This is a genomic window from Sulfitobacter sp. BSw21498, from assembly GCF_006064855.1.
In the GTDB taxonomy this organism is placed as follows: Bacteria; Pseudomonadota; Alphaproteobacteria; order Rhodobacterales; family Rhodobacteraceae; genus Sulfitobacter.
In genome coordinates this window covers 2632308-2747650 of record NZ_CP040753.1, presented here as the reverse complement: position 1 = coordinate 2747650, position 115343 = coordinate 2632308, and the positions used below count along the sequence as shown (strand labels likewise).

Here is a 115343-nt window from a genome sequence, read left to right as displayed (position 1 = left end):
TGAAGATCGCCGACAACCTTGAGACCGCCGTGCGCCACGCGGACATCATCACCAGCGCCACCATGTCGATCGAACCGCTGATCAAGGGCGCGTGGCTGCAACCCGGCCAGCACCTTGACCTGATCGGAGCCTATCGCCCCGACATGCGCGAGGTAGACGACGCGGCGCTGACCAAAACAAGACTATTCGTCGACAGCCTCGACACCACGGTTGACCACATCGGAGAGCTGAAAATCCCCATCGCCCAAGGGGTGCTTTCTGCCAATGACATCGTCGCGGATTACTATGATATGGGATCCTTTACCCGCCAGTCAGACGACGAGATCACCCTGTTCAAAAACGGCGGGGGCGCGCATCTGGACCTGATGACCAGCCGCTACATCCTTGACCGGTGGCGCGCGCGTAGATGATCTGGTTTCTCCTACTTGGTATGCTGGTGGTTGCGATCCCGCTTGTGATTGAACGCAACCGCGCCGAGATGGAGGACGCGGACCGGGGCAGCGCTTCTGGCCAGTTTGCAGAGCTGCCAGGCGGCGTGACCCACTATGAATGGATCGGCCCCGCCCAAGGGCCTGTTGCTGTCTGTGTGCACGGGCTGACCACCCCCAGCCTTGCCTGGCGCGCTGTGGCCCGGGGGTTGGCATCGATGGGCTATCGCACTTTGACCTATGATCTTTACGGGCGGGGATATTCAGACCGCCCTTCCGGACCGCAGGACCGACAGTTCTTTATCAAACAACTACAAGACCTGCTGGAAGACCAGGACGTGACCGGCAGTTTTACCCTGTTGGGCTATTCCATGGGGGGCTCCATCGCGTCCTGTTTTGCCGCCGCCTTCCCCGACCGGGTCGAACGGCTGATCTTGCTGGCACCGGCAGGCATGGGGCTGGCGCACAACAAGCTGGTAGATTTCATGGCCAAAACGCCGGTTATTGGCGATTGGCTGATGCTGGTGCTTTTCCCACCCACATTCCGCCGCGGCATCAAGGCCGAACGCGACACCCCCGTGCAGGTGCCACATATCCATGACCATCAGGCAGAGCAGCTGGACTATAAGCATTATGTTCCCGCGGTGCTGGCCAGCCGCCGCGGTATTCTGGCTGACGTGCTACGCGACGAACACCGCGCGATCCAGTCGTTCGACATCCCTGTACTGGCGGTGTGGGGCGACGAGGATCGGGTGATCCCCGCTTCAGCCATTGGCAGCCTCGCCGAATGGAACCGGACCGCCGAACACGAGGTGATCACAGGTGCGGGCCATGGCCTGCCCTATACCCACGCGCCCCAGATTGTCGCGGCGATCAGGGCGCATATCAGCGCAACGCCCTAAGTCGTCACCAGTCCGGGCAACCGGCGTTCGCGGATCGGCAGATGGATCAGTGCGCTAAACGCGCCGACGGCCACGCCGATCCACCACACGACCGTGTAATCGCCGTAAGCATCGTACATCCGCCCGCCCAGCCAAACGCCTAAAAAGCTGCCCAATTGATGGCTGAAAAACACAATTCCGTACAGCGTGCCCATATAGCGCAGCCCATAGATATGCGCGACCAAACCACTGGTCAGCGGCACCGTTGCCAGCCACAACGCCCCCATGCCGACAGAGAACAGAATGACCGATACCGGCGTGATCGGCAGCATAATGAAGAGCGCCGCGATCACGGTACGCCCCGTATAAATCGCCGCCAAAAGGTATTTCTTGGAATACCGCTTACCGGCCCACCCCGCCAGCAAGGTACCGGCGATGTTGGCCAGACCAATCAGCGAAATCGCAACCGCGCCAAGCGCCGAAGTCGTCGTGATCCCGATATTATGCAGCACGCCACCGGCAAGGATAGGACCGCAGAGCTCTGTCACGAAGGCGGGGAAATGTGCGGTGATAAAAGCCAGCTGATACCCGCAGGAGAAAAAGCCGATAAAAATGAAGGTAAATGTCGGATCGCGCAGCGCTTTGCCCAAGATTTGTGACAGGCTTTCTTCCAGCTCGGCCTTGCTTGCCATGGCAGGCGTGCGCATCAACGGCAGCGTCAAAAGCATCGCCATGATCGCGCCGGCAAAGACGAGGAATGTCGCCTGCCAGCTGAGGAAACCCAGCAGCCATTCAGCCACCGGTGCCCCAAAGACCTGACCCGCGCTGCCCGCAGCGGTGGCGATGGCCAGCGACATCGACCTGTTTTCGGCGGTAGAGGCGCGGCCAACCACAGCCAGAATAACGCCAAATCCCGTCCCCGCGATCCCGAAGCCGACCAGCCACGCATAGGTTTGATGTTCGATGGGGGACACGGAATTGGCCGATAGAACCAGCCCCACGGCATAGATCACGGACCCGATGATGATGGCGCGACGGTCACCGATTTTTTCTGCCATCGCGCCAAAGATCGGTTGCCCGATGCCCCACGCGAGGTTCTGGATCGCGATGGCTAACGAAAACTCTGATCGGAGCCAGCCGAATTCTTCTGCGATCGGGATTTGAAACACACCAAAGGATGCGCGCACGGCGAAGCTGACCATGATGATCAAACACCCGACGATCAGCACTGGTGTAAAGATTGATGCGTTCTTTTCCACGACGCCCCCCGAAGCTGTTGTCGCCACCGTAGCTTTGAAACCGAGAGGGTCAATTTCAATCATACGGTCAGGTCGGCCTTCAGTGCTTCTTTTCAAAGCAGGTGGCACGTTGTAAGTCGGGGATATGACCGATTTACGTTCCATTTACGAAGACCGAATTGCCGATGGCAGCCTGTCGCCAGATGCGGCACAAGAAGCCGTTTTGCCAGAGCTGGACCGCATCCGAAGTGCGTTGATGGCCCCGCAGAAAAAAGGGTTTTTCAAACGCGCACCCGAACCGCCACAGGGTCTTTACCTTTGGGGGGGTGTGGGGCGCGGCAAGTCGATGCTCATGGATATGTTCGCAGCGAATATGGGCGATGTGCCTACGCGGCGCGTGCATTTTCATGCGTTCATGCAGGAAATTCACAACGCGATGCACGAGGCCCGGAAAACCGGTGTGGATGATGCTATTGCACCCGTGGCGGCAGAGGTCGCGGCAAATGTGAAGCTGCTGGCGTTTGACGAGATGCAGATCAGCGACATTACCGATGCGATGATTGTCGGACGCCTGTTCGAAGCCCTTTTCGCCGCTGGCGTGGTTGTGGTGACGACCTCGAACCGGATACCGGATGATCTGTACAAAGACGGGCTGAATCGTCAGATTTTCTTGCCCTTCATCGAATTGATCAAAGAGAAGATGAAGGTGATTGAGCTTGCCAGTCCGCGGGACTACCGACAGGACCGGCTGGCTGGTACGAAATCCTATTTCACCCCCGTCAATCCTGAAAGCCGTGCTGCGATGGATGCTGTCTGGAACGATCTGGCCGGCGGACCGGGGGAGGAGCTGGTCTTGCGGGTTAAAGGTCGCGATGTGGTGGTCCCGGAGTTTCGCAACGGGGTGGCCCGCGCCAAGTTTCACGCGCTGTGCGGTCAGCCCTTGGGTGCAGCGGATTACCTGACCTTGGCAGAGGCCGTGCGCGTGTTGATGCTGGATGACATCCCCAGCCTTGGCAGGTCGAACTTCAACGAGGCAAAGCGTTTCGTGACTTTGATTGACGCGCTTTATGAAGCCAAGGTGCGGTTGATCTGTTCTGCATCTGCCGAACCCGAAATGTTGTATCTAGAGGGTGAGGGTACCTTTGAGTTTGAGCGTACAGCGTCCCGTCTGCGCGAAATGCAGGCGGAAGGCTGGGGCGCTTAATTGCGCTGCTGCCCCCCTGAGGTCACCCAGCTGCTTGATGGGTCAAACGCTGCCAGACGCACTGGTGCAGCCTGACTGTGATAGAATGCGACCGACCGGTTGATCCGCTGGCCTTCCTGCGATGTGGCTTGTTGATCGCTGGCCGCATCACGAGCTGCAAGTGCTTTGCGTTCCGCAATAACAACCGAGGTGAGAAAACCAGCAGTATTGAATGCACCTGACGGGGTTGTCAGCGCCAACGGAACATTGAAATCGCCCTTGGCTGCCGCGCTATTTAATAGGGTGTCGATATAGCTGTCCGACCGTTCTGTACTGATTGCCCAGATCAAATAGGATTCAAGCACTTGTCCCTGTCGTGTGTCGTCAAAAGACTGCACGATCGCGCTTACCGCATGGGCGACGTCGAACGAAGCATCCTTGTGCATCTTGTTCAGCAGCGCTGCCGGCGACAGCGGCACAAAGGCGGGCCCACCGACAGACGGGCGTGACACCCCCCCGTTGATATAGCCCTGCACAACATTAGCGCCATCCGCCGACCGCCAGTGATCGACGATGAACGTCACCCCTATAAAGATCGCAATCAGTTGTAGATGTCCGAAAGCGATCCTGCGCAGCGCAGGGAAATTCTGATATGGTTTGATCATTGCATTGGCCCCCCAAAGGCAAAAAGTTACCCTCGGAACCTAGTACGCAAATCCCCTATAAATCGTAAATATAGCCAATTCTATTAGTTAAAACGCTATCCGTTTTCCCGCAAAATCGCTCCGGCCAGATAAAGCGATCCACAAATCAGCACCCGTGCATGAGGCACATCCGCGACGATCGTCGCTAGTGCCTCGGCCACCCCGAGCGCTTCATGTGCGGACAATCCGGCCTCGGCTGCAGCCCGCGCGGTTTCTTCTGCGGGCAGGGTCGCCGCCTCTCCCGGAATGGATACCGCAAACAGCTTTTCTGCATGCCCCGCCAATGGGCGCAGATAGCCGCCGATGTCCTTTGTATTCAACATGCCACAAATGAGATACGTCGGCCGCGCGGGAAGTGCGTCCAGGACAGCCGCGATCGCATCGCCCGCAGCCGGATTATGCCCCCCGTCCAGCCATAATTCAGCCTTGGGTGCGCTGTCGACCAATGGCCCTTCGCGCAACCGCTGCATTCGTGCAGGCCACGCGGCACGGGTGACGGCTGCCTCGCAGGCCTCGGCCGAGACACCCAACTGCCTTAGCGCTGCCAAAGCCGCACCCGCATTAGAAATCTGGTGTGCGCCCAATAGGTTAGGTTTGGGCAGGTCAAGCAGCCCCGCGTCATCCTGATAGACCATACGACCGGCCTCTTGCCCGACATGCCACTGCTGGCCGTAGGCGAGGATCGGGGCGTGATGGCGGGCGGCTTGCGCCTCTATCACCTCGAGGGCCGCGTCTTGTTGAGGGCCGACAACGCAAGGGACGCGCCGCTTGATGATGCCAGCTTTTTCGCCTGCGATCTCGGGCAGGGTCGTGCCCAGAAACTGCTGGTGATCGATGGACACCGGCGTGATCACTGTCAACGCAGGTTGGTCCACAACATTCGTCGCATCGAGACGCCCGCCAAGCCCGACTTCAAGCAAGGTATACTCCGCCGGAGTACGGGCAAACGCCAGCAGTGCGGCGCAGGTTGTGATCTCGAAATATGTAATGCTTTCGCCATTGTTCGCGGCATAGCATTCATCCAGCAGTTCAGTCAGCGCGGCTTCGGAAATCAGCGCTCCGGCAAGGCGAATGCGTTCGTGAAAACGCGCGAGATGCGGTGAAGTATACGCATGCACGCGATGGCCATCGGCCTCAAGCCCGGCGCGGATCATTGCTTGGGTAGAGCCCTTGCCGTTGGTCCCAGCGATGTGGATGACGGGCGGCAGATCATTCTGTGGGTTACCCAAAGCATCAAGCAACCGCCACATGCGATCCAGCGTCAGATCGATGATCTTGGGATGCAGCGCCATCATGCGCGCCAGCACTGCATCCGATGTCTTCTGCGTCATTTCGCTTTGGCGTTCGAAGCCGTACCCTTGGTCGGCGCAGCAACAGCTGGGGTGTCGGCCTCAGGTGCGGGGGTCAACGCATGGGATAGGTCGCCGCCCTCGGTGGGTGCCGGCAGATCACCCCGTACCGCAGGAGGCAGCTTCATCAGCATGCGCGTGATATCTATCAGCTCGTCGCGCATCTTTGTGCGCGGCGTCACGCGGTCCAGCATCCCGTGATCCAGCAGATATTCGGCACGTTGGAACCCTTCGGGCAGCTTTTCGCGGATGGTCTGTTCGATGACCCGAGGTCCGGCAAAGCAGATCAGCGCATTAGGTTCGGCAATCTGCACGTCGCCCAACATCGCATAGCTCGCAGTGACGCCGCCCGTGGTGGGGTGCGTCAGCACGACAATATAGGGCAGCCCCGCTTCTTTCAGCATCTGCACAGCGATCGTCGTGCGGGGCATCTGCATCAGGCTCAGGATGCCTTCTTGCATACGCGCGCCACCTGCTGCGGAGAAGAGCACTAGCGGGCATTTCAGCTTTACCGCCTTTTCGGCGGCGGCAATGATGGCGTTCCCGACATACATGCCCATGGACCCGGCCATGAACGAGAAATCCTGCCCCGCCGCAACGATTTGCGTGCGGCCGATTTCACCGGTGGCGACCAGCATAGCCTCGGCTTCGCCCGTCTGCTTTTGGGCGGCCTTCATGCGGTCAGGGTATTTCTTTTGATCGCGAAAATGCAACGGGTCCGGCGTTGGCGCGGGGACTTTTACCTCGGTAAAAATGCCGCCGTCGAACAACGCTTTGAACCGTTCGCGCGGGGTAATCGCCATGTGGTGACCACAGCTGGTGCAGACGTTCAGGTTGTCCGACACCTCGCGGTGGAACAGCATGGTGCCGCATTCTTCGCATTTCGTCCACAGATTGTCCGGCGTCTCGCGACGCGAGAAGATCGAATTAATCCGGGGACGGACGTAGTTGTTGATCCAGTTCATGGTGAACCTTTGCTTCCAGTTTCGCTTTCCAGATAAGCTGACGCGATGTAAATTGCAATCAACGCCGGATCGCCAGCCGCGCGGCAAGCCAGCTGACCATCATCAGCGCGAAATCGACGGGCAACCAAGCGCGCAAGGCCTCGGTGTCGTTCATTCCAAAGGGGGTCAGATACAGCGCCAGACCCGACAGATCATCAGGCATAGAGGTGATCACGATGGCCGCGACATTATTACAAAAATGCACGGCAATAGCGGGCCCCAACGACCCCGCCCGCGCAGTCAGATCCGCCATCAGCATGCCAAAAACACCGGCCCACAGCGCGATAACCAGCGCATTTTCGCCGGCCTGATCAGGCAGATAGTGGCCAAGCGCGAAAATCACCGCCGGCAACACCATCCACACCAGCGGCGAGCTAAACCGTGCCGCAAGCTGCTGTTGTACATATCCGCGAAAGACGATCTCTTCGGCACTGACCTGTACGAGCACCCCCAACAGAGAAAATGGGAGCAGCAGCAGCCACGTGCCAAGCGCAAGGTTGGGCACATAGGGTGCCCCAAGGTTCCACGGTGGCAGCAGATATGTGACCACCCCCAGCAGCACCAGTATCTTGAGCACGGACCAGAATTGCGGTGCCACCAGATGTGCCGGCCCCATCAGGCCGCGCACGGGACGTTTGTGGATCAGGCGCGCCACCACTGCCACGCCGACAGTCATCAGGCCGAAACTGCCAAGCAGCAAAAGCATCGCCATGGGCGTTTGGCCCGTCAACAAACTGTCATAGAAACCATCCGCACGCGGGCCCATCAGTTTGAACAGCGTCGTGAACATCAGGTTGTTCAGCAGCAGATAGATCGCGGTTGCCGCCAGAAATCCGACGATCAGACGCCACGGTGCTGCCGAAGGAATCGCCGGCGCGATAAAGGCTTTGTGGGCAGCGTATCGGGTCACGTGGGGTCATCTCCTACGGGCGGGGGCAACGGTTCATCTTCGCGCGGGATATCCACCCGTGCCGCACGAAGCAAGTCGGCGGCGTTGGTCAGGTGGCCCGACACCGTCCGCAGGAGGCTCAGCAGAATGACACGGTCGTTTTCGACCACCGATCGGAACTGATCTGCCCCGATCCGCAGGAACCGGCTGTCTTCAAGCGCGACAAAATCCATCTGCCGCGGCTCGTTGACGATGACCGCAAGGTCACCGATCAAGCGGCCCTTTTCGACGGTCGACACGTGATGCGCCAAGCCTTCGGGGTCACGCCAGGTCAGCTCTCCCTTGCCCGCCAGACACAGATATACGGCATCCGGGCGCTGGTCCTGCGCAAAGATCACCTCTCCTTTGTCGACAGAGAACCACTGCGCTGCAAAAGCCAGCAGCCTTTGATTGCGCGAGTCGAGGTTTCCGAACAATTCGTTGCGCGCGATGATCCGAAGTTTGCGCCGTAAATCATCGGAAATACTGTCATCCTGGTTCGGCGTATCGACCTGTGCCAGACCATCAACGCGCCCGCCGCGTATTTTGATGTAGACGTCAAAATCATCGGGATTGGCGAATGTGGTGTTCATGAAAATCTGGGTCGTTTCGGGCAGCAGTTCACCTATCTTGTTGCGCAAGCGCGAAAGACCTTCGGCATCATGACCCGCGAGGGACTGGTTCAGGATCAAAATATCCGGGCGCTTCATCGCTGCGCGGCTGAACCCTGCCCGTTCTTGAAACATCGTCGATATGTTCGACCCGCCGATACTGACTGGTAGATCAAAGACATTCAGCGCCACATCCTGTTGCAGACCGTGTTTCTTGAACACATCCGACACCACATCAAGGATAAGATCAGCCTGCAGACCCGCCACAGCAGATATCCGGCCGTACAGCGCGTTTTCAAGCACAGTCAGGCGCGGCAAATATTGGTCGGACGCAATCGGTACGAACAGGTCGCGTGCCCGTTCGCGCATCGCGGCCCCCTGATTTTTACGGATCCTGAGGATTTCATCCTTAAAGGTTTCGGGAAATGCAGGGCCGATCTGTTCGGCGGTGAAGGCAAAGGGCACCGTCAGAAGCAGCGAAAATTCATCCTCGCTTAGCGCTTCGTCACCGTTGGCGCGGCGGCGCAGCGCAATGTCGACCAGTTGATCGTACAGCTCTTCTTCGATGCCAAGGGCGGTAAACAGCGGGTGGTCTGTGCCATCCCGGCCAAAGGTTTGGTGCAGCGTTTCCACCAGCGTCTGGGAAATCGCGATCCCCTGCTCGGCAAGCCCCTGTTCAATGATCATCGCCAGAAAGCTGCGTTCCAACGCGAGACCGGCTTGCGAAATGCTGCGGATCGGCGCGGCGAACATCAGGTTACCCCCAAGCGCCAACGCCGGGTTGAACCGGTCGGGATCAAAGCGGTGCACCACTTTATCAAGCCCCTGTTCCTTGAGCCGCTCGTGCACCTCGTCACGCAAGGCTACGACACGCGCCGCAAGTTCGGGGTGTTTCTCAGGATTCATCCGGTCGACGGCCATGGCGCGGAACATCACGTCCTGGGTGCCCACGGCGCTGACCAGTTGATACCACCAGTCATAAATATCGGAGCGGGTGTTCAAATTGGCCAGCCCCGGATCCAGCCAATCGGCTTTGGTGCTGTCCAGACTGTTGCCCGATCGCTGCGTTTCTATCGCCGCGCGGTCGGTCATTTTCGGGTCCCACAGCACGGTCTTGGGGCTCGACCTGAGCGACATCAGCAGGTTATCCCCGACAGTGCCCTGAAACAAATAGGGGTTCGAATGGGCATAGCCGATGCGTGCGGCCAACACCGCCTGATGCAGCTCTGCAAGATTATGCCCTGCCATGGTGATCCGACCGCGGCTCGGTAACGCCTCTCGGGTCAGAAGCTCTGCCAAGGCGGTGCGTTCGGTCTGGTTGGGCATCTCGATTGCCACCCGTGCGCCCTTGGGAATCTCGAGGTTGAGATCGTCCAAGATCGTATTACCATCCGGTGTGCGCAGGGACACGTGTTCAAGCACGATAGCTCCGCGCAGGTGGGGGATTTCGGCAGGCTCGCCCTCGAACAGGCTTGCGTCAATCTCTCCGCGTGGCGCAAACCGTTCAACGACCACATCCCACCGCAGCGACATATCCTGCGTTTGGTTGTAGTAGGTTAGCAACTCTTTCCACGGGCTGGACAAATCCTTGTAGGCTGCCAGCGCCGCGACCAGCGCGCCCACGGTGATCTGTCCCTTAATCGCAAGATAGCCCCCGACAGCATAGAAAAAGAACGGCGTAAGCTGGGTGATGAAGTTGTTCAAAAACTTCATAAAGAATTTCTTTTGGTAGATCTGAAAGCGGATCTCGAACAAGTACCCCAGCCGGTCGGTGAACAACGCCAAACGGTAGCGCCAGCCGCCATTGGTGCGCAGGTCCGTGATGCCGGCCGCGGTTTCGCCAATCTCCGACGACAGGTGCCGCACCTCTCTGATGCGGTCTTTGTTCAGCAGGTTGATCTGCCGCTGCAACATCGGGATCAGATAGGCCTGCAACGGGATCAGCGCGACGCCTGCCAGTCCGAACCACGGGGATTGCAAAAAGAGGAACAGCAAGATGATCAACATCTGCCCCGCCTGAAATACGGGTTGGGCAACGGCATCGCCCATCAACCCCCCCATCGGCTCCGCCTCCGAGGTTACCATCGACACCAGTTCGCCTTGGCTGGTATTTTCGTAATAGCTGCGTGGAAACCGCATCATGCGGGCGATCAGCTGATACCGGAACCGCCGCAAAAGCCGTTCAGCCAAGACGCCTTTCATCGTGTTCAGACGCATCTTCATCAGACCGTGGATCAGCACCGCAAACAGATAGGCAAAACACAGCAGCATCAGGAATTGCACCTGACTGAACGACATTCCAAAGGCGTCGATCACATCCGTCTCGGCCCCGATTGCGTCGTTGATGATACGCTTGGGCAGTTCGAGTGTGACATAGAGGAAGGGGAAGGTAATCAGCGTCAGGACAAGCAAAACCAACTGTTCCCGACGGGAGTATTTCCAAATAAAGGAAAAAATCGACTGCTCCATGCAGGGTCGCTTTCGCTAGGGGGCGGCACAGAGCCAAGGTTCGGCTAAACACCTACGCGCAGAGCCCCCGCTGTTCAACTGGTGGCTTGAGCCTTGCAGCGGCAGGTCTGGGTGGCTATTCCGGTGTAAACGTCCACTCAGAGAGGCCTGCCACATGTCCACCAACACCCGCTTTGATAAATCCAGACTGCCAAGCCGGCACGTGACCGAAGGGCCAGAGCGCGCGCCGCACCGGTCCTATTATTACGCAATGGGCATGACCGAAGAAGAGATTCACCAGCCTCTGGTGGGCGTGGCAACCTGCTGGAACGAAGCGGCCCCGTGTAACATCGCGCTGAACCGTCAGGCCCAAGCGGTCAAGATCGGCGTCAAGGCGCAGCAGGGTACGCCGCGCGAATTCACCACCATCACCGTGACCGACGGTATCGCTATGGGCCACGAGGGCATGCGGTCGTCGCTTGCATCGCGCGAGGCGATTGCCGACACCGTGGAACTGACCATGCGCGGGCACTGTTACGATGCGATCGTCGGACTTGCGGGCTGCGACAAATCGCTGCCCGGCATGATGATGGCGATGCTGCGTCTGAACGTGCCGTCTGTGTTCTTGTATGGCGGGTCGATCCTGCCGGGCAAAGTGCCGGAAGGTGCGGATGTGCCTGCCGAATTCGCCAGCCGTGATTTGACCGTGCAAGACGTGTTCGAGGCCGTGGGCAACTACCAGAACGGCAGCATGTCGCAAGCCGCCCTCGAGATTTTGGAACGCGTGGCCTGCCCGACGGCCGGTGCCTGTGGTGGCCAGTTCACCGCCAACACCATGGCCTGCGTCTCTGAGGCGATCGGCCTTGCGCTGTTGAACTCTTCGGGCATGCCCGCACCCTATGTATCGCGTGACGCCTATGCGGCCGCCTCGGGCGAAGCGGTGATGCACCTGATCGAAAAGAACATTCGTGCGCGTGACATCTGTACCCGCGAAGCGTTTGAAAACGCGGCACGCATCGTTGCATGCACAGGCGGGTCGACGAATGCCGGCCTGCACCTGCCAGCCATGGCCGCCGAGGCGGGCATCTCGTTTGACCTCAGCGATGTGTGCGAAATCTTCCGCGACACGCCCTATTTCGTAGACATGAAACCCGGCGGGTCACATGTGGCGAAAGACCTGTATGACGCGGGCGGTGTGCCTGTTGTGATGAAGGAACTGCGCAAGGCTGGGCTGCTGCACGCTGACTGTCTGACAGTTTCGGGCCGGTCTATCGGCGAAGAGCTGGACATGATCGAACGCGAAGCAGACGGCAAAGTCATCCACGCCATCGAAACGCCGATCAGCAAAACCGGTGGCGTCGTGGGCCTGAAGGGCAACCTGGCCCCCGAAGGGGCGATCGTGAAAATCGCGGGCATGTCCGAAGAGGACATCGTGTTTACCGGTCCGGCGCTGATCTTTGAATGTGAGCAAGACGCTTTCGAAGCCGTGCAAAACCGCGCCTACAGCGAAGGCGACGTGTTCGTGATCCGCAACGAAGGCCCCGCCGGTGGCCCCGGCATGCGCGAAATGCTGGCGACAACAGCGGCACTTTCCGGTCAGGGCATGGGCAAAAAAGTCGCGCTGATCACTGACGGCCGTTTCTCTGGTGCGACACGCGGTTTCTGCGTCGGTCACGTTGGTCCCGAAGCCGCACATGGCGGCCCGATTGCCCTGCTCAAGGCGGGCGACATGATCACGTTGAACGCGATCACCGGCTCTATCTCGGTCGATATCTCGGACGATGAAATGGCAGAGCGTAAAGCCGCTTGGCCCGGTGCGCGCAAGACCAACTACCAAAGCGGCGCACTGTGGAAATACGCGCAGCTTGTGGGCCCAACCTATCTGGGTGCGGTCACGCATCCCGGCGCAAAGGCGGAAACCCATGACTACATGGACCTGTAAAGGTCCGGTCGCGGCCCTTGGGCTGGTGCTTCTGACCGCCTGCGAGGGCGGTCAGGGGTTTGGCGCGTCTTCGGGTGCTGCCAAGCCACCGCTGTCGCGTGCAAAAATGGCCGGCGGGGTCGAATTGGTCGCCCCCGACGGTTTCTGCATCGACCAGACCAGCCTCGAAGCCCGCTTTGCCGTGGTTGCACGCTGTGACGGGTTAGGGGCACCTGCCTCTGCGGGGGCGGCACCGCGCGGGTTGATCACAGTCAGCCTGACCCCGTCCAAATCCGGCCCCTTGCCAAGCGCACAGCAGATCGCGGCAGAAACCGCGCTGCAAAACGTGAGCAATGTGGAAAAGGGCGTAAATCACGTCACTTTCCGCGCTCAAGGGCGTATTCCTGTGGGCGGTCTTTCCCCGAACCAATGGCGAGGCGTGGCGCGGATGGGCACACAAACCGCCGGCATCGCGGTCTACGGTCCGGAACGCGGCGATATCGTAAGCTCCTCTGGGCGCGGGGTGCTGTCTCAGTTGATCACCCGTAGCATGAAGGCAAGCGCACCCGCGCAAACCACCGTCGCCAAGCGCAACTAACGCGCCAATTACACCCCGCCATTTCATTTGTGCCCCCAAGCCGCAGCCGGTAGGGTACGACCAACAACCCAATCCTTAATCGGGGTAACAGGCACCATGCGCAAACTTGGGAAAAAGCTGATCGACAGCGCCATGATCGCGCGGTTCACCCGCCGCTGGTCAGCCAAGGCAGACCGTGCCCCCCACACCGACATCTCGGTGCTGCGCAAGCAAGCAGGTCAAGCCCGCGCGTTGCGCCGACATCTGGACAAGCTGATCTATACCGCCGAAGACCGACTTGCCCTGCCCCGCGTCGGGTCCACGAAATTCTTCCGCCCGCATAACACCGACTGGTCCTGGCGTCCGCAGCTGTGGCGCGCACCATTGGCGCACTCTGGCCTGTCGTCAGTTCAGCCCAAAGCGACCATGGGCGACGAGGTCACGATCTTTCACGATTGCATCCTGTCAGAATTGGGCATCCGGCAAATCCGCAATCTCGAAGAGACCCACCTGGCACCCTATGGGCTGAGGCTGGAGGTCTATCGGTTTGACGGGTCGTTCCTGTCGCTGGTTCTGGATTTGCCGGATGACTGCGTCGAGGGGCTTAAGCGGACCCATGTCCTGCGTGTGGATGCTGTGATCGAGATGGAAAAACCCATCGAGATCTTCGCCCGTCTCAATATCCGCCACGGCCCCAATACAGAACAGATGGTTCAGGAACTGCCGCTGGACAAAACCGACATCACAGCAGAGTTCGACCTCGCTTATTCCAACCTGAATGAAAAGCGCGTGGAGAAAGCCTGGATCGACCTGATTTTTGAAGGGCCCGAGATGAACCAGATCATGCTGCGTGACCTGACCTTTTCGCGCCGCCCGCGCGCCCAGTTGTAGGAGCCCCGCATGAGCAACCTGACCCTCACCAAGACCCATATGATCGATGGCACGTGGCAAGGGATCGTCACCGGCGCGGGCGACGCCCAACCCGATCTTGCAGTCACCCACGCCGATGCCGACGTGGCGGGCATAAAGCTGGTACATAACGCGGGGTCTGACCATTGGGTGCTCAGCATCCCCGTTCCCGCTGCGGCAATTGCCGACGGCATCCATACCCTGCTGATCGCAGATCGGACATCCTGCACGACACTGGCCAAAATCACCCTGATCGGGGACGAGGTGACGGGCCCGAACCTGCGTGCCGAGGTGGATTTGCTGCGTGCAGAGCTGGATATGCTTAAACGGGCCTTTCGGCGGCATTGCGTCGAAACCAGCTGACGGACGCTTCGTGCGCCAACCCTATGGTGAGGCTGGGGATGCCCCCGCGGCCGATCGCTTTAGTTGGCCCCGACGAAACCCGGGCAGAAATAACAAAAGGCCGGCCCGCATGACTGCGGACCGGCCTTTTTTCATAGCTTTTGAGTGCGACGTTTACTTTTTCGGGCCAAGTGCGGACAGGCCTTTGAGGATGTCGATGGCATAGGCCAGCTGATAATCCTCTTCGCGCAAGGACGCGGCTTTTTCGGCTTTGGCACGGTCTTCCATGATCTGGTCGACCTGATCGTCGGTCAGGCTGTCATTGTTGAGGCTGCCACGCAGATCTGCTTCGGTACGCAGGGGGCGTGCTGCTGTATCCTCGTCTTCGGGGTCCGCAGGTTTGGTCGGAGGCTGTGCGACGATGATGTCAGGGGACACCCCGAGCGCCTGGATAGAGCGGCCCCACGGCGTGTAGTACCGCGCCGTGGTCAGGCGCATCGCCCCTTCGTCCCGCAGCGGCATGATCGTTTGCACCGACCCTTTACCAAAGCTTTTTGTGCCCACCACAATCGCGCGTCGGTGGTCTTGCAAGGCACCGGCAACGATCTCGGAGGCGGAAGCAGAGCCGCCGTTGATCAGCACGACAATCGGCTTACCCTCGGCCAGATCACCCGGCGTCGCATTAGTGCGGTCGCCATTTGCCGCATCACGGCCACGTGTGCTGACGATCTCTCCTTCTTCAAGGAAGGCATCTGACACGGCGATCGCTTGGTTCAGCAACCCACCGGGGTTGTTGCGCAGATCGACCACAAAGCCGCTGACGTTCTCGATCCCGCCGGCGGCTTTGACCTGCTCGTCCAGGCCTTCTTTCAGCTTGGGGTAGGTCTGTTCATTGAACGTCGTGACACGCAAGACAACAGCGTTGCCCTCGGTACGCGCCCGCACCGCGGTCAGCTGGATGGTATCCCGCACCAGCGACACGTCAAACGGCTCGGTCTCACCTTCGCGCACTACGGTGATCGCGATTTCGGACCCGACAGGTCCGCGCATCAGTTCAACGGCGTCATCCAGGGTCAGACCCAGCAGGCTTTCGCCATCCACATGGGTGATGAAATCGCCCGCTTCGATCCCCGCCTCAGAGGCAGGCGTGCCGTCGATGGGGGAAACAACTTTGACGAAGCCCTCTTCCTGCGTCACCTCAATGCCAAGCCCGCCGAATTCTCCGCGCGTCTGGTCGCGCATTTTTAGCGCGTCCTTTGGCGATAGATAGCTGGAGTGGGGATCAAGCGAGGTCAGCATGCCGTTGATTGCGGCCTCGACCAGTTCTTCGGTATCAACCTCTTCGACGTATTGGGCGCGGATGCGTTCAAAGATGTCCCCGAACAGATCAAGCTGTTCATAGACGTTGCTGCTTTTTTCGGTTTCCTGCGCCAGCAAAGGGCCCGCAATCTGCGTCGTGGCAATCACCCCTGCCAGCGTACCGCCCACGGCAGCCATCACGAACTTCTTCATCGTTTATCCATCCTTATCAGTTCGGAACCAGTCTGACGGGTCCTGCGGAACATTGTTCTCTCTTACTTCTATATAGAGCGTTTCTGAACGCTCTATGCCAGCCCCATCACCATTTGGTGAGAGCGCCTGTTGATTTACCCCGGTCGGGCCGCCCATCAGACCGATAGGCGTTGCCGCCCCGATCACCTGTCCTGCCTCGCCATACACCACATCCAGCCCCGCCAACACAAACAACGCGCCGGCCCGAGGTTCAAGAATGACCACGTTGCCAAGGTCCAAAAGGGGGCCGGTGTAGCGGATTGTTGCCGCTGTTGGCGATGTCACGATGGCACGCGGGCGTGTGGCAAGGATAATACCGGGGCGTGTCACCCCTGCGGCATCGGTTTCATTGGCGCGGCGCAGGATCACGCCTTGCACCGGCATGGCAAGTTCGCCCTTCTGCCCTTCGAAATCAGCCGGCGCGTCCGCGATCGGCTCTGAGGTCATTTCCGAAAGGCCGCTGGCAAACCCCGACAGTGTTTCCGAGGTGGAAATCAGGATCGCGGTGCGGACCGGGTCTTCGCTAAAGCGTTTGGGCAAGTCGGTTCGGTTGGCCATGGCCTGGTTCAATTCGGTACGGGCCCGCTGGATTTCGGTCAGCCCGTCCTGCAGGCGCTGTGCCGCATCAGTTTGCAGTGCGCGCAGCGTCTGGACGTCTTGCAAATCCTGCCGCAACACATCGGCGCGGGTGTTCAACGCGGGTGTCAGCTCGGCCAACAACATGCCCGCGCGCGCCGTGCCTACCGGCCCTTCGGGGTGCAGGAACAACGTGGGCGACGGGTTTCCGCCAATGCTTTGTAGCACACCCAGCAACTGCGCGACCTCGCCATCGCGGGCCTGTAGTTTCTTGCTCAGCTGGGCCTCGTTGATGGCCGCCTGACGCAGCCCCTCGCGCATGGCACCAAGACCCGTTTCAAACGCCTGAATGGTCTGGGTTAGTGCCTGAACACGGTCCCGCGCACCACTCGCTGCATCCAACTGGACAGAGGCCGCCTCAAGATCGGCCATCGCACGACGCGCCTGTTCAGCCGCCTCTGTCTGCGCAACCACGCTGACCGGCCAGATCATCAGAGCAAGGGCACAAAAGCGGATCATTCGAGCAAGGACTTTCCCGTCATCTCGGCAGGCTGTTTCAATCCCATCAACTGCAAGACCGTGGGGGCCAGATCGGCCAACCGACCTGTGCGCAAGCTAGCCCCTTCGGGCCCGCCCACAACCGCGACCGGCACGGGGTTCAATGTATGTGCCGTGTGCGCGCCGCCGGTGTCGGGATCAATCATGGTTTCGCAATTGCCGTGGTCCGCCGTGACGATCATCGCCCCGCCGACATCCTCTAGCGCCTCGAGCACACGGCCAAGGCCCGTATCCACCGCCTCGCAGGCGGCAATGGCGGCATCCAGATCGCCGGTGTGCCCTACCATGTCGGGGTTTGCATAATTCACCACGATCAAGTCATAGCGGTCCTTGATCGCCTGCACGAAATGGTCCGTCACCTCGCCGCATGACATCTCGGGCTGCATGTCATAGGTGGCCACATTGGGCGACTTTGGCATAAAGCGGTCTTCGCCTATCAACGGCGTTTCCGCACCGCCGTTCAGGAAGAACGTCACATGGGGGTATTTCTCTGTCTCGGCCAGACGGAACTGGCGCAGGCCATGCTGCGCAACCCATGCGCCAAGCGTATTTACGATTTCGGGCTTGGGATACATCGTGGTCATGAACGCCATATGCGCATCGGAATATTCCGCCATTCCCATGACCGCAGACCACTTGGGTTGCGTGCCCGTGTCGAACGCATCAAAATCAGGAGCTGCAAGCGCCGACATGATTTCGCGGGCGCGGTCGGCGCGGAAATTCAGACAAAACACCCCGTCCCCGTCTTGCACACCCCCATAGCCATGCAACACGGCGGGCGTGATAAATTCGTCGTTCTCTTCCAACCCGTAGGCATCCGTCACCGCAGCGGACGCGGTCGGCGCGGCACGGCCCTTGGCCAAAACAATCGCCTCATAGGCTTTGGCCACGCGGTCCCAGCGGTTGTCGCGGTCCATCGCAAAGTAGCGCCCCAATACTGTCGCGATGGACGCCCCTTCGGGCAACGCCGCTTGCAACGTCTCGAAATAGCCCAGTGCCGACCGTGGAGCCACATCGCGCCCGTCCGTCAAAGCATGGATCACCACCGGAACACCGTGATCGCAAATCGCGTGCACCGCGGCGATCATATGCGTGAGATGCCCGTGCACGCCGCCGTCAGACACCAGCCCCATCAGATGGGCCGTGCCGCCGGTCTTTTTCAGCGTCGCAATAAAATCGAGCAAAGGCTGATGCTTCGCAAACGCCCCCTCTTCGATAGCCAAATCAATCTGACCCAGATCCATCGCCACCACCCGACCGGCCCCGATATTGGTATGCCCCACTTCGGAGTTCCCCATCTGCCCCTGTGGCAACCCGACGTCAGGGCCAAAGGTGGTCAGCGTGGCCGAGGGGCAGCTTTGCATGATCCGGTCGAAATGCGGTGTCTTGGCCAGCAGCGGTGCGTTCCCTTTGGGGTCATCGCACAGGCCCCACCCATCCAGAATGCACAATACGACAGGTTTTGGGGTGTTCATCCTAAGACCGCTCCGGAGATTTTCAGTGGTTTTCCGTCTTTTAGCGGCTCTGTGACGGATGGTGAACCTAATTCATCGCAGATTACAAACTTGTAAGCTGGCGCTGGCCAAATCACGCGGCGCACCCTTGCCCTGCCGGCGCGGTTTAGTCATAAGATGGGCGCATCAAAGCCAAGGACGACAGCATGACATTCCAAGCACCGGAAACCCGCATTGTGACCACCTGGCGCGTCGCCTGTGACGGCAGCGAAGGTGCCTTGGGGCACCCACGCGTCTGGCTGCAAATCCCGCAGGACAAAGGCTGGGTCGAATGTGGGTATTGCGACTGCAAGTTCATCCACGCCGAGTTTGAGGGCAAAGTCTGACCAAAGCGTTACGATGGCTGGGCGCCTTTGCGCTTGTGCCAGCGTGTTTTGTGATTGCTGCCCTTATTGGCGCCGTCTGGGCGCCCGGCGTAGCCCAAGACCGTGCGATGCCCACGCGCGACGTGCTTCTGATCCACGGACCGATCCATTACGATCTGCTGATTCCGCTCGATGACATTTCGCGGCCGCGTTTTGCAGCGCTCGAGGCGCGTGGCGTGCCGCTATCGCACCCTGATGCGCGCTGGCTGGTGATCGGCTGGGGCGCGCGCAAGTTTTATACGGAAACCCCGACCTATCGCGAGCTGAAGCCCGGCAATGTCTGGCGCGGTGTTATCGGCGATGACGCAGTCTTGCGGATTGACGTGATCGGCCCAATAGACCGGCAGATCAAACGCCGGAGCGTCGCGATGACAGAACGGCAGTATCGCACGCTGGTAGGTAATGTCTGGTCCGAGCTTACACTCGGGCCCGATGGCTTGCCCGAACGCGTGGGGGTCACAGGGTATACCACCACCGACGGATTCTTTGCGGCCAAAGGGCGTTTTAGCATCCTGCGCACCTGTAATGTCTGGATCGGCGACCAGCTGCGTGCGGCGGGCTTGCGTTTTGGGCGTTGGACGCCGCTGCCTCTTTCGGTCAGCCTGTCCTATCAACTTTACCAAAGCGATCACCGCTGACGTGGGACGCTCCGCGGGGAGTTTAAGTGGCAAAATGAAGCCGGTCCCTGTCAATTGGCCGCTGGAGAGTTTGGCTGCTTCGTGACAAAAGAAGGCTTGTCTGAAAGAGGAGCACCGACATGTCCGGCACATTTGGCAAGGGTCACCATCTGCATCTGATCGACGGGTCGGCGTTTATTTTTCGCGCCTACCACGCGCTGCCGCCATTGACGCGCAAATCAGACGGGCTGCCGATCGGAGCCGTTGCAGGATTTTGCAACATGTTGCAGCGCTATGTCGAAGGCAACACCGGGCCCGATGCGCCAACCCATGTGGCCGTGATCTTTGACAAGGGGAGCCACACCTTCCGCAATGACATGTACGACAAGTACAAGGCCAACCGCGAGGCCATGCCCGAAGACCTGCGTCCGCAGATCCCCCTGACCCGCACCGCCACCGAAGCCTTCAACATCGCGTGCAAGGAAAAGCAAGGCTATGAGGCGGATGATATCATCGCGACGCTCGCCGTGCAGGCCCGTGCCGCGGGCGGGCGCTGCACCATCATTAGCTCGGACAAGGATTTGATGCAGCTGGTCGGCGGCGGCGTCGAAATGCTGGATGCGATGAAGAACAAAAGCATCGACCGTGATGGCGTGTTCGAGAAATTCGGCGTGTTCCCCGACCGTGTGGTTGATGTGCAAGCCCTGGCCGGCGATTCCGTCGATAACGTGCCCGGCGCACCCGGAATCGGGATCAAGACCGCCGCGCTGCTGATTAACGAATATGGCGATCTTGATACGTTGCTTGAACGCGCGGGCGAGATCAAACAGCCCAAGCGTCGCCAGACCTTGATCGACCACGCAGATCAAATCCGCCTGTCCCGCGCTCTGGTTCAGCTGGACGAGAATACGCCGTTGGACTTTACGCTGGACGACCTCGAGGTACGCGACCCCGATGCCGACCAGCTGCTCGGTTTCCTTGCCGAGATGGAGTTTCGCACGCTGTCAAAACGCGTAGCAGAGGTTTTGGGCAAAGAGGCCCCCACCATCGCGGACGCACCGGTTGCTGCCGATGCCCCCGCCGCGGCGGACGTGCCCTTTGATCCGGATCAGTATGAACATGTCAGCGACACAGAGGCGCTGCAGGCCTGGATCGACCGGATTTACGAATTCGGCTATGTTGCCGTCGATACAGAGACCACCGGGCTGGACGATATGGTCGCGCAGCTGGTCGGCGTATCGCTTTGCGTCGAACCCGGCAAAGCCTGCTATATCCCGCTCATCCACAAGGCGCGTGGCAGCGATGATCTGTTTGGCTCTGACGATCTGGCTGAGGGGCAGATCCCCCTTGAAGATGCGCTGCGCCTGTTGACCCCGATGTTGCAGGACCCCACGATCCTGAAAATCGGGCAGAACATGAAATACGACAGCAAGATATTTGGGCAGCTCGGCATCAATGTCGCCCCGATCGACGATACGATGCTGCTGTCTTATGCGATGCACGCAGGGCTGCACGGGCACGGGATGGACACGCTGTCAGAACGGTATCTGTCGCACACGCCGATCCCGATCAAACCTTTGCTAGGCTCGGGTAAATCCGCGATCACCTTTGATAAGGTACCGCTGGCCGATGCCGTGAAATATGCCGCGGAGGATGCGGATATTACCCTGCGTTTGTGGCAGCTGTTCAAGCCGCAGCTGCACCGCGTCGAGGTGACGAAGGTGTATGAAACGCTTGAACGTCCCTTGGTGCCTGTGTTGGCCGCGATGGAACGGTCTGGCGTCAAGGTTGACCGCGATACGCTGAGCCGGATGTCGAATGCCTTTGCGCAGAAGATGGCAGGGCTTGAGGATGAAATTTATCAACTCGCCGGTCGCAAATTCAATGTCGGATCGCCCAAGCAGCTTGGTGAGATCCTGTTTGACGAGATGGCGCTGGAAGGCGGCAAAAAGGGCAAGACAGGTGCCTATGCCACTGGTGCCGACGTGCTCGAAGATCTGGCAACAGAGCATGACCTGCCCGCACGTGTGCTGGACTGGCGGCAACTGTCGAAGCTGAAATCGACCTATACCGACGCGCTTCAGGACCACATCAACCCTGACACCGGACGCGTACACACCTCATACTCCATCGCGGGGGCATCGACGGGCCGGCTGGCGTCAACCGATCCAAACTTGCAAAACATCCCGATCCGATCCGAAGAAGGCCGCCGCATCCGCGAGGCCTTTGTTGCCGAGCAGGGTAAAGTGCTGATTGCGCTGGACTATTCCCAGATCGAGCTACGGATATTGGCGCATATTGCCAACATCCCCGAGCTCAAGCAGGCCTTTCAGGACGGCATCGACATTCACGCCCTGACCGCATCAGAAATGTTCGGCGTCCCCCTCGATGAAATGACGTCGGACGTGCGCCGTCAGGCCAAGGCGATCAACTTTGGTGTCATCTATGGCATCTCGGGCTTTGGCCTGGCGCGCAACCTGCGCATTCCGCGAGCCGAGGCACAGGGCTTCATTGACCGTTATTTCGAACGTTTCCCCGGCATCCGCACCTATATGAACGACACCAAAGCGTTCGCGAAAGAGCATGGCTTTGTGCAGACCCTGTTCGGACGCAAAATCCACACGCCAGAGATCAGCGCCAAAGGCCCCCGCGCCGGGTTCGCCCAACGGGCCGCTATTAACGCGCCGATCCAGGGGACAGCCGCAGACGTGATCCGCCGCGCGATGATCCGCATGCCCGACGCGATCAAGGGCTTGCCCGCCACGATGCTGTTGCAGGTACACGATGAACTGCTGTTCGAGGTGGAAAAAGGGGCCGAAGATGCTCTGATCGACGCCGCGCGTCATGTGATGGAAAACGCAGCCGATCCGGTGGTCAAACTGGACGTAAAGCTGACGGTGGACGCAGGGATAGGGTCAAACTGGGCGGAGGCGCATTAAGCGCCTTTGCCGTTTGTCTAGGTGAGCGCTATCCAGTGAGGGCTGCCTTTGCTCCGCGAGACCTGTTTCGCACCGGGCCCAATCTTGGCATTCAGTGTCGCGCGTCGCAGCGGGGCGCTTTCCGCGCACCGAAATCAGTCAGGCAGTTCGCCCGACGGGATGATGCCAAAGAAGCTGCCGCCTGACCATACGCCGAACCATCCCTCGTGGTGCTGACCCAGTTCGACCAGCCGGTAAAAGCTTTTCCGGTCGATCAGCGCCTCAAGGTTGCGGCGGATGCGGACATAGGGCGCGGGCTCTCCGGTATCGGGGGCACGCTCGATACGGATCGGCAGATCGGGGCCCGCAACCGCGATATCCCCAAGGTTGGTCTGGAACGTGAGCGTCTGGTCGGTGCCGCTGCCTTCGGCCTCGAAATCGATGGCGACAAAGGGGGCATCTTCGACCTTGATGCCGACCTTTTCGACCGGCGTGATCAGGAAATAATCGTCATCTTCACGGATCAGAATCGACGCAAAGAGTTTCACCAGCCCCATGCGGCCAATCGGGGTGCCCTGATAGAACCAGGTGCCGTCGCGTTTGATCTCCATGTCCAGATCGCCGCAAAACGGAGGGTTCCACTTCTCTACCGGCGGCAATCCGCGTGTTTTGGCGGCGGAAACAGACGCGGCAAGGCTTTCTGCTGTTGGGGTCACGGTTTTTTGTCCACTCATTGCTTTTGCCATTTCCTGTTCACACGATACACTTACATCTAACTGATATAACTCCAAGGACGCAAAAGTCATGACCCAAGCCCGCGATATGGTAGCAGAAATCGAGACGCTTGGCGAAAAGCTGGCCGAGGCCAAGGCGTCGATCAACCGGCGCTTTATCGGACAGGAGCGGGTCGTTGATCTGACACTGACGGCGCTGCTGTGTGGCGGGCACGGGTTGCTGATCGGTCTGCCGGGTCTGGGCAAGACGCGGCTGGTCGAAACGTTGAGCACAGTTATGGGGCTGGATGGCAATCGGGTCCAGTTCACGCCCGATCTAATGCCTGCGGATATTCTGGGGTCAGAGGTGCTGGACACCGCCGCCGATGGCACCCGCGCATTCCGTTTTGTCGAAGGGCCGATTTTTTGCCAGCTGCTGATGGCGGACGAGATCAACCGCGCCTCGCCGCGCACTCAATCCGCGTTGTTGCAGGCGATGCAGGAAAAGACAGTGACCGTTGCTGGACAGGACCGCGCCTTGGGGCATCCGTTTCACGTGCTTGCCACCCAGAACCCGATTGAACAAGAGGGCACCTACCCGTTGCCAGAGGCCCAGCTTGACCGTTTCCTCGTGCAGATCGACGTGGCCTATCCCGACCGCGATACAGAACGCGATATCCTGATGGCGACCACGGGCGATACCGATGCGCAGGCCACGGCTGTGTTTACCACGGAAAAGTTGTTGGCCGCGCAAACGCTGCTGCGGCAGATGCCGGTCGGTGAATCCGTGGTCGAACTGATCCTTGATCTGGTCCGCGCCTTCCGCCCTGACGGTCCCGACGCCAGCCAGAACGTGCGCGATACCGTGGCTTGGGGCCCCGGCCCCCGTGCTGCGCAGGCGTTGATGCTGACCGTGCGCGCGCGCGCCTTGCTACAAGGGCGGTTGGCCCCCTCGGCCGAAGATGTGATTGATATGGCCCGCCCCGTTTTGATGCACCGAATGGCACTGAACTTTGCCGCGCGCGCACGGGGTGACAGCCTGAACACGTTGATCGACGCAACCACGGCCAGCCTGATCGGGAAAAAGGCCGCGGCGTGAACAGCCCCGACACCCTTCGCATCCGATCCGAGGAGCAAGCGGCCCGTTTGCCCGCGCTGCTGGCCCGTGCAGAGCATCTGGCCGGCGCGGTCCTGCTGGGCGCGCATGGACGTCGTCGCGCAGGGGTGGGGGATGATTTCTGGCAATACCGGCCGGCACAGGTTGGCGACAGCCGGCGCAGTATTGACCACCGGCGTTCGGCTATGGGGGACCATGAATTTGTGCGCGAACGCGAATGGCAGATCGCGCAGTCCGTCATGCTCTGGGTCGATCAGGGGGCCTCGATGCGCTTTGCCTCGACCGCCGCGCTGGAACAGAAAGCTGACCGCGCACGGCTGCTGGGACTTGCGCTGGCGGTTTTGCTGCAACGGGGCGGTGAACGCGTCGGCCTGACCGGCAGCGCCCTGCCTCCGCGGTCGGGCAGGCCCCAGATTTTACGACTTGCCGAAGCGCTGTGTCAGGACGACGCCGCGGATTATGCGCCGCCCGAGCACCGTGCCATGATCCCCCAAGCGCGGGCTGTATTTATCTCTGACTTCATGGGCGATCTTGCGGGGGTCGCCACGGCCCTGACCAAGGCCGCCGACCGCGGCGTGCGGGGCGTGTTGCTCCATGTGCTTGACCCGTCAGAAGAGGCCTTCCCGTTTACCGGCCGCACCATCTTTGAAAGCGTCGGCGGCACCTTGCGTCATGAAACGTTGAAGGCGAACGACCTGAAACACCGCTATCTTGAACGGCTCGCCGAACGTAAGGCAGAGCTGCAGCAACTTTGCGCCCTGACCGGCTGGCAGTACGGGCTGCACCACACCGACAGCACGGCGCAATCGGCGCTGCTGTGGCTGTATGGTGCGCTGGATACGCGCAGCGGGGGGGCGGCATGACCGTGTTCGGGGGTATCGGTTTTACCGCGCCTTGGATGCTGCTTGCGCTTCTGGCGCTGCCGATCCTGTGGCTGATCTTGCGGGCTGTGCCACCAGCCCCCATCCGCCGCCGTTTTCCCGGCGTGGCGCTTTTACTCGGCCTCAGCGATGCCGAAAGCGTGTCGGACCGCACGCCGTGGTGGCTGCTGTTGTTGCGCATGCTTGCCGTGGCGGCGCTGATCATCGGGCTGGCTGGACCTATCCTGAACCCGCAAGAAGAACAGACCCAAGGCACCGGCCCGCTGCTGATCGTAGTGGACGGGTCCTGGGCCGGCGCGACCCGCTGGCCGCAGCAATCCGAAGCGCTAGAAGCACAGCTGACCCGTGCCGCACGCGCCGGACGCACCGTTGGCTTCCTGACCCTCACCCGCCCCGAGCAACCCGCCTTTCAGTCTGCCGACGCGGGGCGCAGTCGGCTGGCCGGATTCAAGCCAGCACCATGGCAGCCCGCCCCCACCGATATCGACCGCGCGATTGAGATTACCAGCACACTTAGCGGGTTCGATACGATTTGGTTCAGTGACGGGCTCGCCTATGACGGGCGCGATGCGATGCTTGGGGCGTTACAGGATCAGGGCAGCGTAGAGGTGTACCAGACCGGCGCAGATGTGCTGGCGATGGCACCCGCAACCTATGAGGACGGGGCGATCACCCTTACCGTCAAACGCGCCCTGCCCACTGCCGAACGTGCCGTGACGATCAATGCGCAGGGCCGCGATCCGGCGGGGAATATGCGCACCCTCGCCAGTGTGCCCGCCACATTCGAAGCGGGATCGACGCAGGCCACCGCCGCCCTGTCGCTCCCCGCTGAACTGCGCGCCCGGATCACCCGGTTTGACATTGCAGGCCAACGCTCTGCCGGGGCGACAACGCTTGTGGACGATGCGTTGCGGCGGCGCGAGGTCGGGCTGATTGCCGGACGCGAGAACCGCGAGGGGCTAGAGCTGCTGTCGCCGCTACATTATATCGAACAAGCCTTGGCCCCCGCCGCCGATCTGATTGACGGCGCGCTTGGCGATGTGCTGCCCGCCAACCCCGATGTGATCGTGCTGGCCGATATCGCGACCCTGTCCGAGGCAGAACAGGCACCGCTGCTCGACTGGATCGAAGCGGGCGGGATGTTGGTCCGTTTTGCCGGGCCACGCATTGCCGCCAGCGATATCAGCCGCGACACCGAAGACCCGCTGATGCCCGTGCGCCTGCGGTCTGGCGGCCGCAGCGTTGGCGGCGCGATGAGCTGGGGAGCCCCTAAAACACTCGATGCTTTCCGCGAAACCTCTCCGTTTTTCGGGCTGGAAATACCGGAGGATGTGACTGTATCCGCCCAAGTCGTCGCACAGCCCGATCCCACCCTGTCGGACCGCGTGATCGCGGCGCTCAGCGATGGCACGCCGCTCGTCACGCGCAAGCAACTGGGTCAGGGGCAGATCATCTTGTTTCACGTAACCGCCACAGCCGAATGGTCAACGCTGCCGCTTTCGGGATTATTTGTGCAGATGATGGAGCGTTTAGCAATTTCTTCATCCTCTGCAGGTATCGAAACCTCCGACCTGAAGGGCACGACATGGACACCCCTGCGGGTGATGGACGGGTTCGGCACGTTGTCCGACGCGGGCACGCTGCCGGGTGTGGATGGCGCTGATCTGGCGGATGCCCCTGCAGGGCCGAATTTGCAGCCGGGGGTCTATGCCTCTGGCGACAGGCGTATTGCGCGCAACGTGGTGGTGGCCGATACCACGCTCGGGCCTGCAACGTGGCCTGCGGACGTGCCAGTGCGCGGGCTTGATGTCGCAGATGAGCAGCCGCTTTCCGGATGGCTGTTGTCGCTGTCGATTCTGCTGTTGATGGCCGATGTTGTCGCGTCGCTGTCCCTGTCTGGGCGGCTTCTGAAACACAGCAATGCCGCAGGGCTGATCCTTGCCGCGCTGATTTATGCGCCGACGCAGGCTGATGCGCAGGCAGACGACAGCTTTGCCCTCAACGCCACGGCAGAGATGACGCTGGCCTATGTGGTCACCGGCAATGCGTCGGTCGACGAGATGTCGGATGCCGGATTGCGTGGGCTGTCGGATACGCTCTATTTCCGCACGTCGGTTGAACCCGCCAACCCCATCGGCGTCAATCTGGAGCGGGACGAGCTTGCGTTCTTCCCCATGCTTTATTGGCCCATCACGCCAGAGCAGCCCCGCCCTTCGGATGCTGCCTATACCAAGCTGAACAACTATCTGCGGTCCGGCGGGATGATCCTGTTTGACACGCGTGATGCGAATATCGCGGGGTTCGGTGCCGCAAGCCCCAATGGCCGCAAGCTGCAAGACCTCGCCGCCCCGCTGGACATCCCGCCGCTAGAACCCCTGCCTGCGGATCACGTTCTGACCCGCACTTTCTATTTGCTGCAGGATTTTCCTGGTCGGCACAGCGGGCGCGATCTGTGGGTAGAGGCATCGGCCCCCGATGCAGAGCAGGTAGAAGGAATGCCATTTCGCAATCTCAACGATGGCGTCAGCCCGGTTGTGATTGGCGGCAACGATTGGGCCGCGGCTTGGGCCGTGTCGCCGAACGGTGCCCCGATGGTACCCATCGGGCGCGGCTTTGCGGGGGAACGTCAACGCGAATTGGCATATCGTTTTGGCGTCAATCTGGTCATGCATGTGCTGACCGGTAACTATAAATCCGATCAGGTCCATGTGCCTGCGCTGCTGGACAGGTTGGGCCAATGACGTCGAGCGTTATATTCGATCCGCTAATCCCCTTGCCATTATTGGCGGTGGTTGCAGCGCTGGCGCTGGCCGCCGTGGTCTTGGCAGTGCTGCGCGGGTTGCAGGGTTGGGCGCTACGGGGGGCGGCGATGGCCGTTATTCTTGCGGCCCTCGCCGGCCCCTCCGTCCAACAAGAAGATCGTGCGCCGCTCACGGATATTGTCGTGATGCTGGAAGACGCAAGCGCCAGTCAAAAACTCGCGGATCGCCCCGCACAAACCAGCACTGCCGCGGATACGCTGGCCGCCCAGATCGCGACCCGCGACAACACCGAACTGCGCCGCGTGACCGTGCCGGACGGCGAAGGGGACAGCGGTACGCAGCTGATGACTGCGCTATCAGAGGTGCTGGCTGAAGAACCGCGCGCCCGTATCGCTGGGATTCTGGCACTGAGCGACGGTCGTATCCATGACGCTGATCTACCTGTGGATCTGCCCGCGCCGATGCACCTGCTGATGACCGGAAAGCAAAGCGATTGGGATCGCCGCCTGTCCGTACGCAACGCCCCGGCCTTTGCCATCATCGGCGAACCGGTAATCTTGACCCTGCGCATCGACGACCTTGGTGCCGCCCCGCAAAAAGACGCGCTGGCCCCGCTTGAAATCTCGGTCGACGGGGAGCCGCCGCAAACCTTCCGCGTGCCGGTGGGCCAAGACCTCGAATTGCCCGTGACCCTGCCCCACAGCGGCCGCAACGTCATCCGGTTTTCGCTGCCCGAAGCCAAAGGAGAGCTGACCGACCGTAACAACGCTGCGCTGATCCAGATCAACGGCGTGCGGGATCGGCTGCGCGTTCTGCTGGTCAGCGGCGAACCGCACCAGGGCGGGCGCACATGGCGCAACCTGCTGAAATCCGACAGTTCTGTCGATCTGGTGCACTTCACGATCCTGCGTCCGCCCGAAAAACAGGATGGCGTGCCGGTGGACGAACTGTCCCTGATCGCCTTTCCCACTCGCGAATTGTTCATGGAAAAGATCGAAGATTTCGATCTGATTATCTTTGACCGCTATAAACGACGCGGCATCCTACCGTCGCTGTACCTGGAAAACGTCGCGAATTATGTGCGCGGCGGCGGGGCCGTACTGGTCGCAGCCGGCGCGGATTTCGCCAGTGCCGACAGCATCTATCGGTCCCCATTGGGAGACGTGCTGCCCGCCACGCCTACCGCGCGGGTGATCGAACAGCCGTACCGCCCTTTGGTCTCTGAACTGGGCCACCGCCATCCGGTCACCAGCGGCTTGCCCGAACAGGACACATGGGGCCGCTGGCTGCGGCAGATCGACGTGACGGACCCCTTGGGAGATGTCGTGATGACGGGCGAAGGCGACCGACCGCTGTTGATCCTGAACCGGGTCGAAGAAGGGCGCGTTGCGTTGATGGCATCGGATCATGCGTGGCTTTGGAACCGCGGCTATGAAGGCGGGGGGCCGCAGCTTGAACTGCTGCGGCGTCTGGCCCACTGGATGATGAAAGAACCAGAGCTGGAAGAAGAGGCGCTGACCGCAAACGCCGATGGCCAGACCATGCGCATCACCCGCCGTACCCTTGGCGATGAAATTCCATCTGTCACCATCACCAATCCCGATGGCAGCACCGCGCAGCTTGCCCTGACACCCACATCACCCGGCGTTTTCGAAGGCGTTTACGATGGGCCCGAGATTGGGCTCTACCGGCTTGAAAATGGCGACCAAAGTGCCGTGATCGGCTTGGGCCCTGCCGCCCCGAAAGAGTTTGACGAAACGATCGCGAGCGATGAAACCCTGACCCCCGTACTGGCCCCCGCACGCGGCGGCGTCGCGCGGATCGAAGAGGGTCTGCCCCGTATCCGCGACGTACGTGTCGGTCGCCCCGCTGCAGGTCGCGGATGGATTGGGCTGACACCTCGGAATGCCTATGAAACGCGGGACGTGCGCCAGATGCCGATCCTTCCGGCGTGGCTTGTTCTGTTGCTTGGCAGTGCCCTGATCCTTGCGGCATGGCTGCGCGAAGGACAACGTTAACCACGAAATCGCGTTTACTGGGCGAAAAACGGTGAACCGGTTAAGCAGTTATTCATCTGCAATGCTCCATTCTCCTGTGCAGACAAGGAGGATTCGGAGTGTTGGATGGAAACGTCAGATAGGCTTGTGCAAGAACGCCGCCGCCGCGAACAGGCGGAAGCAAGGCTTGAAAGAAAGCAGGCGGAGCTTTGTGCCGCCCAACGAAAACTTGATCAGCACGCCCAACGCGTAAGTGAAGAAATCTCCGAGACGCGGGCGGAGGTCGAAAGTATCCGTTTTAAAAACCAACGGGTAATGTCCGATCTTTGCGCTGCGCGGGAGCAGGTTGAACTGACGGAACGGCGCCTGTGGCATTCGATTGAAACCATCCACGACGGCTTTGCCTTTTTTAACAGACACAGCGAGATGATCATGGCGAACCGATCCTATCTCGCGGTGTTTGACGGTATCGATATTATCCGACCCGGCGTCAGCTATTTGACCATCCTGCGCATCCTCACCGAAGAGGGTATCATTAACATCGGTCGACACACGCCTGAGGAATGGCGTGCCAAGATGATCCTGCGGTCACAGCAAAAGGCCCCGGAACCGATCATCGTAAGGCTCTGGAACGGCACTTACATCAAAATCGTCGATCAACGCGGCAAAGGCGGCGACACCGTTTCACTGGCCCGCGATATCACCGACAGCGTCGCGCATCAGCGGCAACTGGTCGACGCCCGTGCCACTGCCGAAGCTGCCAACAGTGCGAAATCCTTGTTTCTAGCCAAGATGAGCCATGAAATCCGCACCCCGATGAACGGGATCGTCGGAATGACAGAAGTGCTTGGCGATACCGTGCTGACGCAGGACCAGCGGTTGTATGTCGATACGATTAAAACCTCTGGTGAAGCACTATTGGTTATTATCAACGACGTGTTGGACTTTTCCCGGATCGAAGCAAACCGGCTCAGCATCCATCCCGCCCCCTTTGATCTAGAACGAATTTTCCAAGAGGTATTGCTGCTGTTGCAACCGCTCGCGGTTCAAAAGGGGCTTGATATCGCTTTGGATTTTGACCTCTTTCTGCCACGCAAATTGATCGGGGATGCCGGGCGCATTCGACAGGTGCTGACCAATCTTGTAGGAAATGCGGTGAAGTTTACGCGAAACGGGCACATTCTCATTCGGGCCACGGGCCTGCCAGACAGTGAACCCGACAACGTGCTGATAAAAGTCTCTATCGAGGATACAGGCATCGGCATCCCCCCTGATATCATCGATCATATTATGGGGGAATTCACCCAAGCCAACAGCGAGCCAAGCCCGACTGCAGAAGGGGCCGGCCTGGGGCTGGCGATCTGTCAACGGTTGGTGCAGTTGATGAACGGCGAGATATGGGTCACGTCCGAGCCAGAGGTTGGGTCCTGCTTCGGGTTCGAACTTCCCCTGAAAGTGCAAGTCGACGCGCCGACGCCGACCCTGATGCCGCCTGCGTTTCTGCGACACGTTCTGATCGTCGAAACAGAAACGATCTGCCGGTCCATCCTCCAGCGCAACCTGGAACATATCGGGGTACGGGTCACCACATGCGCCACCGGCGCTTGCGGATTGGTAACCTTGGATGACAGCGTGGATCTGGTTCTTGTTGATCAGGTCTTGCCCGATATGGACGGATTTGAATTTGCGCGCGCGGTTCAGGCGCGTCTGTCCGCAACAGACGTGATTTTGTACAGCGAGGCCCCGGATTCAATCCGGGAAAATGTGGGCGACGTGCGTTTGCGCCGGATCATGAAAAATCCGATCAACATCACCGATCTGCTGGCAGAGATGACAAAATCGCCCCCCTTGGCCAACGGCACCCGCCCGATGCGTGTTCTGGCCGCGGAAGATAATAAAACCAACCGCCTCGTCCTGCGCAAGATGCTGCAACGGCTGAACATTGACTTGCAGCTCGCCGTCGATGGAGAGGATGCAGTTACCCTGTTTCAATCCTTCCGGCCTGATCTGGTCTTCATGGATATATCCATGCCGAAAATGAACGGAAAAGAGGCCGCCGCAGCCATTCGCGCCTTGGAGAATGGGGCTCGCGACAGCTGTCCTATTGTCGCTCTGACTGCTCATGTCATTCAGGACGAGAAGGATAATATCCTAGCCGCCGGTCTGGATCATTTCCTTACCAAACCGTTGCGCAAGGCGGAAATCGTGGCGCTTTTGGAACGGTACTGCCCCACCTCGGCCTTCCCGCTTGAGGGTCAGCTGGTGGGATAGGGACGCACAAATACGGGTTTTTCCGGCGTAGACAGATCTGGCTTCCAAGCATACCCGCCGATATCAAAATCCTTGATCGCATCCGAGTCGGTAAGCCGGTTCTGCACAATGAACCGCGCCATCGCGCCGCGCGCTTTCTTGGCGTAGAAGCTGACAATTTTCGGGCCTTTGCCGTCAGATTTGTCTTCCATGAACTGTGGCGTCACGACAGCGGGGACCAGCGCCTTCAGGTCGACCGCGCCAAAGTATTCCTGACTGGCGCAGTTCACCAGAAACCTGCTGTTGGTCTGCTCTGCCTGCTGGTTCAACGCATCGGACAAACGCGCGCCCCAGTATTCGTACAGCGATTTACCCTGCGGCGTCTTCAACCGGCTGCCCATTTCAAGCCGGTAGGCCTGAATTGCATCCAAGGGGCGCAGTACGCCATAAAGCCCCGACAGTATTCGCAGATGATCCTGCGCATAGCTCACTTCATCGGGGTCCAAACTTGTCGCCTCGAGCCCTTGGTAGGTGTCGCCGGCAAAGGCAAATGCAGCGGGACGCACAGTATCAAGGGTGGGGTTTTCCTCGAACGAGGCAAAACGATCGCGGTTCAGCTGGGCCAGTTTTTCGCTCAGGTGCATCAATGATTGCAAATCACCAACGCTCAGCGCGCGGGCCACCTTGACCAAAGCCACGGCATCATCGTGCAAATCGGGCGCCGTCATCTCGACGGTGCGGGGGGTCCAGTCCATTTTCTTGGCAGGCGAAATGACGGTCAGCATAGGTCTTCCTTATTTGGTCGCGGCAAGAGCTAGCCCGCTTGCTGCAGGACGTCCAGAAATGCGGGGCCAAACCTTTCGGTTCGTTTCTCGCCCAGGATACGCTCTATTGCATCGAGGTTCGGCGCATGAAGTTGCGCCACTTTCGCCAGTAACGACGTCGAGCAGCTCAGGGGTTTTTCGCCGCCGTCCGCGCCCCGTGACAGCGTGGTTTGGACTTCTTGCAGCTGATCAAAGACGGACCCCGCGGCCCGCCCTGCCAGCTTGCGGCGTGTCGGGTGCATTTCGGCCGCAGCGCCGTTGATCACCTCTAGAAACGCATCGCCGAAGTTCTCGAGCTTTTTCGCCCCAACACCGCCGATACGCGCCATCGCGTCCAATGTCGCTGGCCGTTTCTCGGCCATCTCGATCAGCGTGCGGTCATTGAAAATGATGTATGCGGGCACTTTCGCGGCCTCTGCGAGCCCCCGACGTTTGGCCTTGAGCGCCGACAGCAGCGGCGCATCTTCGTCGCTGACCATTGCTTTTACCGCGGGGCGGCGCTGCGCTGCGGCGGCACGAATACTGTCGCGGCGCAGAGAGATAGACGCCTCGCCGCGTAGAATGGGCAGCGCGGCATCGGTCATCCGCAACGCACCGTGGCGCGCAGCGTCAGGGCGCACGAGATCGTGGCCCATCATCTGCCTGAACACGGCCTGCCATTCGCGTTTGTCATATTCCTTTCCCACCCCATACGTCGGCAGGTCGCTATGCCCGCGCTCGCGGATCTTGTCAGTTTCATTGCCAAGCAGGATGTCGATCAAATGACCCGCGCCGAACCATTCCTCGGTGCGCAGCATCGCCGACAGCGCCTTGCGTACCGCCGTGGTGCCGTCGAACACCTCCACAGGCGAGTCGCAGAGGTCACAATTTTCGCAACTCACGTCGCTTTCGTCAAAATATTTAAGCAGGTTCAGGCGGCGACATTCCAGCGCCTCGGCAAGCCCCAGTAGGGCGTTCAATCGGGCATGATCCGCCGCGCGTCGTTCGGGCGGGGCCAGCCCTTCGTCAATTTGGCTGCGCCGCAAACGGATGTCATCGGGACCAAACAGCGTAAGCGTTTCAGCCGGGGCACCGTCGCGGCCCGCGCGTCCGATTTCCTGATAGTAAGCTTCAATGGATTTGGGCAGATCGGCATGGGCGACCCACCGAATGTCCGGTTTGTCGATCCCCATGCCAAAGGCCACGGTCGCCACGACGATCAGCCCGTCTTCTTGTTGGAAGCGGCGTTCTGCCGTGCGGCGGTCGTCTGCTTCCATCCCGCCGTGATAATGCAGAGCCAGATGCCCGTCATCGCGCAGCGCTTTGGCAAGCCCTTCGGTTTTCGCACGGGTGCCGCAATAGACGATGCCAGACTGCCCCTTACGCGCGCTGGCAAAGTTCAAAATCTGCGCGCGCGGTCCGTTTTTGGCAGCAAAAGCCAGATGGATATTGGGACGGTCGAACCCGCGCAGGAAGGCGCGTGGCGGGGCTCCGTCAAAAAGCTTCTGGATGATCTCGGCTTGAGTTTCGGCATCTGCCGTCGCGGTAAAGGCGGCCAGAGGCACATCCAGCGTGCGTCGCAATTCACCAATGCGCAAATAGTCAGGGCGAAAATCATGGCCCCACTGGCTGACGCAATGCGCCTCATCCACAGCGATCAATGACACGCCGACACGCTTTAACATGCCGGTGACTGACCCCGCGGCGAGCCGTTCGGGTGCCATATACAATAGCTTGAGCGTGCCCGCTTCGAGCCCTTCCCACACGGCATCGGTTTCTTCGGGCGTGTTACCCGAGGTCAGCGCCCCGGCCCCCACGCCAAGCTCTTGCAAGGCGCGGACCTGATCACGCATCAACGCAATAAGCGGAGATATAACGACCGTCACCCCATCCCGCAGCAACGCAGGCATCTGGAAACACAGGGACTTACCGCCCCCGGTGGGCATGATCGCCAGCGTGTTTTCACCGGCGGTAACGGCCTCTACGATCTCTTGTTGACCAGGACGGAACCCGTCGAACCCAAAGACATCACGAAGTAGCGTGGCAGCGCCTGACATGAAAAACCCAACTGTATCTAACCTGCAGCATGCAGAATCTCATAGTCGCGGGCGGGGGACAATCCCTGCCCGTGCGTCCGGCAGGGCCAAGGCCCCAGAAGATGCCCGATTAGTAGAACATTGCAGCGTTGTTGATAAGCAGGATACGCAGAACAGCGACCGCGATCAGGACGACCAACGGCGCGAGGTCAAGCCCGCCCATCTGCGGCAGAATGCTGCGGACGCGGCTATAGACAGGCTCCAGCAAGCGATTGAGCCCGTCCCAAACTTGCGCCACCAAAGGTTGACGAAGGTTTAAGACTTGAAAATTAATCAGCCAGCTCATGATGACATGCGCGATGATGATGAACCAAACGATGTTCAGCACGAGCATCAGGATCTGAAAAAGGGATGTCATAGGGGGGCCTTTCGTTGCACAGCGCGAAGGTATGTGCGCCCGCGCCAAAGAACAAGAGCAGCGCGGCTTTAGCCCCGCCGCCCTTGTCGAATTCGCATTATTTTACGCTTGCATCGCGTTGATGACGACAGAGAAATCAAGACTGTCGACTTTAAGCATCGACCAATCGGCGAAATGCCGGGTCTCGATCTGTTTTTCATCGAGGATTTTAAAGCCGCTGTGCCGCGCGTCATTGCGAATATTTTCGATCAACCGGTGTACGTCAGCTTCTTCACCTTCCAGCACCTGACAGAAGTTGCGCCCGTTATATGCCAAGGCCCCCGTGACGCTGTGCTTTTCGTTTTCACACACTGCGATGGTAAATATTTCTGCGACATCGGCTTTGGAAACGGATGGAACTGCGGTGCTGAAATAGAGAAGCCGGATCATCGCCATATAGGGTCTCCTAAAAATATCTTAACGGGGCATTGTTCTTGATCTTCTTTAGACAAAAGGTTTTTAAAAAGCGACCCTGTTCGAATGTCATAGGACATATCAAAACGCCCTTCCCGCTACGCGGGAGAGCCATTCGCAGACTTGCGTCGCGCCCTGTTGCTGCACTACCGTCGCTTGAAACAGGAGAGAGCAGTCATGGCAGCCACATCAGCGCGAAAGAAGATCTGGGGCTGGTACTTCTTTGACTGGGCCAGCCAGCCCTACAACACGCTCCTTTTGACGTTCATTTTCGGCCCCTATTTCGCCCAAACGGCGACGGCAAATCTGGTCGAGGGTGGTATGGCGCTCGAGGCCGCCAAGGCGCAGGCGCAAGCCTATTGGGGGTATGGCCTGACGGCTGCGGGCATCCTTATTGCGATCTTGGCACCGACGCTCGGGGCGGTTGCGGATTCAACGGGCAAGCGGATGCCGTGGATATGGCTATTTTCTGCACTGTATGTCGTGGGATCGGGCGGGCTTTGGTGGACGGCACCGCAGGATTTCTCGGTTGTTTGGGCGTTGTTCTTTTTCGGCATCGGCCTGATCGGGATGGAGTTCGCGACGATTTTTACCAACTCTTACCTGCCCGAACTGCACCCCGATCCCGGCGAACGCGGGCGGCTGTCGGGGTCGGGCTGGGCGTTTGGCTATGTCGGCGGTGTTCTGGCGCTGATCGTGATGATCGCGCTTTTTCAGGCAGGCAGCACGGGGCGCACGATGGCAGGGCTAAACCCGCTGTTCGGGCTTGATCCGGCGACCAAGGCTGACACCCGCATTGTCGGCCCGTTAACGGCGATCTGGTACGCCGTTTTCATGATCCCTTTCTTTTTGTATGTGCGCGATACGCCTGTAAAAGGTGCCGCGCGGTACCGGGTGGGCAAAGGGTTGGCGGATCTTCGGGTCACGCTCAAGAACCTGCCGCGCCATCCTTCGCTTCTGGCCTATCTGGGGTCATCGATGTTTTATCGCGATGCCCTTAACGGAATGTACACGTTCGGTGGGATATATGCGCTTGGTGTCTTGAACTGGAGCATTATTGATATCGGGGTCTTTGGGATACTCGCGGCGATTTCCGGCGCGGTGTTCTCTTGGGTCGGGGGGCGTGTGGATCGCGCGATTGGGCCGATGCCCGTTATCGTGACCTGCTGTCTGATCCTGATCGCCACGGCTGTGCTGATTATCTCGCTGACCCCTGGCTCAATTATGGGCGTCGCGCTGGCCGAAGGGTCTGCTGTGCCCGACATCGCCTTTTACATCGCCGGTGCGCTGATCGGTGCAGCGGGGGGGGCGTTGCAGGCCTCGTCGCGCAATATGTTGACCCGTCAGGGCAACCCTGATCGCATGACCGAGGCATTTGGCCTTTACGCATTGTCGGGCAAAGCTACATCGTTTTTGGCACCGGCTTTGATCGCTGTCGCCAGCGACCTGTCGGGCAACCAGCGGATCGGGATCGCCCCCGTTGTGGGGCTGTTCATCATCGGTCTGGTTCTGTTAATCTGGGTAAAACCCAACGGAGATTTCGCCAAATGATCCTGTCCCGATTCCTCACTTGTACCGTGCTGGCCCTTGCCCTGGCGGCTTGCGGCGGGTCTTCGTCCAAGCCGAATGCAGAGGCATCCAAAATCCTGCCAACCATCGGATCGTCGGGTGGTGCGCGCAGCAACATTCAAGCAAAGAAGCTTTTCGGCGCGAAATCCGATGGCTCTCGGCAGTCTTCCGCCGCCTATGGCAGCTATGCCAAGGGCTGCGTCGCAGGGGGGCAGCAGCTGGCCGACACGGGGCCAACCTGGCAAGCGATGCGCCTGTCGCGCAACCGCAACTGGGGCCACCCAGAGATGATCGATTACATCAAACAGCTTAGCGCAAAGGCAGCGCAGCAACCCGGTTGGAAAGGAATCTATGTCGGTGATATCAGCCAGCCGCGTGGCGGGCCGATGCTGACCGGGCACGCCAGTCACCAGATGGGTTTGGACGCGGATATATGGATGCTCCCGCCTAAATCTCTGTCGCTTAGCCGGTCGCAGCGTGAAAACATTTCGTCCATCTCGATGCGCCGCGCTAGCGGTGCCTATGTGAACAGCAGCTGGACGCCGCAGCACCATCAGGTGCTCAAGGCCGCTGCATCCGACCCGCGTGTTGCGCGTATTTTCGTGTTCCCCGGTGCCAAGGTGCAGATGTGCGCCGATGAAAAGGGGGACCGGAGCTGGCTGCGCAAAATTCGCCCTTGGTACGGGCACCACTATCATTTCCACGTCCGGCTGAGCTGCCCGAAAGGCGCAACCGGTTGCGTTAACCAGGATCCGCCCCCCGCAGGCGACGGCTGCGCGGATGCACGTCAATGGCAGGCGAATATCCTGAACCCGCCCCCACCGAACCCTAATGCCCCCAAGCGCAAGCCAAAACGTGAACTGTTGCTCGCTGATCTGCCTGCGCAGTGCCAATCTGTGCTGGATTCGAACTAAACTTGCTACAGATTCTCTTTGCCCTTGGCTTTGCCTCCGCTGCTCTTGCAGCGGGCGCAAATGGCCCCGTTGTGCATCACACGCAGCTGGATTGGGATAACGACGCCCCTTGGTTCGGCGGCCTGTCGGGTGCCGAGATGCGCGCGGATGGCAAACAAATGACTGTCATCAGCGACCGCGGGCGTATCATAGTGGCCGACCTGACGCGGGATGCGCTTGGCACGTTGACGGGCTTAGAGGTGATACATTCGGTTGCCTTGCGTGATGAAAACGGTGCGGTGATGGACAGGCCCCATACCGATGCCGAAGGGCTGGCGATTGCGCCCGATGGCAGCATCTTTATCAGCTACGAGGGGCAGCACCGCATCGCGCGCACAAATCTAGCCGATGGCACGACCCAGCAAATCATCGCCCCGCCCCAAGGGGCATCGCTAAGGGAAAATGCTGGCTTCGAGGCACTGGCGGTGGATGCCGAAGGGTCGCTGTACGCGCTGCCGGAGGATACGCGCAGCAATCAAATACCGCTGTATAAGTATCAAAACGACGCGTGGAGCATTGCCGCCTACCTTGAAAAAGACAGCCCGTTCGTGCCTGTCGGTGCCGATTTCGACGATGAAGGTCGGCTGTATTTACTTGAGCGAACGGTAACCCCGCTGGGGTTTCGCACCCGATTGCGGCGGATCGAACTGGCGGGCGACCAGACCTCCGCCGTGACCTTGTTGCAAACCTTGCCTGCGCGGTATGACAACCTCGAGGCGCTGACCGTTTGGCGCGATGGTGTCGGGCGTACGCGTGTGACGATGATTTCAGACGATAATTTCCTATCTGTGCAGCAAACCCAGGTTATCGAACTGACGATCACACAATAGCTTGCGCGAATGGCATGCGATCCCTACAACGCATGACTGTCTGCGATCCCCGCAGGCCAAGTCGCCGCACCCTTGCACAAAACGGTTCCAAATATGACACGCACCTATCTTCCCGGCATTCTTGCTATGGCCGCCATTGTTGTGGCCTCCAACATCCTTGTTCAATTCCTGTTTGGCCAATGGCTGACATGGGGCGCGTTCACCTATCCGCTGGCGTTTCTGGTCACCGATGTGATGAACCGCGTTTACGGGAAAGACGCCGCGCGGCGGGTGGTGCTGGTTGGCTTTGTCGTTGGTTTGGCTTGCTCTTTGATCGGGACGCAGATCATGGGCGAATTCGGGCCACTGGTGACCCTACGCATCGCGATCGGGTCCGGGGTGGCGTTTCTTGTGGCGCAATTGGTCGATGTGGCGATCTTCTCTGCGCTGCGTGATGGCAAATGGTGGCGCGCACCTTTGGCCAGCACTTTGGTCAGCAGCTCGCTTGATACGTTGCTGTTTTTCTCGATCTCGTTTTCCGGCGTCCTGTCATTTCTACACCCCGCGACCGACGTCTCTTGGGCCTCGGAAATGCTGCCTTTGCTAGGCAGTGGCCCGTTGGCGCCTCTGTGGGTGTCGCTGGCAGTTGCGGATTGGTCTGTGAAGCTGGGCATCGCGCTGATCGCCCTGATCCCGTTCCGCATTATCACTGCACAATTGCTGCCCCGCAGCTAAAGGGCGCACCTCTCGGACCCCGACTGGCGTAAAAAACATTTTGTGTTTTCGATTTACTGTGCCAGTCTTCAAGTGAGTTCAACAAATGTAAAGGAGGTGATCCAGTGTCAAGAACGGTATTGGAGAGAGGTGTCGGAACAGCTTGGGAGGTATCCCGTTAGGGCAGCCCCTGGCGGTTGAAACAGCCTAGGTGGATCGCTGATCTAACCGATCCCACCTCCGTAAACCATTCGATTGGGCCGCTCCTCACCGGGGCGGCCCTTTTCGCATGCGGGTGCGGGTCTTTCCCTCGGGTGCAGGCGATGCGATAGTTGCCACGAAGGAGAGCGTGATGCTGCGGATCAACGACGACATTGCCATTCAGGACTGGGAGCTATCAGAAAGCTTTATGCGGGCCTCGGGGCCAGGCGGCCAGAATGTGAACAAAGTATCCAGCGCGGTAGAGCTTCGGTTCGAGGCCGCGACCTCCCCGTCCATACCGACGCCTGTGAAAAACCGTTTACGGCGATTGGCAGGCAGGCGTTGGACGACCGAAGGCGCGTTGGTGCTGCAATGCGACGAAACCCGTAGTCAGGTGCGCAACCGCGAGATTATTCGCGAACGGCTGAAGGACCTGATTACCGCTGCGCTGAAACCGCCAAAGAGGCGTATTGCGACACGGCCCACGCTGGGATCGAAAAAGCGCCGGTTAAAGGCAAAAAAGACCCGAGGCGAGGTTAAATCGCTGCGCGGACGGGTTGATCCGCCAGAATAACTTTGTCTGCCCATGGCTGCAGACGTTCCATCAACTTTTAAACAGATATGCCATTTCGCCGGTTCTTGCCAGTATCAACCCTGTGTCGGCAGATCGCCGCCACAGGGCAGATCAGCCATTGGAACGGATCAGCTTTGGCCCGTGTTCCCCTGACAGACATACAAGCAATGTCGTTAGTAAATCTAAGGAGAACTCAGATGAAACTTACAACAACAACACTTATCGCGACCCTGATGGCCACTGGCGTTTCCACCGCGGCGATGGCTCAAACTTCCGTAGACGGTGCCGTAGGCGGCGCTGCTGATGTAAGCTCGGGTGTTAGTGCAGATGTTGGTGCATCCGGTTCACTATCCACTGGTTCCACCGTGAACGATGCAACCGATGCTGTAGCCAAGAACGGCAAAATGGCAAAAGAAAACTACGGCCAACTGATCCAGGAACTGCGCGCTGGTGCAGAGAGCAACACGCAAACGAAGTCCGAGATCGAGGCATTCGACACAAACGCCAAGCTTGACGTTGTGACGGTGTCCGAACTGAAGTCGGGCAACGGCAATACCACAGCGCTTGACGAAGCACTAGAAGCGCAAGCCGAAGCCGTCGATGACATGCGCGCCTCCGTGGACGCGAACGCGGACCTCAGCGCACAGCTTAAGGCCGAAGGCTTTGTTTCGGAAGATGTTGTCGCCGTGCGCGGTAACGGCATGGGTGGGCTGACACTGGTCATTGACGACCGCGGCTAACCCGACCGCCAATATTCCCCGCACTCTGCGGGAGACATAAGGCAGAGGGGCCGGTGGGAAACCACCGGCCCCTTTCGCGTGTGGGTCAGACGATGACTTTTTGCGCGGTCTGATCACCGACGCCAAAGACACGTTTGTAGCGGTCGATCTCTGACTGCGGGCCCATGGCCTTGTTCGGGTTGTCCGACAATTTGACAGTAGGGTTCCCGTTCGCCTCGACCGCTTTGCATACCAAAGAGAACGGGGCGAGCGCATCATCCGGCACAAGCCCGCGAAAATCATTGGTCAGCAAGGTGCCCCAGCCAAACGAGGCTTTGACCTTGCCCTCAAACTGGCTGTGCAGTTCCTTGATCTTGGCAACATCCAGACCATCACTGAAAATCACACGTTTTTCGCTGGGGTCTTCGCCACGGGACTTCCACCAATCAATCGCCGTTTGCGCCGCGACCGCCGGATCGCCGCTATCCACACGGATGCCTGTCCAACCCGCGAGCCAGTCGGGGGCGTTGTCCAAGAACCCTTTGGTGCCATAGGTGTCGGGTAGAATGATGCGCAGATTGCCTTCGTGTTCCTCGTGCCAGTCTTGCAGAACATCATAGGGCGCTTGGGCCAGCGCGGCATCGTCTTTCGCCAATGCGGCATAGACCATCGGCAGCTCGTGCGCGTTCGTGCCAATTGCTTCGACCTCGCGGCTCATGGCGATTTTGCAGTTCGATGTGCCGGTAAAGGCATTGCCCAAGCCTTCTTGCATGGCCTGCACGCACCAGTCTTGCCACAGGAACGAATGGCGGCGACGGGTGCCGAAATCAGCGATCGACAGGTTGGGTATTCCCCGCAGCGCTTCGATCTTTTCCCAGACACGGGTCATGCCGCGCGCATAGAGCACCTGCAGCTCGAACCGGCCCATGCGATCCAGCACGGCGCGGCTGCGCAGTTCCATCAATACCGCGAGGGCGGGAATTTCCCATAGCATCACCTCGGGCCACGACCCTTCGAATGTCAGCTCGTACTGGTCGCCCTTGCGTTCAAGGTGGTAGGGCGGCAGGCGCAACCCTTCGAACCATTCCATGAAATCGGGGCGGAACATCTGGCGTTTGCCGTAAAAGGTATTGCCCCGCAGCCATGTGCTTTCACCGCGGCTAAGCGAAAGGGACCGGATGTGATCCAGCTGTTCGCGCAGCTCGCCTTCGTCGATCAAATCGGCCAGCGGGATGTGTTTGGACCGGTTGATCAGGCTAAAGGTGACCTGCGTTTCCGGCTTGTTGCGGAAAACCGACTGACACATCAATAGCTTATAGAAATCCGTATCGATCAGGGACCGCACGATCGGGTCGATCTTCCACTTGTGGTTCCAGACGCGGCTTGCAATGTCGACCATGGTTAAAGCTCCCTTAGGCGGTGTGTTTGTGGCCCATCCATCTTGGACGGGCAAGGGAATTGCCGCTGACACAGTGCAAAACCTGTGGTAATCCACCGACTTAACCCCCGAAAGGAGCGCTGCTAGATGCTGGAATGGCCCAATCTCTTGCGAGAGTTGATCACACTGTTTGTCGTGATCGACCCTATTGGCAGCCTTCCGGTCTTTCTTTTCGCAACAGCAAATGTCCCGCAACGCCTGCACAAAAGCTTTGCCCTGCGGGCCGTGCTGGTGGCCGGTCTGGTCTTGCTTGGGTTCCTCGTGGGCGGGCAATATCTGCTGGAGAACCTTGGACTGCGGCTGGGGTCGTTTCAAGTCGCGGGTGGGATTATCCTTTTCCTGTTCGCGCTGAGCATGATTTTCGGAGACCCGAAACCCACGCAGGAAATAGAAGCCGCAGAGCGGGATCATCTGGCGGGCGCCGTATTTCCGCTGGCCATGCCCTCTATCGCATCACCGGGTGCAATGCTGGCGATCGTCATTCTGACGGACAATCACACCAACCAGATATCCGACCAGCTGGTGACAGCCGGATTGCTGCTGGTGGTGTTGCTGTTCACCCTTGTATTGCTGTTGCTGGCCGGTCGTATTGGCCATCTGATGGGGACTACAGGTGCCAGCGTGATCAGCCGCGTCATGGGGATCATTCTGGCGACCGTCGCTGTCGATGCTACGCTTGGCGGGCTGGATGCGCTGGACATCCTGAACATCGCCCCCATCGAGGATGCCCCTCTTAGCGCAGAGTAACCCCCGCCGCCATCATCGCATCCTGCGCGGCAGCCAGCGATCCGTCCAGATCAATGGCACGGCACAAATCCAGCCGGACCTCGACGTCAAAGCCTAGTTTGGCCGCGTCCACAGCCGAAAACTGCACGCAGAAATCAAGCGCCAAACCCACCATCGTCAACTGGGTAATGCCGCGTGTGCGCAGGTATCCCTCTAATCCGGTGGGGGTCTTTTGGTCATTCTCGAAGAAGGCGGAATAGCTGTCGATAGCGGGGTTGTACCCTTTGCGAATGATCATATCCGCACGGGTTTGATCCAGCTTGGGGTGAAACGCAGCACCAGCGCTGCCCTGAATACAGTGGTCAGGCCAAAGCACCTGCGGGCCGTAGGGCATCTGCGTCACGTCAAACGGGGCCTGCCCCACGTGCGACGACGCGAATGAGGAATGCCCCGCCGGATGCCAGTCCTGCGTCAAAACCACGGCATCCGCCTGCTGCATCAGCGCGTTGATACCGTCTATGATCGCGTCGCCATCCGACACAGCAAGCGCCCCGCCAGGGCAGAAATCATTTTGCACATCAATCACGATCACGGCGTGGGTCATATCAGGTTCCTCATGGGCCAACTTGCGCTAACGGACATAGCACGGTGCAGGTGGCACGGCACCCCCTTGCCTGAACCGGCACATGGGCGTATCTCAGCGCGCATGTATACCATTGCCGCCCTTTATCACTTCAGCCGCTTTGACGCGCCTGATGCCCTGCGCCCGCCGCTGATTGCCCTTTGTGCACGGCATGAGGTCAAAGGCACGTTGCTTGTCGCCGCCGAAGGCATCAATGGCACGATTGCCGGCTCACGTGCGGGCATCGACGCGGTGATTGCGCATATCCGTGCCCTACCCGGTTGCGCCGATCTGGAGTGGAAGGAAAGCACCGCCACCGAGCCCCCTTTCGGTAAGATGAAAGTCCGGCTGAAACGCGAAATCGTGACGATGGGGCAACCCGACGTCGATCCGCTTGCCAAGGTCGGGCACTATGTCGATCCCGCCGAGTGGAACGATCTGATCGGGCGGGACGATGTTGCGGTGATCGATACACGCAACGACTATGAGGTCGCAATCGGAACGTTCAACGGGGCCATCGACCCCGAAACCCAAAGCTTTGGCGAATTTCCCGCCTGGTGGGAGGCGAACAAAGACCGGTTTCACAATAAGAAAATCGCGATGTTCTGCACCGGCGGCATCCGTTGCGAGAAATCAACCAACTACCTGATCGGTCAGGGTGTCGAGGACGTGTTCCACCTCAAGGGCGGGATCCTCAAATACCTTGAAGAAGTCCCGCAAGAGCAAAGCAGCTGGCAGGGCGATTGCTTTGTTTTTGATAACCGCGTCAGCGTTGGCCACGGGCTGAAAGAAGGCCCGCATATGCTGTGCCACGGCTGCCGCCGCCCGATCCTGCCCGAGGACACAACCAAAGTGGGGTACGAGGCAGGCGTCAGTTGTCCGCACTGCGTCGATCAAACCTCTGACGCCGATAAGGCGCGGTTCCGTGAACGCCAACGCCAGATGACCCTCGCTAAGTCACGCGGCGAAACCCACCGCAGCTGATCACGCGCGGCCCGCTCTTTTCCAAGCGCGGGCCTGTGATGTTGGGTTAAACGCCGAACCCTTCGCGCCCGATGGAAACATAGGCCGTAAACCCGGCGCGCTTCGCGTCTTTGGGACTGTAGATATTGCGCAAGTCCGCTAATACCGGCGTCGCCATCCGTTTGGCCATACGCGTAAGGTCCAGTGCGCGAAACTCGTTCCATTCGGTCAGAATAACCAATGCATCGGCGTTTTGCGCGGCCTTATAGGCGTCATCCATCCAAGACACGCCCGGCAACAAAGCTTCGCCCTCGCGTTTACCCTGCGGATCAACCACACGCACCTTGGCACCATTGCCGACCAACGATGGCACGATGGTCAAGCTCGGGGAATCCCGCATATCGTCCGTGTTCGGTTTGAACGTCACCCCCAAAACAGCGATTGTCTTGCCGTTCACCGAGCCGCCACAAATATCGACGACCTTGTCGATCATCCGGCGTTTGACCTCGTCATTTACCTTGATCACGGTCTCTGTCAGCTGCATGGGGACGGAATGATCCTGCCCCATCCGCGCCAAAGCCTGCGTGTCTTTCGGGAAGCAGCTGCCACCATAGCCAGGCCCCGCATGCAGGAACTTGGACCCGATCCGGTTGTCGAGCCCCATGCCTTTTGACACCATCTTCACGTCCGCGCCGGTACGCTCACAGAGCGCGGCGATTTCGTTAATAAAGGTAATTTTGGTCGCCAGAAATGCATTGGCAGCATATTTGATCATCTCGGCGCTTTCCAGATCGGTAGACATGATCGAAAATTCGCGTAGTGACAGCGGGCGGTAGATATCCTTCATCACTTGCTCGGCGCGTTCATTCTGCGTCCCCACAACCACGCGGTCGGGACGCATGAAATCATCGATCGCGGCCCCTTCGCGCAAGAATTCGGGGTTGGACGCGACATCGAACTCTGCCTTCGGGTTGGCCTTGGACACGACCTGTTTGACCTGGCGGTTGGTGCCCACAGGGACGGTCGATTTGGTGACGATCACGGCGTAACCGGTAAGCTCGGCTGCGATTTCTTCAGCGGCCGCCATGACATAGGTCAGATCGGCATGACCGTCCCCGCGCCGCGTCGGTGTGCCGACGGCGATAAACACGGCATCCGCGCCATCCACAGCTTTTTTCAGGTCGCCGGTGAAAGACAATCGCCCTGCAGCGACATTCTTGGCCATCAGATCATCAAGGCCGGGCTCATAGATTGGGACGATGCCCTGTTCCAGCTTTTCAATCTTGGCCGGATCTTTATCGACGCAAATCACGTCGTGACCGAAATCAGAAAAACAAACACCCGAAACCAAGCCGACATAGCCGGTGCCAATCATCGCAATCTTCATAAAAATCTATCCTAAATCTATTAGACAGTCAGCAAGCCACGCCAGCCGGTGCACCCACATCTAGTAGTCTGAAAGCGCAAAACCAAGATAGGCCAATGGCATCAGCAGTCTGCGCATCCGCCCCAGTTCGAACTTTCGCAACGGGTTTTGCATGATCTGTGGGTAGGGCCGGTCGATGGGTTTGTCCATAACCAGATCCGCAATCAATCCGCCAGAATAGCTCCCCATGGCCACACCATTCCCATGATAACAAAGACTTGCATACAAGCCTCCGGGGTCGGGCAGCTTCCCGACAAACGGCATTTGGGCACGCGAAAGGCATACCATGCCGGACCAATGATGGGGCGTTTCCACATGTTTCCAGGCGGGAAAAAACTTTTCGAAATCACGCCGCACCCGTCCGACAGCGCGCCCGTCGGCGCTTTTGCCAGTCAATAGGCCGCCCCGCATCCCGAACAACATCCTACGATCCGGCATGAGTCGGAAATAATGTAGCAAATTGCGCGTATCCGAAGCCATAAAATCTGTCGTCCACCCCGCCTCTTCCAGCTCAGTCTTGCTCAGGGGGCGTGTCACAAGGACAGTCGATTGCGCGGGCATATATCGCGCCGTTAGACTTGGCACCACATTTTCAGATGAATAGCCATTCGTCGCGATAATGACTTTTTCCGCTGTCAGTCGACCTTGCGGCGTCTGAATTTCATGCCCCTTGGTCGTCTGCCGTATCTTGATCGCCGCGGTGTCATGATAGATCACCGCGCCAGCCTTCTCGGCCGTGGCAGCAAGTCCGGTCACGTATTTCCGCGGATTTAGCGCAAAGCCGGCCGGGATATGCAATGCCCCATGAAACGGGCCGGACAGGCCGTTCGAGGCAAAATCCTTCCTCTCAATCAGCCGCGCGGACAGCCCGTAGTTTTCGCGCACCGCGTCGACACGCGCGCCGAAACCATCCATATCTTTGGGCCGGTGGGCCAATTCGATCTCGCCATCGGAGTGGCGGTCCACGTCGATATTATGGCGGCTGATCAGGTCGTCGACGAAATTAATTGCCGCAAGCTCCGCTGCGCGAAAGTTCAGCCGATCTTCCCGCCCCGCAAGCTTGTCGAGCGCCGCATCATCAAGCCGCCCCCCACCGAGACAGCAAAAGCCACCGTTGCGACCCGATGCCCCCCAGCCGACGTATCTATGTTCCAGCACGACGACCGAATACCCCGCCTCTGCCAAGCGCAGCGCCGCAGAAAGGCCCGTAAACCCACCACCCACAACTGCAACATCGCACGAAACGTCACCGTTCAAGGCTGGGCGATCCACAATATCGCAGGTTTGATCCCACCAACAGTTCTTCCTAGGCTCATCTGTATAGGCGAAACCGTTAAATATTCGTTTCATGGGGTCATCATTTCACGCCACTGCCCGCTCAGCCGCCCGAACATCTCGTTGGGCTTTGATCGCTTTGCGTTTAGAAATCAAAGAGGCCGCAATAACACCGAAGGTCACGATACCGATCATAATGGTCGAAAGCGCGTTGATCTCGGGCGAAACTCCAAGACGCACAGCGCTCCAGATCTTGATCGGTAGAGTTGTCGAGGACGGGCCCGTGGTAAACGAAGCGATAACAAGATCATCCAGTGACAGGGTGAAGGCCAGCAGCCACCCTGAAATAACCGCCGGCGCAATGATTGGCAGGGTCACTAATCGGAAGGCATCAAAGGACGAACACCCAAGATCAAGCGCAGCTTCCTCCAGCGACCGGTCGAACGTCACCAACCGCGAGGATACGACAACAGACACATAGCACATCGAAAAGGTCGTATGTGCCAGTACAATCGTCAGCGTTCCCCGGTCCAATCCGATCCCGATAAAGAGCAGAAGCAAGGATAGCCCAGTAATTACCTCTGGCATGACAAGCGGCGCGTAAATCATACCCGAGAACAGCGTGCGCCCTGCAAACCGCCCCCCCCGCACCAGGATATAGGCCGCCATCGTCCCCAACACGGTCGCTAGCGTCGAAGACACAACCGCAACCTTAAGCGTTACCAATGCAGCATTCAGGAACGCATCGTTCTGCAGCAACTCTCCATACCATTTTGTCGAAAAACCCGCCCATACGGTGACAAGTTTTGAGCTGTTGAAACTGTAGATGACCAGCAAGACCATCGGGAGATAAAGAAACGCAAACCCCAAGGTGAGCGACGTAATATTGAACCAGCTCGCGCGTCTCATGACTCCACCTCGGCCTGACGTTGCTGATTGCGCTGAAACAAGACAATGGGAACAATCAGGATCACAAGCAGGATCACTGCAACCGCACTTGCCACGGGCCAATCGCGGTTATTAAAGAACTCCTCGAAAAGGACCTTACCAATCATAAGCGTCCCCGATCCCCCTAGCAAAGACGGGATCACAAATTCGCCCAGCGCGGGGATAAATACAAGGAAGCACCCTGCGATAATCCCGTTGCGCGACAACGGAATAGTAACCAGCCAAAACGCCTTTAGCCTTGAACACCCCAAATCTTCGGCGGCCTCGATCAGGGATTCGTCTAGCCGATCCAGCGCGGCATAGATCGGTAGAATCATAAATGGCAGATATGTGTAAACAATTCCTATATAAACAGCGGTGGTCGTGTTCATGATCGTCAAAGGCGCATCAATGATACCCAGCCAAAGAAGAAATTGGTTCAGCAGCCCCTCGTTGCTCAGAATACCAACCCACGCGTAGACGCGGATTAGAAAGCTTGTCCAAAACGGCAAAATCACCAGCATCATCAAGGTTGGACGCCATTCCTCGGGCGCGCGCGCCATGCCGTAGGCCATTGGATAGCCGACTAAGACCGCTAAAACTGTAGATATTAACGCAATCTTCAAACTGCTCAGGTAAGCCCTCCAGTACAGATCGTCGGAAGCTAGAAAAACAAAGTTTTCTACGTCAAATGCCCGAAACATCGCCCAGATTCCGTCCTTAGCAGTCGGAGAATAAGGAGGAATGGACAAAGCCAAATCAGAAAGCGAAATTTTAAAAACAATAATGAAAGGGATCAAAAACAGCGCGAGTAGCCACGCATAAGGCACTGCAATAAGGATGAAGCGGCGTATATTCATCGTTCTAACAGGACGCCGGCGGTGGCGCTCCAGGAAATCCATACGCGATCTTCCCACGTAATTGTGCGGCGTGACAACCGTCGCGTATTCGCCGTTTGGGCCTTGATCACTTGCCCTCCGGCAAGTTGAACGTGGTAGGTGCTGAGGTTGCCGAGATATGCGATATCAAGAACGGTGCCCTGAACAGCGTTTTTCGTTTCTGTCGGCTTATCGACCGAAATGGCGATCTTCTCCGGCCTGATTGCGAGATGGGCTGGCTGGCTTTCACTGAAAGTGCGATCTGATGCTGCAAGCAACGGGGCCTCGTTGGCCACCCAATCAAGATGGTACATTTCGTCACCAGCGGCCTTCACAGTGCCGGAAATGATGTTCACATCGCCGATAAAGTCGGCGACATAAACGGAATTAGGTGCTTCATATATCCTGTCCGGCGTTGCCACCTGGATGATCTGCCCCTCATCCATAACCGCCACGCGGCTGGCAACAGTCATTGCTTCTTCTTGGTCGTGGGTAACGATAACGAAAGTGGTGCCCGTACTTTCCTGAATATCCATCAGTTCAAACTGGGTATCCTGACGCAACTTCTTGTCCAACGCGCCAAGCGGTTCATCTAACAACAATAGCTTCGGCGCTTTGGCGAGAGCACGCGCGAGGGCGACACGTTGCCGCTGCCCACCAGATATCTGGTGGGGCTTGCGTTTGGCAAATTTGGTGAGGCGCGTCAGTTTGAGCATCTCTTCAACGCGCACGGCGATATCCGCTTTGGTCATATCGCCGCGTTTCAAACCAAAGGCGATATTTTCCCAGATCGATAGGTGGGGGAACAGGGCGTAGGATTGAAACATCATGTTCACTGCCCGCTTGTTCGGTGGGACGCCGGCAATATTTTTGCCCGCTAGTTCAATTTTCCCTGCGCTTGGGTTTTCGAACCCTGCAAGCATACGCATCATCGTCGTTTTACCACAGCCGGATGGACCAAGAAGCGCAAAAAACTCGCTTTCGTAAATACTAAGCGAAAGGCTATCGATCGCGACAAAATCACCAAAACGTTTGGTCACATTATCAAATCGGATAAGCGGCTTTTCGTTCGGGTCATCCCATGGGGCGAAAACGGGTTGGCTCACTTTGGTCTATCCTTTGCACAGCGATTTACCCCTTTGGCGAAAGGGGGATGGATCAGGTCAAAACCCTAGGGCTCTGACCTGAAACAGATTCTAGATACCAGATTTAATTTTGGTCCACATACGCGTGATGACACGCTGCAGTTTGGGCGGATATGAAGAAATGGTATACAGGTTTTCCAAGGTGGCCCCGTCAGGATAGATCGCCGTGTCCCCAAGGACTTCTTCGGCCAGGAACTCTTGGCTCGCCTTGTTGCCGTTCGCATAATAAACATAGTTTGATGCTGCGGCCATGTTCTCGGGGTCCATGATGAAATTCAAGAACTTATGCGCCCCATCCGGGTTAGGCGCGTCAGCCGGAATCGCCATGTTGTCGAACCACATCAACGCGCCTTCCTTCGGCGCATAATAGGCAATTTCCACACCATTGTCCGCTTCGGCTGCACGATCACGTGATTGCAGGATGTCGCCTGACCAACCAAAGGCGACGCAAATGTCCCCGTTTGCCAGTGCGTTGATATATTCTGAACTATGGAATTTTTGCACATAGGGTGCGACCGCTGTCAAAATCGGCTCTGCCTTGGCGATCACGTCAGGGTCTTGTGATTGAGGTGCTTCGCCAACATACTTAAGCGCGGCCGGGATCATTTCTGTCGGTGCATCCAAGAAATGCACGCCACATTCAGCCAGCTTTTCCATGTTTTCGGGATTAAAAACGAGCTCGAGTGAATCGACGGGCGCATCCTCACCCAATACCTCTTTAACCTTGCCGACGTTCACACCCAGACCCGTCGTGCCCCACATGTAATTCACAGCGTACTGGTTGTCGGGATCGTACTTTGAAACACGTTCCTCGATTACGTCCCACATATTAACAATGTTAGGCAGCTTGTCTTTGTCGAGTTTTTGGAAAACACCGGCAGATATTTGACGCTCTAGGAACGTGCCTGTGGGAACAACCACATCATAGCCGGAGCCGCCGGCGAGCATTTTGGTTTCAAGCACTTCGTTGCTGTCAAAGACGTCATAGATCAGGTCTATGCCGGTTTCTTTTTCAAATTTTTGCAACAAGGTTTCGTCGATGTAGTCGGACCAGTTATAGACCCGCACCTCTTCACCCATTGCGCTGGTGGCGATCAATGCCGTTGCTGCAATTCCGCTAAGCAAGCTGTATTTCATTGTCATCTCCCGTTGTGTAGGCTCGGTTGATCCGGACCTTTCATCAATTTGATCAAGTTTTGCACCATGCGGCAAGATCATTTATAATTTTACGCAGATGCGGGCCGGGGTTTAAAATACGATCGAGTACAATTTAGGCGAATTTAATGAACGTAGACCCCGCAGACCTCGCGCCACAACAGCCCACGGACAGCCCAGCCAAAGTGCCGGCCCATCAGCACGTCTATGAACGTGTACGCAAGCTGATCTTGTTCGGCGATTTCGCCCCCGGTCAGGCCGTGACGATCCAGGGGCTCGCGGAAACCCTGGATGCCGGCATGACCCCGATACGCGAAGCCCTGCGTCGATTGATCGCCGAGGGCGCATTGGTGCATCAGGGCAACCGGCGCGTATCTGTTCCAGTACTGGACCTCGAAGGGATACAAGAGCTTGAGTTCATGAGGAAAAAGCTTGAGCCAGAACTGGCACAGCGCGCCGCCGCCCGCATGTCAGAGACCGTTTTAAACGACCTTATCCGTGTCGACGACCTGCTGAACAGTGCCATTAACCGCGGGGATATCGGCGACTATCTGACCCAGAACTACCGCTTTCACACTATTATCAACACCTGCGCCAACGCCCCTATTCTAGCCGCAACGGTCGATCGCTTGTGGCTTATGTTTGGCCCATCCCTGCGTGTGGTGTGCGGTCGGTTCGGCACCTCGAACCTGCCCGATAAGCATGCTGATCTGCTTGCGGCCTTTCGCGAGGGCGATGCAGAAAGGGCGGGGCTGGCAATGACCGAAGATGTTTTGCAGGGCATGTTGCAGATTCAGGCGTCACTTTGATTAAAAGCTGACCAGCTAATCCCCACTTATCAGCAACGCTGCAGAGTGATTCGATTGACTCCGCACAATTTGATCATATCCTGAGGCTAATCTACTCCCATTCCCAGAGGCGCCTCTTATGACCCACATCACCAACCACATGCCCACCGCCGAGCTGCAAGCGCTTGACGCCGCGCACCACATGCACCCGTTTACCACGAATGACGAGCTTGCCGAGAAAGGCGCGCGGATCATCACGCGGGCCAAAGGCGTTTACCTCACCGACAGCGACGGGAACGAGATCCTTGATGGGATGGCCGGTCTTTGGTGCGTCAACATCGGGTATGGCCGTCAGGAAATGGCCGATGTCGCAGCGCGTCAAATGCTCGAGCTGAACTACTATAACACATTCTTCATGACCTCCCACGTGCCCGCCATTGCGCTGGCCAAAGAGATCGCGGCACTGGCCCCTGGCGATCTGAACCATGTGTTTTTTGCCGGATCAGGGTCCGAAGCGAACGATACAAACATTCGCATGGTCCGCACCTATTGGGACATGAAGGGAAAGCCCGAGAAATCCCACATTATCAGCCGTAAGAATGCCTATCACGGGTCGTCGATTGGATCCGGTTCGCTTGGCGGCATGGGCTATATGCACGCACAGGGCGGCATGCCTATCCCCGGCATTCACCACATCAACCAGCCGGACTGGTGGGTCGAGGGCGGGGACCTTACACCCGAGGCATTCGGCCTTGCGCGTGCGCAAGAGCTTGAAGCCAAAATCCTTGAACTAGGGGCCGACAAGGTTGCCGCCTTTATCGGCGAGCCTATTCAAGGTGCCGGCGGCGTCATTATTCCGCCAAGCACATACTGGCCTGAAATCCAGCGGATTTGTGACAAATACAACGTATTGATCATCGCGGATGAGGTTATTTGTGGCTTTGGCCGCACCGGCAACTGGTTCGGGTCTCAAACCATGGGGATCAAGCCGCATATCATGACGATCGCCAAGGGCCTTAGCTCTGGCTACCAGCCGATTGGCGGGTCCATTGTCTGTGACGAGATCGCGCAAACCATCGGATCGGGTGAGTTTAACCATGGTTATACCTATTCAGGCCACCCTGTCTGCTCTGCCGTGGCGCTGGAAAACCTGCGGATCATGCAGGACGAAAAGATTCTGGATCACGTGAACAACGTCGCAGCGCCCGCGCTTCAAGAAGGTCTGGCCAAACTGGCAGAGCACCCTTTGGTGGGTACGGTAAACGTTGCCGGCCTAATGGCGTCGCTGCCACTGTCCCCGCGCAAGGAAACCCGATCAAAGTTCGCAGGCGATGCCGGCACCGTCGGTTTTATGTGCCGGGAACGCTGCTTTGCGAATAACCTGGTGATGCGCCATGTCGGCGACCGGATGATCATCTCTCCGCCGCTGGTCATCACTCCCGAAGAGATTAAGATCTTCATGTCACGCGCTACCAAAGCGCTGGATGAAACCTATGCCGCGGTCAAGGAAGGCAACCTGTTGAAGGCTGCAGAAGACCACGCACATGACGCTGAATCGCCGCTTGGCTAAGCCGCGACTTCCATCGGGTCGGGGCGGCAATTGTCGCCCCGGCCCGATGTAACTAGGGCTGCATAAACTTGTCCGTTTGCGACATCTGCACCGCCTGAATTGGCTGCAGAACCACCCGCTCCGAGGGTGCAAAAGGCTGCTAAACCTGCAGCATTTATTAACGAATTCCCCTTATTTCAAGCAAGCTGCTCAGTAATTCCGCAGGCAAACGAACTGTTTCTCGTCAAATAACCGCTAATCTTCCTGCAATTGACGCTTTCTGCCCAAAACTGTCGTTAATTGGTTGCAAACTAGAAACCACCCCGCTTTAACTTTCTGTCAACAAGGGCGCTTGAACGTCACAATAAACGGGGAGCCAGCTTTGGCAGATACTTCAGCAACAAATGCGTTTGTAGAATTTGAACGCGTGCAGAAAAGCTATGACGGCGAAAATCTTGTCGTAAAAGATCTTAACCTGTCGATGCCGAAAGGCGAGTTTCTGACGATGCTCGGGCCATCGGGGTCCGGCAAGACCACCTGCCTGATGATGCTCGCGGGTTTCGAAACGGCCACGCACGGCGACATCCGGCTGGATGGCAAATCGATCAATAACATCCCGCCGCACAAACGCGGCATTGGCATGGTGTTCCAGAACTACGCGCTTTTCCCGCATATGACAGTTGCCGAAAACCTCGCCTTTCCGCTTGAGGTCCGCAAAATCGGCAAGTCCGAACGTGAAGCGCAAGTAAAGATCGCGCTGGACCGTGTTCAGATGGGTGATTTCGGCGGCCGCCGTCCGGCACAGCTTTCGGGCGGCCAGCAGCAACGTGTCGCCCTGGCGCGCGCCTTGGTATTCGAACCCGAACTCGTGTTGATGGACGAACCGCTGGGGGCCCTGGATAAACAGCTGCGCGAAACCTTGCAGTTTGAAATCACGCATCTGGCGCATGAACTGGGCATTACCGTGGTTTACGTGACCCACGACCAGACCGAAGCGCTGACAATGTCCGACCGCGTAGCCGTGTTCGAAAATGGGCGCATCCAACAGCTGGCCCCACCGGATCTGCTGTACGAAGAGCCCGAAAACAGCTTTGTCGCACAGTTCATCGGCGAGAATAACACCCTCGAAGGGGTCGTGACAGAGATCAAAGGCGGCACCTGCCTTGTGCAACTGGACGGCGGCGGCCTGATCGAGGCAAAGCCGATCAACGTCACACGCGCCGGCGAACGCACCCGCGTCTCGATCCGCCCTGAGCGCGTTGAATTCAACAAGGAACGGATGCAGGAAGGGGCACACACCCTGAAAGCCGAAGTGCTTGAGTTCGTCTATATGGGCGACATCTTCCGCACCCGCCTGCGGGTTGCCGGGACCGACAACTTTATCATCAAGACACGAAACGCACCCGATCAGGTTCGTTTGAAGCCAGGCCAGCAGATCGAAATCGGTTGGCTGGCAGAGGATTGCCGCGCCCTCGACGCGTAAGCGTCAGGTCGCGGTCGGCCGTCCAACGATCGACGGCGTCGTACGAGGGTGTGGTTAAGCCCGATATCACATCCTCAAGACCCTAACGGGCATATAATGGGAGACTTACGAATGAAGTTTACGACAACGCTACTCGCATCCTCCGCGATCATTGGCGCTGGCACATTGGCATTCGCCGATGCGCATGCGGACATGGCCAAAGAGATGACGCTTGTTTCCTGGGGTGGCGCATACCAAGCCAGCCAGGACAAAGCATATCTGCAGCCCTATCTGGAAATGCATCCTGAAATTTCTGCCGTTTGGGACGAAAGCTCGAACGAAGCCGTGGCCAAGCTGCGCGCGATGAACGAAGCCGGCAACGTGACCTGGGATCTGGTCGACGTGGTTGCCGCTGACGCCATCCGCCTGTGTGACGAAGGTCTGGCGATGGAAATCGACGCCGAGGAAATGCTGGCCGCAGCCCCTGACGGGACATCTGCCGAAGACGACTTTGGCGACCTGCTGGTCAGCGACTGCTTTATCCCGCAGATCGTTTATTCGACCACATTCGGCTACCGCACCGATATGGTTGGCGACACGCCCCCGACCAAAATCTGCGACGTTTTCGACACCGAAGCCTACCCAGGCAAGCGCGCACTGGAAAAGCGTCCTATCAACAACATGGAATGGGCGCTGCTCTGTGACGGCGTTGCCAAAGACGAAGTATATGACGTTCTGGCAACCCCCGAAGGTCAAGAGAAGGCTCTGGCCAAGCTCGACACCATCAAGGACGACGTAATCTGGTGGTCCGCCGGTGCCGATACGCCACAGCTGCTGGCCGATGGCGAAGTCGTCATGGGATCGACCTACAACGGCCGTCTGTTCAGCGTCATCGAAGAGCAGGACCAGCCCGTTGCAATGCTTTGGGACGCTCAGGTGTTCGACCTTGACGGTTGGATCATCCCCGCAGGCCTGCCTGACGACCGTCTGGCCCGCGTCAAAGACTTTGTGAAATTCGCGACAGACACACAGCGTCTGGCGGATCAATCGCAGTACATCAGCTACGGCCCTGCCCGTTTGTCCTCCGCTCCTATGGTTGGCAAGCACGCAGAACTGGGCATCGACATGGCACCTCACATGCCAACCGATCCGGCCAACGCAACGAACACGTTCCTGTACAACTACGAGTTCTGGGCTGACTACCGCGACGACATCGACGCGAAATTCCAAGCATGGTTGGCGCAATAAGCGCTTAGCCCGTTCGGAGGAGGCCACGCTGGCCTCCTCCACCCTCCGGTATCCGTTATGCCATTTTCCGATTTTCCCGCGACCTAACCCCATGGGGCCGATATGAGCGACACAGCCGACGCGACGAACGACACATCTGAACAGACCGGCCCCGTGCTTGCGGCCGACGGCACGCCGCTAAAGCGCAGCCTGAACCGGGCACTGCGTCGTCAAAAGCTCAGCGCGCTTCTGCTGATCGCCCCCCTACTGATCTTTATCCTAGTCACCTTTATCGCACCGATTGCCGATATGCTGTTCCGCTCTGTCGAGAACCAGATCGTGCAAAACACGCTGCCCCGCACCACACAAACACTTGCGGAATGGGACAGTGAAAGCGGCGAAACGCCCGGTGCCCCCGTTTACAAAGCACTCTACGAAGACCTGTTTATCGCGCAAGAACGCAAGCTGCACACCCGCTTGGGCTCGCGGCTCAACTACGAACTGACGGGTGCATCGTCCCTGTTTCGCAAGTCGGGCCGTGGCGTTGATGACATCGGCGAAGTGTTTCAGGACCAATTCGAAGACCTGAATAATTTCTGGAAAAAGGGCGAAAACTGGAACGCCCTGCTTGGCTCAGATGCTTGGCTGGCAGAAATTTCCGACTGGAAGGAATCCACCGGCGATGTGCAGCCCGCATTCAAGATGCGCGAAGGCATGGCAGAACTGCTGCCAGAGACCGCCGAATACTACGAGATTTTCGCCGACTTCGTTCAAAATGACGACGAGGAAAACCTGTACAAAGAAGACCCTTGGGCGCTTATTTATTCCGCGTTCTATGACGATCTGAACGGCCCGACCGCGGCGCAGATCGCAAGCTACACCGGCCCTGCCTCTGCTGAACTGATCGAAGCTGCCGCCGCTGCCCCTGCCTTTGAGACTGTCGATTATAAAGCAGCTTTCAGCAAGATTGACAAAGACTGGGGTAAAACACCCATTTGGGGCACGATCCGCGCCTACAGCCCGGCACTCACCAACGGGTATTTCCTGAACGCTGTCGATATGCAGAAGTCTTCGGACGGCCCTGAATTCCGTCCTGAAAACGAGCGCATCTATGGCAAGCTGTTCTTGCGCACACTATTTATGTCGATCTGCATTACGGTCAGCTGTATCTTGCTGGGCTATCCGGTGGCCTGGATCCTCGCCAACCTGCCCGCCCGCACTGCTAACCTGCTGATGATCCTCGTGCTACTGCCGTTCTGGACATCGCTTCTAGTGCGCACCTCGGCATGGAAAGTGATGCTGCAACAGCAAGGTGTCATTAACGATACGCTGGTCTGGCTGGGCATCGTAGCCGACGACAGCCGTCTGGCGTTGATCAACAACCAGACCGGTACGATCATCGCGATGACGCATATCCTGCTGCCGTTCATGATCCTGCCGCTCTATTCCGTGATGCAAACGGTACCACCTAGCTATCTGCGCGCGGCGAAATCGCTGGGGGCGACCAACTGGACCGCCTTCTGGCGCGTGTATTTCCCGCAATCGGTGCCCGGCATCGGCGCGGGGTCGATCCTCGTGTTCATCCTGTCGATCGGCTATTATATCACGCCCGAAATCGTTGGCGGCACCACGGGGACATTCATCTCGAACCGGATTGCCTACCACATCTCCAGCTCGCTGAACTGGGGCCTCGCGGCCGCACTCGGGGCGATCCTGCTGGCGGTGGTGCTCGGGCTTTACTGGGCCTACGACAAGATCGTCGGCATCGATAACGTAAAATTGGGAGGCTGAACCAATGGTCGCACTCACACCTATCTCCCGCAAACCGGTGAGCTTTTATGTACCGGTCGTCGCTGCCGCCGGTGCCTTTGCCGGCCTCTTCGTCGGTACCGCCCAAGGCAGCGGTTTACTGGGTATCGTGATCGGGGCGCTGACGATGGGCGCGCTGGCGTTCAGCCTGACGCAACTGATCAAGAACGAAACCGTTGGCCGTTGGGCCGCTGTGATCCTGCTCGCCGTCATCGGGTTTTTCCTTGGCGGTGTCCCCATGCTGGTGCTCGGGGTCATCTTCGGTTGGTTCTTCGGCTGGTTCAGCTTCTGGCTCTACGAAGGACGCTACCGCGCCAAGGTCGCCCCCTATCTGACACCGGGGCAAGTCCTGTGGCATTTCACCTTCCGCATCATCTGCGGTGCCGTCCTTGTGTTCCTGATCACACCGATCCTCGTGGTCATGCCGCTCAGCTTCAACGCAGAGAACTTCTTTACCTTCACGCCTGAAATGCTGCGCTTTGATCCCGAAGGCTATTCACTGCGCCACTACAAGGACTTCTTCAACAGCTCTGCATGGCAAGGTGCCGTCTGGAACTCGGTCAAGATCGCGCCTGCCGCGACCTTGCTCTCGGTCAGCTTCGGGACGCTTGCCGCCATCGGCCTCAGCCAGCAGCACGTGCCCTTCCGCCGCGCGATCATGGCGATCCTGATTTCGCCAATGATCGTCCCGCTAATCATCTCAGCCGCTGGGATGTACTTCTTCTACAGCCGCGTTGGCCTGCAAGGAACCTATGTCGGCGTCGTGCTCGCTCACGCGGCCTTGGGCATCCCGTTCGTCATCATCACCGTCACGGCGACGTTGGTGGGCTTTGATCGCTCACTGACGCGCGCCGCGGCGAACATGGGTGCCAATCCGGTCACGACCTTCTTTCGGGTACAAATGCCGCTGATCTTGCCGGGCGTCATTTCAGGCGGGCTGTTCGCCTTCATCACCTCGTTTGACGAAGTCGTCGTGGTCCTTTTTGTCGGCTCTGCCGGTCAGAAAACCCTGCCGTGGCAAATGTTCACCGGCCTGCGCGAACAGATCAGCCCCACGATCCTTGCCGTGGCAACGATCCTCGTGGTGATCTCGATCTGCCTGCTGACCGTGGTCGAAATGCTGCGCCGCCGCTCGGAACGCCTGCGTGGCATGTCACCCGGCTAAGCCACTTCCAAATGGTAAAAAATCCTCGCCGAAGGCATGAGCCGGACCCCAAGGTCCGGCTCATTTCTTTTGCGGCAGACTATTCGCCCGCGACAGCGCGTAAGGCTTCCAACAAACCAAGCGAAGCATAGCCGTCAGGCAGCAGTTCCTGCGACAATTGGAACGCGCGCACCGCGCTGATTGTCAGCGGGCCGATCTTGGCATCGATCTTTACCGTATCGAATCCCTGCGCAGTAAGGCGCGTTTGCAGCTCGATCCGCTCGTCGTAGCTGAGCGCCCGATCCTGCACGGGCCAGCTGTGGCGGATTGGATCACCTCCGGCGATGCGGTCAGCCAAATGTCCGACCCCGATCACATAAGCATCTGCCGAGTTATAGCGTTCGATCACCGCGAAATTGGTATATATCAGAAACGCCGCGCCCTCTGCGCCGCCGGGCAACAGCAAAGACGCAGGCCCGTGATCCTCCAGCGCCCCTGTCACGGGGGCCACTCCGAGGGCTGTCCATTCCTCCGCGGTCTTCAGAATATCGCGGCCCGCCAACAGATAGTCGAACCCGTCGGGCAGTTGCACTTCAACACCCCAAGGCTGGCCCGAGACCCAGCCAAAGTGCTTGAGATACGCCGCGGTCGAGGCCAGCGCATCACGCGGATCGTCGCCCCAGATGTCACGCTTGCCGTCTGCGGTGAAATCTTCGGCATAAAGCTGGAAGGACGACGGCATGAACTGTGTATGCCCCATTGCCCCGGCCCAACTGCCCTGCATCTGCGTAGGCGTGGTATCGCCTGCCTGCAAAATCCGCAGCGAGTCCAGCAGCTCGCCCTCGAAGAACGCCCGCCGCCGCCCGTCATAGGCCAGCGTCGCGAGCGAGGTCAGCACCGGATCGCTGCCCCTGAACGTGCCATAGGCGCTTTCCAGTCCCCAAATCGCGGTTACGATCTCTTTTTCAACGCCATAGCGTTTTTCAATCTGCGCCAGCGCGTCCGCCTGTTCTGCGAGCGCCTTTTTACCGTTGGCAATCCGCAAGTCAGAGGTCGCGGTTGCCAGATAATCCCAGATGGTTTTGGTGAATTCCGACTGGTTTCGATCACGGCGAATGACCTCTGTGTCATAGCGCACTGTTTGCATTGCGCGGTCAAATACCAAGCCGTCGATTCCTGCCGCCAACGCACGGGCGCGGAACGCTGTCAGCCAGTCTTGCAGCCCCGCGTCGCTTCCAGTCTCTTGCGCGGCGGCAGCAGGGCGCGCCGCGCTGTCCGTCTGGGCCAACAGCCCTGTCACGGGGCCGACAGTAAACGTCACCCCGGCGGCCAATACAGCAATCGTTAGCAGTTTCATAAACAGACCCTTCCCAGCATCATGCCAAAGCGTAGCGGCAAATGCAGGGGCCAGAAAGAATGATATGCCCGCTGTGCGTGTTATTGCCGGGTGCGTTTGACCTTGAGTTTGACCTTGTCGGACTTGCGCTTGGCCTTGACCGCTTTGCGCTTTGGATTGGTGCGCCCAGCAGAGCCACCGCGCCCGCGCTTGCCGCCTTTGCCGCCCTGTGAAATCGCGTCACCTTCGATCGTCAGCAGCTCCAACGCGATGCCACCTGTGACCGGCACGGCCTCGGACAGGCGCACAGTGACCCGTTGCCCGACAGAGATCATCATGCCTGTGTCCGACCCCATCAGCGTGCCTGCATCCTGATCGAAATGGAAATACTCGCGCCCTAGGGACCGCATGGGCAGCAGCCCGTCGGCACCGGTTTCGTCCAGCTTCACAAAGGCTCCGAACCGCGCGATGCCGCTGATCCGGCCCGAGAATTCATTGCCGACACGTTCAGACAAATAAGACGCCAGATAACGGTCGGTGGTGTCCCGCTCTGCCACCATGGACCGGCGTTCGGTGTCCGAGATATGTGCGCCGGTCTGTTCGATATCCTCGATATCAAGCTGGCTCAGCCCGTCGTTGCCCCAACCGTGTGCAGTGATCAGCGCGCGGTGCACGATCAGATCCGCATAGCGCCGTATCGGAGACGTGAAATGCGCATAGGACCGCAGCGCCAGACCAAAGTGCCCGATGTGCGCAGGCCCGTAATAGGCCTGCGTCATCGACCGCAACGTCGACAGGTTGATGAGCTCGGCATCATCGGTACCCGCCGCGTCATTCAGCAGTTTGTTCAGATGGCGCGTGTGCAGCACCTGCCCCTTGGCCAACGTATAGCCCGCCGCCTGCGCCGTCTCGCGCAGGGCATCCAGCTTGGCAGGCGAGGGTTCTTCGTGAATGCGGTAGAGCAGCGGCGTTTTCTTCGCCAGCAGCGTCTCGGCGGCCGCGACATTGGCCAACACCATGAACTCTTCGATCAGGCGGTGCGCGTCTAGACGGTCCTTAAAGTTCACCGACTTTACGGTCCCGTCCGCGTCCAGTTCGATCCGCCGCTCAGGCAGGTTAAGGTCCAGCGGCTGGCGTTCGGCACGTGCAGCTTTCAGGGCGGCGTAGGCGGCATAAACAGGCTTTAGAACAGACTCTAGCAAAGGGCCCGTGCGGTCATTCGGATTGCCGTCTATCGCGTCTTGCACCTCTTCGTAGTGCAACGAAGCAGGCGACCGCATCAGCCCGCGATGGAACGTATGGCCGATCTTGTTGCCCTCGGCATCCAACACCATACGCACCGCGATACAGGCGCGCGCCACGCCTTCGTGCAGCGAACACAGGTCGCCCGACAGACGATCAGGCAGCATCGGGACAACGCGGTCGGGGAAGTAAGTCGAATTGCCCCGTTTGCGCGCTTCGCGGTCCAGCGCAGAGCCGGGGGTGACATAGGCGGCGACATCCGCGATCGCGACCCAGACGACATGGCCACCCTCGTTCTTGGGGTCTTCGTCAGCATGGGCATAGCACGCGTCATCATGGTCGCGCGCGTCAGAGGGGTCGATGGTGATCAACGGCAAATCACGCAGATCCTCGCGCCCTTTCAGGCCCTCGGGTTTCGCCGCATCGGCTTGCGCCATCACATCATCAGGGAAATCGTCGGGGATACCGTGCTGGTGGATCGCTATCAGGGACACGGCCTTGGGGGCGGACGGATCGCCAAGGCGTTCAACGATACGTGCCCGCGGGGACCCCATGCGGGCCTTTGGCCCCGATTGTTCGGCCTCGACCAGCTCGCCGTCTTTGGCACCGTGGGTTGCGTCACCGGGCACCCACCATTCCTTGTCCGACCCTTTATCGATGGGCACAATGCGCCCGCCTTCGGTTGTCTTGCGGAAAATACCCAGCACCCGTTGCGGGTTCGCGCCGATGCGACGGATCAGCCGCGCCTCATAGTGAAAATCCTCGCCCTGAACCAAGGTCAGACGCGCGAGGATGCGGTCCCCTGCACCCAAGGCAGGGTCGGAGGCCCGCGGTATTACGAGCACGATCGGCTCTACGCCTTCGCCCTGCCATTCCATCGGTTTGGCAAACAGGTCGCCGTCCTTATCGGGGCCGGTAATCTGCAACACGGACACTGGCGGCAACCGGTCGGGATCTTGATAACTGCGCTTGCGCTTTTCCAGATGGCCTTCGGCCTCCAGCTCTTTCAGCACGCGTTTCAGGTCAATCCGGGCCGCTCCCTTGATGCCGAACGCCTTAGCGATATCACGCTTGGCGGCCAGAGTGGGGTTTTCGGCGATCCATTCAAGGATCTCGGGCTTTGAAGGTATTTTGCTCATGCTTCACGAGGTAGCACGCGCACCCCGCTTCGTCATGGGCAAATCGTCGATTGTATCCACGTCCCTCAATGTCGCGACCTGTGCAATGCGGTGATCGGGCAGCGTGGCGACAGTATCGGCCAGCGCATGTTCCGTCGACCAGCGGACGTTTTCAAACAGGCGCGGCGGAACGGGGCGGGCGCGTTTCAAGCCGATCAGCCAATAGCCCCCGTCCGGTGCGGGCCCGAACACCGCATCATGCGACCCGAGCGCGCGAAACGCCTCTGCCACCCGTGCAGAGGTCACGCCCGGAATATCGGCACCGATGACGCAAACCGGCCCCGCAGGCGCACCGCGCAGCATGCGGCCCATGCGGTCGCCCAGATCACCGCGCCCTTGCGGCCAGCGGGGCAGATGCGCGGGCCAGACGCGGCTGGACAGCCCTGCCCGATCCGGTGCGACAGCCAGCACCACCTGCCAGCGCGGGTCTTGCACACGGCGGATCAATGCGCGGGTCTGATGCCGGAACCACCACGCGGCGGCGGTCATGCCCAGATCACGGCCAAGCCGCGTCTTGACCCGCCCCGGCAGCGGCTCCTTCACCATGATGACCAATGTGCGGTTCAAAAGGAAAGGACCATCTCGCGGTGGTCAATGCCTGCGTCGTCAAAGACCGGTCCCTGCGCCACAAACCCGAGTTTCTCGTAGAACCCCAACGCATGCAGCTGCGCGCCGAGCTTCGCGAACCTCACCGCCGGATCCTTGCGCGCCTCTTCGACGGCCGCACGGATCAGCGCCGCGCCAAGCCCGGTACCGCGGTGGGATTTGATCACACACACCCGCCCGATCTTGGCTGTGTCGCCTTTGATATGCATCCGCGCCGACCCGATGGGGAGCTCTTCTTCGGTCGCAAGGAAATGGGTCGCATCGCCGTCACGGTCGTCCAGCTCTTCCGCCTCTGTTACGTTCTGTTCTTCGATAAAGACGATGCGGCGCAGCAGGTGGCAGCTGGCAAGGTCTTCGGTCACAGCGATATGGGCAGTCATGCGAAATAGTCCTTCAGGATGCGGGTATAGATTGATTTCAACTGGTGAATCTGCGCCACCTCGACGTTCTCGTCGACCTCATGCATGGATTGCCCGACCAGACCGAATTCGACCACTGGGCAGTGGTGCTTCATGAACCGCGCATCCGATGTCCCACCAGAGGTAGACAGTTCAGGCGTCACCCCCGTCTCTGCCTGCACCGCCTTGGAGACCAGATAGGACAGATCACCGGGGGGCGTGATAAAGCTTTCGCCCGATATCTTGACCTTCAGTTCGATCTGCACGCCAAAGCTGTCGCGGATCGCGGCGGCCTGCTCTTCCAGCCATGTGGTCAGACTGCCGCCCGAATGCATGTCGTTAAAGCGGATGTTCACCGTCGCGCGGGTTTCAGCGGGGATCACATTGGTCGCGGGGTTGGCGGTATCGACCGTGACGATCGCCAATGTAGACGGGTCGAAATGATCAGTCCCGTCGTCAAGGGTATGCGAGGCAAGCTGGTCCATCAGCCGCATCATCGCGGGCATCGGATTGTTGGCGCGGTGGGGATAGGCCGCGTGGCCTTGTTTGCCGATCACGCGGAAATGCGCGTTCAGGGACCCGCGCCGCCCAATTTTAATCATCTCGCCCATAGAGTTGGGGCACGTCGGCTCGCCCACCAGACAAACGTCCATCCGCTCGCCTGCGTCTTTCATGTAATCCAGCAATGCGCGGGTGCCGTCGATGCCTTCGGCTTCCTCGTCTCCGGTGATCGCCAGCACAATCGATCCGTCCGGCGGTGTATCACGGACAAAGTCGATGGCCGCGGCGGTAAAGGCGGCCACACCGGATTTCATATCGGTGGTGCCGCGCCCGTACATAATGCCGTCTTTGATCTCTGCGCCAAAGGGCGGCATCGTCCAGTCGGCCTCGTTCCCGATGGGCACGACATCGGTGTGACCGTTAAAGCCAAAGCTACGGGTGTTTCCCTGCTTGCCCCAACGCGCAAAAAGGTTCTTGATCCCGCCACGGTCGGCCCACGCACAGTCAAACCCCGCATCGGTCAACAGATCGTACAACACCTGTTGTGCCCCCCCATCTGCGGGGGTGACCGACGGGCAACGCACCAGTTTGGCGGTTAGGTCTACGGGATCGATGCTGGTCATGTCAGAGCTCCTTTGGCGTGTTTCGCGGTGTTGCCCTACATTTGTGAGGAAAACACAAGGAAGCCAAGGGGGCGAAGGTACGCCCTAGTCGAAAAACGGCGTCATTTGCGCAATGATGACCGAGTTTTCATCCAGTGCCCGCGCCATCAACGCGCGTTCATCCTCGTCGATTTCGTGGCCTTCTTCTTCGCGCTCGGCAAGGGTGCCGTATCCGGTCACGTCCAGTGGGTTCGTGTCTGCCTGCTTGAGAATGGCAACCGTTTCGCGCACCGCTTCTGCCTCGTCGATACCAGACGCAAAGCACATCAGCGCGGCACCGGTCGCCTTATCCGGCAAGCCGTCACCGTCCTTGCGCCCGATTTCGACCAACAAGGTATAAACCTGCTGGCGCGACGGTTTTTTGGGTTTCTTCTGGTCAGACATAAAAGGGCCACCGCATTAAGATGCGGCAGCCCTACCTTGTTCTGCGTCGCCTGAAAAGGGTCAGCTACGTCCGCGTACCAAACGTGTTACCCAGATCAGCAGGCAGGCCCCGATGATCCCGACAACCAGTTGACCGATCCAGCCGCCCAAGGTCGCGCCGACGATGGCAACCAGCAGGAAGTTGGCGACAAGCGCGCCAATGATCCCCAGAATAATGTTCATGATCAGCCCCATATCGGACTTCATGATTTTTTCCGCGATCCACCCGGCCAGACCACCGACGATAATTGCTGCAAACCAACCCAAACCTGTCATTTCAAATTCTCCATAAATCTTGTTTCAGAGAGTGAACTCACAGATCTGTGAAAAGGTTCCCTTAGTCGCGCAAAAGCTCGTTGATCGAGGTTTTCGAGCGTGTTTTCTCGTCCACGCGCTTTACGATGACGGCGCAATAGAGGTGCACACCGTTCTTTGACGGCATGGACCCTGCCACAACGACCGACCCTGCGGGGACTTCGCCATAAAAGACTTCGCCTGTTTCGCGGTCCAGAATTTTGGTCGACTGCCCGATATAAACGCCCATCCCCAGAACAGAGCCTTCGCGCACGATGCAGCCTTCGACAACTTCGGAGCGCGCCCCGATAAAGCAGTTGTCTTCGATGATCGTTGGCCCGGCCTGCATGGGTTCAAGCACGCCACCAATGCCAACGCCGCCCGACAGGTGAACGTTCTTGCCGATCTGCGCGCAGGACCCGACGGTCGCCCATGTGTCGACCATTGTGCCGCTGTCGACATAGGCACCGATGTTCACGAACGACGGCATCAGGACCACGCCCGGCGCGATAAAGGCCGACTTGCGCACGACGCAGTTTGGCACAGCGCGAAAGCCTGCTTCTTTCCAGTCGGCGTCATTCCAGCCTTTGAACTTGCTATCGACCTTGTCCCACCAGCCGCTGCCCTGCGGGCCGCCGTCGTGCTGTTCCATATCCTTGATACGGAAGCCCAGCAGAACCGCCTTTTTGGCCCATTGGTTCACATGCCAATCGCCATTTTCCATTTTTTCGGCGACGCGCAGCTTGCCACTGTCAAGCGCGGCCAGCGTGTCTTCGATCGCGTCGCGTGTTTCGCCTGTGGTGGCGGATGTGATCGTGTCACGGGCATCCCAAGCGGCTTCGATGGCGGTTTCAAGTTGGGCGTTCGACATGGGTGTAGCTCCGGCGAATGAGGGTCAAATGTTGCGACTGGCTATACAGTCGTCAGGCCCGTCGTGCAATGACGTCGGATGGCGTGGTCATTTGCGCCAAAGGCGGGCATGTTGCGATAAAGGGCGCGAACCGCCCGCATAGACCGGAGAGTATGATGACCGATTCAAAACGCCACCCCTTGCGGCAGGCCGGCGACGACCGCGCCACGGCACAGGATGTTCCCGACACGCCGCAGACGCGGGCCCCTGCCTACCGGCTGGCCTTTACCGATGATGATTTTATGTGTCGTCAGGAATTGCGCCCCGTCCGGCTGCAACTTGAACTGCTGAAGCCCGAGATGGCGTTGGATGCGCATGGCGTCAAATCCACCATCGTGCTGTTCGGCGGCGCGCGTATCCCCGCGCCCGCCCACAAGGACAAGGCCCGCACCAAGACGCTGGCCGATCTGTCGCATTTCTATGATGAAGCCCGCGAATTCGCGCGGCTGATGACGCTGAAATCGATGGAGAGCGACGGCCAGGATAACGTCATCGTCACAGGCGGTGGCCCAGGCGTGATGGAGGCAGGCAACCGCGGCGCCGTCGACGCAGGCGGGCAATCCATCGGGCTGAATATCGTGCTCCCGTTTGAACAGGCACCGAATGAATACGTCACACCCGAGCTGTGCTTTAACTTTCACTACTTCGCGATCCGCAAGATGCATTTCCTGATGCGTGCACGTGCGATCTGCGTATTCCCGGGCGGTTTCGGCACCCTGGACGAGATGTTCGAGACGCTAACCCTGATCCAGACGGGCCGCATGTCGCGGATACCCTTCCTGCTGTTCGGTCGTGCGTTCTGGGAAAAGATCATCAACTGGGATGCGCTGGCCGACGCGGGCACGATCTCGGATCAGGATCTGGACCTGTTCCAATTTGTAGAATCCGCCGACGAGGCGATGAAGCTGATCGAAAATTGGGATACTGCCCCCGCCCGAGAGGAAGTCCCCGGACGCTGAAAGACCCTTTTGTCAGATCACACGCACAGATCAGCCGGAAGCACACAGACCTCTACGTGATGCGGCAGCGTTTCCAGAACGGAACCGTGGTCCGTGTCACGTACCCCATAGCCATAGCCGGCCAGACGATGTTTCCATTCGCGGTAGGACAAGGCGCTTTCGCGTTCGCGGGTTACAAGTGCCAGTACATCGGCAGTGATAAAGGCGTCGTTTTTAATAATGATAGTCATCGCAGTATCGCTCCTGATTGTGTTGTCGATGGAAGCAATATTCTGGGCGATGATGACTTAATTTCTGCTTAAATGCGGCGGACCCAAGGTCATTTCACGGTGAGCGCGCCACAATCGACCGCTACAAATGCAAACAGCCGCCCCAAATCGGGACGGCTGCATCATGCTACTCGCTTGAAACTAATGGATTACATCCCCGCGTCAGCCTCGATCTGCTTGCGCGATTTGCGTTCGCGTTCGGTCGCAGATTTCAACTGACCACACGCGGCCATGATGTCTTCGCCGCGCGGTTTGCGCACGGGCGAGGCATAGCCGGCCTGATACACAATCTCGGAGAACGCGCGGATACGGTTGTTCGACGACCGTTTGTACGGTGCGCCGGGCCATTCGTTGAACGGGATCAGGTTGATCTTGGCCGGAATGCCACGGATCAGCTCTACGAGGCGGTACGCGTCGGCGTCTGAATCGTTCACCCCGTCGAGCATCACATATTCAAACGTGATCCGTTCAGAATTGCTGACCCTAGGATAGGCCCGCAGCGCTTCTATCAGCTCTGCGATGTTCCAGCGCTTGTTGATCGGCACCAGATTGTTGCGCACCTCATCCGTGGTCGCGTGGAACGACACGGCCAGCTGACAGCCGATTTCTTCGGCTGTGCGGGCGATCTCTGGCACCACACCCGAGGTCGATAGCGTAATCCGGCGGCGTGACAGCTGGATGCCCTCGGGGTCCATTGCGATCTTCATCGCGTCGCGCACGTTTTCAAAGTTATACAGCGGCTCGCCCATGCCCATTAGGACGATGTTGGACAACAGCCGTGGCGCCTCGGAGATGGTCCCGGGCACTGGCCATTCGCCCAAATCATCCCGCGCCACCATCACCTGCCCGATGATCTCGGCCGCAGTCAGGTTGCGCACGAGTTTTTGCGTACCTGTGTGGCAGAAGGAACACGTCAGCGTACACCCAACCTGCGAGCTGACACAAAGCGTGCCGCGGCCTTCTTCGGGGATATACACCACCTCGACCTCATGACCGCCCGCGATGCGCACCAGATACTTGCGGGTGCCATCCTCTGACACCTGCTTGGTCACGACCTCCGGCACTTCTATCACAAACTTCTCGGCCAGCTCGGCGCGGAACGCTTTCGACAGGTTGGTCATGTCGGCAAAGTCACGGGTGCCCCATTGATAGATCCACTGCCAGATCTGCCCGACGCGCATCTTCGCCTGCTTTTCAGGCGTACCTTCGGCAATCAACGCAGCGCGCATGGCGTCACGGGTCAGCCCGACAAGGTTCATCGGCCCCTCCGCCTGCTTACGCGGAATGGTCATGACATCTTGAGTGATCGGCGCGGTCGCAGACATGGGGATTCTCCAGTGTGCAGGGGTTTGAGCGCTCTATATAGGGATTTTTCCCTAAATCAAAAGGAAACGCCGCATTGCTGACGCAGCCTCAGTGCATGGCTGGGACCGTCAGGGCCCGTTTGTGGGCCGTGTCGTACCGGAAAAAGCCCCGCCAAGGGCAGGGCTTTGCAATCAGATCAGGCGAAAAACCTTAGCCGCCGCAGCGTTTGGCAGCGTCGTCAACCGCGGCTGTGAACCCCAACAACGAGAACGAGTCTTCGGTCTGGGTGCCACGGCCCGAACGGCCCGTCAGCTTGGCATCAGAACCGCGCTTCATGGCGGCGATGATCTTGTTGTCATCCTCGGTGGTTGCAGGCCAGGCCCACTCGCCCTCCGTGAACAGTTCAAACGTAGTGCCTCCGATGTTCATGTTGACGGTCGACCCAGAAGCAAAGGGATAGCCGCCGGTAAAGGCCACCTGCCCCTTGGCACCCGCGCTTGGACGGTAGAAGACCATCAACAACGTCTGGCCCCGGCTTACAGATACAACGCGGCCATCCCGCGAGTTCACGGATTCTTTCGGTGTGGACACGCCCCAACATTCGGTCGGGTTGTCTTCGACGAATACGCTCCAGTCCGTCTCTGCCGCTACGCGGTTCGTGCTTTGCGCTTGCGCGAACACGCTGCCTGCGCTCAGCCCCGCCAGCGCCGCCGCTAAACCAATCGTCCTAAAGTTCATCATCTACCTGGGCCTCCAGCCGCCAATAACCTCAACATCACTACAATCCCCCAATGGCAGCCCTTCGGGAGGCGCTCTTGTCAAAGGAACTGTATTTCTTTCGTCAACAAGCATAATAACGTCAAACAGGCGACACACGAAACCCTGATTGGCAGGAATTCGCCAACGAAAAGGACAAATCATGGCCCAAGCAGCCCCCTTTGCCGAAATCTGGCGTGGTCCGTTTCTGGAAAGCGTGCATTCGGGTCATGCGGTGGTCTGTGACAGCAGCGGTCAGATCCTGCACGCCTGGGGGGATCCCGACACGGTGATCCTGCCTCGGTCCTCTGCCAAAATGATTCAGGCGCTGCCTCTGGTCCAGTCTGGCGCTGCTGATGCCTATGGCCTTGGCCCGCAACATCTGGCCCTTGCGTGCGCATCGCATCAGGCAGCGGATTTGCATGTGGGAATCATCTCTGACTGGCTTGATACTTTAGGACTGAACGACAGCGCCTTTCGCTGCGGAGCAGCCGAACCGGGCGACGTGGCCGCGCGCGATTCACTGGCCTGCGCAGACCAGCAGCCGTGCCAAATTCACCACGAATGCTCTGGCAAACACGCGGGCTTCCTGTCGGTCAACGCCCATACGGGCGGCGGTGCGGACTACGAAAAGCCGGACCACCCCGTGCAGCGTGCCTGCCTTGAGGCATTTGAACGGGTGACCGGCACCACCTCTCCGGGTTTTGGCATCGACGGCTGCTCTGTCCCGAATTTTGCGACGACCCTACATGGCATGGCCCGTGCGATGGCCCATTTCGCCGCCGCGCCTGATGGTTCGGCCGAGGCGCGCCTGCATCAAGCCATGCGTTTGCATCCCGACCTTGTCGCCGGCGAAACCCGCGCCTGCACCAACCTGATGCGTGCGACGAACGGCCAAGTCGCGCTCAAGACCGGTGCCGAAGGGTTTTTTATCGCGATCCTGCCAGATCAGAAAATCGGCGTGGCACTCAAAGCCGCCTGCGGCACCAAACGCGCCGCAGAATGTGCGATTACATCAATCCTGATCAAACTGGGCGCGCTTGACCCGAACCACCCCGAGGCTCTGAAATACCGCAACGCCCCGATTGAAAACCGTCGCGGCATCATCACCGGCATGCTCAAGCCCGCAGCGGGTTTTGCCTAAAGCCGCTTCCAAATGGTGCAAAATCCCGGGGTATGGGGCAGCGCCCCATGCACCTCTCGGAATTAGCTGACGAATTCGTCCTTGGTGTATCCCTGCACATAGAGCAGCGCCGTCAGGTCGCCAAAGTTGATCCGGACATCGCATTCAGCAGCGACTGCGGGCTTGGCGTGCAACGCCACCCCCATGCCGGCGCGGGCCAGCATACCCAGATCATTAGCCCCGTCGCCCACGGCGATCACATCGGCCTCGGTCAGACCCAGCCGCGCGGTGATCTCTTCCAGCGCATCGACTTTGGCTTGTCTTCCAAGGATCGGCACCCCCACATCGCCGGTCAGCACCCCGTCTGAGGCCAGCAATGTATTCGCGCGGTTCTCGTCGAACCCAAGCGCCTTTGCGACGGCAGCGGTAAACGCCGTGAACCCGCCCGAGACGAGCGCCGCGTAGGCACCGTTCGCTTTCATCGTCGCGATCAAGGTCTGTCCGCCGGGCATATGGGTGATCCGCTCTGCCAAAACGCGCGTGATAACCGCTTCATCTAGCCCCTTCAGCAGGCCGACGCGTTCGCGCAGCGCCTCTTCGAAATCCAGCTCGCCGTTCATGGCGCGTGTGGTGATCTCTTTTACGCGGTCGCCCACACCAGCCTCATCGGCCAATTCGTCGATGCATTCTTGCTGGATCATGGTGCTGTCCATATCAGCCAGCAGCATCTTCTTGCGCGCCCCTTCGGACGGGGTGATCACCAGATCGACGCCCATCCCCTGACATTCGGCCCAGACATCCCAACGATTGCCAGGCATCCGCTTCATGTCAAAGCGCGCGGCCTCGTCCGGAGCCAGCCAAACGGCATCCCCGCCCCCCCATGCATTTCGAACAGCATCGACCAAAGACGCCTCAAGCTGCGGGCGTTGAGGAGAGGTTAACAGGGTCACACTATGCATGGGGTAGGTCCGTTCTCGTCAATTCAATCTGGGGCGCATCTGCGCATTGTTTCACCGAGGTTTCCACCCCTGTTTCAGGGCTCCTGCGGGGGAAGGTTGAACAAGAAGCCGTCCGCGCCGCAGCGCGACTAACACCCCAGCCTAATGTTACAAAATATCGAGACTGAAAAATGTCAGGTAACATTTAAGTTGCGTCGAATCGCGACTATCCCTAGGCTCATCAACCAAGGGAGACTTTTATGGACGCTTTTATTTGTGACGCACAGCGCACACCCATCGGCCGCTTTGGCGGCGCATTGTCATCGGTGCGTGCCGATGATCTTGCTGCGGCACCCATTGCTGCATTGATGGCCCGCAATCCTGATCTGGATTGGTCCAAAATTGATGACGTGATCTTTGGCTGCGCCAATCAGGCCGGCGAAGACAACCGTAACGTGGCACGTATGGCAGCACTGCTGGCGGGCTTGCCGGTCGATGTGCCCGGTGCAACGATCAACCGCCTTTGTGCCTCCGGTATGGATGCCGTCGGTGCTGCTGCCCGCGCGATCAAGGCAGGCGACATGGATCTGGCGATTGCCGGCGGTGTCGAAAGCATGACCCGTGCGCCTTTTGTGATGCCCAAGGCGGAAACTGCATTCTCACGCAACAACGCCGTCTATGACACCACCATCGGCTGGCGCTTTGTAAACCCCAAGATGAAGGCGCAATACGGCGTCGAATCGATGCCCGAAACCGGCGATAATGTCGCCACAGACTATGACATCAGCCGCGCCGACCAGGACGCTTTTGCCAAGCGCAGCCAGGACCGTTGGGAAGCCGCGGACAAGGCGGGCGTGTTTGCCGATGAAATCACCCCGGTCTCGATCCCGCAGCGCAAGGGCGACCCGATTGTCTTTGACCGCGACGAACACCCGCGGCCCGGCACCACGATCGAAGCGCTGACCAAACTGCGCCCGATCAATGGCCCCGACCTGACCGTCACTGCGGGCAATGCCTCTGGCGTGAACGATGGCGCGGCGGCAATGCTGATGGCGTCCGGGGCGGCAGCGTCGCAGCACGGGCTGACCCCGATTGCGCGTGTTGTTGGCATCTCTGCCGCCGGTGTTGAACCGCGCGTCATGGGGATCGGCCCTGTCCCCGCCAGCCAGAAAGTTCTGGCCCGCGCAGGTCTGACCATCGACCAGATGGATGTGATTGAACTGAACGAAGCATTCGCTTCGCAAGGGATCGCCACATTGCGGGCTTTGGGTGTGGCCGATGACGCCCCCCATGTGAACGCCAACGGCGGCGCGATTGCCATCGGTCACCCGCTGGGGATGTCCGGTGCGCGTCTGGTCATGACCGCAGCCCTGCAACTGAAACGCACAGGCGGCCGCTATGCGCTGTGCACCATGTGTGTCGGCGTCGGCCAAGGCGTCGCTATCATTCTCGAACGCGCTTAACGCAATTATCCCCCTGAAAGGATCTGAACAATGTATGCACAGATGATCAAATCCACCGGCCAAGGTGTCAAATCTCTCGAAGAGATGGATCCGCAGGAACGCGCCTTTCAGGAACGGATAAATGCGGGCGGCAAGATCGAGCCGAAAGACTGGATGCCGGACGGGTATCGCAAGAACCTGATCCGGCAAATCGGCCAGCACGCGCATTCGGAAATCGTGGGCCAGTTGCCAGAGGGCAACTGGATCACCCGCGCCCCGACGCTGGAACGCAAAGCGATCCTGCTGGCAAAGGTACAAGACGAGGCAGGCCACGGCCTGTATCTTTACTGTGCCGCTGAAACACTGGGGGTCAGCCGCGACCAGCTGACCCGCGACTTGCTGTCGGGCAAGATGAAATACAGCTCTATCTTCAATTATCCGACCCTAACATGGGCCGATATGGGCGCCGTAGGCTGGCTCGTGGATGGTGCCGCGATCATGAATCAGGTCCCGCTGCAGCGCACATCCTACGGCCCCTACGCCCGCGCGATGGTGCGTATCTGCAAGGAGGAATCCTTTCACCAGCGCCAAGGCTACGACATCATGATGAAGATGGCGAAGGGCACAGACGCGCAGCGCAAGATGGCGCAGGACGCGTTAAACAGGTTCTGGGGACCTGCGTTGATGATGTTCGGCCCGTCGGACGAAAATTCCGTCCATTCGGCGCAATCGATGGCGTGGAAGATCAAGATGAACTCCAACGACGAGCTGCGTCAGAAGTTCGTCGATGAATGTGTGCCGCAGGCCGAATATCTGGGCCTGACCGTCCCCGACCCCGAACTGAAGTGGAACGAGGAACGCGGGCATTATGACTTTACCCAGCCCGATTGGGACGAATTCTTTGACGTGCTCAAGGGCAATGGTCCCTGCAATACCGAACGGCTCGCTGCGCGCAACAAAGCGTGGGACGACGGCGCATGGGTACGCGACGGCCTGATGGCACATGCGGCGAAGAAACGCGCCGCGAAACTGGCAGCGGAGTAGGCAAGATGAGCAGCACAACACATGAATGGCCCCTGTTCGAGATTTTCATTCGCGGCCAGCACGGGCTGAGCCACCGGCATGTTGGCTCTCTGCACGCGGCAGATGCCGAAATGGCGATCAAGAACGCCCGTGATGTTTACACCCGTCGCAACGAAGGCGTGAGCATCTGGGTCGTCGAAGCGACCCAGATCGCCGCCTCCTCCCCCGAGGAAAAAGGCCCGCTGTATGAGCCAGCCAACGACAAGGTCTATCGCCACCCCACCTTCTTTGACATTCCAGACGAAGTGGGGGCGATGTGAGCACACCCCAAACAGACCCTAACAAAGGCGATTTGTTCGAGTTTCTGTGCCGGATGGGGGACAATACCCTCGTTCTCGGGCACCGCGTTTCGGAATGGTGCGGGCACGCCCCCGTGCTGGAAGAAGACATCGCGCTGGCGAATACCGCGCTGGATCTCATCGGGCAGACGACGCTGTGGCTGGATCTCGCGGGCGAGGTCGAAGACGCGGGTCGCGATGCCGACCGGCTTGCCTTTCATCGTGACGTTTGGGATTTCCGCAACCTGCTGCTGGTCGAACAACCCAACGGTGATTTCGGTCAGACCCTCATGCGCCAGTTCCTGTTTGACGCATGGCATTTGTCACAGCTGACCGCGCTGATGGGCAGCAATAATACGCAGATCGCCGCCATCGCGGAAAAGTCGAGCAAAGAGGTGACCTATCATCTGGAGCGTGCGACGGACACTGTGATCGGCCTTGGTGACGGGACCGAAGAAAGCCACCGCAGAATGCAAAATGCGGTGGACCTGTTGTGGCCCTATGTCGGGGAAATGTTCATGGGCGACGCCGTCGATGATGCCATGGTCGCTGCAGGCATCGCGCCCGATCCCGCGTCCCTACGCCCCGCCTATGATACGTTGGTGAATGATGTCTTCACCGCAGCCACACTGACAAAACCCCAAGATGATTTCGGCCATCGCGGCGGCAAATCAGGCAAACGCCATTCGGAACATCTGGGGCATATGCTGACGCAAATGCAATGGCTTCAACGCGCCTACCCGGATGCGACATGGTAGTCGAAAAGCCCGCGTTAGAGACAGTTTGGGGCTGGCTGGACGCTGTGCCCGACCCCGAGATCCCGGCGATCTCCCTCACTGATCTGGGGATCATCCGCGATGTGCAATGGTCCGGTGACACACTTGAGGTGACGGTGACACCAACCTATTCCGGCTGCCCTGCGACGACGATCATCAACCTTGATATCGAAACGGCATTGCGCGGGCACGGGATCGAAAAACTGACCCTAAAGCGGCAACTCTCGCCTGCCTGGACCTCGGACTGGATGACCGAAGCGGGCCGCGCAAAGCTCGAAGGTTACGGCATCGCCCCGCCCCAACCCGCAGGTGGCCCCGAACGCTGCCCCCGCTGCCAGTCGACGCATCTGGAAAAGATCAGCCAGTTCGGATCGACCCCCTGCAAGGCGCAATGGCGCTGCACCGACTGCCTGGAACCCTTCGATTATTTTAAGTGTATCTGACCAATGAGCCAATTTCTCCCCTTATTAGTGACTGATATTCACCGCACGATCCGCGACGCCGTCGTGTTGACCCTGCAACCCGAAGACCCAACGGCTTTCGCCTTCAAGCAGGGGCAGTATCTGACATTCAGACAGGATTTCGGCGGTACCGAACTGCGCCGCAACTATTCCATCTGCGCGGGTCTGGACGACGGTGTGTTGCAAGTCGGGATCAAGCGGGTGGATGGCGGCGCGTTCTCTAGCTTTGCGAACGAGATATTACAGGTCGGGGATACGCTGCACGCAATGCCCCCTCAAGGCACGTTTTCCGCCGTATTAGAGCCTGATCACGCGAAGAATTACCTTGGATTTGCCGGCGGGTCGGGGATCACGCCGGTGCTGTCGATCCTCAAGACCGTTCTGAAACGCGAGCCCAAATCAACCTTTACGCTGGTCTATGCCAACCGCGCCGTGAACACGATCATGTTCCGCGAAGAGCTGGAGGACCTCAAGAATCGGTATATGGGTCGGTTGAGCGTCATCCACATGTTGGAAAGCGGGCAGGATATCGATCTGTTCACCGGCCGTGTGGACCGAAATAAATGCGCCGAGCTGTTCAAGACATGGATCGACGTGTCTGACATGGATATGGCCTTTATCTGCGGCCCTGAACCGATGATGCTTGCTATTGCTGACGCACTAAAAACCCACGGGTTAGAGCCTGATCAAATTAAATTCGAGCTCTTCAGCGAAAGCCAGCAGGGTCGTCTGGCGAAACAGGAAATGGCCAAGCGCAGCAAGGGTAAGGCCGAAACGCAAGTCACCGTAAAAATCGACGGCGCGCAGCACAGCTTTACCATGGCCAAGGGTCAGTCTGTGCTCGACGCGGCGCTGGAAAACAACCTTGATGCGCCCTTTGCCTGCAAAGCAGGGGTCTGTTCGACCTGCATGTGCAAGGTGACCGAAGGCGAGGTCGAGATGCTGTCGAACCATGCGCTGGAGGATTACGAGGTCGAACGCGGTTACCGCCTGAGCTGCCAAAGCTATCCGCTGAGCGACACGCTTTTCATTGACTACGACCATCACTAAGGGGCCTGACATGCGCGATATTCAAAGCTTTGCCGCCGGACAATGGATCAACCCCGGTGCCGGTGCACGCCACATCGCAAGCGCGATTACCGGCGATGTTATCGCCCAAGCAGGCAATGACGCGCTGCAGGTTCAGGCAATGCTGGGCTACGCCCGTGACATCGGTGGGCCTGCCCTGCGCAGCCTGACGTTTCATGACCGTGCCAAGATGCTCAAGGCTGTCGCGCTATACCTGAATGACCATAAACAGAGCCTATACGAGCTGTCGTTCGACACGGGCGGTACGCAGTCCGACCACCTGATCGACGTGGATGGCGGCATCGGCACGATGCAGGTCTATGCCGCCAAGGGCCGTCGCGAGATGCCGGATGATCAGGTCTATCTGGACGGTCCCGTGGAACAGTTGGGCCGCACCGGTCAGTTCATGGGGCGCCACATCTGCACGCCGCTGCAAGGCGTCGCGGTGCATATCAACGCCTTCAACTTCCCCGTTTGGGGCATGTTGGAAAAGCTCGCCCCGACGCTGCTCGCCGGTGTGCCCGCCATCGTCAAACCAGCCACCGCCACCTGTCAGGTGACCGAAGCCTGTTTCCGCCTGATGATCCAGTCCGGCATTCTGCCAGATGGCGCGATCCAGCTGGTGACGGGGGGCTTGGGCGTTATGTTGGACCACCTCGATTGTCAGGATGTGGTCAGCTTTACCGGATCAGCAGAAACGGCCCTGAAACTGCGCAGCAACCCTGTGCTGGTCGAACGCTCTGTCCGGTTCGCGTCTGAGCAAGATAGTCTCAATGCCTCTGTGTTAGGGTCTGATGCGGGCCCCGGCACGCCGGAGTTTGACCTGTTCGTCAAAGAGGTCCAGCGCGAGGTGACGGCCAAGGCGGGGCAGAAATGCACCGCCATCCGCCGGATCATGGTCCCGCAACCCCATGTGGATGCGATGATTGCAGCCCTGACGGATCGCTTGGCCAAAGTCACCATCGGGGACCCGCGACTGGACAGCACGAAGATGGGCGCGCTTGTCTCACTTTCGCAACGTCGTGACGTGCTGACGAAAGCCGCGCTGATCGGGTCAGAGGCGGAGCGTGTCTTTGGCGACCCCGATGCCTTCGCGTTAGAGGGCGCGGATGCACAGAAAGGTGCCTTTGTCCCGCCGATGCTGTTCCACTGCGCTGATCCCGATGCCGCCACCCATGTGCACGACACCGAAGCCTTTGGCCCTGTGTCCACCATCATGCCCTACCGCGATACCGAACATGCCATCGCATTGTTGAACAAGGGCAAAGGGTCGCTGGTTGCGTCGATCATCACACGCGACGGCGATGTTGCACGGCAGATTGCGATGGGGGCCGGCGCGTTTCACGGGCGGCTCTATTTCAACAACCGCGATTCTATGGCCGAGGCGACGGGCCACGGTGCCCCCCTGCCCCATATGGTGCATGGTGGGCCCGGGCGTGCGGGCGGCGGCGAGGAGCTTGGCGGCGTGCGCGGCGTCATGCATTACATGCAGCGTACCGCCATTCAGGGCAGCCCCGACATTCTGACCGCCATCAGCAAGCAATGGACCCCAGGCGCGACCGAGATTTCGGACCGCGGCCACCCATTTACCCGCCATTTTGGTGCGCTTGATCTGGGCGAGACGTTCAATTCGGCCAGCCGTGTCGTGTCGCTGGAAGACATCGAAACCTTTGCGCATTTCACCGGCGATACGTTCTATGCGCATATGGACGACGCCGCGGCCAAGGCAAACCCGTTCTTTCCCGGCCGCGTTGCCCATGGGTACCTGCTGCTCAGCTTTGCCGCAGGTCTGTTCGTGCAACCCGACCCCGGACCTGTGCTGGCGAACACCGGGTTGGACAACCTGCGGTTCATGGCACCCGTGCAGGCGGGCGATAGCATCAAGGTGCGCCTAAGCGTCAAAGCAAAGACGCCTCGCAATGATGACTACGGTGAGGTACGCTGGCACGTGACCCTGACCAATCAGGATGATGCCGCCGTGGCCGAATATGAATTGCTGACCATGAATGCCTATTGACGACTTTGACCTTGCGATCGCACCTCTGAAAGACCTCGGCGGGCAGCGGGTCTGGTCCCTGATGATCAGCCTCTTTGGCGACATGGCTAGACAAGAGGGTCAGATTATTGGCGGGCCGGTGTTGTCGGCGATCATGACGGCAATGGATGTCCGCCCCGAAGCCGCTAGGGTCGCCTTGCACCGCTTGCGCAAAGACAAATGGATCGCGTCAGAAAAGCACGGGCGGATCAGCCACCACAGCCTGACGCCCGCAGGCCGCGCGCAAAGTCAGGCGGCAAGTGGCAGGATTTATGCGACACCTGCCGAGCTGCCGGAACGCTGGCAGATGATCGTGACCGAGGATGCCGATAGTGATGCACCGGAGAAGGCGGGGTTCACTGCCCTGATGCCGCGCCTGTATGTCGGCAATGCGTCCCTGCCTGTGCCAAAAGGGGCCGCCGCCCTGCCCGGGCAAGACGCGCCTAACTGGATGAAACGCCAGCTAGAGCCCGCATCGCTGGCCGAAAGCTATACGCAACTGTCAGACGCGCTGCACAGGGTGGCGCGCGACCTCTCCGCAGCCGAGACTTTGACCCCGTTGCAAATCGCGACCCTACGCTGCCTGATTGTGCATAACTGGCGTCGTCTCGCTCTCAAACATCCGGCGTTGCCCCGCCCCTTGATCCGCGACGATTGGGCCGGATTGACCGCGCATCAGATGGTCGCAGAGCTTTTGTCACGCTATCCGCGCCCCGATCTGCCGGAAATCGCCACCGTCTGAAGCTGCACACAAAGCGATGCTTTCCCAAAGCGCACCAGCGGGATATAGGGAAGGCATGACAAATACAGTTTACCAAAATGACCTGCCCGACGGGCTGAAGCTTGGACCGATGGTCGCGATTGATTGCGAAACCATGGGGCTGCATCCGCACCGCGATCGGCTTTGTGTCGTGCAACTCTCTGGTGGCGATGGCAACGCCCATCTGATCCAGATTGCCAAAGGCCAGACCGAGGCGCCTAATCTTTGCGCCCTGCTCGAAGATCCCCATGTGCTCAAGCTGTTCCACTATGGGCGCTTTGACATCGCGGCGCTGCTGAACACCTTTGGGGCAAAGGCCGCACCGGTCTATTGCACCAAGATCGCCAGCCGCCTTGTGCGCACCTATACCGACCGCCACGGGCTTGCCAAACTTTGCCAAGAACTGCTGAGCGTCGATATCTCCAAGCAGCAACAATCCAGCGATTGGGGGGCCGAAAAGCTGACCAAGGCGCAGATCGACTATGCTGCGTCCGACGTGCTGCACCTGCACAAACTGCGCGACGTGCTGAACCAGATGTTGATCCGCGAAGGTCGGATCGAGCTCGCGCAAGCGTGTTTTGAATTTTTGCCAACCCGTGCCCAGCTTGACTTGGACGGCTGGCCCGAAACGGATATTTTTGCACACGCATGACCACACCATTCCTAGATACCGCCCGCCGCGTCATCCGCACCGAAGCCCAAGCGCTTGAGCAACTGGCCGACAGCCTTGATGATCGTTTTCGTCAGGCGATCGACCTGTTGGTTGCGACCCGCGGGCGCGTGATTGTCACCGGCATCGGCAAATCCGGCCATATCGCCAAAAAGATCGCGGCGACGCTGGCCAGCACCGGCACGCCCGCGCAATTCGTCCATCCCGCCGAGGCGAGCCACGGCGATTTGGGCATGATCACCGCCGATGATGTCGTGCTTGCGATCTCGAACTCGGGCGAGGCACCTGAACTGGCCAATCTGATCGCCTATTCGCGTCGCTTTTCCATCCCGCTGATCGGTATCACCAGCCGTGCGACAAGCAGCCTTGGCGCGCATTGCGACGTGGTGCTTGAACTGCCCCAGCTGCCAGAGGCCTGCGGCACCGGCGTTGTCCCGTCGACCTCGACCACGATGACGCTGGCAATGGGGGATGCCGTGGCGATTGCGCTGATGGAAAACCGCTCTTTCACCGCCGAACATTTCCGTGAATTCCACCCCGGCGGAAAACTGGGCGCACGGCTCAGCCGCGTTGCCGACCTGATGCACACAGGCGATGCGTTGCCCTTGGTGCAGGCCGATGCCCCCATGTCTGATGCGCTGATGGCAATGAGCAGCAAATCCTTTGGTGTGGTGATCGTCACCGACGCCAGCGGTGCCTTGGCAGGGATCATCACCAGCGGCGATCTGGGGCGGCATCTGGACGGGCTGATGGAAAAAACGGCGCGCGAGGTTATGACGCCAACGCCTGTGACCGTCGCCCCCGATGCGCTGGCGGAAAAGGCCGTGGGCATCATGAACGCGCGCAAGATCACTTGTTTGCTGGTACTGGACCCCACCCAAGGGAACGACCCTGCGGGTCTGCTGCATATCCACGACTGCCTGCGCGTCGGTCTGGGCTAAGCCGCGATGCAACGGGACCGCTATACCAGACTGATCGCTTGGCTGAAGGTGCTGTTCCCGCTTGCAGCGCTTGGCCTGCTGTCGACGCTGTTCCTGCTGTCGCGCGCGATTGATCCCGGGCAGGCGATCCCCTTTGCTGAAAAGGATGTGCAGGACCGCCTGCGCGACCAGCAGATCACCGGCCCCTTTTTTACTGGTGCGACGGCTGACGGTGACGAGCTGTCATTCTATGCTGATGTGCTGACCCGTCCGGACGGGCAGACCGGCATGAACCACGCTGAAAACCTGCGCGCGACCATAAAGACCCCCGAAGGATCGACTTTTCGCCTGCAATCGGACCTGGCCGATTTCGACATCGCCAAAGACGTTGCCGACCTGCTGGGCGGGGTGGTGCTGACGACCTCTACGGGGTACCGGCTGCAAAGTGACAAAATCACCTCTGACCTGTCCGGCCTGAACATCCAATCGCCGGGGACAGTGTATGGCACAGCCCCGGGTGGCACCCTAGAGGCCGGTGCCATGTCGATCACACAAACAGACGACCAAGCCTCGCCCCAATTGGTTTTCACAAATCGAGTGAAGCTGATATACAAACCGAAACCCAAATCAGAGTGACGCGCGTGAAACACCTATTAATGTCTGTTTTCCTGCTTTTTTCTGCGATGCCAATCGCCGCACAAGGGACCAATGTGGCCTTTGGGACGATCCGTCAGGATACGGGCCTCCCCGTCGAGGTGACCGCCGATAACCTGTCTGTCGATCAAGGCGATGGGACGGCTGTTTTCACCGGAAATGTGCTAATCGGTCAGGGCGAGATGCGCTTGTCCGCCGCACGTGTTCTAGTTGTATATCGCGCCGAAGCCGAGGGCATCGCCCGGCTGGAAGCGACCGGCGGTGTGACCCTTGTGTCGGGCAAAGACGCCGCCGAATCAGAGCGGGCGGATTACGATATCGACACGGGCACGATCGTCATGTCGGGCAATGTGTTGCTGACCCAAGGGCGCAACGCGCTCAGCTCTGAAACCATGAGCGTCAAATTATCCGAGGGCACAGCGCAAATGTCCGGCGGCGTGAAAACCATTCTGCAAACGGGCAGCAAGAACTGATGTCTGCCCCCAATTTAACGGTTACGGATGGCGCAAGCGGTCTGCGCATTGAACATCTGCGTAAATCATACCGCAAGAAAACCGTGATCCGCGATTTCTCGATGGAGCTGAACCGCGGCGAAGTCGTCGCCCTGCTCGGGCCGAACGGATCCGGTAAAACCACTACCTTTTATGCGGTGGCTGGTCTGGTGATGCCCGAAGGTGGCACCGTCACCATCGATGGCAAGAACGTCACCACCCTGCCGATGTATCGCCGCGCACAGCTGGGTATCGGCTATCTGCCCCAAGAGATGAGCATCTTTCGCGGGCTAAGCGTGCAGGACAATATCTCGGCCATACTGGATATCTCGATCTCTGATGCGCGCGGGCGCCGTGAAAGGCTCGAGGCATTGCTGTCGGAATTTTCCATCGAACACCTGCGCCGCGCGCCTGCCTTGGCGCTGTCGGGCGGGGAGCGCCGCCGGGTCGAAATTGCCCGCTGTCTGGCCGCCGATCCCAAATACCTACTGCTGGATGAACCCTTTGCCGGGGTCGATCCGATTTCTGTGGATGACATCCGACATCTAGTCGCCGACCTGAAAAAACGCGGTATCGGCGTGCTGATCACGGACCATAACGTTCGGGAAACGCTGGATATTGTGGATCGCGCCTACATTTTGCACGAAGGCACGGTATTGATGTCAGGCACCCCCGAAGAGGTCGTACAGAACGAAAACGTACGCCGCGTCTACCTTGGCGATAACTTCCGCATTTCCTAATCAACTACAGAAATATTGCGCTAGTTTCCGCACAGATTTAAGCCGGATTCATTTGACAACGCGGCCCATTCGGGCGCTCAATGGTCCCATGGCGAGACTGCGTATCATGTTCGTGCTGCATCCCCCCCTTCCCGAAGGGGTAATGCTTCACACGCTGGTCGCATCGTCATTCACCCGCATCTGACCCCGCCTTTACCGCATTCATTGCGGCCAATGGTGTTGTCCGGATCATTAGAGTAAGGAGATTTTATGCGGTACCAAATCAGTGGCAAACAAATCGACATCGGCGAAGCCCTGCAAACGCATGTGAAAACGGAATTGGGCGAAGCTGTCCAGAAGTATGCTGAACGTCCGACGGACGCGAATGTCATCTTTTCAAAATCCGGTCACGAATTTGTCTGCGAAGCGACGGTGCACCTATCGACTGGCCTTACGGCGTCAGCGAAAGCACATGCTACTGATATTTATGGATCTTTCGATTCATGTGCGGCGAAGATGGAAAAGCAACTGCGCCGCTACAAGCGTCGGTTGAAGGATCACCATCGCGAGCGTGCGCAACCGGTTGAACTTTTCGGTGCGTCCTCGTATATCCTCGCTTCAGAAAGCGATTCAGACGCGCAGGAACCCGAAACCCTCCAACCCATGATCATTGCGGAAATGCAGACCAAGATTGCGACCTTGTCTGTCGGTGAAGCTGTGATGCAGATGGAAATTTCGGGTACACCTGTCGTGGTCTTTCGCAAAGACGGCCAAGAAGGCGTGAATGTTGTCTACCGCCGCGAGGATGGCAACATCGGCTGGATTGATCCGTCGTAACAGAAACCGGACCCGTAAGCGGCCGAGAACAGAGCGAGCAGAATGAATTTTGCGAAACTCCTAAAACCGGGGGCTGTCAAAGTCCTCACATCGGCCTCAAGCAAAAAACGCCTGCTCCACGATATCGGGGAGCTGGCGCATAATGCTTACGGGTTAAAGGCCGCTGCGGTGGTCGATGCCTTGATGACGCGTGAATCCCTTGGCCCAACAGGTGTGGGCCAAGGGGTTGCGCTGCCCCATGCGCGTCTTGAAGGACTAGAAGAAGTGTTGGGGGCCTTTGTGCTTCTCGACAAACCGATTGATTTCAACGCGGTTGACCGCCAGCCGGTTGATATCGCTTTTGCGCTGTTCGCCCCCGAAAGTGCTGGTGTCGAACACCTCAAGGCGCTCGCGCTGGTGTCGCGCACCCTGCGCAACGCCTCTGTCTGCGCCAAGCTGCGGGCCAATCCGGATCCTGCCACGTTGTATGCGATCCTGACCGAAGCACAGGCGACACAGGCCGCCTAAGCGGCCCTAGCGCCAGCTGTTAAATCCGAAAATCATATAGTCCCGCTGATACGCGTCGGACGTAAGTTTCTCGATCTCGGCGTCGTAGATGTCGGCCAGCACATAGGGTTGGGTCACCGGGCGCAACGTCACCGTGGCCGGGGGCTGAATGCCAACGCCTTGCGCCAGCGCTGACAGCTCTGCTGCCAACTCGTCTTCGCGGATGATCCGGTCGGGCAGGGCAAACTCTCCGAAACCCTGCACCGCTTGCGCTTGGGTGCACCACGCCTGATCCACTCGGATCGCCGTCTGCCCGTTCAGGTTCCCCTTGAGAAACGTCAGAAATGCCTTGAACGCGGCGCGATGTGCATTAGCGTCATAGCTATTGTCCGGCTCGCCCTGGGGCAGCGGCATCTTATAGCGTTTGATCAGCGTTTCGCGCAGCTGAGCGTAGCTGCCTTTGCCCGTGGTCAGAATATGCCGGCAGAAAGCGTCATGGGCGCGGTCTACGGGGTGCCGTAGCACGGTAAAGCTGCGGTGACCGGGATGCTTGCGCTTCCACTGGCGCAATTGCTTTTGGTTGAGCTTAGTTTGCAAAGCGCCCCGCCCGACACCGTCCAGCGCCGCCATCCAATCCAGCACCTGCGGTTCGGGCCCGCTGCGCAGTGGCAGATATAGCAGCGGAGCGTTGGCCGCGACAACATAGGACGGCACCACTGGCCCGCGTCGGGGTTCGAAATTCGGCGTTCGGGTCAGGTCGAAACGATCCATCCGGCCAAGCGCGTCCAGCATTTCATCATAGTTGCTGACCTTGGCCGAGATCGGTTCGGGGTTCTGCTTTTTCAGGCTCTTGTCCAGTGCGTCGAGCTGATGATCAACCCCCAGATACCGGGCCAAACCGTTCATCACCTCGACACTTTGCAGGTCTTCGTACGCCACATAGAAAGCCGTCTGCCCCAGCTTTTGAAGCCGGTTCAACAGCGTCAACTGGAACTCTTGCATCGCCTCAAGATGGTCAGAGAACTCTGCCTCGTCGAACACCGCTTGCGCCTTTTTATGCGCTTTGACGTCAGTCAGCTTCCATTGTCCCGTGCTGCGCGCGATCTTCCAGCTGACATAGCTTTCCACCGGATTCCGCGTCAGAATGATCTTGGCGCAGGTGTCATCTTCCAGCAGCGGGTCCAGCACGCGCGGGTCGTGGTTGTGAAAATAGCGAAATCCGCCGATGCCCTTGGTCTTGTCACGTATCGCGGCCAGCAACTTGGCCGGATCATCGTCCCGCGTTTCCTGATCCACGCCCAAAATCTCTGCGCTTTTGGGGTAGCCGATGAAATGCGGGTTGAACGCCTCCCCGTGGCAGGTGATCCCGTCAAAGGCGTTCAGGTTGCTTTCCAGAAAATTGGAGCCTGTGCGCATCTCGGCAAAGACGACGAAGCTTTTGAATTTCAAAGACATATTTTATTGCACCAAATAGGGTTTGCGCGGCGGTTTCTGGGCGGCCGACATGCCACGTTCAACGGGAAAATCGCCCATCAGATAGGGGTGCATCCCCTGGTTTTTGAGGTTTTGCAGGAATTGCCCAAAGCCTGTCAGATCCGCCATCTTCGGCACCTCGGACAAACGGCCGGTTTTGACCTGACCGATCTCGTCGAGAATGCTTTGCAACGGTTCCATCGGGGCTTCGATGAATTCCGCCATTGTCCAGATACGCACCCGCGCCTTGGCATAATGCGACCGCAGGATCGCCATATGCTCGCTTTCGATCTTTTGCAGCGCGGCAGCGGTACGGCGGATATCGGCAAAGTCCTTATTCGACCGAAACAGTGGCACGGCCCACGCGCCGGTGATCACCGACACCTGTGCATTCGGGTCTTTGGCGATCTCCCAGCAGATGTCCTGATTGTCCTGCGGGCTGAACTGAAAGCACTGACGTTCGCCACGGGTGTTCCAGATCAGATTGGTCAGAAACGCCTTGGGGTCATAATTGCGGATTTTGGCGCTATTGCTAAGCGCACCATTGATCGCATTCTGCCCATCTGCAAAATGCACGCGGTCCGGTGCAAACAGATGGCCGTGGACCCGCGCGCCGGTGGATTTTGCCAGCCAAGGCTCGAAATTCTCGAACAGTGCGACGAAGCCCTGAAAGACCGAATAGGGCGCGGCGGTGACACCGTTTTCCCAACCTTCGTTCGGAAAGCGGCTTTGCATATACAGCCCTGCGCGCCCGCGCGTGCGGCGTTCAACGGCTTTGGCAAAGACGCGGTCGATCTTGCCCGGGTTCGGCTCTGTCCGTTTCATCGCGCCCGCCTCATCGGTCAGGAACGCGTCATAAAGACGGCCCGCCTTGGGCCAGATCTTGCGTGCGACGAAACAATCGGACCGCCGTAAAAGCTGCAGGTGATCGTCGTAAAAAATATGTGGTTTGCCCTGAAAATCGAACTTTGACAGGGTCAGCGACCGGCTTTCGATCTGGGTGGAATAGAGCCGCGCGAGCGTCTGGAAATAGCTTTCATCCGGAATCCAGACATGGCGGAAATAGGCGTCGTATCCGGCGCGTTTCGGGTCCTGAAGGATCGCCGACAGGGTTTGGCGGGTCAGGCACCACCATTGCGAGCCCATATGCGGCACGATGCCCTTAGGGATACGCCGCTTGAGCCCGACGAAGCGCTGAACAGCAACCGACTTGTCGAAAAGATACCGGTGCCGCTTCCACGAAAAGGGGAAACGCATGGTAAAGCGTTCGACATCCAGCCCCCCAACAGTCCAGGGGACATCTGCCGTGGTCGCGCTTTCGATGAAGTCGGTACGCGGACGGGCGGCAAGATAATCGATCAGCTCTTTCACTGGACGCAGCGGCAGGCATGAACCGGACGCCAGATAGACATGGCGCACGTCTGCGAAGCCATTCAACATCATTTCGGACGCAGTCTGAGACGCGGCAACCAGCCCCCACGTCCCCCATTCGCAGCGATAGCGTTTGCTGAACACCAGATTAGGGACATCAGCCAGCGCCTGCACAAAATCGTCATGGGTTTTCACCGGCACCGATTTGTCGACGTGGATCACCACCGGACAGCCCGCCGCAGCCCAATGCCGCGCCACCTGTTCGGCGCGGTCCAGGGCGGTATGCACCAGCATGACCAGTCCGACGCTCATGCCCAGTTGCCCTTGGACATAAGGCCCAGAATCTCGAGCTGGCGCCAGTTAATGTATTTCTCGGACCACTTCCCCCAAAGCTGTGGGTCTTGGTCCCGGCTATTGGCATAGGCCTTATATTCAACGGATTTGGCATAATGCTGTCCGCGCTCAAGCTCTTCTGCGGCCTTGGCCCCGAAGGTGTCCAGGAACTTGGCATGTAGCAAAACGCCCGAGGCTTTCTCTCCGCCCCATTCGTCATAAACCCGGTTCAGCCCGCGCGGCAGCAGCGTATGGGTCGAACTGACATAAGCATAGCGACGGTCCCATTTAACCAAAGGCACCTTGTTGAGCGCAGGTGCCTTGGCAGGCTTGTGCTTGAAGAACACCCGCGCACGCGGCCCACCCTGTATCCAGAGGTTGCCGTATTTCGCATTGCGCGAAATCGCGTAGTTGCCGCTATCGAACCACGAGGCGATCTCCATCGGGTTTTGACCGGCTTGATAGGGTTCATCCCCCAGCCGCCCCTTGGGGTACACATCCAGCAGCATCGCGCCAAAGCTGCGGATCTCGCAGTTATCCAGCCAGTCGGTCAGCGCCTGAACCGGCCGCGTATCACAGAACGGATAGACAAAGAATTCATCCGGATCGACCACCAGCACCCAATGGCCATGCGCGTATTTGCGTTTAAGATAGTTCATCCAGTCGATACCGAAACCGGATCGACGATAGCTGGCGTCGGTGTGCCAGACGGACACGTCCTTCATCCCGCGCAAGTAATCGGCACTGCCGTCGTCGGACCCGTTATCGACAAATAGGAAGTGGTTCATCCCGAGCGCGCGATAATACTCTAGAAAGTAGGGCAGCCGGATTTTTTCGTTCCGCATTGTGCAGACAAGCAAGACATCGTCAGGACGGATCGCGCGGGTATTGTCCTGAACATTTTTCAGCTCGGACGACTTGCGCAGGGCCCGGATCAACCTCCGCTTGCGCCGCACGCGCATCTTGTAAGAATCCCAAAGGCTCACGTGTTCTCCATACCCTGCTCACAACGCCCCGCCCGTGCGTCGCCTTTATTGCATCAGGTTTGAGGACAATATGTCATGGGCCGTCTTTATAAACAACGTAATTTGAAACAGTTACACGCTGCACTGATGGATTAGCAGCTGGTACAGTGATTAGGCCCAAGGGCTGCGCATCAGGCAGCAGGCTTCCAGATCCGCCGGCCCGCTATAGCGCCGCGCGCCCTCGTGCCACAGATCGGGGGCGGTCGCGATCTGATCATAGTACCCGTCAAACTGTTCAGGCGTATGAAAATGCTGCCCACGCGCCTTTTCCTGAAGGGATTTCGGTATGATCTCTGGCAGGAACTTACTGTGTAGCAACACCCCTGACGGGGTCTCCCCTCCCGGCCCATCATAGAGCTCGTTCAACGCCGGTGGCAGCAAAGAGTGGGTCGAATTGACGTAGACATAGCGCCGGTTCCAGCGCACCAGCGGTATCTTGTTCAGCGTCGGCGATTGCATCGGCTGGTCAGCAAAGAACATGCGTTCACGCGCCCCGCCCTGCACCCAAAGGTTGTTCAGCGGCCACTGACGCACAGCGCGGTATGGTCCGGCGTCAAACCAGTTCAATATGCGCGACGGATCATCCCCCGGCACATAGGCCTGCGCCCCCAAGGGCCCTTTTGGGAAAACATCCAACATCAGCGTACCGAACCCGACGCGGCCTCCCCTCTCAAGCTGCCCCGCGAGCGCGGGCAGCTTGTGCGCGTCCATCTGGTCATAGACCAGCAGCTCGTCGGTATCGACGGTCAGGCACCAGCGCCCGTGCCCGTGCCGCCACAGCAGCCAGTTGAGCCAATCCAGACCGAACCGCGACCCGCGGTAGCTGGCGGTCGTTTGCCACAGGGTCACATCGGGCTGCGCCGCCAGCAGGTCGGCGCTGCCATCGTCGCTGCCATTGTCGACAATCAGAAAATGCGCAACGCCAAGATCGCGGTAGTGCTGCAGAAAATACGGAAGCCGCGCGGCCTCGTTACGCAGCACGACAAAGGCCAGCACCCCGTCAGGCGGGATTGCCCCATGCCCCGACGAGGCCCCGAGCTGATGCCTCGCCCGCAATGCACGCCACAGCAGCCGCCGCCGTTTCAACCGCATCCGGTAGGCACCCGACAGGCGGGCCCATCGGGACGCAGGACCAGCGGCGCTGTCCGTCATGCGCTATAGTCGCCGGTTTGGTGCCATCTCCATGCGTCGGCGATCATCTGCGGCAGGGTCGATCGTTTGGGCAGCCACCCCAGTTCAGTCTCTGCACGGACCGATCCTGATACCAGCTTGGTGCAATCACCCGGTCGCCGGTCGCCTTCGGTCATCGGCACGGCGCGGTTGGTCACCTCACGGCTGTGTTCAACAACCTCGCGCACCGAAAACCCTGTGCCGGTGCCCAAGTTGAACACGCGGCTTCCCTTATCCTCAAGCAGCCAGTTCAACCCCAACACATGGGCGTCGACCAGATCGCATACATGCACATAATCGCGGATGCAGGTGCCGTCGGGGGTGTCGTAATCGGTGCCAAAAATCGTCAGCGCATCGCGTTTCCCGTCGATGGCATCCAACATCAGCGGGATCAAATGCGTCTCGGGGCGGTGGAATTCGCCCACTTCGCCCTCGGGGTCGGCACCGGCTACGTTGAAATAGCGAAAGATCACGCTTTGCAGCCCATAGGCGGCCTCGAAATCGCGCAGGATATCTTCGATTGCGCGCTTGGAGGCCCCGTAGGCATTAATCGGATGTTGCGCGCTGTTTTCGTCCAACACGACATTATCCTGATCGCCATAGGTCGCACAGGTGGATGAAAAGACAAACTGTTTGCAGCCCGCCGCGACTGTCGCCTCGATCAGGTTCAGCGACCCTTCGACATTATTGCGCCAATAGGTGCCGGGCTGCTTCATGCTGTCGCCCACCTGACTGAGCGCGGCGAAATGCATGACGGCGACCGGTTGGTACTGTTCAAACACGGCATCAATCTCGGCCCGGTTCAGCAGATCACCCTGCACAAAGGGGCCGAATTTCACCGCATCGCGCCAGCCGGTGACCAGATTGTCAAAAGTGACGGGAGTATGGCCTGCAGCAGCCAGCGCCTTGCACGCATGCGACCCGATGTACCCCGCGCCGCCGGTGACCAAGATATTCGCCATACGCCCGTCCTTTGTGTCCAGCGCTTATTGCGCCGCAGTTTCGCCCTGCATGATGTCTTGCAGATAGGCGCGCAGATCATCGCGCAGTTCCTCGCGGGCCAACCCAAAGGAGACCGTCGCCTGCAAGAACCCAGATTTAGAGCCGCAGTCAAAACGCTGGCCCTTAAAGCGGTAGCCGTAGACATCGTTGCCTTGGGTCAGCTCCGCCGCGATGGCATCTGTCAGCTGGATTTCCCCGCCCGAGCCGGACTTTAGCTGGTTCAGGTTCTTCAGCACGTTCGGCGACAGGATATAGCGGCCGATCACGGCAAGGTTTGACGGTGCGTCTTCGGCTTTGGGCTTTTCGACCATGCCTTTGACCTTGACCAAGGCCCCATCGGATTGACCATCATCAATGTCCAACATCCCGTAAGAAGAGGACTTTTCAGGGTTCACTTCCATCGCCGCAACCATGTTGCCGCCGGTTTCATTGTAGGCTTCGATCATCTGTTGCAGGCAGGGCTTGTCAGCTGCGATCACGTCATCGGGCAGCATCACCGCAAAAGGTTCGTTGCCGATCAGACGACGGGCACACCATACGGCGTGGCCCAGACCAAGTGCTTTGTGCTGGCGGATATAGGCGATGGCACCACTATCCATATTGGTGTCTTTAAGGATCTCCAACAGCTCTGTTTTGCCCTTGGAGCGGAGCTCCTGTTCCAGCACGGGAGAGTGGTCAAAGTAGTCTTCCAGCGCGCCCTTGCCGCGGGATGTGACAAAGATAAATTCCTTAATCCCGGCCGCGCGAGCTTCGTCGATGGCGTATTGCACCAGCGGGCGATCGACCAGGGTCATGATCTCTTTGGGGACAGATTTCGTCGCGGGCAAAAACCGCGTTCCCAAACCAGCCACCGGAAAAATCGCTTTTGTTACTTTCTTAGCCATGTGAAATCGCTGCCCTTATAAATATACGTGCGGATAACCGAAGTTAGTGCTCAGTGAATTGCAAACCATCATGCTGCCAGTCCTAAATAAGACCAGCGCCCGAATTGTGGCGGCTTCTTGCTGATTTCGCGGCACAAAAACCCCCTTGCGTCACAGCCTGCGCAATTTTGCGCCTTATCCGCCGTTTTCTGAAAATAAATGAAAACCTTGGCGTGCTGCGGGCCTATTCGTTGCAGATTGCCCGCCCAAACGCAATCTCGGCGAAAGCGATTGGGCAGCGCGGTCAGTCCAGCCCCATCTCGGCCATCATTGCTTCGATCTTGGGCACATCTTCGGGGTTGTTTAGCTCCCAGAACTGGCGGCCCTTGGCCTCGACCTCGACACAAAGCACCTTATGGCTGTTTTCCATGAACCGCAGTTGTTCAAGCCCTTCGAGCTGTTCAAGCGGGCCCACGTTCCACGACGAGTAGGACGCCAACGCATCGGGGCGATAGGCATAGACGCCCACGTGGTGAAAGACCGGTGTTGCGGCCGCATCGTCATAGGTTTTCGATGTGAACGGCACGACTTCCTTAGAGAAGTACATCGCCGCATGGTCAGCCGCGAACACGGCAGTGGTGCCCCCCACGCGACCGGCTTTGCGATCTGCCAGCAGCCCGTTCAACGCGGCACCATCGCAGCGCAACACAGGTGTCGCAATCCCTGCGTTAGGGTCGTTTCGCAAACCCTGCACAAGGCTTTCGACAAACCAATGCGGCGTGAGCGGTGCGTCGCCTTGCAAGTTCACAACGATGTCGTACCCGCCGCCCAGAACCGTATGGGCTTCGGCGCAACGTTCTGTGCCGTTGGCGCAATTGACTGACGTCATCACAACCTCGGCCCCGAAGGCTTCGGCGGCGTCCTTGATGCGGTCGTCATCGGTGGCCACGACCACTTTGTCGACGCCCTGGACCTCGCAGGCTGCACGCCAGCTGCGCTCGATCAGGCTGCGCGTATTGCCGCCCGCCCCCGTCAGCATCGCCAGCGGTTTAGCGGGATAGCGCGTAGAGGCATACCGCGCAGGAATAACAATCAGGACAGACATCAGGAGGCTTTCAAATCAACGCCCGGCGCATGAGCGATAAAGAAAGGGTTGGCAAAATCGGCTTTGCCGTAAGTGAGCGGGGTCAGATCGTCAAAACGCACAACTGCGCCCCCAGCACCGGTCAGAACGGCATGGCCCGCAGCGGTGTCCCATTCCATCGTCCGGCCAACGCGCGGGTAAAGGTCCGCCTCGCCGGTCGCGATCAGACAAAACTTGAGCGACGAGCCCGCGCTTTTCATATCGCGCACATTGTATTTGGCGATGTAATCATCGGTCGCCTCATCGCGGTGCGACTTTGACGCCACCACCATCAAAGCCGCATTATCCGGTTTAGAGACTGTTATCGGCTGAATCGGCCCCCTACTGTCCTTGGGGAAATCGCCGGTTTCCTCGACGGAACTGCCGTCGGCCAACGTAAAGAACATCCGCGACCGGGCCGGCGCATAGACGACACCGCGCGTCGGTACGCCGCCTTCAACCAGCGCGATATTCACGGTAAAATCGCCACGGCGGTTGATGAATTCCTTGGTCCCGTCCAGCGGGTCCACGATAAGAAAAGTATCGCCCGACGCCGAATGGGTGGCGGATTGCTCTTCGGTTACAAGCATCACATCAGGGAAAGCGGCGCGCAGCCCGTCCGAGATGATCTGGTCCGCGGCTTCGTCGGCGATGGTCACGGGGCTTTCGTCAGATTTGGTTTTGACCTCGAAATCATCCGAGCCGTAAATCTCCATGATCTTGTCGCCTGCTTCGATCGACAAACGGCGCATCACCGTTACCAGCTGTTCATAATCCATAATGTCGCGACCTTTTCAGTTTCGTTGATTACTTTGCGCAAACCCCTTATGATTGCGTGTTGACGGAACAGCAAGAATTCCGTGCGAGGGTACGTCACAAAGAGGCTACAACAATGTTTCAACCACGGCGCACCAACAGGGGCAATATAGGCTCGGCAGTCAACTTTTTCGAACTTGTCTACCATTCGATCGTGCGCTCTGTGCGCAAGCAGCACAACAATGCGTTTGCAGCCATCGCCATCAACATTATGCAAACGGTCATTTTCGTGGGCGTGTTCTATGTGATGTTTTCGATCCTCGGTATGCGCGGGTCCGCCATTCGGGGTGATTTCGTGATCTATATCATGACGGGGATTTTCCTGTTCATGATGCACACCAAGACGGTATCGGCCGTGGCCGGTTCCGAAGGGCCCGCCAGCGCCATGATGAAACATGCGCCGATGACCACGATGATTTCTCTGGCGGCTGCAGCACTGGGATCGCTCTACATCCAGATGCTGTCGCTGATCCTGATCATGTCGATCTACCATTTGGCGTTCAACCCGATCGTGATTTACGACACGGCTGGGGTGTTTTTCATGATGCTGATCGCATGGTTCACCGGGGTTGCTGTCGGCATGGTGTTGCTGGCCATCAAACCCTGGGCACCCTCTTTTACGCAGATCTTTACGACGATCTACCAGCGGGCGAATATGATTGCTTCAGGCAAGATGTTTCTGGCCAATTCGCTGCCGTCCTTCATGCTGGCCATGTTTGACTGGAACCCCCTATTCCACGCCATCGATCAGGCCCGCGGGTATGCATTTATCAATTACAACCCGCGCTATAGTAACTGGGAATATGCCGTTTGGGTCGGGGTAGTGCTGATGGTGATCGGGCTGATGGGCGAATTCTATACGCGCAAACACGCCTCTGCCAGCTGGAGCGCGCGACGCTGATCTCAGGTCGCAACCCTGAGCGTGATGTTGATCCTCCCGCCCTTGGGCAGCAACGTCGATGACCCCGCGCGGATGCGGTCGATCCCGTGATGGTTCAGGCGCGCCTCGCCTCCCATGACAACGACATCCCCTGATTGCAGCCAAAGGCTGTCCGTCTTGCCGCCGCGTTTTTGCCCGCCAACGCGCAGCAATCCTTCGTCCCCAAGCGAGATTGACACGACAGGCCAGCGAAAATCGGTCTCGTTCCGGTCCTGATGCAACCCCATTTTAGCATCCGACGCGTAGTAGTTAATCAGGCAAGAATCCGGCTGGCGCTCCAATCCGGTCAGGTCATTCCAGATCGTAAGGACATCCGAGGGGATGGCGGGCCAGGGCGTGCCGTTGGGATGGGCCTCGGCATAGCGGTAGCCCTGCGCGTCTGACAGCCACCCATAATCGCCCGCAGACGTCATGCGCACCGACATCTGCTGCCCACCTGGCATGACGGGGCGAAAGAACGGTACCTGCTTTACCACCCCGCGCACAGTATCCAGCAACGTGCGTTGTGCTGACAGCGTAAGGTGGGATTTATGAATTTCGAAGCCGCGTAACCGCAATATCGTCATCTAAACGCCCTTCTTGCCTGCTTTGGCGAAAAATCCACGCAGAATCCGCGTTTCCTTTCTCATGCAACGGTTGCAGGGTCCATATCTGCTCCTTATATACGCCGAGAACCGCTGAAGGCATCCGGCCTTTGGTGAAAAAGATCGGGGCAAGGGTGCCACAACGGGCCTGCGCTTCGTGTCATCGCCTTGAGTAAATGAGGGATCAAACATGGCCAAAGTTATTGGTATCGACCTAGGAACGACAAACAGCTGTATCGCCATCATGGACGGCAGCCAGCCTCGCGTTGTTGAAAACGCCGAAGGTGCACGCACCACGCCATCCATCGTCGCCTTTACCGACGACGAACGTCTGGTTGGCCAGCCTGCCAAACGGCAAGCGGTTACCAACCCTGAGAACACAATTTTCGGCGTTAAGCGCCTGATCGGCCGTCGCAATGACGACGTGGATCTGGCCAAGGACAAAAAGAACCTGCCCTTCACCGTGATCGATGGTGGGAACGGCGACGCTTGGGTAAAAGCCAAGGGCGAGAAATACTCCCCTTCGCAAATCTCTGCGTTCATCCTTGGCAAAATGAAGGAAACAGCTGAATCCTACCTGGGCGAAGAAGTCACCCAGGCGGTCATCACTGTTCCTGCCTACTTTAACGACGCTCAGCGTCAGGCCACAAAAGACGCGGGCAAGATTGCCGGTCTGGAAGTGCTGCGGATCATCAACGAACCGACAGCGGCCGCGCTGGCCTATGGTCTGGACAAGAAAGAAACGCAAACCATCGCGGTCTATGACCTTGGCGGCGGTACTTTCGACGTGACCATCCTCGAAATCGACGACGGTCTTTTCGAAGTCAAATCCACCAACGGTGATACATTCCTGGGTGGTGAAGACTTTGACATGCGCATCGTGAACTACCTTGCGGATGAATTCAAAAAGACCAACGGCGTTGACCTGACCCAAGATAAGATGGCGCTCCAGCGTCTGAAAGAAGCGGCAGAGAAGGCCAAGATCGAACTGTCGAGCGCAAGCCAGACAGAGATCAACCAACCGTTCATCTCGATGGGCAAAGACGGCTCGCCGTTGCACATGGTGATGAAGCTGACCCGCTCCAAGCTGGAGCAGCTGGTAGGTGACCTGATCAAAGCGTCGATGAAACCCTGCGCTGCTGCGTTGAAAGATGCCGGTGTATCCGCATCCGAGATCGACGAAGTCGTTCTGGTTGGCGGTATGACCCGCATGCCACGCGTGATCGAAGAAGTGACCAAGTTCTTTGGCAAAGAGCCGCACAAGGGTGTGAACCCTGACGAGGTTGTTGCCTTGGGTGCCGCCATTCAGGCGGGTGTTCTGCAAGGCGACGTTAAAGACGTTGTTCTGTTGGACGTCACACCGCTGAGCCTTGGTATCGAAACGCTGGGTGGCGTGTTCACCCGTCTGATCGACCGCAACACCACGATCCCGACCAAAAAGTCGCAGGTCTTCTCGACCGCTGAGGACAACCAAAGCGCCGTGACCATCCGCGTCTTCCAAGGGGAACGTGAAATGGCTGCGGACAACAAGATCCTTGGCGCGTTCAATCTGGAAAGCATCCCCCCCGCACCGCGCGGTATGCCCCAGATCGAAGTGACCTTTGACATCGACGCAAACGGTATTGTTGCTGTTGGCGCGCTGGATAAAGGCACGGGCAAAGAGCAGAAGATCACGATCCAGGCTTCTGGCGGTCTGTCCGATGCGGACATCGAAAAAATGGTGAAAGACGCCGAGGAAAATGCAGACGCTGATAAAGAGCGCCGCGCATTGATCGAAGCGAAGAACCAGGCTGAATCGCTGATCCACTCGACCGAACGGTCGCTGGAAGAGCATGGTGACAAGGTTGACCCGACCACCGTCGAAGCGATCGAATTGGCCATTGCTGCGCTGAACGATGAACTGGCAACTGACAACGTTGATAAAATCAAAAACGGCATCCAGAACGTCACTGAGGCAGCCATGAAACTGGGCGAAGCCATCTATAAGGCGGCTCAGGACGAAAACGAAGACGTTGCCCCGGCTGCTGACGCATCCGCAGGTGACGACGATATCCTCGATGCCGATTTCGAAGATCTGGACGATAACAAGCGCGCGTAAGCACGCCCACGGAACCACTGATGGGGCCGGTCCGCTTGCCGGGCCGGCCCGTCACGTTCCAGCGTAGGAGTTAATTCATGGCAAAACGTGATTACTACGAGACGCTCGGCGTCGCCAAAGGAGCCGCTGCCGACGAGATCAAAAAAGGCTACCGCACCAAAGCCAAGGAATTGCACCCCGACCGCAATGCCGACAACCCCAACGCCGAAGCCCAGTTCAAAGAAGCGAACGAAGCTTACGAAGTTCTGAAAGACCCCGAAAAGAAAGCCGCCTATGACCGCTATGGTCACGCGGCCTTTGAAGGGGGCATGGGCGGTGGCGGCCAACGACCCGGCGGGTTTGGTGGTGGTGCCGGTCAAGGCGACTTTTCCTCGGCGTTTTCTGATGTGTTTGACGACCTGTTTGGCGACTTCATGGGCGGCCAACGGGGCGGTGGCGGACGGCGTGCCGCACGCGGTGCCGATCTGCGCTATAACCTCGGTATCACGCTCGAAGATGCGTACCGGGGCATGCAAAAGTCGATTAATGTGCCCACCTCGGTTGCCTGTGATTCTTGTAGCGGCTCCGGGTCAGAGGGCGGCGTAGAGCCGACGACTTGTCCCACCTGCTCTGGCATGGGCAAAGTCCGCGCGCAGCAGGGTTTCTTCACCGTCGAACGCACCTGTCCCACCTGTTCGGGCATGGGCCAGATCGTCAAGAACCCGTGTAAATCCTGCCGTGGCGCTGGCCGCGTCGAAAAAGACCGCGCACTGTCTGTGAACATCCCTGCGGGCGTTGAAACCGGCACGCGCATTCGTCTGGCCGGCGAAGGCGAAGCGGGTATGCGAGGCGGTCCAACGGGTGATTTGTACATCTTTATCGAGGTGCAGGAACACAAGCTGTTTGAACGCGACGGGCCAAACCTGTTCTGCCGCGTTCCCGTGTCGATGAGCACAGCCGCCCTTGGGGGCAGCATCGAAGTGCCGACGATCGACGGTGGCCGTGGGCGCGTGCAAATTCCGGCGGGCAGCCAGTCTGGTCGCCAGATGCGTCTGCGTGGCAAGGGTATGCCCCCGCTGCGTGGGGGCGGCACGGGCGATATGATCATCGAACTGGCAGTCGAGACGCCGGTAAACCTGACCAGCCGCCAAAAGGAATTGTTGCAGGAATTCGAAAAAGAATCCTCTAATAACAACCCTGAAAGCAGCAGCTTCTTTTCGTCGGTGAAATCCTTCTGGGATTCGATGAAGGGCTGATTGGCCGACATTGAAGGCATCGGGCGGGGCGCAGGCTCCGCCCTTTTTTGTTCCCCCTCTGCCCGCATTAACGTGATGATAACTTCTTTGGCCACATTCTGGGCCTATGGGACGCAACAACGCTCATTTCTCTGACCCGCGCCTACCCTTTCTGGGGGATGAGGCTGTGGCGGTGCCTGCACCCTCGGGCAAACAACCGTCTTATATCGCGGATCACCGGCAACGGCTGCGCGCGCGCTTTATGCAGGGCGGTGCTGCGGCCATCCCTGACTACGAGCTGCTTGAACTGGTCCTGTTCCGCGCCATCCCCCGCCGTGACGTGAAACCGCTGGCCCGAACGCTGATGGACCGTTTCGGCGACTTCAACCGTGTGATCACCGCCTCAGAGCCACGGCTACGGGACGTTTCGGGTGTGGGCGACGCGGTCATCGTCGAACTCAAGATAATAGAGGCAGCGGCCCACCGCATGGCGCGTTCAAGGCTCCTGCGCCAACATGTGTTGTCGAGCTGGGACGCGCTGCTGGATTATTGCCACACCACCATGGCGCACCGAGAAACCGAACAGTTCCGCGTGATCTACCTTGATCGCAAGAACGTCGTGATCGGCGACGAGGAACAAGGCAAAGGCACCGTAGATCACGTGCCTGTCTACCCCCGCGAGGTTGCAAAACGCGCGCTAGAGCTGAATGCCAGCGCGCTTATTCTGGTGCACAACCACCCGTCGGGCGACCCGACGCCATCACAGGCCGACATCGACATGACACAGCAGATTTTTGCGGCCTGCAGCACATTGGGGCTAACGTTGCACGACCATCTAATTATCGGCAAATCCCGCGAGCTAAGCTTTCGCAGCGCCGGATATTTGTGATTGCAAAGCAGCCCTGTGCGCCAGCGCCGGTACAGGGCCGATGCTAGCGAACCCAGACCTCTACACGGCGGTTGGCCTGCCGACCCCACGCCGTATCATCGCAGGCCATCGGCATCGCTTCGCCAAAGGCATCAAGATCCAGCGTGACCCGTTCAAGATTGGCGGTGACCGCGGCGGCGATGACAGCTTCGCGCACCGCCTCGGCACGGCGCAGCGCGATGTCACGGTTGGCAAAAGACGCACCCTGCCCGTCGCTGAAACCCGCAAACAACAGACGGCGGGCATCGTATTGACCGACCTCTAGCGCCCGCGCGAGCTGCTGCACGTTTGATCGCGACTGTGCATCCAGCCGCACCGACCCGGCCTCGAACCTAAAAGAGGTCGACAGCCGCGCCATGGGTTTCAGCGTCGCGTTCATCCGCTGCAATTCATCAAGCGTGATCTCCGGCCCTGCGACCGCAATCGCGTTGGTAAAGCGATTGCCCTGCTCCTCTATCGGGATTTCCTCGGGTGCCTGATCGACAAATCCGGCACGCCGGATCACGATTTGGGCAGCAGGGCTGCGGGTGAATGCCAGAAATTCGCGGGCCACCTGCGGCAAACGTCGGGCCGGGAAATACAGAAACATCGGCGCGGTCAGCGGGTAGTCTTCGGTCTTGATGGTCCGGCGCGATGCGTCCAGCGCAAAGCCGCAGCTGCCCGACAGCGTTAGAACCTCAGTATCGCGCTGTTCGGCATAGCTGGTGATACCAAGCGCAAAACTGTCTTTGGCAACGGCTTCGGCCAGATCGGCGGGTCGGGCGTGTCGCGTGATCGTGTCCGTAAACGTAAGCGTTGCGGGGCGCATGACCTGATCACTGATCGCCTGTGCTAACCCGCTGCTGTCGTCGGGCAAATGCAGGTCAATCGGCGCGTCCGGCCCGCCAAGTGCTTGCCAGTTCGTCACCTTGCCGGCGAACGCCCGCGCCAGCATCAGCGGCGATATCTGCGTTACCGGGTTCGACGCCGACACCACAGGGACCGCCGCATCCAGCGACAGTACGCGGCTGCGGTTCAGGCCCGTCATGTCGCCCATTCCTGCTTCGCGAGCGCGGACCCGTTCCTCGGGCCGCATCTCACGCAGGGACATCACAATGTCCGCCTCATCCGCCAACAGATCGGCAAAGCCTTCGTCGCTGTTGCTGGCCCGAAACATAAATAGGGCAACGGTCTGGCCGCTTTTCTCGTCGACCAGACGATAGGTGAAACGGTTGCCCTCTTCGTCCTCGCGGGTGGCTTGATAGCCATTGCGCTGCGCGAACCCGTCGATCAGGGCAGGCATCAGTATCTCGCCCATTGTGGCAGACCCCGAAAGCTGCAGTTCGGCGATGAAATGATCCAGATTGGGACAACCGGGCCCCTCGCATTGCACGCCGGTGCTATCAATCGTCAACTCGCCGTATTCGGTTTCGACGCGATAAAATTCGCCATCGAAGCCCAGCAGTGTGCCGCTCAACTCGATTTTGCCATCGCGGGACGAAAGCGCGATATCCTGCGCCCATATCGATTGCGCCGCCGAACATAAGAAAAGTGCGGCGAAAACCGCCGCACGTATAATCGTGATCATAAGGCCCCAAGCGTTGCGTTAGTGTCCCGCAACCTTCATGTCTTGGAGCAGATTATTCAACACAAGAAAGCTGCCTACGGCATCACAATCCGGCACCGCAACGCTCAGGTCCTGGGTTTTGATCTTTGCATCCCCAAGAAGTTCGATGGATTGCGCTTCGATTTCCTGACCACAATTCGCCTTGATCACCTCGGCTTCGACCGTCAGTGCCACGCGTGCGTCCTGACCTTCGGTTAGCGCGGGGAAAGTATAGACCTCCGCGATCAGGGGCTCAGCCGCGCTGAGGTCGCCGTTCACCGTCATGAACCCGCCCTCTCCGGTGATGGCTGACGCCACGCTGCGCGGCTTGCCTGCCCAGACATGGCCGGCACCGTCATAGTCGGACCCGAATTCGCGTGCGTGCATCTGGAAACCAGTATCGCCTTTCCATTGCAGAACCACCCGGTCAAACTCTGCCAGATCGTCGATCTTGGCCTCTGCAATCGCCCCGTCGCCATTGCCAAACGCAATGACGAAAGTCGCGTCTTGCGAAAGCGCCGGGACAGTGATGTCGAGGGTGCCCTTTTCCGAAGTCGTTTGCGTAAAGATCATCCCGTTGTGATGTACGGTGATCCGTTCATTGGGCATGCACGGGGCAGCCAGCGTCAGGTTCACCATGGCACCAGCCACAGGGCGCGCATTGGCGGAGATATCGCAGGTATGTGGCTCAGCCGCCTGAGGCTGGGGCGTGTCCGCCGAAATTGGGGCGGAAACTGGGCGCGAAATCGGTTCATCTGCGCTTGCCGCGGCCAACATGACGGGGGCAGAATCAGGCAGCGCCAGCGTGGGCTCAAGCGGAGCAGCGTTGAACTCGGCCGAGGTCAGCACGATGTCTTCGACCTCAAGCACAGCGTTCTCGCTGCTTAGCCTACGTAGCTCTTGTTCTTTCACGGCGGCCTCAGACCCATAGCGGGCTGTCGCTGCGTCCGTACTTTGCATCACATAGCCGATGCCCAAGGCGCAGGCGAGCGTGCCAGCAGCTGTCGCGATCTCTTTCATACGTGCCATCTGATGGTCCTCACTGGGAATAACTTCCCAATGAATATCGCGCATCACAGCGGCCCTGTTATGACCCTTGAGGGGAAAGATTTGGGCGGTTTTGAGGCACACCCAAGCCCTGATCAACTATCGTAATAGCCCTTGCCGTAGCTGCCATAGGCACCGTATTCGCCACCGTATCCGTAGCGTTTCATGCCCTTTTCATCGATCTGGCTCAGCACCAGACCAGTGATCCGCTGGTTCGAATTGTGGAAGAACCGCATGGATTCTTCGACCAAGCCCTTGTTCGTGCTGTCCCATTTGACCGAAAACAGGATCGCGTCGGCGTTTTGGGAAATGATACGTGCATCGGGAACAACCAGAACCGGCGGCGTATCGATGATAATGAAATCATACTGGTCGCGCATCTCGGAGATAAAGGCTTTGAACCGGTCGGAGGAGAAGATATCCGCCGCATTCACATTGGTCTTTTCCCCGCCCAAAACATCTGCGCCGAAACCGTCCGGCCTATGGATCGCATCCGCGAATTTCACATCGCCGTTAAGCACCGACGCGATACCGTTGCGCGGCATGTCGGGAAAATATTCGTGCAGGGTACGGCGGCGGATATCGCCTTCGACCAGCAGGACCGATTTTCCGAGACCTGACAGGAATTTAGCCAGCGACAGCGAAACCGTGGTCTTACCTTCACCGGGGATTGATGACGTGGAGACGATAACCTGAGGCTTCTTGTCGAGGTTCGACAGCATCAACGATGTACGCAGGTTGCGGATCGCTTCGGCGGCGGCAGAGGTGGGTTTATCCTCCAGATACTTAAGGGTGTTTTTCCGATCACGCGCAGGGATCAAAGGGATCTGTCCGATCACAGTGTAGCCGGTGTGATGCTCCAGCTCAGTCGCGGTGCGGAAGGTGCGGGTTCTGAATTCGCGAAGTAGCACCAAGCCGGAACCAACCATCGCACCTAGGACTATCGCCATTGCCACTATCCGTGATTTTTTCGGTGCACTTGGCCCGCCGGGTATAACGGCACTAGATAGCATACGGCTATCTGCCTTCTGTATCCCCTCTTGGGCGGAGGTTTCTTTCAGGCGGGTCAGGAAATATTCATAGAGCAGCCGTGTCGCCTCGGATTCTCGGGTCAACTGCTGCAGCGCGATCAGATCTTGGCCCTGTGATGCCAACTGCGCGGCAAGCTCGGTTTCCGAGGTACGCAGCGCTTCAAGCTGCTGGCTACTGCGCGCAAGATCAGACCGAACCCGTCCCAGCACCGTTTCGAACCGTAGATCGAATGCCGTCTGGTTCGTGGCAGACGAAAGACCATTGCTAAAAATACGCGTCAACGCGGCGTCTTGTGCGGCATCGCGCTTTTCTGCGGGTGTCTGCGCGGCTTCCAGATTGGCGAGCCGTGCTTCTAGCGCTTGGCGTGAGAGTGCGGCACCCTCAATACGGTCGCGCAATTCCTTGATCTGACGCTCCAGTGCTTGCAACCCTTCGATCGAGACAAGCTGCGTGCGTGCAGTAAATTCAGAGACCTTTTTCTCCGCGTTCTCGAGTTCGATCTGAAGCTCGGACACCCGGTTGCTCAGCCATTCTGTGGCTTTCTCCGTCGCTTCGAATTTTACTTCGATCTGGTTTAGGATGTATAGTTCAGCAAGGGTATTAGCAATCTGGGCGGATTTCGTGGGCGATTCGGTTTCGACAGTGACGTTGAAAACTAGGCTCTGGCGGATATTCGATATAGATACCCTGCTCAGCAATGATTGCACCACACCATCACGGATCCTCATTTTCTGAAAGTCACTCTCGTGTTGCGGTTCAGCTTTGGATTTTCTAAAAGTTAATGTCGAACGTAAGCTCGATATTATCCCCCTGATCATAGATGGCTCACGCAACCTGCCGTTGAATTCCGGATCGTTAACTAAATCCAAGCGGTCGACGACCTTTCCAGCAAGCCCACGTGACCGAAGAACTTCAATTTCGGTGTTGATTTCGGTTGAGTCCCCGGAGAACCCACCGACTACAGATTGTAGGTCGACAATACTATCTTCTTTAGTTTCCAGCACCACAACCGCCGTTGACCGGTAGGTCGGGACCGCGATGCCGTAGGCGTAATACCCGGCCAGAAGCATAAAAATCAGCGTGACCGCAGCGATGATCAATTTGCCGCGCCATAATGTACCAATCAGCGCGCCAAGGTCGATGGTATCGTCATCTTCGTCCCTAGGCCCGGAAAAGTTCGATTGGCTTTGGTTCATCATATGCATGTCGTCCGTTGGTCATTGCCGGAAATGGCTAAAAAGAAGGGTCGAGGCAAAGCGCCTTCGAAATCACAGATATGCGGGTTGGTCATCATGGAGAGAGGATCTGCCTGTCCTGCGATTGCGCCCCGAGGGGTGATGGCGGCTTTGCTAAATCCTTATGAGAAAAATTCAATCAAAAGTCGTATAAAATTTGCTACATCTCGGAAAATGATCCCGTAGAAACATCATTTAAGACCATTCTTCGCGATATAGCTGGCCAAATCAAGGATCAGTTGCCCGCGCGCCTTAGCGATGGCCGCGGGGCCGCCCTTGGGGTCGAATGCGACGGTCACATCAAATAACCCCGATCTTTCACGCCCGCCGGTCAGGACAGCGACGAAGTACTGTCCGGAAGCGCGGAACTGGCCCGCTTCGGTCGCCAGCAATTCGCTGAACCGCAGCTCAAGGCGGGCGTCGGGATAGGCTTCGAACGGCCATGGTTCTGACGCGATGCGGCGGCTTGTGAGGCGCGACAGGTTCTCGCTTAGCTCTAGGGCTACGGCGCGTTCGGGCGCGTCGGCCCACAGCTCGTCCGAAGAGCTGACCAAGGCACCATTGGACGCGCGTATATGGATCTCGTCGGCAGCTGCATAGCTGGGCAGTGATACGTCACGTACCTCAACAGCGTTGAATTGGATGCTAACACGCTCTGTGACAGGGGGCATCTCCACGGCATAGCGGTCGGCAGACCCGCAGGCCGCCAAGAATGCCACCAGACCAAGGCTTGCGATACTTTTTACTACGTTCATATTTTACCGTCCCAGCAACAATGAATTGGGGTTACGTTCGATTGTGCGCGCCAAAGATGCAAGCGCATCGGCCGCTTTTTGGATGTCACGCATGGTTTCCTGTGCGGTGCGGCTGATCTGGTCGCCTTTGTTGTACCCTTCGATCGTGCGCTCTGCTTGTGTGAAAACCGACGACAGGCGGTTCACGATCAGCGGCAAATCCTTCGCCGAAACGGCGATGTTATCCGCCGCGTTACGCGCCGAGGCCAAGGTACGGTTCACGTTCTCGACCGCCCCACCCTCGCGGAGCTCGCGCAGCGTATAGTTCAGCTCGTCCAACGCATTCTTAAGCGATCCGGGCAGCGCAACGGCATCCGGTGTGCCGATTACCTGATCCGCCGATCGGGTCAGCGCTGTCAGCTCGTCGACCAGCTGTTGCAGTTCAAGCTCGCTTGCGTTGGCGGCGACAGTCTTCATTTCTTCGATCAACTCTGGCACACCCTCGGTCGAGGTGGTGAAGGAATCCGCGGCTTCGGAGACAGAGTCCACAGCGGCCAGCAGACGTGCTGCCATTTGTTCTTCCTCAAGCGTGGCGACAAGCGTTTCGACGCGCGAAAGCGTGGCATTCAGCGAGACGGGAATATTCTGCACCGATTCAGACGAGACCAACCCCGTGACCTCGTTGATTAATGTGCGGACATCGCGTGGGGTCTGTTGCAGTTCATCGCTGCCGACAAAGGCTTGCAGCGAATTCATCAGACCAATGGCGCTGTTCAGCAGCTCTTCGATGGGCAGGTTGTTTATACGGCTAAAGACACCTTCGACCGTGGCTGCGGCGTCAGATGTTTCGTTCTTGGTCGTGGGCATCACGGGAAAGTTGTCGCCCGCAGGGACAAGCCGCGCGGTCGGAGCGTTGTCGACGACCACCAGTTCCACTTTCAGACCGCCCGTCAGCAGGCTTGCAGATGCAAGTCTTGCCCGAAGCCCATTCACGACACGATCTTGCAAGAAGGCAAACGCACTTTCCGCAGTCACATCCCCCGGTAGCCCAAGGCGCGCCGGCTGGATTGCCAGTGTTGCGTTCAACCGCACACGGCTGTCGCCGAACTGATCAAAATCCACGATCCCTGACAGGGTATCGACTTCGCCGATGTTCAGCCCGCTCAACTCTACCGTGGCACCGACGGCGAGGCCCGAGACATTGTCGTCGAAAATAACGTTAAGCATCAAAGGTTCGACGTCAGTGGCATTAAACACTGCGCTGCGCGCGTCCTCCTTGGTGGCGAAGATATCGAACACAGTGCCATCTTGCACACGGTCGCCACCAGAGACGAAAGTGTCAAAGGTAATCCCCCCGCCGATCAACGTCGCAATTGATTCAAAATCGACTTCGGCCCCGCCGGGTCCAAAGGACAGGCTGAACCCCGAGGTATCCCAGAAACGTGTGCTGCTGTTGATCAGGTTGCGGTGCTCTTCGTAAATTAGCGCCTCTACGATGGCAAAATTGCCCCTTGGGGCGATCGCTGCCTTGCCGATACGACCAACCTCGATCCCGCGATAGAGAATGGGGGCGTCATCCGTCAGCGTTCCATTACCCACGGTGCGAAAGGCGATTTGCAAACCGGATTGGCCCGCGCGGATCAGGGGCGGCGCATCCGACCCGACGAAGCGTTCGGCAAAATCGCCTATTTCATCGTTCCAGGTGCCTTCGATGTAGACGCCGCTCAGCACGGTGCCCAAGCCGGTGATGCCCTGCGCCGATACCTGAGGCTGCACGATCCAGAAAGACGCGCTGGCGTCGATGAAGGGGCCGACGTTCTTGTCGACACGGATTGTCGCGACAACTTTGCCCAAGCCGGTGGTAAAACCAACTTCCTCGACGCGGCCCACGGTCACGTCACGATAGCGTAGTTCGGTTTCGCCTGCCTTGATACCGGCCCCTTTGTTGAATTCAACATAGATCACAGGACCGCGGGAATTGTAGCTGCTGACTGCCACACCCAATGCCGCAACCAGTGCCAAAATCGGAATGATCCAGACGATGGACGCGCCGCTCAGGAACAGTTTGCGCGCGGATTTAACCTTAACCTCGGGTGGCGTGTCAGACATGTTGATCGGGATCCCCATCGGAAGCGTTCGTGTCCCAGATCAGTCTGGAGTCGAATGCTTGTGCAGATAGCATGGTAAAGATGACCGACAAGGCGAAGAACATGCTCGCAGGGCCGGGATTAATTGTCGCCAATGTCTTGAGTTGCACCAGCGACGAAAGGATCGCAACCACAAAGATATCGATCATCGACCAGCGGCCGATATACTCTACGATTTCATACATCACATGGCGCGACCGCTGCGCTTGGGCATTGGGTCTTTTGACGCTGACAGCCAAAAAGGCGATGGCCCAGAACTTGGCCAACGGGATTGCGACCGACGCCAGCAGGATGATGAACGCAATGCCAAAGGCCCCGTGATGCGCCAGTTCGACCGCACCGCCGACAATGGTGCTTTCGTCCACCTGAAACAGCGTGCGCGTCTTGAGCATCGGGTAGGCATTGGCCGGAATGTAGCATAGCAGCCCCATGACCCAGAACGCCCAAACCCGCTGCATACTGCCAAAGTCGCGCGACAGCATCTTGTGGCCGCAGCGCTGGCAAACCGGTGTGCCGATGGGCCAGGCACGGGTACAGCGTGTGCAGGCCACCAAACCCATTTCGCGGGCGCTTAGGATTTTTTCGGATTTTCCAGCGAATTCCATACCGACCACTTACACATGAATTTGTCCTGCGCCACAATCAGAACAACTAAACCACAGAACATCCAGAATGCTGGCCCAAACCCCACAGTTGCCAGATCGGCGATCTTGACCAGCGCCACCGCACAGCCAAGCGCAAAGATTTCGGCCATCGACCAAGGCTGCAACGCCTGCGACAAACGGAATGCCTGCATCGCGTGACGCGCAGGTGGCAGGTCCAGCACAACGGGCACCAGCACATAGAGTGTCAGCATCACCCGTGCCAAGGGGACCAGCATAATCAGGGCAGCCGTCGCCAGCGAAAGCAACAGCAGCGGCCCGGTGGAAAACGCCAGAGCCGCATCCATCACCGAGACAGAATTCTTGTTCCCAGCCGCATCGATATTCAAAAACGGAAAGAACGTCGCACCTAGGATCAGGACAAAAGTCGCGATGGCGATGGCGATGATTTTCAGCCCCGCCTGTTTGCGCGGCTCGATCAGTACCGTGTGGCAGCGTTCGCACACTGCTTTTTCGCCGATCTTGGGAATTTTCAGCTGATACACAGCATCGCACTGGGGGCAGACGATTATCTGCTCCAGATCAGGGGGGGAGGTGTGATCGACCTTGTCTTTCATCCCGCTGGTATAGTGGAGATCACGAACCGTGTGTATCTGTTTCTAGACACGAAATGGTCATCCCTGACGCAAGCAAGAGCCCGCCAGTGCTGCTTTCCGCGCAGGAACATTCGCTATGCCGCGACGTTGTGTCGGTGAAGATAGCGAACACGAAAGGAGCTTTCTAATGACACAGATCACAGACGCGAAAATTCTGATCCTATCCGCCAATGGTTTCGAACAATCCGAACTGGAACGCCCGTTGAATGACCTTAAAGCCAAAGGCGCAACAGTCCATGTCGCGACCCCCGACGGAAACGACATCAAAGGTTGGGACAAGGACGACTGGGGCAACACCATTGCCGCTGACAAGGCACTGTCAGACGTCACCATCGGTGACTATGACGCGATTGTGCTGCCCGGCGGTCAGATCAACCCCGACCTGCTGCGCGCCAATAAGGACGCCGTAGCCCTGATCAAAGGCTTTGCCGACGCGGGCAAGACCGTGGCTGCGATCTGCCACGCCCCTTGGCTGCTGATCGAGGCAGGCATCCTCAAGGGCCGCGCTGCTACTTCCTATGCCTCTATTGCGACAGACGTGAAAAACGCCGGTGCGCATTACGAGGACAGCGAAGTGGTTGTGGATCAAGGCATCATCACCAGCCGCTCTCCCGAGGATTTGGGAGCGTTTATCGCCAAGATTGTCGAGGAAGTGGAAGAAGGTGAACACAACCGCAAAGCCGCATAAATCCGGTGTAGCGGAGGACGAAGGCGGGGCAGATGTCCCGCCTTTTTTCATGCGTGCCCGCGGTCTACCTTACCGTGACGGGCATCAGCACATTGCGTGACCCTTCCTCGAACGCATCCAGTTTTTGATGCCAGACGGTTCCGGGCCAGCGGTGCTCCATCTCGCGTTTTCTCGGGCGATAGACGGCGGTGTAAAGCGTGCCAAAGCCTGCGTTGAACTGGTGCGAATAAAGCGGCGGCTTGAGGAACGTGCTGATGAACTTTTCTTCCGGATCACGGTGAAACCGCAGCCGTTGCAGCAGGTATCTTTCACGCTCGACCGTCGCGGTGAACCGTGCGTGGCTGATCCATTCGACGTTTTCCTGATGGTTCGTCGCCACGGCCGCCTTGGTGATGATCGCCGGACGATCCGGTGCCATCAGCGCGGTCAGATACTTGCGTTTGCGGTCCAGCACGGTGACGTTATAGCTCATGTGGGTCGGCACACGCGCCAGAATTTCACCGGCCTGTTCCGTAGTTTCGCAAGTTTGCAACACATAACGCAGGATCAGCGGCACGCCAAAACCAACGCCCACTACACGACGGCCACCAAACGTCAGCGAAATCGACAAACCCGCGTCATTCACCCCGTCGACCAACCCGAACAGCCCGTCAGATGTGCCCATCACGCGACGACCGTTCCAGCCGGTGCGCAAAACCAGACTGTCGAACGCGTTGGTATTATAGTCATAGTTGCGCACCATGACGGGTTCCTTGCCGCCCCAAACCGCCTGACTGCACCCCGATAGATAGGGCGGCGGGCAATAGAAGCTCAGGAACCGCGCAGCCAGATCACCGCCGCCCGCCTGGTCGCACAGGTCTTCGTAAAGCGGGATTAGGTCGGGCATATGAGTTTTAAGCGCACGACGGCATTCGGCATAGGTCGGGCGCGCGGGCTCACCTTCCTTCAGCCACCATTTACGGTAGAAGGGCCAATATTCGGCGAAAAGCCCGGCCCATTTCGGGCCGGGCAATTCTTCTGAAATGGCACGCCACAGCATGTGCTGCCCTTTCGGTGCTTAGAGTATCTTGAACGCCGGATCAGACATCGCTGGCCCCGCCTCGGCGACGGGCAACGGACGACCATTCACCGATTGCTTGATCCCGTGAATCCACTTTTTCGCGCGCTCATTCAACTGGAAAGACTTGGTCATCGACCGCCCACGGGTCACAAGGATGCCAATGTCGGCCCCTTCATAGCGGTAATCACCCGGTCGCAAGATGCGCAGGAAAAACGCCTCGTTCTCGGATTCCACGGCACGACGGTGATAGTCAAAGCGGTCAAACACCACACTGCCGTCTTCCTTCATCTTGTAGATACCAGTCTCTGGCGCTTCGGTGCAGATATCGACGCTGTCGTCGGTGTGTTTGATCACCATCTGGCTCCAGCCGTCGATGTTCTGCGGGTCGGCCCAGCGGTTGTTCAGCTCTTCGACATCCAGATTGAACTTCTTTTTGCTGAACTCCAGCAGGTGGAACAGGAACAGCGGCGCATCGGCGTGCGCAAAGGCCGCGTGGTTCGTCATCGACGACGCGCCTGTGATGCGCGGGTTCAGCTCGCCCAGCCAGATGTCTCCGGTCTTTTTGTCGATCAGGAAATCCAGTTCGAAATAGCCACGATAGCCTTCCTTGCGCAGCTGTTCCCCGAATTTATAAGTCAGCTCGCGCGCTTTCTGGCGGACCTTGGGCGGAAAGGCCGTCGACAGGATTTCATTACCACACCAACCGCCGCGATAGGGCGTCAGATCCTTAAAGCCAACGAGCTCGGTCATCAGCGGGCCCACGATCGTGCCTTCCTTGGTGGCACATGCCTCGATGGCCGAGCCGCGACAGTCGATGCGCTTCATGATCTTGATCTCGCCCTCGCCGACGATCTCGGATTCATGACGGCGGAAGTCTGCTTCGGACTTGATAAAGAACGTCGTGTGACCACTGTCGCCAAAGGCGGATTGCAGCACCAGATCGTGCCCGATCCCGGCCTTCTCGCAGGTTTTTTTGAGGTCTTCGTAATCCTTGACCTCGGCCAGCACGTTCGGCACCGACGGCACACCGGCCTTGTTGCCGATACGGACGGTTTCGATCTTGTTGTCCATCTTGGTGCGCAGCTTGGCCTTGGGGAACCAGACATCCGCCCCCAGCTCTTTCGACAGGCGTTCAGTTTCCTCGTCAAACATCAGGAACACGAACTTGGGCTTGCCACCGCGCCGCTTGATGAAGTCGATAACCTCTTTGTGCTGCAGCAGATAATTGTTGATGTCTTCGATGCTCTGGAATTCCGCATGGGGCTGCTCCGAGGGGCAGAACACGTTCGGGTGCTTGCCGCCGTAGCAGTCAATATAGCAGATGTATTTGAAGTTTTTCACCCACTCATCGAGACCCAGAAGGTTAAAGTTCGTGGCCGAGATAAAGTACACAGGGTCTTCGTTACGGTGAAAGAACCGGCGAATTTCCGAGATATTCTTGAGAACAGTCGTTGTCATGATATTTTGGTCCTTTGCTTAATCTTAGTCAGGTGAAGACGACAGGTTTTTCTTGCGCACCCGTTTCAGCGCCGCATCCGTAAAGACGCGTAGCCCCAGATCGGGGCGGTAACCGTGGATTTCGCTGACGTCCAAATTCCGCATGAACGACAAGATTTCCTGGCTCACCACCTGTCCGGGGACAAGGATGGGAAAGCCGGGGGGATAGGGGATGATAAAGCTGGCAGACACGACCGTCTGGTTGGCGTCCATCGCATCCTTTAGCGTGCCGTTCAGTTCAAGGTAATCGGTGTTCTTTTCGTCATAAGCGAGGAAGAACGCCGTGCGAATATCACCTTCTGAGGTCACGTTGTCGTTTCGGAACGCCTCGTGGAAACGGCTAAAGTCCGGCAGCGGCGGATAGTTCTCCATCAGGTTGGCAACGCGGTTGTCGAAGGACCGGCGTTCCATCTTGCTGGCGTCATCCAGACGGTCGTCCAACGATCTGGCGATCTCCACCAGCACTTCGATCAGATAGGCGACGCTGGACCGCGTGGTGCCGATGTTGGTCATGAACAAAACGGTATTGCGCGAGGTCTTATTGATCTGGATGCCGTATTTGTCCATCAGGATATCGGTCTTGAACGTGTCACCGTCCCAGCCCGTACCGCCGACTAGCAGCGTCACACGGCTGGCATCCAAGACAAACTGGTCCTTCTCCCAGCAGTCCCACATATCGGTCCAGCCCTGTTGCTGATCGTAATAGCTGGTCACCCCGCTTTCGCGATATTCTTGCGGGATCATGTCGCCCGCGGTCAGCACCTTAAAGTATTTGTTCAGCAGCGGGTGGTCGGCAATCGCGCGGCGCATCGACAAAGCGGCCTCGATCTGGCGCTGCACGAATTCAAAGCCTTCAAGCTCGACCTGACGCCGCCCCACATCAAGCGAGGCGATGATCTGGTAGTTCGGCGAGGTCGAGGTATGGGTCATATAGGCTTCGTGGAAGCTCTGCTCCACCTCGCCCTTAAAGTCCTGATCGTTCACGTGAATCATCGAACCCTGTCGCAGGGATGTCAGCGTTTTATGGGTCGATTGCGTGGTATAGACCCGCACCCGCGCGTTGGGCGCAGGGATCAGCCGCGTATTCAGCAACGTTTCGTCGTCTGCGTCTTTCAGCTCTGCCTGCTGCTTTTCATAGGCGGCGCGATGATCGTCCGACTTGAACCGCACACGCAGCGTATTGGCGGCGTTCATGCCGGTACGCTGGCGGTAGGTCGGGTTAAAGCGGGCAAAGGCAAACCACGCCTCGTCCCACAGGAAGATCAGGTCGGGCTTGATCGCCAGACACTCCTCCATCACCCGCTCGACGTTATAGACCAGCCCGTCGAACGTGCAGTTGGTCAGCAGCAACATGCGCACCTGATTCAGCTTGCCCGCCGCCTTGAGCGCCAGCAACTGGTGCTTGATCTCACGCAGCGGCACGGCACCATACATGGAATATTCGTTCAGCGGATAGCTATCGAGGTAACACACCTGCGCACCTGCCAGCACCATCCCGTAGTGGTGGGATTTGTGGCAGTCGCGGTCCACCAGCACGATGTCACCGGGCCGGACCAGCGCCTGCACGACGATCTTGTTACAGGTCGACGTCCCGTTGGTGGCAAAGAATGTCTGCTTGGATCCGAAAGCGCGGCTTGCCAGTTCCTGCGCCTCTTTGATGGGCCCATGGGGTTCCAGCAAGCTGTCCAGCCCCCCAGACGTGGCCGAGGTTTCCGCAAGAAAGATGTTCGGCCCGTAAAACGCCCCCATGTCCTGGATCCAGTGCGACCGCGTGATCGACTTGCCGCGGCTGATCGGCATGGCGTGGAAGACACCCGTGGGCTGTTTGGAATATTCGACAAGCGCCGTAAAGAATGGCGATTTGTTCCGGGCCTGCACCCCGCGCAGAATGTTCAGATGCAGCTCCATAAAGTCTTCTTGGTTGTAAAAGACCCGACGGCAGATCCCCAGATCCAGACCCGCGATGTCTTCGACTGACCGTTCCGTGACCAGATAGGCATCAAGCTCGGGGCGTACCTTGGCGATCATCCGGCATAGTTCGGGGCCATAGTTTTCCGGCTGGAGCTTGTCGATCTCCTCCTGCCCGCCGGCGCGCGCGAGGTAGCGGACCAGAATAGTCTCGTCCATTTTGGATTTGAGCGTCAGGCCCGGGCGCACAACGATGGCTTGGATATTGTGGTTGAACAGCACCGCGATCAGCGCGTCTTCGATGGATTTGACCACCACCGCCTCATAGTGGAACGGGTCTTCGGGGCGGCGCATCCGGCTGACGTTGGATTTCAGCCAGCGTTCCTGCTGGTCATTCACGTCATCGACGATCAACACCTCGAAATACGGCTTGGTCAGCGCCCGCGCTTCGGGGGACAGCATGGCCTCGTCGTCATGTTCGTCATGGTCGATGCTGTCGCGTTCCAG

General features: G+C 58.7%; 105 protein-coding genes (2 of these 105 cut by a window edge). 51 read left to right on the top strand and 54 right to left on the bottom strand.

The annotated features are described in order from the left end of the window. Positions 1–410: the end of an ornithine cyclodeaminase family protein gene (locus E5180_RS13270; RefSeq protein ID WP_138924799.1), read on the top strand. It extends 511 nt beyond the left edge of the window; 410 of the gene's 921 nt are visible here — the last part of the coding sequence; its start codon lies off the left edge, out of view; its stop codon occupies positions 408–410. Beyond that, positions 407–1330 carry an alpha/beta fold hydrolase gene (locus E5180_RS13265; RefSeq protein WP_138924798.1) on the top strand — a complete coding sequence of 308 codons (924 nt, stop codon included), beginning with the start codon at positions 407–409 and terminating at the stop codon, positions 1328–1330. The genes E5180_RS13270 and E5180_RS13265 overlap by 4 nt, the downstream gene beginning before the upstream one ends. Here the strand turns inward: E5180_RS13265 and E5180_RS13260 are convergent. Next, positions 1327–2511, bottom strand: a complete 1185-nt coding sequence (locus E5180_RS13260) for an MFS transporter (RefSeq protein ID WP_441351452.1) — start codon at positions 2509–2511, stop codon at positions 1327–1329. The two genes, E5180_RS13265 and E5180_RS13260, sit on opposite strands and share 4 nt — an antisense overlap. A 181-nt stretch (positions 2512–2692) precedes the next feature. On the opposite strand from E5180_RS13260, the gene zapE reads away from it, so the two are divergent. Next, entirely contained in the window at positions 2693–3751 is a 1059-nt protein-coding gene (zapE, locus tag E5180_RS13255; protein ID WP_138924797.1) for a cell division protein ZapE, read from the top strand. Here the strand turns inward: zapE and E5180_RS13250 are convergent. From E5180_RS13250 to E5180_RS13230, 5 genes are all read right to left on the bottom strand, one after another. Further along, on the bottom strand, positions 3748–4395 hold the full coding sequence (locus E5180_RS13250) for a hypothetical protein (RefSeq protein ID WP_138924796.1): 648 nt from the start codon (positions 4393–4395) through the stop codon (positions 3748–3750). The two genes, zapE and E5180_RS13250, sit on opposite strands and share 4 nt — an antisense overlap. A gap of 95 nt (positions 4396–4490) precedes the next feature. Beyond that, the gene (locus tag E5180_RS13245) at positions 4491–5765 is read right to left on the bottom strand and encodes a bifunctional folylpolyglutamate synthase/dihydrofolate synthase (protein WP_138924795.1); all 1275 of its coding nucleotides are present in this window, start codon (positions 5763–5765) and stop codon (positions 4491–4493) included. Beyond that, a complete protein-coding gene (accD, locus tag E5180_RS13240) occupies positions 5762–6748 on the bottom strand; it encodes an acetyl-CoA carboxylase, carboxyltransferase subunit beta (RefSeq protein ID WP_138924794.1) in 987 nt (328 codons plus the stop codon). The genes E5180_RS13245 and accD overlap by 4 nt, the downstream gene beginning before the upstream one ends. 58 nt (positions 6749–6806) lie before the next feature. After that, the gene (locus E5180_RS13235) at positions 6807–7697 is read right to left on the bottom strand and encodes a CPBP family intramembrane glutamic endopeptidase (RefSeq protein WP_138924793.1); all 891 of its coding nucleotides are present in this window, start codon (positions 7695–7697) and stop codon (positions 6807–6809) included. Further along, entirely contained in the window at positions 7694–10795 is a 3102-nt protein-coding gene (locus E5180_RS13230) for an ABC transporter transmembrane domain-containing protein (protein ID WP_138924792.1), read from the bottom strand. Before E5180_RS13230 ends, E5180_RS13235 begins: the two co-directional genes overlap by 4 nt. Positions 10796–10949: 154 nt before the next feature. Here E5180_RS13230 and ilvD point away from each other — a divergent pair, with 154 nt between their 5' ends. From ilvD to E5180_RS13210, 4 genes are all read left to right on the top strand, one after another. Beyond that, positions 10950–12716, top strand: coding sequence for a dihydroxy-acid dehydratase (gene ilvD / locus E5180_RS13225; RefSeq protein WP_138924791.1), 1767 nt, complete (start codon positions 10950–10952; stop codon positions 12714–12716). Further along, complete coding sequence (locus tag E5180_RS13220; RefSeq protein WP_138924790.1) at positions 12697–13293, top strand: hypothetical protein; 597 nt, start codon at positions 12697–12699, stop codon at positions 13291–13293. The genes ilvD and E5180_RS13220 overlap by 20 nt, the downstream gene beginning before the upstream one ends. Positions 13294–13389: 96 nt before the next feature. Further along, entirely contained in the window at positions 13390–14163 is a 774-nt protein-coding gene (locus tag E5180_RS13215) for a DUF6478 family protein (RefSeq protein ID WP_138924789.1), read from the top strand. Positions 14164–14172: 9 nt separating this feature from the next. Next, positions 14173–14544 carry a hypothetical protein gene (locus E5180_RS13210; RefSeq protein ID WP_138924788.1) on the top strand — a complete coding sequence of 124 codons (372 nt, stop codon included), beginning with the start codon at positions 14173–14175 and terminating at the stop codon, positions 14542–14544. Positions 14545–14697: 153 nt separating this feature from the next. Here the strand turns inward: E5180_RS13210 and E5180_RS13205 are convergent, their stop codons facing one another. The 3 genes from E5180_RS13205 to gpmI are packed head-to-tail and all read right to left on the bottom strand — an operon-like array spanning position 14698 to position 18683. Next, complete coding sequence (locus E5180_RS13205) at positions 14698–16035, bottom strand: S41 family peptidase (RefSeq protein ID WP_138924787.1); 1338 nt, start codon at positions 16033–16035, stop codon at positions 14698–14700. A 3-nt stretch (positions 16036–16038) separates the two neighbouring features. Beyond that, positions 16039–17169 (bottom strand): murein hydrolase activator EnvC family protein, encoded by a 1131-nt coding sequence (locus E5180_RS13200; RefSeq protein ID WP_138924786.1) that lies wholly within the window; start codon positions 17167–17169, stop codon positions 16039–16041. Further along, complete coding sequence (gpmI, locus tag E5180_RS13195) at positions 17166–18683, bottom strand: 2,3-bisphosphoglycerate-independent phosphoglycerate mutase (RefSeq protein WP_138924785.1); 1518 nt, start codon at positions 18681–18683, stop codon at positions 17166–17168. Before gpmI ends, E5180_RS13200 begins: the two co-directional genes overlap by 4 nt. A gap of 185 nt (positions 18684–18868) precedes the next feature. Between gpmI and E5180_RS13190 the strand changes: the two genes are divergently transcribed. The 3 genes from E5180_RS13190 (at position 18869) to polA (ending at position 22643) form a co-directional block, all read left to right on the top strand. Beyond that, the gene (locus tag E5180_RS13190) at positions 18869–19048 is read left to right on the top strand and encodes a zinc-finger domain-containing protein (protein ID WP_093732042.1); all 180 of its coding nucleotides are present in this window, start codon (positions 18869–18871) and stop codon (positions 19046–19048) included. A gap of 35 nt (positions 19049–19083) precedes the next feature. Then, complete coding sequence (locus E5180_RS13185; protein ID WP_138924784.1) at positions 19084–19725, top strand: TIGR02117 family protein; 642 nt, start codon at positions 19084–19086, stop codon at positions 19723–19725. 119 nt (positions 19726–19844) lie between these two features. Continuing rightward, on the top strand, positions 19845–22643 hold the full coding sequence (polA, locus tag E5180_RS13180; protein WP_138924783.1) for a DNA polymerase I: 2799 nt from the start codon (positions 19845–19847) through the stop codon (positions 22641–22643). A 134-nt stretch (positions 22644–22777) separates the two neighbouring features. On the opposite strand, the gene E5180_RS13175 is transcribed toward polA, so the two are convergent. After that, positions 22778–23356, bottom strand: a complete 579-nt coding sequence (locus E5180_RS13175) for a DUF1285 domain-containing protein (protein WP_171048950.1) — start codon at positions 23354–23356, stop codon at positions 22778–22780. Between the two features lie 70 nt (positions 23357–23426). Here E5180_RS13175 and E5180_RS13170 point away from each other — a divergent pair, with 70 nt between their 5' ends. The 4 genes from E5180_RS13170 to E5180_RS13155 are packed head-to-tail and all read left to right on the top strand — an operon-like array spanning position 23427 to position 30113. Then, on the top strand, positions 23427–24434 hold the full coding sequence (locus tag E5180_RS13170; protein WP_138924781.1) for an AAA family ATPase: 1008 nt from the start codon (positions 23427–23429) through the stop codon (positions 24432–24434). Beyond that, on the top strand, positions 24431–25315 hold the full coding sequence (locus E5180_RS13165) for a DUF58 domain-containing protein (protein ID WP_138924780.1): 885 nt from the start codon (positions 24431–24433) through the stop codon (positions 25313–25315). Before E5180_RS13170 ends, E5180_RS13165 begins: the two co-directional genes overlap by 4 nt. After that, positions 25312–28074, top strand: coding sequence for a DUF4159 domain-containing protein (locus tag E5180_RS13160; protein WP_138924779.1), 2763 nt, complete (start codon positions 25312–25314; stop codon positions 28072–28074). The genes E5180_RS13165 and E5180_RS13160 overlap by 4 nt, the downstream gene beginning before the upstream one ends. Beyond that, the gene (locus E5180_RS13155; RefSeq protein ID WP_138924778.1) at positions 28071–30113 is read left to right on the top strand and encodes a hypothetical protein; all 2043 of its coding nucleotides are present in this window, start codon (positions 28071–28073) and stop codon (positions 30111–30113) included. The genes E5180_RS13160 and E5180_RS13155 overlap by 4 nt, the downstream gene beginning before the upstream one ends. A 114-nt stretch (positions 30114–30227) precedes the next feature. On the opposite strand, the gene E5180_RS15965 is transcribed toward E5180_RS13155, so the two are convergent. Further along, a complete protein-coding gene (locus tag E5180_RS15965; RefSeq protein ID WP_254700482.1) occupies positions 30228–30512 on the bottom strand; it encodes a hypothetical protein in 285 nt (94 codons plus the stop codon). A gap of 12 nt (positions 30513–30524) precedes the next feature. Here E5180_RS15965 and E5180_RS13150 point away from each other — a divergent pair, with 12 nt between their 5' ends. Next, positions 30525–32363 (top strand): response regulator, encoded by a 1839-nt coding sequence (locus E5180_RS13150; protein WP_254700481.1) that lies wholly within the window; start codon positions 30525–30527, stop codon positions 32361–32363. Here E5180_RS13150 and yaaA read toward each other — a convergent pair. From yaaA to E5180_RS13130, 4 genes are all read right to left on the bottom strand, one after another. Continuing rightward, a complete protein-coding gene (yaaA, locus tag E5180_RS13145) occupies positions 32348–33127 on the bottom strand; it encodes a peroxide stress protein YaaA (protein ID WP_138924776.1) in 780 nt (259 codons plus the stop codon). The genes E5180_RS13150 and yaaA overlap by 16 nt on opposite strands. Before the next feature lie 29 nt (positions 33128–33156). Continuing rightward, positions 33157–35202 carry a DNA helicase RecQ gene (recQ, locus tag E5180_RS13140; RefSeq protein WP_138924775.1) on the bottom strand — a complete coding sequence of 682 codons (2046 nt, stop codon included), beginning with the start codon at positions 35200–35202 and terminating at the stop codon, positions 33157–33159. Between the two features lie 109 nt (positions 35203–35311). After that, positions 35312–35599, bottom strand: a complete 288-nt coding sequence (locus tag E5180_RS13135; protein WP_138924774.1) for a YggT family protein — start codon at positions 35597–35599, stop codon at positions 35312–35314. A gap of 102 nt (positions 35600–35701) precedes the next feature. Continuing rightward, on the bottom strand, positions 35702–36034 hold the full coding sequence (locus E5180_RS13130) for a BLUF domain-containing protein (RefSeq protein ID WP_138924773.1): 333 nt from the start codon (positions 36032–36034) through the stop codon (positions 35702–35704). A 195-nt stretch (positions 36035–36229) separates the two neighbouring features. Between E5180_RS13130 and E5180_RS13125 the strand changes: the two genes are divergently transcribed. From E5180_RS13125 to E5180_RS13100, 6 genes are all read left to right on the top strand, one after another. Next, a complete protein-coding gene (locus tag E5180_RS13125; RefSeq protein ID WP_138924772.1) occupies positions 36230–37603 on the top strand; it encodes an MFS transporter in 1374 nt (457 codons plus the stop codon). Beyond that, positions 37600–38535: a penicillin-insensitive murein endopeptidase gene (mepA, locus tag E5180_RS13120; RefSeq protein ID WP_138924771.1), complete on the top strand. Its 936-nt coding sequence runs from the start codon at positions 37600–37602 to the stop codon at positions 38533–38535. Before E5180_RS13125 ends, mepA begins: the two co-directional genes overlap by 4 nt. 2 nt (positions 38536–38537) lie before the next feature. After that, positions 38538–39404: an esterase-like activity of phytase family protein gene (locus E5180_RS13115; RefSeq protein WP_138924770.1), complete on the top strand. Its 867-nt coding sequence runs from the start codon at positions 38538–38540 to the stop codon at positions 39402–39404. A 93-nt stretch (positions 39405–39497) separates the two neighbouring features. Further along, the gene (locus E5180_RS13110; RefSeq protein WP_138924769.1) at positions 39498–40118 is read left to right on the top strand and encodes a queuosine precursor transporter; all 621 of its coding nucleotides are present in this window, start codon (positions 39498–39500) and stop codon (positions 40116–40118) included. 331 nt (positions 40119–40449) lie between these two features. Then, positions 40450–40872 (top strand): alternative ribosome rescue aminoacyl-tRNA hydrolase ArfB, encoded by a 423-nt coding sequence (arfB, locus tag E5180_RS13105; RefSeq protein ID WP_138924768.1) that lies wholly within the window; start codon positions 40450–40452, stop codon positions 40870–40872. A gap of 197 nt (positions 40873–41069) precedes the next feature. Continuing rightward, positions 41070–41612 (top strand): nicotinate phosphoribosyltransferase, encoded by a 543-nt coding sequence (locus E5180_RS13100; protein WP_138924767.1) that lies wholly within the window; start codon positions 41070–41072, stop codon positions 41610–41612. An 85-nt stretch (positions 41613–41697) separates the two neighbouring features. Here the strand turns inward: E5180_RS13100 and pncB are convergent, their stop codons facing one another. Next, positions 41698–42990: a nicotinate phosphoribosyltransferase gene (pncB, locus tag E5180_RS13095; RefSeq protein ID WP_138924766.1), complete on the bottom strand. Its 1293-nt coding sequence runs from the start codon at positions 42988–42990 to the stop codon at positions 41698–41700. Between the two features lie 126 nt (positions 42991–43116). Here pncB and E5180_RS13090 point away from each other — a divergent pair, with 126 nt between their 5' ends. After that, positions 43117–43776, top strand: a complete 660-nt coding sequence (locus tag E5180_RS13090) for a MarC family protein (protein ID WP_138924765.1) — start codon at positions 43117–43119, stop codon at positions 43774–43776. On the opposite strand, the gene pncA is transcribed toward E5180_RS13090, so the two are convergent. Then, positions 43763–44359: a bifunctional nicotinamidase/pyrazinamidase gene (gene pncA / locus E5180_RS13085; protein WP_138924764.1), complete on the bottom strand. Its 597-nt coding sequence runs from the start codon at positions 44357–44359 to the stop codon at positions 43763–43765. The genes E5180_RS13090 and pncA overlap by 14 nt on opposite strands. A gap of 102 nt (positions 44360–44461) precedes the next feature. Between pncA and trhO the strand changes: the two genes are divergently transcribed. Then, positions 44462–45361 (top strand): oxygen-dependent tRNA uridine(34) hydroxylase TrhO, encoded by a 900-nt coding sequence (gene trhO, locus E5180_RS13080; protein ID WP_138924763.1) that lies wholly within the window; start codon positions 44462–44464, stop codon positions 45359–45361. A gap of 46 nt (positions 45362–45407) precedes the next feature. Here the strand turns inward: trhO and E5180_RS13075 are convergent, their stop codons facing one another. The 6 genes from E5180_RS13075 to E5180_RS13050 all read right to left on the bottom strand — a co-directional run bounded on the left by E5180_RS13075 (position 45408) and on the right by E5180_RS13050 (position 52128). Beyond that, entirely contained in the window at positions 45408–46727 is a 1320-nt protein-coding gene (locus E5180_RS13075; protein WP_093732065.1) for a UDP-glucose dehydrogenase family protein, read from the bottom strand. Between the two features lie 60 nt (positions 46728–46787). Further along, positions 46788–48116 (bottom strand): NAD(P)/FAD-dependent oxidoreductase, encoded by a 1329-nt coding sequence (locus E5180_RS13070; protein WP_138924762.1) that lies wholly within the window; start codon positions 48114–48116, stop codon positions 46788–46790. 12 nt (positions 48117–48128) lie between these two features. Beyond that, positions 48129–48950, bottom strand: a complete 822-nt coding sequence (locus E5180_RS13065; protein WP_138924761.1) for an ABC transporter permease — start codon at positions 48948–48950, stop codon at positions 48129–48131. Beyond that, positions 48947–49828, bottom strand: coding sequence for an ABC transporter permease subunit (locus tag E5180_RS13060; protein WP_138925222.1), 882 nt, complete (start codon positions 49826–49828; stop codon positions 48947–48949). The genes E5180_RS13065 and E5180_RS13060 overlap by 4 nt, the downstream gene beginning before the upstream one ends. Beyond that, positions 49825–50952 (bottom strand): ABC transporter ATP-binding protein, encoded by a 1128-nt coding sequence (locus E5180_RS13055; RefSeq protein ID WP_138924760.1) that lies wholly within the window; start codon positions 50950–50952, stop codon positions 49825–49827. Before E5180_RS13055 ends, E5180_RS13060 begins: the two co-directional genes overlap by 4 nt. A 90-nt stretch (positions 50953–51042) precedes the next feature. After that, a complete protein-coding gene (locus tag E5180_RS13050) occupies positions 51043–52128 on the bottom strand; it encodes a polyamine ABC transporter substrate-binding protein (RefSeq protein ID WP_138925221.1) in 1086 nt (361 codons plus the stop codon). A gap of 146 nt (positions 52129–52274) precedes the next feature. Here E5180_RS13050 and E5180_RS13045 point away from each other — a divergent pair, with 146 nt between their 5' ends. The 6 genes from E5180_RS13045 (at position 52275) to E5180_RS13020 (ending at position 60146) form a co-directional block, all read left to right on the top strand. After that, complete coding sequence (locus E5180_RS13045; protein ID WP_138924759.1) at positions 52275–52955, top strand: GntR family transcriptional regulator; 681 nt, start codon at positions 52275–52277, stop codon at positions 52953–52955. 118 nt (positions 52956–53073) lie between these two features. After that, complete coding sequence (locus tag E5180_RS13040) at positions 53074–54504, top strand: aspartate aminotransferase family protein (protein WP_138924758.1); 1431 nt, start codon at positions 53074–53076, stop codon at positions 54502–54504. Positions 54505–54865: 361 nt separating this feature from the next. Continuing rightward, positions 54866–55966 (top strand): ABC transporter ATP-binding protein, encoded by a 1101-nt coding sequence (locus E5180_RS13035; protein WP_138924757.1) that lies wholly within the window; start codon positions 54866–54868, stop codon positions 55964–55966. A gap of 111 nt (positions 55967–56077) precedes the next feature. After that, positions 56078–57193: an extracellular solute-binding protein gene (locus E5180_RS13030; protein WP_138924756.1), complete on the top strand. Its 1116-nt coding sequence runs from the start codon at positions 56078–56080 to the stop codon at positions 57191–57193. A gap of 102 nt (positions 57194–57295) precedes the next feature. Then, positions 57296–58963: an ABC transporter permease gene (locus tag E5180_RS13025; protein ID WP_138924755.1), complete on the top strand. Its 1668-nt coding sequence runs from the start codon at positions 57296–57298 to the stop codon at positions 58961–58963. Positions 58964–58967: 4 nt separating this feature from the next. Then, positions 58968–60146, top strand: coding sequence for an ABC transporter permease (locus E5180_RS13020; RefSeq protein WP_138924754.1), 1179 nt, complete (start codon positions 58968–58970; stop codon positions 60144–60146). 79 nt (positions 60147–60225) lie between these two features. Here the strand turns inward: E5180_RS13020 and E5180_RS13015 are convergent, their stop codons facing one another. The 8 genes from E5180_RS13015 to dapD form a co-directional block, all read right to left on the bottom strand. Beyond that, complete coding sequence (locus tag E5180_RS13015) at positions 60226–61482, bottom strand: lytic murein transglycosylase (RefSeq protein WP_138924753.1); 1257 nt, start codon at positions 61480–61482, stop codon at positions 60226–60228. Positions 61483–61562: 80 nt separating this feature from the next. After that, a complete protein-coding gene (gene rnr / locus E5180_RS13010; RefSeq protein ID WP_138924752.1) occupies positions 61563–63842 on the bottom strand; it encodes a ribonuclease R in 2280 nt (759 codons plus the stop codon). Positions 63843–63845: 3 nt separating this feature from the next. Next, a complete protein-coding gene (locus tag E5180_RS13005; RefSeq protein ID WP_138924751.1) occupies positions 63846–64448 on the bottom strand; it encodes a TIGR04282 family arsenosugar biosynthesis glycosyltransferase in 603 nt (200 codons plus the stop codon). Then, the gene (locus E5180_RS13000; protein ID WP_138924750.1) at positions 64445–64867 is read right to left on the bottom strand and encodes a GNAT family N-acetyltransferase; all 423 of its coding nucleotides are present in this window, start codon (positions 64865–64867) and stop codon (positions 64445–64447) included. Before E5180_RS13000 ends, E5180_RS13005 begins: the two co-directional genes overlap by 4 nt. Further along, positions 64864–66009, bottom strand: coding sequence for a succinyl-diaminopimelate desuccinylase (dapE, locus tag E5180_RS12995; protein WP_138924749.1), 1146 nt, complete (start codon positions 66007–66009; stop codon positions 64864–64866). Before dapE ends, E5180_RS13000 begins: the two co-directional genes overlap by 4 nt. Before the next feature lie 84 nt (positions 66010–66093). Next, positions 66094–66432: a hypothetical protein gene (locus tag E5180_RS12990; RefSeq protein ID WP_093732081.1), complete on the bottom strand. Its 339-nt coding sequence runs from the start codon at positions 66430–66432 to the stop codon at positions 66094–66096. 60 nt (positions 66433–66492) lie between these two features. Beyond that, a complete protein-coding gene (locus tag E5180_RS12985; RefSeq protein ID WP_138924748.1) occupies positions 66493–66747 on the bottom strand; it encodes a GlsB/YeaQ/YmgE family stress response membrane protein in 255 nt (84 codons plus the stop codon). A 61-nt stretch (positions 66748–66808) separates the two neighbouring features. Beyond that, positions 66809–67636: a 2,3,4,5-tetrahydropyridine-2,6-dicarboxylate N-succinyltransferase gene (dapD, locus tag E5180_RS12980; protein WP_138924747.1), complete on the bottom strand. Its 828-nt coding sequence runs from the start codon at positions 67634–67636 to the stop codon at positions 66809–66811. A gap of 152 nt (positions 67637–67788) precedes the next feature. Here dapD and E5180_RS12975 point away from each other — a divergent pair, with 152 nt between their 5' ends. Continuing rightward, positions 67789–68634: a TIGR00730 family Rossman fold protein gene (locus E5180_RS12975; protein WP_138924746.1), complete on the top strand. Its 846-nt coding sequence runs from the start codon at positions 67789–67791 to the stop codon at positions 68632–68634. Between the two features lie 17 nt (positions 68635–68651). Here E5180_RS12975 and E5180_RS12970 read toward each other — a convergent pair whose 3' ends face one another. The 3 genes from E5180_RS12970 to E5180_RS12960 form a co-directional block, all read right to left on the bottom strand. Beyond that, positions 68652–68864, bottom strand: coding sequence for a hypothetical protein (locus tag E5180_RS12970; RefSeq protein ID WP_093732083.1), 213 nt, complete (start codon positions 68862–68864; stop codon positions 68652–68654). Between the two features lie 188 nt (positions 68865–69052). Next, positions 69053–70228: a 23S rRNA (adenine(2503)-C(2))-methyltransferase RlmN gene (gene rlmN, locus E5180_RS12965; protein WP_138924745.1), complete on the bottom strand. Its 1176-nt coding sequence runs from the start codon at positions 70226–70228 to the stop codon at positions 69053–69055. Positions 70229–70418: 190 nt separating this feature from the next. Continuing rightward, positions 70419–70949 carry an invasion associated locus B family protein gene (locus tag E5180_RS12960; RefSeq protein WP_138924744.1) on the bottom strand — a complete coding sequence of 177 codons (531 nt, stop codon included), beginning with the start codon at positions 70947–70949 and terminating at the stop codon, positions 70419–70421. Between the two features lie 178 nt (positions 70950–71127). On the opposite strand from E5180_RS12960, the gene E5180_RS12955 reads away from it, so the two are divergent. Next, positions 71128–72108, top strand: coding sequence for an asparaginase (locus E5180_RS12955; RefSeq protein WP_138924743.1), 981 nt, complete (start codon positions 71128–71130; stop codon positions 72106–72108). 62 nt (positions 72109–72170) lie between these two features. Here E5180_RS12955 and serB read toward each other — a convergent pair whose 3' ends face one another. Beyond that, on the bottom strand, positions 72171–73046 hold the full coding sequence (gene serB / locus E5180_RS12950) for a phosphoserine phosphatase SerB (protein ID WP_138924742.1): 876 nt from the start codon (positions 73044–73046) through the stop codon (positions 72171–72173). A 239-nt stretch (positions 73047–73285) separates the two neighbouring features. On the opposite strand from serB, the gene pcaF reads away from it, so the two are divergent. The 15 genes from pcaF (at position 73286) to E5180_RS12875 (ending at position 85726) form a co-directional block, all read left to right on the top strand. Then, on the top strand, positions 73286–74488 hold the full coding sequence (gene pcaF, locus E5180_RS12945; protein WP_138924741.1) for a 3-oxoadipyl-CoA thiolase: 1203 nt from the start codon (positions 73286–73288) through the stop codon (positions 74486–74488). A gap of 30 nt (positions 74489–74518) precedes the next feature. Beyond that, the gene (paaA, locus tag E5180_RS12940; RefSeq protein ID WP_138924740.1) at positions 74519–75511 is read left to right on the top strand and encodes a 1,2-phenylacetyl-CoA epoxidase subunit PaaA; all 993 of its coding nucleotides are present in this window, start codon (positions 74519–74521) and stop codon (positions 75509–75511) included. Positions 75512–75516: 5 nt separating this feature from the next. Beyond that, positions 75517–75810, top strand: coding sequence for a 1,2-phenylacetyl-CoA epoxidase subunit PaaB (gene paaB, locus E5180_RS12935; protein ID WP_093732089.1), 294 nt, complete (start codon positions 75517–75519; stop codon positions 75808–75810). A gap of 53 nt (positions 75811–75863) precedes the next feature. After that, a complete protein-coding gene (paaC, locus tag E5180_RS12930; RefSeq protein ID WP_138925220.1) occupies positions 75864–76586 on the top strand; it encodes a 1,2-phenylacetyl-CoA epoxidase subunit PaaC in 723 nt (240 codons plus the stop codon). After that, on the top strand, positions 76580–77047 hold the full coding sequence (gene paaD, locus E5180_RS12925; protein WP_138924739.1) for a 1,2-phenylacetyl-CoA epoxidase subunit PaaD: 468 nt from the start codon (positions 76580–76582) through the stop codon (positions 77045–77047). The genes paaC and paaD overlap by 7 nt, the downstream gene beginning before the upstream one ends. A gap of 3 nt (positions 77048–77050) precedes the next feature. Next, entirely contained in the window at positions 77051–78115 is a 1065-nt protein-coding gene (locus E5180_RS12920) for a 2Fe-2S iron-sulfur cluster-binding protein (RefSeq protein ID WP_138924738.1), read from the top strand. A gap of 10 nt (positions 78116–78125) precedes the next feature. Beyond that, positions 78126–80150, top strand: a complete 2025-nt coding sequence (gene paaZ, locus E5180_RS12915) for a phenylacetic acid degradation bifunctional protein PaaZ (RefSeq protein WP_138924737.1) — start codon at positions 78126–78128, stop codon at positions 80148–80150. Then, the gene (locus E5180_RS12910; RefSeq protein ID WP_138924736.1) at positions 80140–80910 is read left to right on the top strand and encodes a PaaX family transcriptional regulator C-terminal domain-containing protein; all 771 of its coding nucleotides are present in this window, start codon (positions 80140–80142) and stop codon (positions 80908–80910) included. The genes paaZ and E5180_RS12910 overlap by 11 nt, the downstream gene beginning before the upstream one ends. Positions 80911–80965: 55 nt before the next feature. Further along, the gene (locus tag E5180_RS12905) at positions 80966–81580 is read left to right on the top strand and encodes a ribonuclease D (RefSeq protein WP_138924735.1); all 615 of its coding nucleotides are present in this window, start codon (positions 80966–80968) and stop codon (positions 81578–81580) included. Continuing rightward, entirely contained in the window at positions 81577–82539 is a 963-nt protein-coding gene (locus E5180_RS12900) for a KpsF/GutQ family sugar-phosphate isomerase (RefSeq protein ID WP_138924734.1), read from the top strand. The genes E5180_RS12905 and E5180_RS12900 overlap by 4 nt, the downstream gene beginning before the upstream one ends. 6 nt (positions 82540–82545) lie before the next feature. Next, positions 82546–83154: a hypothetical protein gene (locus E5180_RS12895; RefSeq protein WP_138924733.1), complete on the top strand. Its 609-nt coding sequence runs from the start codon at positions 82546–82548 to the stop codon at positions 83152–83154. Beyond that, complete coding sequence (locus E5180_RS12890) at positions 83151–83645, top strand: LptA/OstA family protein (protein ID WP_138924732.1); 495 nt, start codon at positions 83151–83153, stop codon at positions 83643–83645. Before E5180_RS12895 ends, E5180_RS12890 begins: the two co-directional genes overlap by 4 nt. Beyond that, on the top strand, positions 83645–84403 hold the full coding sequence (lptB, locus tag E5180_RS12885; protein ID WP_093732099.1) for an LPS export ABC transporter ATP-binding protein: 759 nt from the start codon (positions 83645–83647) through the stop codon (positions 84401–84403). The genes E5180_RS12890 and lptB overlap by 1 nt, the downstream gene beginning before the upstream one ends. A 249-nt stretch (positions 84404–84652) precedes the next feature. Next, the gene (gene hpf, locus E5180_RS12880) at positions 84653–85219 is read left to right on the top strand and encodes a ribosome hibernation-promoting factor, HPF/YfiA family (protein WP_138924731.1); all 567 of its coding nucleotides are present in this window, start codon (positions 84653–84655) and stop codon (positions 85217–85219) included. Between the two features lie 42 nt (positions 85220–85261). After that, positions 85262–85726, top strand: coding sequence for a PTS sugar transporter subunit IIA (locus tag E5180_RS12875; protein WP_138924730.1), 465 nt, complete (start codon positions 85262–85264; stop codon positions 85724–85726). A 6-nt stretch (positions 85727–85732) separates the two neighbouring features. Here the strand turns inward: E5180_RS12875 and E5180_RS12870 are convergent, their stop codons facing one another. The 8 genes from E5180_RS12870 to cysQ form a co-directional block, all read right to left on the bottom strand. Further along, positions 85733–87160, bottom strand: a complete 1428-nt coding sequence (locus tag E5180_RS12870; protein WP_138924729.1) for a nodulation protein NodH — start codon at positions 87158–87160, stop codon at positions 85733–85735. Positions 87161–87163: 3 nt separating this feature from the next. Continuing rightward, positions 87164–88861 carry a DUF5927 domain-containing protein gene (locus tag E5180_RS12865; RefSeq protein WP_138924728.1) on the bottom strand — a complete coding sequence of 566 codons (1698 nt, stop codon included), beginning with the start codon at positions 88859–88861 and terminating at the stop codon, positions 87164–87166. Further along, a complete protein-coding gene (locus E5180_RS12860) occupies positions 88858–89844 on the bottom strand; it encodes a glycosyltransferase family 2 protein (RefSeq protein WP_138925219.1) in 987 nt (328 codons plus the stop codon). The genes E5180_RS12865 and E5180_RS12860 overlap by 4 nt, the downstream gene beginning before the upstream one ends. A 174-nt stretch (positions 89845–90018) precedes the next feature. Further along, the gene (locus E5180_RS12855) at positions 90019–91059 is read right to left on the bottom strand and encodes a glycosyltransferase family 2 protein (RefSeq protein ID WP_138924727.1); all 1041 of its coding nucleotides are present in this window, start codon (positions 91057–91059) and stop codon (positions 90019–90021) included. After that, positions 91056–92039: a UDP-glucose 4-epimerase GalE gene (galE, locus tag E5180_RS12850; RefSeq protein ID WP_138924726.1), complete on the bottom strand. Its 984-nt coding sequence runs from the start codon at positions 92037–92039 to the stop codon at positions 91056–91058. Before galE ends, E5180_RS12855 begins: the two co-directional genes overlap by 4 nt. A gap of 24 nt (positions 92040–92063) precedes the next feature. Further along, positions 92064–92963: a UTP--glucose-1-phosphate uridylyltransferase GalU gene (gene galU / locus E5180_RS12845; RefSeq protein WP_138924725.1), complete on the bottom strand. Its 900-nt coding sequence runs from the start codon at positions 92961–92963 to the stop codon at positions 92064–92066. A 283-nt stretch (positions 92964–93246) separates the two neighbouring features. Next, positions 93247–94047 carry a 3-deoxy-manno-octulosonate cytidylyltransferase gene (locus E5180_RS12840; protein WP_138924724.1) on the bottom strand — a complete coding sequence of 267 codons (801 nt, stop codon included), beginning with the start codon at positions 94045–94047 and terminating at the stop codon, positions 93247–93249. Continuing rightward, positions 94047–94844 carry a 3'(2'),5'-bisphosphate nucleotidase CysQ gene (gene cysQ / locus E5180_RS12835; protein ID WP_138924723.1) on the bottom strand — a complete coding sequence of 266 codons (798 nt, stop codon included), beginning with the start codon at positions 94842–94844 and terminating at the stop codon, positions 94047–94049. Before cysQ ends, E5180_RS12840 begins: the two co-directional genes overlap by 1 nt. Before the next feature lie 113 nt (positions 94845–94957). Here cysQ and E5180_RS12830 point away from each other — a divergent pair, with 113 nt between their 5' ends. Beyond that, positions 94958–95782 carry an ABC transporter permease gene (locus tag E5180_RS12830; protein ID WP_138924722.1) on the top strand — a complete coding sequence of 275 codons (825 nt, stop codon included), beginning with the start codon at positions 94958–94960 and terminating at the stop codon, positions 95780–95782. A 2-nt stretch (positions 95783–95784) separates the two neighbouring features. On the opposite strand, the gene E5180_RS12825 is transcribed toward E5180_RS12830, so the two are convergent. Beyond that, positions 95785–96387, bottom strand: coding sequence for an alpha-ketoglutarate-dependent dioxygenase AlkB family protein (locus tag E5180_RS12825; RefSeq protein ID WP_138924721.1), 603 nt, complete (start codon positions 96385–96387; stop codon positions 95785–95787). Positions 96388–96595: 208 nt separating this feature from the next. Here E5180_RS12825 and dnaK point away from each other — a divergent pair, with 208 nt between their 5' ends. From dnaK to radC, 3 genes are all read left to right on the top strand, one after another. Beyond that, positions 96596–98503, top strand: a complete 1908-nt coding sequence (dnaK, locus tag E5180_RS12820) for a molecular chaperone DnaK (protein ID WP_138924720.1) — start codon at positions 96596–96598, stop codon at positions 98501–98503. Between the two features lie 77 nt (positions 98504–98580). After that, positions 98581–99738 (top strand): molecular chaperone DnaJ, encoded by a 1158-nt coding sequence (dnaJ, locus tag E5180_RS12815; RefSeq protein ID WP_138924719.1) that lies wholly within the window; start codon positions 98581–98583, stop codon positions 99736–99738. 106 nt (positions 99739–99844) lie between these two features. Next, the gene (radC, locus tag E5180_RS12810) at positions 99845–100606 is read left to right on the top strand and encodes a RadC family protein (RefSeq protein ID WP_093732116.1); all 762 of its coding nucleotides are present in this window, start codon (positions 99845–99847) and stop codon (positions 100604–100606) included. Positions 100607–100649: 43 nt separating this feature from the next. Here radC and E5180_RS12805 read toward each other — a convergent pair whose 3' ends face one another. The 7 genes from E5180_RS12805 to E5180_RS12775 all read right to left on the bottom strand — a co-directional run bounded on the left by E5180_RS12805 (position 100650) and on the right by E5180_RS12775 (position 109644). Beyond that, the gene (locus E5180_RS12805; RefSeq protein ID WP_138924718.1) at positions 100650–102212 is read right to left on the bottom strand and encodes a substrate-binding domain-containing protein; all 1563 of its coding nucleotides are present in this window, start codon (positions 102210–102212) and stop codon (positions 100650–100652) included. An 18-nt stretch (positions 102213–102230) separates the two neighbouring features. Beyond that, positions 102231–103259: a hypothetical protein gene (locus E5180_RS12800; RefSeq protein ID WP_138924717.1), complete on the bottom strand. Its 1029-nt coding sequence runs from the start codon at positions 103257–103259 to the stop codon at positions 102231–102233. A 113-nt stretch (positions 103260–103372) separates the two neighbouring features. Then, positions 103373–105514 carry a polysaccharide biosynthesis tyrosine autokinase gene (locus E5180_RS12795; protein ID WP_138924716.1) on the bottom strand — a complete coding sequence of 714 codons (2142 nt, stop codon included), beginning with the start codon at positions 105512–105514 and terminating at the stop codon, positions 103373–103375. A gap of 221 nt (positions 105515–105735) precedes the next feature. Beyond that, positions 105736–106299 carry a PqiC family protein gene (locus E5180_RS12790; RefSeq protein WP_138924715.1) on the bottom strand — a complete coding sequence of 188 codons (564 nt, stop codon included), beginning with the start codon at positions 106297–106299 and terminating at the stop codon, positions 105736–105738. Positions 106300–106302: 3 nt separating this feature from the next. Further along, positions 106303–108387: a PqiB family protein gene (locus E5180_RS12785; RefSeq protein ID WP_254700480.1), complete on the bottom strand. Its 2085-nt coding sequence runs from the start codon at positions 108385–108387 to the stop codon at positions 106303–106305. After that, a complete protein-coding gene (locus E5180_RS12780; protein ID WP_138925218.1) occupies positions 108380–108985 on the bottom strand; it encodes a paraquat-inducible protein A in 606 nt (201 codons plus the stop codon). The genes E5180_RS12785 and E5180_RS12780 overlap by 8 nt, the downstream gene beginning before the upstream one ends. Positions 108986–108996: 11 nt before the next feature. After that, entirely contained in the window at positions 108997–109644 is a 648-nt protein-coding gene (locus E5180_RS12775) for a paraquat-inducible protein A (protein ID WP_138924713.1), read from the bottom strand. A gap of 166 nt (positions 109645–109810) precedes the next feature. On the opposite strand from E5180_RS12775, the gene E5180_RS12770 reads away from it, so the two are divergent. Beyond that, positions 109811–110371 carry a type 1 glutamine amidotransferase domain-containing protein gene (locus E5180_RS12770; RefSeq protein WP_138924712.1) on the top strand — a complete coding sequence of 187 codons (561 nt, stop codon included), beginning with the start codon at positions 109811–109813 and terminating at the stop codon, positions 110369–110371. 64 nt (positions 110372–110435) lie between these two features. On the opposite strand, the gene E5180_RS12765 is transcribed toward E5180_RS12770, so the two are convergent. The 3 genes in view from E5180_RS12765 to E5180_RS12755 are tightly spaced (at most 24 nt apart) and all read right to left on the bottom strand, a layout consistent with a single transcriptional unit that may run on beyond the window. Then, positions 110436–111410 carry a C45 family autoproteolytic acyltransferase/hydolase gene (locus E5180_RS12765; protein ID WP_138924711.1) on the bottom strand — a complete coding sequence of 325 codons (975 nt, stop codon included), beginning with the start codon at positions 111408–111410 and terminating at the stop codon, positions 110436–110438. A gap of 18 nt (positions 111411–111428) precedes the next feature. Then, a complete protein-coding gene (locus tag E5180_RS12760; RefSeq protein ID WP_138924710.1) occupies positions 111429–112889 on the bottom strand; it encodes a biotin carboxylase in 1461 nt (486 codons plus the stop codon). Between the two features lie 24 nt (positions 112890–112913). Next, positions 112914–115343, bottom strand: the 3' portion of a protein-coding gene (locus tag E5180_RS12755; protein ID WP_138924709.1) for an aminotransferase class I/II-fold pyridoxal phosphate-dependent enzyme. Its footprint extends 309 nt past the window's final position; 2430 of the gene's 2739 nt are visible here — the last part of the coding sequence; its start codon lies beyond the right edge, outside the window; it ends in the stop codon at positions 112914–112916.

Coding starts and splice junctions, on each gene's coding strand:
- E5180_RS13265 (WP_138924798.1), top strand. CDS start 407: ATGATCTGGTTTCTCCTACTTGGTATGCTGGTGGTTGCGATCCCGCTT.
- E5180_RS13260 (WP_441351452.1), bottom strand. CDS start 2,511: ATGGTCAGCTTCGCCGTGCGCGCATCCTTTGGTGTGTTTCAAATCCCG.
- zapE (WP_138924797.1), top strand. CDS start 2,693: ATGACCGATTTACGTTCCATTTACGAAGACCGAATTGCCGATGGCAGC.
- E5180_RS13250 (WP_138924796.1), bottom strand. CDS start 4,395: ATGATCAAACCATATCAGAATTTCCCTGCGCTGCGCAGGATCGCTTTC.
- E5180_RS13245 (WP_138924795.1), bottom strand. CDS start 5,765: ATGACGCAGAAGACATCGGATGCAGTGCTGGCGCGCATGATGGCGCTG.
- accD (WP_138924794.1), bottom strand. CDS start 6,748: ATGAACTGGATCAACAACTACGTCCGTCCCCGGATTAATTCGATCTTC.
- E5180_RS13230 (WP_138924792.1), bottom strand. CDS start 10,795: ATGGAGCAGTCGATTTTTTCCTTTATTTGGAAATACTCCCGTCGGGAA.
- ilvD (WP_138924791.1), top strand. CDS start 10,950: ATGTCCACCAACACCCGCTTTGATAAATCCAGACTGCCAAGCCGGCAC.
- E5180_RS13220 (WP_138924790.1), top strand. CDS start 12,697: ATGACTACATGGACCTGTAAAGGTCCGGTCGCGGCCCTTGGGCTGGTG.
- E5180_RS13215 (WP_138924789.1), top strand. CDS start 13,390: ATGCGCAAACTTGGGAAAAAGCTGATCGACAGCGCCATGATCGCGCGG.
- E5180_RS13210 (WP_138924788.1), top strand. CDS start 14,173: ATGAGCAACCTGACCCTCACCAAGACCCATATGATCGATGGCACGTGG.
- E5180_RS13205 (WP_138924787.1), bottom strand. CDS start 16,035: ATGAAGAAGTTCGTGATGGCTGCCGTGGGCGGTACGCTGGCAGGGGTG.
- E5180_RS13200 (WP_138924786.1), bottom strand. CDS start 17,169: ATGATCCGCTTTTGTGCCCTTGCTCTGATGATCTGGCCGGTCAGCGTG.
- gpmI (WP_138924785.1), bottom strand. CDS start 18,683: ATGAACACCCCAAAACCTGTCGTATTGTGCATTCTGGATGGGTGGGGC.
- E5180_RS13190 (WP_093732042.1), top strand. CDS start 18,869: ATGACATTCCAAGCACCGGAAACCCGCATTGTGACCACCTGGCGCGTC.
- polA (WP_138924783.1), top strand. CDS start 19,845: ATGTCCGGCACATTTGGCAAGGGTCACCATCTGCATCTGATCGACGGG.
- E5180_RS13175 (WP_171048950.1), bottom strand. CDS start 23,356: ATGAGTGGACAAAAAACCGTGACCCCAACAGCAGAAAGCCTTGCCGCG.
- E5180_RS13170 (WP_138924781.1), top strand. CDS start 23,427: ATGACCCAAGCCCGCGATATGGTAGCAGAAATCGAGACGCTTGGCGAA.
- E5180_RS13160 (WP_138924779.1), top strand. CDS start 25,312: ATGACCGTGTTCGGGGGTATCGGTTTTACCGCGCCTTGGATGCTGCTT.
- E5180_RS13155 (WP_138924778.1), top strand. CDS start 28,071: ATGACGTCGAGCGTTATATTCGATCCGCTAATCCCCTTGCCATTATTG.
- E5180_RS13150 (WP_254700481.1), top strand. CDS start 30,525: ATGGCGAACCGATCCTATCTCGCGGTGTTTGACGGTATCGATATTATC.
- yaaA (WP_138924776.1), bottom strand. CDS start 33,127: ATGCTGACCGTCATTTCGCCTGCCAAGAAAATGGACTGGACCCCCCGC.
- recQ (WP_138924775.1), bottom strand. CDS start 35,202: ATGTCAGGCGCTGCCACGCTACTTCGTGATGTCTTTGGGTTCGACGGG.
- E5180_RS13135 (WP_138924774.1), bottom strand. CDS start 35,599: ATGACATCCCTTTTTCAGATCCTGATGCTCGTGCTGAACATCGTTTGG.
- E5180_RS13130 (WP_138924773.1), bottom strand. CDS start 36,034: ATGGCGATGATCCGGCTTCTCTATTTCAGCACCGCAGTTCCATCCGTT.
- E5180_RS13125 (WP_138924772.1), top strand. CDS start 36,230: ATGGCAGCCACATCAGCGCGAAAGAAGATCTGGGGCTGGTACTTCTTT.
- mepA (WP_138924771.1), top strand. CDS start 37,600: ATGATCCTGTCCCGATTCCTCACTTGTACCGTGCTGGCCCTTGCCCTG.
- E5180_RS13110 (WP_138924769.1), top strand. CDS start 39,498: ATGACACGCACCTATCTTCCCGGCATTCTTGCTATGGCCGCCATTGTT.
- arfB (WP_138924768.1), top strand. CDS start 40,450: ATGCTGCGGATCAACGACGACATTGCCATTCAGGACTGGGAGCTATCA.
- E5180_RS13100 (WP_138924767.1), top strand. CDS start 41,070: ATGAAACTTACAACAACAACACTTATCGCGACCCTGATGGCCACTGGC.
- pncB (WP_138924766.1), bottom strand. CDS start 42,990: ATGGTCGACATTGCAAGCCGCGTCTGGAACCACAAGTGGAAGATCGAC.
- E5180_RS13090 (WP_138924765.1), top strand. CDS start 43,117: ATGCTGGAATGGCCCAATCTCTTGCGAGAGTTGATCACACTGTTTGTC.
- pncA (WP_138924764.1), bottom strand. CDS start 44,359: ATGACCCACGCCGTGATCGTGATTGATGTGCAAAATGATTTCTGCCCT.
- trhO (WP_138924763.1), top strand. CDS start 44,462: ATGTATACCATTGCCGCCCTTTATCACTTCAGCCGCTTTGACGCGCCT.
- E5180_RS13075 (WP_093732065.1), bottom strand. CDS start 46,727: ATGAAGATTGCGATGATTGGCACCGGCTATGTCGGCTTGGTTTCGGGT.
- E5180_RS13070 (WP_138924762.1), bottom strand. CDS start 48,116: ATGAAACGAATATTTAACGGTTTCGCCTATACAGATGAGCCTAGGAAG.
- E5180_RS13065 (WP_138924761.1), bottom strand. CDS start 48,950: ATGAGACGCGCGAGCTGGTTCAATATTACGTCGCTCACCTTGGGGTTT.
- E5180_RS13060 (WP_138925222.1), bottom strand. CDS start 49,828: ATGAATATACGCCGCTTCATCCTTATTGCAGTGCCTTATGCGTGGCTA.
- E5180_RS13050 (WP_138925221.1), bottom strand. CDS start 52,128: ATGAAATACAGCTTGCTTAGCGGAATTGCAGCAACGGCATTGATCGCC.
- E5180_RS13045 (WP_138924759.1), top strand. CDS start 52,275: ATGAACGTAGACCCCGCAGACCTCGCGCCACAACAGCCCACGGACAGC.
- E5180_RS13040 (WP_138924758.1), top strand. CDS start 53,074: ATGACCCACATCACCAACCACATGCCCACCGCCGAGCTGCAAGCGCTT.
- E5180_RS13030 (WP_138924756.1), top strand. CDS start 56,078: ATGAAGTTTACGACAACGCTACTCGCATCCTCCGCGATCATTGGCGCT.
- E5180_RS13025 (WP_138924755.1), top strand. CDS start 57,296: ATGAGCGACACAGCCGACGCGACGAACGACACATCTGAACAGACCGGC.
- E5180_RS13020 (WP_138924754.1), top strand. CDS start 58,968: ATGGTCGCACTCACACCTATCTCCCGCAAACCGGTGAGCTTTTATGTA.
- E5180_RS13015 (WP_138924753.1), bottom strand. CDS start 61,482: ATGAAACTGCTAACGATTGCTGTATTGGCCGCCGGGGTGACGTTTACT.
- rnr (WP_138924752.1), bottom strand. CDS start 63,842: ATGAGCAAAATACCTTCAAAGCCCGAGATCCTTGAATGGATCGCCGAA.
- E5180_RS13000 (WP_138924750.1), bottom strand. CDS start 64,867: ATGACTGCCCATATCGCTGTGACCGAAGACCTTGCCAGCTGCCACCTG.
- dapE (WP_138924749.1), bottom strand. CDS start 66,009: ATGACCAGCATCGATCCCGTAGACCTAACCGCCAAACTGGTGCGTTGC.
- E5180_RS12990 (WP_093732081.1), bottom strand. CDS start 66,432: ATGTCTGACCAGAAGAAACCCAAAAAACCGTCGCGCCAGCAGGTTTAT.
- E5180_RS12985 (WP_138924748.1), bottom strand. CDS start 66,747: ATGACAGGTTTGGGTTGGTTTGCAGCAATTATCGTCGGTGGTCTGGCC.
- dapD (WP_138924747.1), bottom strand. CDS start 67,636: ATGTCGAACGCCCAACTTGAAACCGCCATCGAAGCCGCTTGGGATGCC.
- E5180_RS12975 (WP_138924746.1), top strand. CDS start 67,789: ATGATGACCGATTCAAAACGCCACCCCTTGCGGCAGGCCGGCGACGAC.
- E5180_RS12970 (WP_093732083.1), bottom strand. CDS start 68,864: ATGACTATCATTATTAAAAACGACGCCTTTATCACTGCCGATGTACTG.
- rlmN (WP_138924745.1), bottom strand. CDS start 70,228: ATGTCTGCGACCGCGCCGATCACTCAAGATGTCATGACCATTCCGCGT.
- E5180_RS12960 (WP_138924744.1), bottom strand. CDS start 70,949: ATGATGAACTTTAGGACGATTGGTTTAGCGGCGGCGCTGGCGGGGCTG.
- E5180_RS12955 (WP_138924743.1), top strand. CDS start 71,128: ATGGCCCAAGCAGCCCCCTTTGCCGAAATCTGGCGTGGTCCGTTTCTG.
- serB (WP_138924742.1), bottom strand. CDS start 73,046: ATGCATAGTGTGACCCTGTTAACCTCTCCTCAACGCCCGCAGCTTGAG.
- pcaF (WP_138924741.1), top strand. CDS start 73,286: ATGGACGCTTTTATTTGTGACGCACAGCGCACACCCATCGGCCGCTTT.
- paaA (WP_138924740.1), top strand. CDS start 74,519: ATGTATGCACAGATGATCAAATCCACCGGCCAAGGTGTCAAATCTCTC.
- paaB (WP_093732089.1), top strand. CDS start 75,517: ATGAGCAGCACAACACATGAATGGCCCCTGTTCGAGATTTTCATTCGC.
- paaC (WP_138925220.1), top strand. CDS start 75,864: ATGGGGGACAATACCCTCGTTCTCGGGCACCGCGTTTCGGAATGGTGC.
- paaD (WP_138924739.1), top strand. CDS start 76,580: ATGGTAGTCGAAAAGCCCGCGTTAGAGACAGTTTGGGGCTGGCTGGAC.
- E5180_RS12920 (WP_138924738.1), top strand. CDS start 77,051: ATGAGCCAATTTCTCCCCTTATTAGTGACTGATATTCACCGCACGATC.
- paaZ (WP_138924737.1), top strand. CDS start 78,126: ATGCGCGATATTCAAAGCTTTGCCGCCGGACAATGGATCAACCCCGGT.
- E5180_RS12910 (WP_138924736.1), top strand. CDS start 80,140: ATGCCTATTGACGACTTTGACCTTGCGATCGCACCTCTGAAAGACCTC.
- E5180_RS12905 (WP_138924735.1), top strand. CDS start 80,966: ATGACAAATACAGTTTACCAAAATGACCTGCCCGACGGGCTGAAGCTT.
- E5180_RS12900 (WP_138924734.1), top strand. CDS start 81,577: ATGACCACACCATTCCTAGATACCGCCCGCCGCGTCATCCGCACCGAA.
- E5180_RS12895 (WP_138924733.1), top strand. CDS start 82,546: ATGCAACGGGACCGCTATACCAGACTGATCGCTTGGCTGAAGGTGCTG.
- lptB (WP_093732099.1), top strand. CDS start 83,645: ATGTCTGCCCCCAATTTAACGGTTACGGATGGCGCAAGCGGTCTGCGC.
- hpf (WP_138924731.1), top strand. CDS start 84,653: ATGCGGTACCAAATCAGTGGCAAACAAATCGACATCGGCGAAGCCCTG.
- E5180_RS12875 (WP_138924730.1), top strand. CDS start 85,262: ATGAATTTTGCGAAACTCCTAAAACCGGGGGCTGTCAAAGTCCTCACA.
- E5180_RS12870 (WP_138924729.1), bottom strand. CDS start 87,160: ATGTCTTTGAAATTCAAAAGCTTCGTCGTCTTTGCCGAGATGCGCACA.
- E5180_RS12865 (WP_138924728.1), bottom strand. CDS start 88,861: ATGAGCGTCGGACTGGTCATGCTGGTGCATACCGCCCTGGACCGCGCC.
- E5180_RS12860 (WP_138925219.1), bottom strand. CDS start 89,844: ATGCGCGTGCGGCGCAAGCGGAGGTTGATCCGGGCCCTGCGCAAGTCG.
- E5180_RS12855 (WP_138924727.1), bottom strand. CDS start 91,059: ATGACGGACAGCGCCGCTGGTCCTGCGTCCCGATGGGCCCGCCTGTCG.
- galE (WP_138924726.1), bottom strand. CDS start 92,039: ATGGCGAATATCTTGGTCACCGGCGGCGCGGGGTACATCGGGTCGCAT.
- galU (WP_138924725.1), bottom strand. CDS start 92,963: ATGGCTAAGAAAGTAACAAAAGCGATTTTTCCGGTGGCTGGTTTGGGA.
- E5180_RS12840 (WP_138924724.1), bottom strand. CDS start 94,047: ATGTCTGTCCTGATTGTTATTCCTGCGCGGTATGCCTCTACGCGCTAT.
- cysQ (WP_138924723.1), bottom strand. CDS start 94,844: ATGGATTATGAACAGCTGGTAACGGTGATGCGCCGTTTGTCGATCGAA.
- E5180_RS12830 (WP_138924722.1), top strand. CDS start 94,958: ATGTTTCAACCACGGCGCACCAACAGGGGCAATATAGGCTCGGCAGTC.
- E5180_RS12825 (WP_138924721.1), bottom strand. CDS start 96,387: ATGACGATATTGCGGTTACGCGGCTTCGAAATTCATAAATCCCACCTT.
- dnaK (WP_138924720.1), top strand. CDS start 96,596: ATGGCCAAAGTTATTGGTATCGACCTAGGAACGACAAACAGCTGTATC.
- dnaJ (WP_138924719.1), top strand. CDS start 98,581: ATGGCAAAACGTGATTACTACGAGACGCTCGGCGTCGCCAAAGGAGCC.
- radC (WP_093732116.1), top strand. CDS start 99,845: ATGGGACGCAACAACGCTCATTTCTCTGACCCGCGCCTACCCTTTCTG.
- E5180_RS12805 (WP_138924718.1), bottom strand. CDS start 102,212: ATGATCACGATTATACGTGCGGCGGTTTTCGCCGCACTTTTCTTATGT.
- E5180_RS12800 (WP_138924717.1), bottom strand. CDS start 103,259: ATGGCACGTATGAAAGAGATCGCGACAGCTGCTGGCACGCTCGCCTGC.
- E5180_RS12795 (WP_138924716.1), bottom strand. CDS start 105,514: ATGCATATGATGAACCAAAGCCAATCGAACTTTTCCGGGCCTAGGGAC.
- E5180_RS12790 (WP_138924715.1), bottom strand. CDS start 106,299: ATGAACGTAGTAAAAAGTATCGCAAGCCTTGGTCTGGTGGCATTCTTG.
- E5180_RS12785 (WP_254700480.1), bottom strand. CDS start 108,387: ATGTCTGACACGCCACCCGAGGTTAAGGTTAAATCCGCGCGCAAACTG.
- E5180_RS12780 (WP_138925218.1), bottom strand. CDS start 108,985: ATGGGTTTGGTGGCCTGCACACGCTGTACCCGTGCCTGGCCCATCGGC.
- E5180_RS12775 (WP_138924713.1), bottom strand. CDS start 109,644: ATGAAAGACAAGGTCGATCACACCTCCCCCCCTGATCTGGAGCAGATA.
- E5180_RS12770 (WP_138924712.1), top strand. CDS start 109,811: ATGACACAGATCACAGACGCGAAAATTCTGATCCTATCCGCCAATGGT.
- E5180_RS12765 (WP_138924711.1), bottom strand. CDS start 111,410: ATGCTGTGGCGTGCCATTTCAGAAGAATTGCCCGGCCCGAAATGGGCC.
- E5180_RS12760 (WP_138924710.1), bottom strand. CDS start 112,889: ATGACAACGACTGTTCTCAAGAATATCTCGGAAATTCGCCGGTTCTTT.